General features: G+C 67.8%; 100 protein-coding genes, 1 pseudogene and 1 riboswitch (1 of these 102 only partly in view). Of the genes and pseudogenes, 42 read left to right on the top strand and 59 right to left on the bottom strand.

The window, feature by feature from the left end:
* Window positions 1-1,888 carry the 3' portion of an MMPL family transporter gene (locus AC1DZV_RS14615; RefSeq protein ID WP_476953996.1) on the top strand. The gene continues 347 nt to the left of window position 1, outside the view, so the window shows 1,888 of its 2,235 coding nt (coding positions 348-2,235); its start codon lies beyond the left edge, outside the window; the stop codon is at window positions 1,886-1,888.
* A 39-nt stretch (window positions 1,889-1,927) separates the two neighbouring features.
* Here AC1DZV_RS14615 and AC1DZV_RS14610 read toward each other — a convergent pair whose 3' ends face one another.
* Entirely contained in the window at window positions 1,928-2,890 is a 963-nt protein-coding gene (locus AC1DZV_RS14610) for an NAD-dependent epimerase/dehydratase family protein (protein WP_476953995.1), read from the bottom strand.
* A 124-nt stretch (window positions 2,891-3,014) separates the two neighbouring features.
* Between AC1DZV_RS14610 and AC1DZV_RS14605 the strand changes: the two genes are divergently transcribed.
* The 8 genes from AC1DZV_RS14605 (at window position 3,015) to AC1DZV_RS14570 (ending at window position 11,876) form a co-directional block, all read left to right on the top strand.
* Window positions 3,015-3,803: a TetR/AcrR family transcriptional regulator gene (locus AC1DZV_RS14605; protein WP_476953994.1), complete on the top strand. Its 789-nt coding sequence runs from the start codon at window positions 3,015-3,017 to the stop codon at window positions 3,801-3,803.
* A gap of 91 nt (window positions 3,804-3,894) precedes the next feature.
* On the top strand, window positions 3,895-4,410 hold the full coding sequence (locus tag AC1DZV_RS14600; protein ID WP_476953993.1) for a hypothetical protein: 516 nt from the start codon (window positions 3,895-3,897) through the stop codon (window positions 4,408-4,410).
* A 224-nt stretch (window positions 4,411-4,634) separates the two neighbouring features.
* Window positions 4,635-6,497 (top strand): molecular chaperone DnaK, encoded by a 1,863-nt coding sequence (gene dnaK, locus AC1DZV_RS14595; protein ID WP_223915273.1) that lies wholly within the window; start codon window positions 4,635-4,637, stop codon window positions 6,495-6,497.
* A gap of 2 nt (window positions 6,498-6,499) precedes the next feature.
* Window positions 6,500-7,123: a nucleotide exchange factor GrpE gene (grpE, locus tag AC1DZV_RS14590; protein ID WP_476953992.1), complete on the top strand. Its 624-nt coding sequence runs from the start codon at window positions 6,500-6,502 to the stop codon at window positions 7,121-7,123.
* Window positions 7,124-7,191: 68 nt separating this feature from the next.
* A complete protein-coding gene (locus AC1DZV_RS14585) occupies window positions 7,192-8,175 on the top strand; it encodes a DnaJ C-terminal domain-containing protein (protein ID WP_459385772.1) in 984 nt (327 codons plus the stop codon).
* Between the two features lie 15 nt (window positions 8,176-8,190).
* Complete coding sequence (locus AC1DZV_RS14580; RefSeq protein ID WP_028275425.1) at window positions 8,191-8,613, top strand: heat shock protein transcriptional repressor HspR; 423 nt, start codon at window positions 8,191-8,193, stop codon at window positions 8,611-8,613.
* 610 nt (window positions 8,614-9,223) lie between these two features.
* On the top strand, window positions 9,224-9,622 hold the full coding sequence (locus AC1DZV_RS14575) for a hypothetical protein (RefSeq protein WP_476953991.1): 399 nt from the start codon (window positions 9,224-9,226) through the stop codon (window positions 9,620-9,622).
* A 91-nt stretch (window positions 9,623-9,713) separates the two neighbouring features.
* Entirely contained in the window at window positions 9,714-11,876 is a 2,163-nt protein-coding gene (locus AC1DZV_RS14570; protein ID WP_476953990.1) for an elongation factor G-like protein EF-G2, read from the top strand.
* A 21-nt stretch (window positions 11,877-11,897) separates the two neighbouring features.
* On the opposite strand, the gene AC1DZV_RS14565 is transcribed toward AC1DZV_RS14570, so the two are convergent.
* Window positions 11,898-13,307: an aldehyde dehydrogenase family protein gene (locus AC1DZV_RS14565; RefSeq protein WP_243180602.1), complete on the bottom strand. Its 1,410-nt coding sequence runs from the start codon at window positions 13,305-13,307 to the stop codon at window positions 11,898-11,900.
* Window positions 13,308-13,656: 349 nt separating this feature from the next.
* Here AC1DZV_RS14565 and AC1DZV_RS14560 point away from each other — a divergent pair, with 349 nt between their 5' ends.
* A complete protein-coding gene (locus tag AC1DZV_RS14560) occupies window positions 13,657-15,126 on the top strand; it encodes an APC family permease (RefSeq protein ID WP_476951983.1) in 1,470 nt (489 codons plus the stop codon).
* Window positions 15,127-15,259: 133 nt separating this feature from the next.
* On the opposite strand, the gene AC1DZV_RS14555 is transcribed toward AC1DZV_RS14560, so the two are convergent.
* The gene (locus tag AC1DZV_RS14555) at window positions 15,260-16,231 is read right to left on the bottom strand and encodes an AraC-like ligand-binding domain-containing protein (RefSeq protein WP_476953989.1); all 972 of its coding nucleotides are present in this window, start codon (window positions 16,229-16,231) and stop codon (window positions 15,260-15,262) included.
* A 126-nt stretch (window positions 16,232-16,357) separates the two neighbouring features.
* On the bottom strand, window positions 16,358-16,957 hold the full coding sequence (locus tag AC1DZV_RS14550; protein WP_476953988.1) for a TetR/AcrR family transcriptional regulator: 600 nt from the start codon (window positions 16,955-16,957) through the stop codon (window positions 16,358-16,360).
* 118 nt (window positions 16,958-17,075) lie between these two features.
* Between AC1DZV_RS14550 and AC1DZV_RS14545 the strand changes: the two genes are divergently transcribed.
* Together AC1DZV_RS14545 and AC1DZV_RS14540 are read left to right on the top strand one after the other, a co-directional pair.
* Window positions 17,076-19,028, top strand: a complete 1,953-nt coding sequence (locus AC1DZV_RS14545; RefSeq protein WP_476953987.1) for a primary-amine oxidase — start codon at window positions 17,076-17,078, stop codon at window positions 19,026-19,028.
* 9 nt (window positions 19,029-19,037) lie between these two features.
* Window positions 19,038-19,514 carry a hypothetical protein gene (locus AC1DZV_RS14540; protein WP_476950901.1) on the top strand — a complete coding sequence of 159 codons (477 nt, stop codon included), beginning with the start codon at window positions 19,038-19,040 and terminating at the stop codon, window positions 19,512-19,514.
* Between the two features lie 25 nt (window positions 19,515-19,539).
* On the opposite strand, the gene AC1DZV_RS14535 is transcribed toward AC1DZV_RS14540, so the two are convergent.
* Window positions 19,540-22,947, bottom strand: a complete 3,408-nt coding sequence (locus AC1DZV_RS14535) for a DEAD/DEAH box helicase (RefSeq protein ID WP_476953986.1) — start codon at window positions 22,945-22,947, stop codon at window positions 19,540-19,542.
* A 196-nt stretch (window positions 22,948-23,143) separates the two neighbouring features.
* Between AC1DZV_RS14535 and AC1DZV_RS14530 the strand changes: the two genes are divergently transcribed.
* The gene (locus AC1DZV_RS14530; RefSeq protein WP_476953985.1) at window positions 23,144-24,106 is read left to right on the top strand and encodes a DMP19 family protein; all 963 of its coding nucleotides are present in this window, start codon (window positions 23,144-23,146) and stop codon (window positions 24,104-24,106) included.
* A gap of 109 nt (window positions 24,107-24,215) precedes the next feature.
* Here the strand turns inward: AC1DZV_RS14530 and AC1DZV_RS14525 are convergent, their stop codons facing one another.
* Entirely contained in the window at window positions 24,216-24,749 is a 534-nt protein-coding gene (locus AC1DZV_RS14525) for a COG4315 family predicted lipoprotein (protein WP_476950898.1), read from the bottom strand.
* A gap of 186 nt (window positions 24,750-24,935) precedes the next feature.
* Between AC1DZV_RS14525 and AC1DZV_RS14520 the strand changes: the two genes are divergently transcribed.
* A complete protein-coding gene (locus AC1DZV_RS14520) occupies window positions 24,936-25,445 on the top strand; it encodes a sigma-70 family RNA polymerase sigma factor (RefSeq protein WP_476953984.1) in 510 nt (169 codons plus the stop codon).
* A complete protein-coding gene (locus tag AC1DZV_RS14515; RefSeq protein ID WP_476950896.1) occupies window positions 25,442-26,125 on the top strand; it encodes an anti-sigma factor family protein in 684 nt (227 codons plus the stop codon). Before AC1DZV_RS14520 ends, AC1DZV_RS14515 begins: the two co-directional genes overlap by 4 nt.
* A gap of 56 nt (window positions 26,126-26,181) precedes the next feature.
* On the opposite strand, the gene AC1DZV_RS14510 is transcribed toward AC1DZV_RS14515, so the two are convergent.
* Together AC1DZV_RS14510 and trmB are read right to left on the bottom strand one after the other, a co-directional pair.
* The gene (locus tag AC1DZV_RS14510) at window positions 26,182-26,988 is read right to left on the bottom strand and encodes a DUF1206 domain-containing protein (protein WP_476950895.1); all 807 of its coding nucleotides are present in this window, start codon (window positions 26,986-26,988) and stop codon (window positions 26,182-26,184) included.
* Between the two features lie 102 nt (window positions 26,989-27,090).
* Complete coding sequence (gene trmB, locus AC1DZV_RS14505; protein WP_476953983.1) at window positions 27,091-28,047, bottom strand: tRNA (guanosine(46)-N7)-methyltransferase TrmB; 957 nt, start codon at window positions 28,045-28,047, stop codon at window positions 27,091-27,093.
* Between the two features lie 173 nt (window positions 28,048-28,220).
* Here trmB and AC1DZV_RS14500 point away from each other — a divergent pair.
* Window positions 28,221-29,428 (top strand): annotated as a pseudogene (locus AC1DZV_RS14500) (MFS transporter).
* An 89-nt stretch (window positions 29,429-29,517) separates the two neighbouring features.
* Here AC1DZV_RS14500 and AC1DZV_RS14495 read toward each other — a convergent pair.
* Both AC1DZV_RS14495 and AC1DZV_RS14490 read right to left on the bottom strand, forming a co-directional pair.
* Window positions 29,518-30,807, bottom strand: coding sequence for an MFS transporter (locus AC1DZV_RS14495; protein WP_079550797.1), 1,290 nt, complete (start codon window positions 30,805-30,807; stop codon window positions 29,518-29,520).
* A gap of 23 nt (window positions 30,808-30,830) precedes the next feature.
* Complete coding sequence (locus AC1DZV_RS14490) at window positions 30,831-32,099, bottom strand: M20 metallopeptidase family protein (RefSeq protein WP_476953982.1); 1,269 nt, start codon at window positions 32,097-32,099, stop codon at window positions 30,831-30,833.
* A gap of 204 nt (window positions 32,100-32,303) precedes the next feature.
* Between AC1DZV_RS14490 and AC1DZV_RS14485 the strand changes: the two genes are divergently transcribed.
* Both AC1DZV_RS14485 and AC1DZV_RS14480 read left to right on the top strand, forming a co-directional pair.
* Window positions 32,304-33,335 carry an Lrp/AsnC family transcriptional regulator gene (locus AC1DZV_RS14485; RefSeq protein ID WP_476954018.1) on the top strand — a complete coding sequence of 344 codons (1,032 nt, stop codon included), beginning with the start codon at window positions 32,304-32,306 and terminating at the stop codon, window positions 33,333-33,335.
* A gap of 110 nt (window positions 33,336-33,445) precedes the next feature.
* Window positions 33,446-34,897 carry an MFS transporter gene (locus AC1DZV_RS14480; protein WP_476953981.1) on the top strand — a complete coding sequence of 484 codons (1,452 nt, stop codon included), beginning with the start codon at window positions 33,446-33,448 and terminating at the stop codon, window positions 34,895-34,897.
* Between the two features lie 147 nt (window positions 34,898-35,044).
* Here the strand turns inward: AC1DZV_RS14480 and cycA are convergent, their stop codons facing one another.
* The 3 genes from cycA to AC1DZV_RS14465 all read right to left on the bottom strand — a co-directional run bounded on the left by cycA (window position 35,045) and on the right by AC1DZV_RS14465 (window position 38,927).
* On the bottom strand, window positions 35,045-36,559 hold the full coding sequence (cycA, locus tag AC1DZV_RS14475) for a D-serine/D-alanine/glycine transporter (RefSeq protein WP_028275441.1): 1,515 nt from the start codon (window positions 36,557-36,559) through the stop codon (window positions 35,045-35,047).
* Between the two features lie 584 nt (window positions 36,560-37,143).
* Window positions 37,144-37,905 carry a class I SAM-dependent methyltransferase gene (locus AC1DZV_RS14470; protein WP_476953980.1) on the bottom strand — a complete coding sequence of 254 codons (762 nt, stop codon included), beginning with the start codon at window positions 37,903-37,905 and terminating at the stop codon, window positions 37,144-37,146.
* On the bottom strand, window positions 37,902-38,927 hold the full coding sequence (locus AC1DZV_RS14465; RefSeq protein WP_476950888.1) for a class I SAM-dependent methyltransferase: 1,026 nt from the start codon (window positions 38,925-38,927) through the stop codon (window positions 37,902-37,904). The genes AC1DZV_RS14470 and AC1DZV_RS14465 overlap by 4 nt, the downstream gene beginning before the upstream one ends.
* A gap of 215 nt (window positions 38,928-39,142) precedes the next feature.
* On the opposite strand from AC1DZV_RS14465, the gene AC1DZV_RS14460 reads away from it, so the two are divergent.
* Window positions 39,143-39,460: a hypothetical protein gene (locus AC1DZV_RS14460; RefSeq protein WP_476950887.1), complete on the top strand. Its 318-nt coding sequence runs from the start codon at window positions 39,143-39,145 to the stop codon at window positions 39,458-39,460.
* A gap of 344 nt (window positions 39,461-39,804) precedes the next feature.
* Window positions 39,805-41,727, top strand: coding sequence for a DEAD/DEAH box helicase (locus AC1DZV_RS14455; protein ID WP_476953979.1), 1,923 nt, complete (start codon window positions 39,805-39,807; stop codon window positions 41,725-41,727).
* Window positions 41,728-41,869: 142 nt separating this feature from the next.
* Here AC1DZV_RS14455 and AC1DZV_RS14450 read toward each other — a convergent pair whose 3' ends face one another.
* The 6 genes from AC1DZV_RS14450 to AC1DZV_RS14425 all read right to left on the bottom strand — a co-directional run bounded on the left by AC1DZV_RS14450 (window position 41,870) and on the right by AC1DZV_RS14425 (window position 46,128).
* Window positions 41,870-42,520, bottom strand: a complete 651-nt coding sequence (locus AC1DZV_RS14450) for an MBL fold metallo-hydrolase (protein WP_476950885.1) — start codon at window positions 42,518-42,520, stop codon at window positions 41,870-41,872.
* 21 nt (window positions 42,521-42,541) lie between these two features.
* The gene (locus AC1DZV_RS14445; protein WP_476953978.1) at window positions 42,542-43,552 is read right to left on the bottom strand and encodes an aldo/keto reductase; all 1,011 of its coding nucleotides are present in this window, start codon (window positions 43,550-43,552) and stop codon (window positions 42,542-42,544) included.
* Between the two features lie 177 nt (window positions 43,553-43,729).
* Complete coding sequence (locus AC1DZV_RS14440) at window positions 43,730-44,104, bottom strand: DMT family transporter (protein ID WP_476953977.1); 375 nt, start codon at window positions 44,102-44,104, stop codon at window positions 43,730-43,732.
* A 20-nt stretch (window positions 44,105-44,124) separates the two neighbouring features.
* Window positions 44,125-44,448: a DMT family transporter gene (locus tag AC1DZV_RS14435; RefSeq protein ID WP_028275448.1), complete on the bottom strand. Its 324-nt coding sequence runs from the start codon at window positions 44,446-44,448 to the stop codon at window positions 44,125-44,127.
* 9 nt (window positions 44,449-44,457) lie between these two features.
* Window positions 44,458-44,522: riboswitch (guanidine-III (ykkC-III) riboswitch) on the bottom strand.
* A gap of 23 nt (window positions 44,523-44,545) precedes the next feature.
* Window positions 44,546-45,307 (bottom strand): cache domain-containing protein, encoded by a 762-nt coding sequence (locus AC1DZV_RS14430; RefSeq protein ID WP_476950882.1) that lies wholly within the window; start codon window positions 45,305-45,307, stop codon window positions 44,546-44,548.
* Window positions 45,308-45,387: 80 nt separating this feature from the next.
* The gene (locus AC1DZV_RS14425; protein ID WP_230009582.1) at window positions 45,388-46,128 is read right to left on the bottom strand and encodes a FadR/GntR family transcriptional regulator; all 741 of its coding nucleotides are present in this window, start codon (window positions 46,126-46,128) and stop codon (window positions 45,388-45,390) included.
* Between the two features lie 237 nt (window positions 46,129-46,365).
* Between AC1DZV_RS14425 and AC1DZV_RS14420 the strand changes: the two genes are divergently transcribed.
* The 4 genes from AC1DZV_RS14420 to AC1DZV_RS14405 all read left to right on the top strand — a co-directional run bounded on the left by AC1DZV_RS14420 (window position 46,366) and on the right by AC1DZV_RS14405 (window position 50,542).
* Window positions 46,366-47,442, top strand: coding sequence for an ABC transporter ATP-binding protein (locus AC1DZV_RS14420; protein WP_476953976.1), 1,077 nt, complete (start codon window positions 46,366-46,368; stop codon window positions 47,440-47,442).
* 88 nt (window positions 47,443-47,530) lie between these two features.
* The gene (locus AC1DZV_RS14415; RefSeq protein WP_476953975.1) at window positions 47,531-48,718 is read left to right on the top strand and encodes an ABC transporter substrate-binding protein; all 1,188 of its coding nucleotides are present in this window, start codon (window positions 47,531-47,533) and stop codon (window positions 48,716-48,718) included.
* A gap of 68 nt (window positions 48,719-48,786) precedes the next feature.
* Window positions 48,787-49,716, top strand: coding sequence for an ABC transporter permease (locus AC1DZV_RS14410; RefSeq protein WP_223917155.1), 930 nt, complete (start codon window positions 48,787-48,789; stop codon window positions 49,714-49,716).
* 13 nt (window positions 49,717-49,729) lie between these two features.
* On the top strand, window positions 49,730-50,542 hold the full coding sequence (locus tag AC1DZV_RS14405; RefSeq protein ID WP_243180628.1) for an ABC transporter permease: 813 nt from the start codon (window positions 49,730-49,732) through the stop codon (window positions 50,540-50,542).
* 10 nt (window positions 50,543-50,552) lie between these two features.
* Here the strand turns inward: AC1DZV_RS14405 and AC1DZV_RS14400 are convergent, their stop codons facing one another.
* Window positions 50,553-51,215: a HutD/Ves family protein gene (locus AC1DZV_RS14400; RefSeq protein ID WP_476953974.1), complete on the bottom strand. Its 663-nt coding sequence runs from the start codon at window positions 51,213-51,215 to the stop codon at window positions 50,553-50,555.
* A gap of 155 nt (window positions 51,216-51,370) precedes the next feature.
* On the opposite strand from AC1DZV_RS14400, the gene AC1DZV_RS14395 reads away from it, so the two are divergent.
* Complete coding sequence (locus AC1DZV_RS14395) at window positions 51,371-51,973, top strand: phosphoribosylanthranilate isomerase (protein ID WP_476953973.1); 603 nt, start codon at window positions 51,371-51,373, stop codon at window positions 51,971-51,973.
* Between the two features lie 29 nt (window positions 51,974-52,002).
* Here AC1DZV_RS14395 and AC1DZV_RS14390 read toward each other — a convergent pair whose 3' ends face one another.
* From AC1DZV_RS14390 to AC1DZV_RS14355, 8 genes are all read right to left on the bottom strand, one after another.
* Window positions 52,003-52,731 (bottom strand): hypothetical protein, encoded by a 729-nt coding sequence (locus AC1DZV_RS14390; RefSeq protein WP_476953972.1) that lies wholly within the window; start codon window positions 52,729-52,731, stop codon window positions 52,003-52,005.
* Window positions 52,732-52,803: 72 nt separating this feature from the next.
* On the bottom strand, window positions 52,804-52,953 hold the full coding sequence (locus AC1DZV_RS14385; protein ID WP_476953971.1) for a hypothetical protein: 150 nt from the start codon (window positions 52,951-52,953) through the stop codon (window positions 52,804-52,806).
* Between the two features lie 26 nt (window positions 52,954-52,979).
* Window positions 52,980-53,357 carry a hypothetical protein gene (locus AC1DZV_RS14380; RefSeq protein ID WP_476950875.1) on the bottom strand — a complete coding sequence of 126 codons (378 nt, stop codon included), beginning with the start codon at window positions 53,355-53,357 and terminating at the stop codon, window positions 52,980-52,982.
* The gene (locus tag AC1DZV_RS14375; RefSeq protein ID WP_476950874.1) at window positions 53,347-55,233 is read right to left on the bottom strand and encodes a hypothetical protein; all 1,887 of its coding nucleotides are present in this window, start codon (window positions 55,231-55,233) and stop codon (window positions 53,347-53,349) included. Before AC1DZV_RS14375 ends, AC1DZV_RS14380 begins: the two co-directional genes overlap by 11 nt.
* A gap of 11 nt (window positions 55,234-55,244) precedes the next feature.
* A complete protein-coding gene (locus tag AC1DZV_RS14370; protein WP_476953970.1) occupies window positions 55,245-57,335 on the bottom strand; it encodes a glycosyltransferase in 2,091 nt (696 codons plus the stop codon).
* 11 nt (window positions 57,336-57,346) lie between these two features.
* The gene (locus AC1DZV_RS14365) at window positions 57,347-58,447 is read right to left on the bottom strand and encodes a hypothetical protein (protein ID WP_476950872.1); all 1,101 of its coding nucleotides are present in this window, start codon (window positions 58,445-58,447) and stop codon (window positions 57,347-57,349) included.
* Window positions 58,448-58,540: 93 nt separating this feature from the next.
* Window positions 58,541-59,539 (bottom strand): glycosyltransferase family 2 protein, encoded by a 999-nt coding sequence (locus AC1DZV_RS14360; RefSeq protein ID WP_476950871.1) that lies wholly within the window; start codon window positions 59,537-59,539, stop codon window positions 58,541-58,543.
* 1 nt (window position 59,540) lies between these two features.
* A complete protein-coding gene (locus AC1DZV_RS14355; protein ID WP_243180637.1) occupies window positions 59,541-60,392 on the bottom strand; it encodes a glycosyltransferase family 2 protein in 852 nt (283 codons plus the stop codon).
* Between the two features lie 586 nt (window positions 60,393-60,978).
* On the opposite strand from AC1DZV_RS14355, the gene AC1DZV_RS14350 reads away from it, so the two are divergent.
* Window positions 60,979-61,704 (top strand): glycoside hydrolase family 16 protein, encoded by a 726-nt coding sequence (locus AC1DZV_RS14350; RefSeq protein WP_476953969.1) that lies wholly within the window; start codon window positions 60,979-60,981, stop codon window positions 61,702-61,704.
* 69 nt (window positions 61,705-61,773) lie between these two features.
* On the opposite strand, the gene AC1DZV_RS14345 is transcribed toward AC1DZV_RS14350, so the two are convergent.
* Window positions 61,774-62,736 (bottom strand): metallophosphoesterase, encoded by a 963-nt coding sequence (locus AC1DZV_RS14345; RefSeq protein WP_476953968.1) that lies wholly within the window; start codon window positions 62,734-62,736, stop codon window positions 61,774-61,776.
* A 468-nt stretch (window positions 62,737-63,204) separates the two neighbouring features.
* Between AC1DZV_RS14345 and AC1DZV_RS14340 the strand changes: the two genes are divergently transcribed.
* The 3 genes from AC1DZV_RS14340 to AC1DZV_RS14330 all read left to right on the top strand — a co-directional run bounded on the left by AC1DZV_RS14340 (window position 63,205) and on the right by AC1DZV_RS14330 (window position 64,855).
* Complete coding sequence (locus tag AC1DZV_RS14340) at window positions 63,205-63,756, top strand: YceI family protein (RefSeq protein WP_028275465.1); 552 nt, start codon at window positions 63,205-63,207, stop codon at window positions 63,754-63,756.
* A 142-nt stretch (window positions 63,757-63,898) separates the two neighbouring features.
* Window positions 63,899-64,312 (top strand): YccF domain-containing protein, encoded by a 414-nt coding sequence (locus AC1DZV_RS14335; RefSeq protein ID WP_028275466.1) that lies wholly within the window; start codon window positions 63,899-63,901, stop codon window positions 64,310-64,312.
* Window positions 64,313-64,381: 69 nt separating this feature from the next.
* A complete protein-coding gene (locus AC1DZV_RS14330) occupies window positions 64,382-64,855 on the top strand; it encodes an SRPBCC family protein (RefSeq protein WP_476950868.1) in 474 nt (157 codons plus the stop codon).
* 34 nt (window positions 64,856-64,889) lie between these two features.
* Here AC1DZV_RS14330 and AC1DZV_RS14325 read toward each other — a convergent pair whose 3' ends face one another.
* From AC1DZV_RS14325 to AC1DZV_RS14290, 8 genes are all read right to left on the bottom strand, one after another.
* Window positions 64,890-65,759 (bottom strand): DUF4031 domain-containing protein, encoded by an 870-nt coding sequence (locus AC1DZV_RS14325; protein WP_476953967.1) that lies wholly within the window; start codon window positions 65,757-65,759, stop codon window positions 64,890-64,892.
* A gap of 73 nt (window positions 65,760-65,832) precedes the next feature.
* Window positions 65,833-67,170 (bottom strand): FAD-binding oxidoreductase, encoded by a 1,338-nt coding sequence (locus AC1DZV_RS14320; RefSeq protein ID WP_476950866.1) that lies wholly within the window; start codon window positions 67,168-67,170, stop codon window positions 65,833-65,835.
* 176 nt (window positions 67,171-67,346) lie between these two features.
* On the bottom strand, window positions 67,347-67,796 hold the full coding sequence (locus AC1DZV_RS14315) for a carboxymuconolactone decarboxylase family protein (RefSeq protein ID WP_476954017.1): 450 nt from the start codon (window positions 67,794-67,796) through the stop codon (window positions 67,347-67,349).
* 579 nt (window positions 67,797-68,375) lie between these two features.
* Window positions 68,376-69,401, bottom strand: a complete 1,026-nt coding sequence (locus AC1DZV_RS14310; RefSeq protein ID WP_476953966.1) for a glycerate kinase — start codon at window positions 69,399-69,401, stop codon at window positions 68,376-68,378.
* A 4-nt stretch (window positions 69,402-69,405) separates the two neighbouring features.
* Entirely contained in the window at window positions 69,406-70,338 is a 933-nt protein-coding gene (gene kce / locus AC1DZV_RS14305) for a 3,5-dioxohexanoate:acetyl-CoA acetone transferase (RefSeq protein WP_476950863.1), read from the bottom strand.
* 89 nt (window positions 70,339-70,427) lie between these two features.
* Entirely contained in the window at window positions 70,428-71,192 is a 765-nt protein-coding gene (locus tag AC1DZV_RS14300) for an SDR family oxidoreductase (protein WP_476953965.1), read from the bottom strand.
* 85 nt (window positions 71,193-71,277) lie between these two features.
* The gene (locus tag AC1DZV_RS14295; protein ID WP_476849780.1) at window positions 71,278-72,597 is read right to left on the bottom strand and encodes an MFS transporter; all 1,320 of its coding nucleotides are present in this window, start codon (window positions 72,595-72,597) and stop codon (window positions 71,278-71,280) included.
* Window positions 72,598-72,766: 169 nt separating this feature from the next.
* A complete protein-coding gene (locus AC1DZV_RS14290) occupies window positions 72,767-73,825 on the bottom strand; it encodes a LacI family DNA-binding transcriptional regulator (RefSeq protein WP_223913413.1) in 1,059 nt (352 codons plus the stop codon).
* Window positions 73,826-74,265: 440 nt separating this feature from the next.
* Here AC1DZV_RS14290 and clpB point away from each other — a divergent pair, with 440 nt between their 5' ends.
* Window positions 74,266-76,935, top strand: coding sequence for an ATP-dependent chaperone ClpB (gene clpB / locus AC1DZV_RS14285; RefSeq protein ID WP_476953964.1), 2,670 nt, complete (start codon window positions 74,266-74,268; stop codon window positions 76,933-76,935).
* Between the two features lie 16 nt (window positions 76,936-76,951).
* On the opposite strand, the gene AC1DZV_RS14280 is transcribed toward clpB, so the two are convergent.
* A complete protein-coding gene (locus AC1DZV_RS14280) occupies window positions 76,952-77,722 on the bottom strand; it encodes a septum formation family protein (protein WP_476950861.1) in 771 nt (256 codons plus the stop codon).
* A 293-nt stretch (window positions 77,723-78,015) separates the two neighbouring features.
* On the opposite strand from AC1DZV_RS14280, the gene AC1DZV_RS14275 reads away from it, so the two are divergent.
* Both AC1DZV_RS14275 and AC1DZV_RS14270 read left to right on the top strand, forming a co-directional pair.
* On the top strand, window positions 78,016-78,249 hold the full coding sequence (locus AC1DZV_RS14275) for a DUF3073 domain-containing protein (protein WP_018774150.1): 234 nt from the start codon (window positions 78,016-78,018) through the stop codon (window positions 78,247-78,249).
* 271 nt (window positions 78,250-78,520) lie between these two features.
* Window positions 78,521-79,303 carry a VOC family protein gene (locus tag AC1DZV_RS14270; protein ID WP_476945968.1) on the top strand — a complete coding sequence of 261 codons (783 nt, stop codon included), beginning with the start codon at window positions 78,521-78,523 and terminating at the stop codon, window positions 79,301-79,303.
* 92 nt (window positions 79,304-79,395) lie between these two features.
* Here AC1DZV_RS14270 and purM read toward each other — a convergent pair whose 3' ends face one another.
* The 3 genes from purM to AC1DZV_RS14255 form a co-directional block, all read right to left on the bottom strand.
* Window positions 79,396-80,565, bottom strand: a complete 1,170-nt coding sequence (purM, locus tag AC1DZV_RS14265; protein WP_476950859.1) for a phosphoribosylformylglycinamidine cyclo-ligase — start codon at window positions 80,563-80,565, stop codon at window positions 79,396-79,398.
* Window positions 80,562-82,241, bottom strand: a complete 1,680-nt coding sequence (gene purF / locus AC1DZV_RS14260; RefSeq protein WP_476950858.1) for an amidophosphoribosyltransferase — start codon at window positions 82,239-82,241, stop codon at window positions 80,562-80,564. The genes purM and purF overlap by 4 nt, the downstream gene beginning before the upstream one ends.
* 64 nt (window positions 82,242-82,305) lie before the next feature.
* Window positions 82,306-82,689, bottom strand: coding sequence for a hypothetical protein (locus tag AC1DZV_RS14255; protein WP_476953963.1), 384 nt, complete (start codon window positions 82,687-82,689; stop codon window positions 82,306-82,308).
* 89 nt (window positions 82,690-82,778) lie between these two features.
* Here AC1DZV_RS14255 and AC1DZV_RS14250 point away from each other — a divergent pair, with 89 nt between their 5' ends.
* Window positions 82,779-83,627 carry a class I SAM-dependent methyltransferase gene (locus AC1DZV_RS14250; protein ID WP_459385727.1) on the top strand — a complete coding sequence of 283 codons (849 nt, stop codon included), beginning with the start codon at window positions 82,779-82,781 and terminating at the stop codon, window positions 83,625-83,627.
* 49 nt (window positions 83,628-83,676) lie between these two features.
* Here AC1DZV_RS14250 and bcp read toward each other — a convergent pair whose 3' ends face one another.
* Window positions 83,677-84,156 (bottom strand): thioredoxin-dependent thiol peroxidase, encoded by a 480-nt coding sequence (gene bcp / locus AC1DZV_RS14245; protein WP_028275479.1) that lies wholly within the window; start codon window positions 84,154-84,156, stop codon window positions 83,677-83,679.
* Between the two features lie 264 nt (window positions 84,157-84,420).
* Here bcp and AC1DZV_RS14240 point away from each other — a divergent pair, with 264 nt between their 5' ends.
* Window positions 84,421-85,317: a serine hydrolase gene (locus AC1DZV_RS14240; RefSeq protein WP_476953962.1), complete on the top strand. Its 897-nt coding sequence runs from the start codon at window positions 84,421-84,423 to the stop codon at window positions 85,315-85,317.
* Window positions 85,318-85,368: 51 nt separating this feature from the next.
* Here the strand turns inward: AC1DZV_RS14240 and AC1DZV_RS14235 are convergent, their stop codons facing one another.
* From AC1DZV_RS14235 to AC1DZV_RS14180, 12 genes are all read right to left on the bottom strand, one after another.
* Window positions 85,369-85,866, bottom strand: a complete 498-nt coding sequence (locus AC1DZV_RS14235) for a peroxiredoxin (protein ID WP_243180658.1) — start codon at window positions 85,864-85,866, stop codon at window positions 85,369-85,371.
* A 44-nt stretch (window positions 85,867-85,910) separates the two neighbouring features.
* The gene (locus AC1DZV_RS14230) at window positions 85,911-86,573 is read right to left on the bottom strand and encodes a winged helix-turn-helix domain-containing protein (protein ID WP_476953961.1); all 663 of its coding nucleotides are present in this window, start codon (window positions 86,571-86,573) and stop codon (window positions 85,911-85,913) included.
* 11 nt (window positions 86,574-86,584) lie between these two features.
* Window positions 86,585-87,928: an allantoinase AllB gene (gene allB / locus AC1DZV_RS14225; protein WP_476950853.1), complete on the bottom strand. Its 1,344-nt coding sequence runs from the start codon at window positions 87,926-87,928 to the stop codon at window positions 86,585-86,587.
* Window positions 87,921-89,150 (bottom strand): glycerate kinase, encoded by a 1,230-nt coding sequence (locus tag AC1DZV_RS14220; protein WP_476953960.1) that lies wholly within the window; start codon window positions 89,148-89,150, stop codon window positions 87,921-87,923. Before AC1DZV_RS14220 ends, allB begins: the two co-directional genes overlap by 8 nt.
* A 1-nt stretch (window position 89,151) precedes the next feature.
* Entirely contained in the window at window positions 89,152-90,942 is a 1,791-nt protein-coding gene (gene gcl / locus AC1DZV_RS14215; protein ID WP_476953959.1) for a glyoxylate carboligase, read from the bottom strand.
* A gap of 160 nt (window positions 90,943-91,102) precedes the next feature.
* Window positions 91,103-91,981, bottom strand: coding sequence for a 2-hydroxy-3-oxopropionate reductase (locus tag AC1DZV_RS14210; RefSeq protein ID WP_476953958.1), 879 nt, complete (start codon window positions 91,979-91,981; stop codon window positions 91,103-91,105).
* Between the two features lie 86 nt (window positions 91,982-92,067).
* Window positions 92,068-92,868 carry a hydroxypyruvate isomerase family protein gene (locus tag AC1DZV_RS14205; protein ID WP_476953957.1) on the bottom strand — a complete coding sequence of 267 codons (801 nt, stop codon included), beginning with the start codon at window positions 92,866-92,868 and terminating at the stop codon, window positions 92,068-92,070.
* Between the two features lie 279 nt (window positions 92,869-93,147).
* The gene (locus AC1DZV_RS14200) at window positions 93,148-93,309 is read right to left on the bottom strand and encodes a glycine zipper domain-containing protein (protein WP_162159054.1); all 162 of its coding nucleotides are present in this window, start codon (window positions 93,307-93,309) and stop codon (window positions 93,148-93,150) included.
* A 180-nt stretch (window positions 93,310-93,489) separates the two neighbouring features.
* On the bottom strand, window positions 93,490-94,302 hold the full coding sequence (locus AC1DZV_RS14195; RefSeq protein ID WP_028275486.1) for a bifunctional allantoicase/(S)-ureidoglycine aminohydrolase: 813 nt from the start codon (window positions 94,300-94,302) through the stop codon (window positions 93,490-93,492).
* Window positions 94,299-95,648 carry a DUF6986 family protein gene (locus AC1DZV_RS14190; RefSeq protein WP_476950848.1) on the bottom strand — a complete coding sequence of 450 codons (1,350 nt, stop codon included), beginning with the start codon at window positions 95,646-95,648 and terminating at the stop codon, window positions 94,299-94,301. The genes AC1DZV_RS14195 and AC1DZV_RS14190 overlap by 4 nt, the downstream gene beginning before the upstream one ends.
* 3 nt (window positions 95,649-95,651) lie before the next feature.
* The gene (aceB, locus tag AC1DZV_RS14185; protein WP_476950847.1) at window positions 95,652-97,250 is read right to left on the bottom strand and encodes a malate synthase A; all 1,599 of its coding nucleotides are present in this window, start codon (window positions 97,248-97,250) and stop codon (window positions 95,652-95,654) included.
* 35 nt (window positions 97,251-97,285) lie between these two features.
* Complete coding sequence (locus AC1DZV_RS14180) at window positions 97,286-98,698, bottom strand: NAD-dependent malic enzyme (RefSeq protein WP_476950846.1); 1,413 nt, start codon at window positions 98,696-98,698, stop codon at window positions 97,286-97,288.
* Between the two features lie 206 nt (window positions 98,699-98,904).
* Between AC1DZV_RS14180 and AC1DZV_RS14175 the strand changes: the two genes are divergently transcribed.
* Window positions 98,905-99,660, top strand: coding sequence for an IclR family transcriptional regulator (locus AC1DZV_RS14175; protein WP_028275490.1), 756 nt, complete (start codon window positions 98,905-98,907; stop codon window positions 99,658-99,660).
* A 98-nt stretch (window positions 99,661-99,758) separates the two neighbouring features.
* On the opposite strand, the gene AC1DZV_RS14170 is transcribed toward AC1DZV_RS14175, so the two are convergent.
* A complete protein-coding gene (locus AC1DZV_RS14170) occupies window positions 99,759-101,276 on the bottom strand; it encodes a nucleobase:cation symporter-2 family protein (protein ID WP_476950845.1) in 1,518 nt (505 codons plus the stop codon).
* 108 nt (window positions 101,277-101,384) lie between these two features.
* A complete protein-coding gene (gene pucL / locus AC1DZV_RS14165; protein ID WP_243180668.1) occupies window positions 101,385-102,293 on the bottom strand; it encodes a factor-independent urate hydroxylase in 909 nt (302 codons plus the stop codon).
* 382 nt (window positions 102,294-102,675) lie between these two features.
* On the opposite strand from pucL, the gene AC1DZV_RS14160 reads away from it, so the two are divergent.
* The 6 genes from AC1DZV_RS14160 (at window position 102,676) to AC1DZV_RS14135 (ending at window position 109,707) form a co-directional block, all read left to right on the top strand.
* Entirely contained in the window at window positions 102,676-102,858 is a 183-nt protein-coding gene (locus AC1DZV_RS14160; RefSeq protein WP_476950843.1) for a hypothetical protein, read from the top strand.
* Window positions 102,859-103,141: 283 nt separating this feature from the next.
* Window positions 103,142-103,636 carry a nucleoside deaminase gene (locus tag AC1DZV_RS14155; RefSeq protein ID WP_476950842.1) on the top strand — a complete coding sequence of 165 codons (495 nt, stop codon included), beginning with the start codon at window positions 103,142-103,144 and terminating at the stop codon, window positions 103,634-103,636.
* A 17-nt stretch (window positions 103,637-103,653) separates the two neighbouring features.
* A complete protein-coding gene (locus tag AC1DZV_RS14150) occupies window positions 103,654-104,904 on the top strand; it encodes an XdhC family protein (RefSeq protein ID WP_476950841.1) in 1,251 nt (416 codons plus the stop codon).
* Window positions 104,895-105,857 (top strand): FAD binding domain-containing protein, encoded by a 963-nt coding sequence (locus AC1DZV_RS14145; RefSeq protein ID WP_476953956.1) that lies wholly within the window; start codon window positions 104,895-104,897, stop codon window positions 105,855-105,857. The genes AC1DZV_RS14150 and AC1DZV_RS14145 overlap by 10 nt, the downstream gene beginning before the upstream one ends.
* Before the next feature lie 2 nt (window positions 105,858-105,859).
* A complete protein-coding gene (locus AC1DZV_RS14140) occupies window positions 105,860-108,697 on the top strand; it encodes a molybdopterin-dependent oxidoreductase (RefSeq protein WP_476953955.1) in 2,838 nt (945 codons plus the stop codon).
* Between the two features lie 26 nt (window positions 108,698-108,723).
* The gene (locus tag AC1DZV_RS14135) at window positions 108,724-109,707 is read left to right on the top strand and encodes an aldo/keto reductase (RefSeq protein WP_476953954.1); all 984 of its coding nucleotides are present in this window, start codon (window positions 108,724-108,726) and stop codon (window positions 109,705-109,707) included.
* A 93-nt stretch (window positions 109,708-109,800) separates the two neighbouring features.
* Here AC1DZV_RS14135 and AC1DZV_RS14130 read toward each other — a convergent pair whose 3' ends face one another.
* Window positions 109,801-110,325, bottom strand: coding sequence for a DUF488 domain-containing protein (locus tag AC1DZV_RS14130; protein WP_243180674.1), 525 nt, complete (start codon window positions 110,323-110,325; stop codon window positions 109,801-109,803).
* Window positions 110,326-110,416: 91 nt separating this feature from the next.
* Between AC1DZV_RS14130 and AC1DZV_RS14125 the strand changes: the two genes are divergently transcribed.
* A complete protein-coding gene (locus tag AC1DZV_RS14125; protein WP_459385710.1) occupies window positions 110,417-111,061 on the top strand; it encodes a uracil-DNA glycosylase in 645 nt (214 codons plus the stop codon).
* Window positions 111,062-111,069: 8 nt separating this feature from the next.
* Here the strand turns inward: AC1DZV_RS14125 and nboR are convergent, their stop codons facing one another.
* The gene (gene nboR, locus AC1DZV_RS14120; RefSeq protein ID WP_476953953.1) at window positions 111,070-111,693 is read right to left on the bottom strand and encodes a nicotine blue oxidoreductase; all 624 of its coding nucleotides are present in this window, start codon (window positions 111,691-111,693) and stop codon (window positions 111,070-111,072) included.
* A gap of 21 nt (window positions 111,694-111,714) precedes the next feature.
* On the bottom strand, window positions 111,715-113,181 hold a 1,467-nt coding region (locus AC1DZV_RS14115), incomplete at its 5' end, for a transketolase-like TK C-terminal-containing protein (RefSeq protein ID WP_476953952.1).

Below are 113,181 nucleotides of genomic sequence, written 5' to 3'. Positions count from 1 at the left end.
CTCCGAGGACGCCAAGGCAGTCCAGTTCGTGGTGCCCATTGCTTCCTCGGCGGAAGTGAAAACGGTGGTCAAAGAACTGCGCAACGAGGTCCGGGCGTCCGCGCCGGCCGGAATGCAGACCTTCGTCACCGGACCGGCCGGGCTCACCGCGGACCTTGTGAGTGCCTTTGCCGGCATTGACGGCATCCTGCTGCTCGTGGCCCTGGGCGCCGTGTTCCTGATCCTGCTGATTGTCTACCGCTCCCTGCTGCTTCCCGTCATGGTGCTGTTCACCTCGGTCTTCGCGCTGTGCGCCGCGATCCTGCTGGTGTTCGGCATGGCCAAGGCCGGCTGGATCCAGTTGAACGGCCAGAGCCAGGGCATTTTGTCCATCCTGGTCATCGGCGCAGCCACCGACTACGCACTGCTGTATGTGGCCCGGTTCCGCGAAGCCCTGACCCACACCACCAACCGGACGGCCGCCGCCGTCACCGCATGGAAGGCGGCCTGGGAACCGATCCTGGCCTCCGGCGCCACCGTAATCATCGCGCTGCTCTGCCTGCTGTTCTCCGACCTCAACTCCAACAAGGCCCTCGGCCCGGTGGCGGCGGCGGGCATCCTCTGCGCGCTCTTCGCCGCCCTGACCCTGCTGCCGGCCCTGATGGCACTGCTGGGCCGGGCCGCGTTCTGGCCGTTCAGGCCCAAGCTGCTCCCGGAAACCGATCGGGAACCGGAACTGGTCACCGGCCTCGAGGGCCAGAAGGGACTCTGGCGGGCCACCGGTTCGCTCGTATCCCGCCGGCCGCGCACGGTCTGGGTCGCCTCGGTGCTGCTGCTCCTGGTAGCCGCTACCGGCCTCCTGCAGCTTAAAGCCAACGGCGTCGCCCAGACCGACGTCATCCTCACCGCCTCCAATGCCGTCGACGGGCAGGATGCCCTGGGCCGGCACTTCGACGCCGGGTCCGGCAGCCCCGCGGTGATCGTGGCCGACGAGGCAAACGCCCAAGAGGTTCTGGCGAAGCTGCAGACCAGCGACGGCGTCGGAGACGCCTATCTGCTGGCCGAAGGCGGCGCCCCGGTCATCACCGGCGCCCCGGGCGCGCCGGCTGCCCCCGCAATCAGGGACGGGAAGGTCCTGATCAACGCGACGCTGAACCACGCCGCGGACTCCGCTGAGGCCGAAAACGCCGTGGTGTCGCTCCGCCAGGACCTGAAGAAGATAGACGGCGGTGTGCTGGTCGGCGGTGTGACGGCCACGGCGCTGGATACCAACACCACTGCCCAGCGCGACCTCGTCACCATCATCCCGGTGGTCCTGGGCGTCATCCTGGTCATCCTCATGCTGCTGCTGCGCTCGGTGCTCGCGCCGGTCCTGCTGGTCGCCTCCGTGGTGGTGTCCTATGCCGCGGCGATGGGCGTCTCCGCCTTCGTGTTCAACAATGTCTTCGGCTTCCCGGGCGCGGACGCGACGGTGCCCCTGTTCGGCTTCGTCTTCCTCGTGGCACTGGGCGTCGACTACAACATCTTCCTGATGAGCCGGGTCCGGGAGGAATCCCTCAAGCACGGCACCCGGGCAGGCATCCTGCGCGGCCTCGTAGTGACAGGCGGGGTCATCACCTCTGCCGGGGTGGTCCTGGCGGCCACGTTCGCGGCCCTCGGCGTCATCCCGATCATGTTCCTGGTCCAGCTCGCCTTCATCGTCGCGTTCGGCGTCCTGCTGGACACGGTGCTGGTCCGTTCCCTGCTGGTGCCCGCGCTGGCCTACGACATCGGCCCGCGGCTTTGGTGGCCCGGCAAGCCCGGCCGGCCCGGGAGCGGGGCCGTGGCCGGCGATGGCGCCCGGGCCACGCTGCCCGCCGAAAATCCGAAGGCAGATCCGGCTGAAAACGAGGAGGCCGGGGTCCGCTAGGCGGAACCGAAGACCGCAGCCGCCGTCACTGTCCCCCAGTCACCGCCCGCCGTCCCCCCACCAGGCGACGGTGGCGGCGGCTGCCTCGTCCAGCGGGGTCGGTGTCAGCCCCAGGGCAGCCTGGCTCGCCATGGAATCCGTGACGAAGGGGTGCTCGAACTGGTACAGGGTCTCGGCCAGGTCCTGCATATCCGGAGAAAACACTCCCATTGCCCTCACCGCCCACCCGGGAACTCCGGTGACACGCGGTGCCCGGGCGCCGGCCGCCTTGGCGAATGCCACCGCGATCTCGCGCTGGGTCAGTGCAGGTCCGGTGGGCGCATGCCATACCCGGTTCCACACCTGAGGCCTGTCAGCCGCCGCAATCATGGCGGCCGCGAGGTCCGGAACGTACGTGAAGGAATGCGGCTGGTCCGCCCGCCCGATCACCTGCATTGGCTTGCCGGCCGCGACGGGCCGGACCATGCGCTCGCCGGCGTGCGAGTTGCGGACCCGCGGCCCGAAGAAATCGCCGGCCACCATGCTCACGGTGGCGGTGGGGGAGGCCGCCCGGGCTGCGAGCAGTGCGGTCCGGACTCCGCGCTTGCCGCCCTGCGCCTGCCGGGGGCTGTCCTCGGTCATGATGTTTTCCGGGGTGCTGTAGGAGTACAGGCTTTCCGGGAAGACCACGACGGCGCCCGCTGCGCCCGCCGCGGCGAGCACATTCAGCTCGGCGGCCGGGAGTTCCCTGGCCCACACCTCGGCGTTGTACCGCGAGCCGTGGATGCAGTGAAAAACGGCCGCGGCGCCCTGGAAGGCCTCGCCGAGCCGGGCGGGCTCGGACACGTCGATCGACACTCGTTCCACCAGCGGGTGGGCGGGTCCGCTGCCGGACCTTGTCAGGAGGCGCACCCGGTGTCCCGCCGCTGCCAACTGTTCGGCGACGGTCCAGCCCACCGGGCCGGCCCCTGTGACGACGTGGAGCCTGGACGGTTGGTGCCCGGAGGCTGCAGGTTGGGACATTCCGATCTCCTTTTCAAATAACGAGAGCAGTGCTCTCCCATTCAGGATGCGACACCGTTGCCGGCAAGTCAAGAGCGGTGCTCACATTTGTTGACAGTGCTCTTGGATGTGGAATGCTGGACTCATGCCAGAGGACAGGATTGCGGGCGCGACAGACGCCGGCGTTGCGGCCGGAGCGGCCCCGGCGGCGGTGCGGCTGCGCACCCCGCGCGAGCGTGCCCGCGCCCAGACGGTGGCCGATATCGTCCGCCTGGGCCGGGAGCATCTGGCGCTGCACGGGGCCGCCGCGCTGTCCCTCCGTGCCGTGGCCCGTGATCTCGGGGTCGTCTCTTCGGCGGTCTACCGCTACGTGGAGAGCCGCGAGGAACTGCTGACCCTTCTGCTGATTGATGCGTACAACGAACTTGGCGATGCGGTGGATGCCGCCGTCGGGGCCGTGCCGGAGGAAGACTTCGGCGGGCGCTTCGCGGCGCTGGGCGGCGCGGTGCGGGACTGGGCGGTGCGCGAGCCATCGCGCTACGCCCTGCTCTTTGGCAGTCCGGTGCCCGGTTACCAGGCCCCGGCGGAGCGGACCACCGGCCCCGGGACGAGGGTGATTACGGCCCTCATTGGAATCCTCGACGGCGCCTTCCGGGCCGGGCTGCTCGCCGCGACCGGCCGGCAGGGTCCTGCCATGGCCGCCGGGCTGGCGGGGGACCTGGCGAAAATTCGCGCCGAGTTCGGCCTGGCGGTGCCGGATGACCTCCTGGCCCGCGGCGCACTGGCCTGGACCTCACTCTTCGGCGCCGTCAGTTTCGAGGTTTTCGGCCAGTACGGCCCAGGCACGTTCACTGCCCGGGAGGAGCTCTTCGGCCACCACCTCGCGGTGCTGGCCGACGTCGCGGGCCTGCCGGCGGCCGGCACTGCCAGGTAAGCCAGGTTCCCCTGTTGCCCTGCCGTGGCGCTCGATAGACTGCCCCTGCGCCCGCACGGGCGCGCCAGATGCGTCCAGGAAGGATCCATCCATGTCTGAAGAGACCAGGCCTGACGAGAACAGGCCTGCAGAGAACACGCCTGAAGAGAATGTCCCCGGAGAAGCGGCGGCGCGGAACGTCGATGCCGGTCCCGCGGAAGTTGAGGTAGAGGCCGCAGCACCTGAGGGGCAATACGTTGAGGGCGACTACGGCTCCGCCGGCACGGCCGGCCAGGTCCCGCCCACCGCCGTCGAGGGGGAGTACGCGGCGGGGGACTATGGCGAGGCCGGCGTGGCCGGAGCCGCCGTCGTCGGCGACGTGGAAGGCGACTATCCCGAGGGCGACTACGGCGAGGGCGGGGTCTCAGGTGAGCCCGCCGGCGTCGCCGGTGAGTCGGCCGGCGTCGCCGAGGAAGGTGAATACCCCGAAGGCGACTACGGCACCGGCGGGGGGGGGGGGGGGGGGCTCCCCTCCCCAGGTCTGCGCCCCTGCGCCCAGCGTGCAGGTTCGCGCAGGGCGAAACGCCGCCCGGGACGCACCGGAAGGGCTGGATTGAGGGGAATTTAGGCGGCGAGGAGTTGCCTCGGGCGGGACGGGTAAGCAGAGTTGAGTCGACTTCGCTCAACTTTAAATTGACTTATGTCCCCCTCTGGGTAAAGTTGAGTGTAGATCGCTCAATAACGGTCGGACCCACTGCGGTTAGAGCCATTGCGGTTAGAGCCACTGCGGTTAGAGCCACTGCGGGTCCGCGGCCATCTCCGCAAGATTCCTAGGAAGTAAGGAAACAATCCATGTCACGTGCAGTAGGTATTGACCTCGGAACCACTAACTCCGTCGTCTCCGTTCTCGAAGGTGGCGAGCCCACCGTCATTGCCAACGCCGAGGGTGGCCGCACCACGCCGTCGGTTGTTGCCTTCTCCAAGTCCGGCGAGGTCCTGGTCGGCGAGATCGCCAAGCGCCAGGCCGTCAACAACATTGACCGCACCATCGCGTCCGTCAAGCGCCACATGGGCACTGACTGGACCGTCGCCATTGACGACAAGAAGTACACGGCGCAGGAAATTTCCGCCCGTATCCTCATGAAGCTTAAGAACGACGCCGAGTCCTACCTCGGTGAAAAGGTCACCGACGCCGTCGTCACCGTGCCGGCCTACTTTAACGACGCCCAGCGCCAGGCCACCAAGGAGGCCGGAGAAATCGCCGGCCTGAACGTCCTGCGCATCGTCAACGAGCCCACTGCGGCCGCCCTGGCCTACGGCCTGGACAAGGGCAAGGAAGACGAACTCATCCTGGTCTTCGACCTCGGCGGCGGAACCTTCGACGTCTCCCTCCTGGAGGTCGGCAAGGATGAGGACAACTTCTCCACCATCCAGGTCCGCGCCACCGCCGGTGACAACCACCTCGGCGGCGACGACTGGGACCAGCGCGTCGTTGAATACCTGCTGAACCAGCTCAAGGTCAAGGGCATCGACCTCACGAAGGACAAGATTGCCCTGCAGCGTCTCCGCGAAGCCGCGGAGCAGGCCAAGAAGGAACTCTCCTCCTCCTCCAGCACCAACGTTTCCCTCCAGTACCTGTCCGTCACCCCCGACGGCCCGGTCCACCTGGACGAGCAGCTGACCCGCGCCAAGTTCCAGGACCTCACCAAGGACCTGCTGGACCGCACCAAGAAGCCGTTCCAGGACGTCATCAAGGAAGCCGGCATCAAGCTCTCCGAGATCGACCACATCGTGCTCGTCGGCGGCTCCACCCGCATGCCGGCCGTCTACGACCTCGTCAAGGAACTGGCCGGCGGCAAGGAGCCCAACAAGGGCGTCAACCCCGATGAGGTCGTCGCCGTCGGCGCCGCCCTGCAGGCCGGTGTTCTCAAGGGCGAGCGCAAGGACGTGCTGCTGATCGACGTCACCCCGTTGTCCCTGGGCATCGAAACCAAGGGCGGCATCATGACGCACCTGATCGAGCGCAACACCGCCATCCCGACCAAGCGGAGCGAAACCTTCACCACCGCGGATGACAACCAGCCGTCCGTGGCCATCCAGGTCTTCCAGGGCGAGCGTGAGTTCACCCGCGACAACAAGCCGCTGGGCACCTTCGAACTGACCGGTATCGCGCCGGCCCCCCGCGGCGTTCCGCAGGTCGAGGTCACCTTCGACATTGACGCCAACGGCATCGTGCACGTTTCGGCGAAGGACAAGGGCACCGGCAAGGAACAGTCCATGACCATCACCGGCGGCACCGCGCTGTCCAAGGAAGACATCGACCGCATGGTCCACGACGCCGAAGAGCACGCAGCCGAGGACAAGGCCCGCCGCGAGGCAACCGACACCCGCAACACGGCCGAGCAGCTCGCCTACTCCGTGGACAAGCTGATCGCTGACAACGCCGACAAGCTGCCCGAAGAGGTCAAGACCGAGGTCAAGGCCGACGTCGACGCCCTCAAGAAGGCCCTCGAAGGCACCGATGACGCCGCAGTGAAGACCGCGTTTGAGAAGCTGCAGGCTTCCCAGAGCAAGCTCGGCGAAGCCATCTATGCCCACGCCGGATCCCCCGACGGCGCCACCGGCGCGGAGGGTGCCCCCGCGGGCGAGCAGGCAGCCGGTTCCGATGAGGACATCGTCGACGCCGAAATCGTTGACGAAGACGAGAAGAAGTAATCATGCCGCACCACGGTAACGAAGAAGAGCACGGTTCTTCCGAGAGCCGGCGCGACGCGGAACAGCAGGAGAACGAGCCGCAGAAGCCGGTGATCCACGATAACCGCAAGGTTGATCCGAAGACCGGCCAGGCCCGCCACCCCGGCCAGGATCACGCCGCTGCCGCGGCAGACTCCGGGGACGCCCTGTCCCAGGCAGAGGACATCCTCAACAGTGTTGAGGTGCCCGCCGCGGAATCTGTAGCGCAGGGCGTTGACGCGGCCGCGGCGGAGGAGCTCAGGAATGACCTCCGCCGGCTGCAGGCCGAGTACGTCAACTACCGCAAGCGGGTCGAACGCGACCGGGCCGTGGCGGGGGAGATGGCCGTCATCGGCGTCCTGAACTCCCTGCTCCCGGTGCTGGACGACGTCGACGCCGCCCGCCAGCACGGCGACCTCGCGGACGGCCCCTTCGCCGCGATCGCCGCCAAACTGGAGGCTGCGCTGAAGACGTACGGACTGGTCCGCATCGATGAGACCGGCGTGGCCCCCCCCCCCCCCCCCCCCCCCCCCGCTCCGGCAGGCCCGATGCCACTCCCGGGCCCCCTCATCCGCTCCGGCGTTCAGCGTTCGCGTCACCTAAGGTGAGATGATCACAAGCTCGGGCCCATGCATCGCGGAGAGTTCGTTAAGAACAGATTTGAAAGGAAACGCCATTGGCTAGCCAGGACTGGGTGGACAAGGACTTCTACAAGATCCTTGGTGTCGCCAAGGACGCTTCCGACGCCGACATCAAGAAGGCCTACCGCAAACTTGCCCGGCAGCACCACCCGGACACCAATGCGGGGAACGTCGCGTCGGAGAAGAAGTTCAAGGACATCTCCGAGGCCTATTCCGTGCTCTCGGATCCCGATGAGCGCCAGCAGTACGACGCCATCCGGGCCATGGGCGGCGGTGCACGCTTTGCCCCCGGCGGAAGCGGCGGGGCCGGCGGCGGAGCTGGCTTCGAGGACCTCTTCGGCGGGCTCTTTACCGGCGGCGGGGGCCGCCATTCGGGCGGTTACAGCACGGCCGGCGGCATTCCGCCCGAGTTCGCAGATCTCTTCGGCGGCGGCGGATTCGGCGGCGGGGGCCAGTCCTTCCAGCGGGCCCCGCAGAAGGGCTCGGACCGCACCGCGTCGACCTCGATCTCATTCGGCGGGTCCATCCGCGGCACCACGATCGGCCTGCGTGAACCGGACGGCGAGGTCATCGACGTCCGCATACCGGCCGGCATCAAGGACGGACAAAAGGTCCGCGTCCGCGGCAAGGGGCAGTACGCGCCCGCCGGCAACGGCGACCTCATGGTCACCGTCTCGGTAAAGCCGCACGAATTCTACGTCCGCGACGGCGACAACCTCCGGATCCACGTCCCGGTCTCCTTCCCGGAGGCGGCCCTGGGCGCCGACATCGAGGTTCCGACGATCGACGGCGACACGGTCAAGGTCAGGGTTCCGGCAGGGACGCCCTCGGGCAGGACCCTGCGCGTCAAGGGCCGCGGCGTCAAGCACGCCAAAGCCACCGGCGACCTGCTGGTGACGATCGACGTCGCTGTTCCGCGGAAGCTGAACAAGGAAGCGGAGGAGGCCGTGAAGGCCTTCGCCACGGCCACCGCCAATGAGGACGTCCGCGCGGGCCTGACAGCCAAGGCCCGGCTCTAGGAACGGGATCCAGCCATGGCCATCGACTTCGACCAGCCGATCTTCGTCATCTCCGTTGCCGCGGAACTGGCGGACATGCACCCGCAGACGCTGCGCCAGTACGACCGGCTGGGCATCGTTTCGCCCAGCCGTGCCCCGGGCAAGTCGCGGCGTTACTCGCAGCGGGATGTGAACATGCTCCGCGAGGTCCAGCGGCTCTCCCAGGAGGGGGTCTCGCTCGAGGGCATCAAGCGGATCCTGCAGCTGGAGAACCAGGTGGCCGCCCTGCAGCGCCGGGTCGGCGAACTGACTGAGGAGCTGGGCCGGCGCCGCCAAGGGGCCGATTCGCGGATCTTCGCCGCAGGAACTGCCGGCGACGTCGTCAGCCTGGCCCGCGGCAAGCGTCCGCAGGCGCGGTCGCAGGCGCTGGTGGTGTGGCGGCCGAGGGGCATGGGCTAGGACTCATCGGCCAGGACACGCAGCTGTGCCCGGGACCAGTGGTCCCGGGCACAGCTGTTGTTGCGTCCTGTTGTTGCGTCCTGTTGTTGCGTCCTGTTGTTGCGTCCTGTTGTTGCGTCCTGTTGTTGCGTCCGGTGGGGGGCTGCCGTGGCCTACTTGCTGGCGGCGATGAGCTGGTCGACGGCGGCGCGTTCGCTGTTTCCCCAGGCTTCCCTGGTGAGCAGGGCGGCTTGGTGCCGGGCAGGTGTGCCGACCAGGAGCAACGGAGCAAGAAGTCTGTTTTTTGCCCGATCAGCCGGCCGGCGGGCTGTGGAGCGAATCCGCCGGGGCAAGTAGCGGTAGGAGCGAACCGAGTACACCGGAACGCAATCAGGTACCCGACCATCCGATAGTCGGGTACCTCATTTGCGTGACTTCATGCCCATTCCGCGCGTTGAATTGGAGTGTCAGAAAAGGCTGGCATGACACGCCTACAGCTCCTACGGGAAGCCCGGGCGCGGAGCCAGCGCAGGAGCAGCGTAGACGCCGGGGGGCATCGCATGCATGATTCAACCGAGTATGATCCGTCCACTGCCGATTCTTCACGGCCGGCTGCTTTGACGGGCACGCCGTGAGCCCGGGGCTCCAGGCGGCCGTGCTGTTTGCCGGCTCCCTGCCGGGGCACATCCTGATGTCCCTGGGGCAGGCCCTGGTGGTCGTCTGCCTGTGCTTCGACTTCGTCCGCGCGGTCTCCGTGCCGCGATCCCGCAGCCGGTACGTCGCCAACACGTGGTTCCGGACACTTGCGCTGCCTTCCATCATGGTCATGGCGATCAGCGTGCTCCTCGATGCCGCCTCCGGCTCTTGGCCCGAGGTCGCGGCCGGAGTGTTCGTCCTGGTCGCTGTGATCTTCCGGTGGCACTATGGCAGCGACGAGGACAGCTGGTGGAAGGGCAAAGGCAAGGCCCTGGGCCGTTGGCTCCGGAACCGGGCAGCCTCCGGGTCCCTGGTTGCTCCGGCCACGGCCTGAAAAAGACCTTGCTGTCCGGGCGTCCCAGGGTGTCCAATCCTTAACACAAGGCCCTGCAGGGCACGAGTGGATGCGACGCCGGGAGGTTCTCATGCCGTCGAAAGGCGCCAAGACGCCGTCAAGGGGACCGGTCCGGGGTACGTCTGACCTCCGGCGGGCAGACGCCAACGGCGTCGCGCCGCCGGAACAGCCGGACAAGGTCCGCAATGTGGCACTCGTGGGGCATTCCGGTTCCGGAAAAACGATGCTCACCGAGGCACTGCTTGCCGCCACCGGAGCCATCACCCGCAAGGGCTCGATCGCCGAGGGCACTACGGTGAGCGACTCGGATCCTTCCGCCATCGCGCAGCAGCGCTCCGTGGCGCTCGCGGTGGTGCCGGTGATGGTGGGGGACATCAAGGTCAACCTCCTGGACACTCCGGGCTATACGGATTTCATCGGCGAGCTGAGGGCAGGGCTCCGGGCGGCGGATGCGGTGCTGTTCGTCGTCTCGGCCACCGATGATGTCGACGCAGCGACCACGGCGCTTTGGAGCGAGTGCCAGCGGCTCGGGATGCCGCGGGCCGTGGTCATCAGCCGCCTGGACCATCCGCGCGCGGATTTCGACGCCGCCATCGCCCGCTGCCGCCTGGCATTCGGCGACTCCATCCTTCCGCTCTACCTGCCGGTCCCCGCCGACGGTCCCGTCACCGGGCTGCTGGGACTGCTGACCGGCACGGTCTCCGACTACAGTGATGCGGAACCGGCGCCGGCCACCCGGGCCGCGACCGGCGTCGAACTCGCCGCCGCGGAGTCCGCACGGGGCGCGCTGATCGAAGGGATCATTGCCGAGAGCGAAGACGAGACGCTCATGGAGCGCTACCTCGGAGGCGAGGAAATCGCCCCCGACGTCCTGATCACCGATCTTGAGACGGCGGTGGCCCGCGGGTCCTTCCATCCGGTGCTGCCGGCCTCGGCGGAGTCCGGACTCGGCCTGTCGGAACTGCTCGAGGTCCTGGTGCGTGCGTTTCCGACGCCGGCGGAGCGCGGCGTCCCCGCAGCGACCGACCTCGACGGGGTGCCCGCCGGCGCGCTCGGCTGCGACCCCGACGGCCCGCTGCTCGGTGAAGTGGTCCGTACGACGATCGACCCGTTCCTTGGCCGCGTCTGCCTGGTGCGCGTCTTCTCCGGCGTGGTGCGGGAGGACGCCGCCATCCATGTGGGCGGCCGCGGAATGGCCGACCGCGGCCACGAGGACCACGACAGCGACGAGCGGGTCACCCACCTCTACTCGCCGCTGGGATCAGGACTGCGGCCAGTGCCGTTCTGCGTCGCGGGGGATATCTGCGCGCTGACCAAGCTGGGCACCGCCGAGACCGGCGACACGATTTCGGCCAAGGAGCTGCCGCTGCTGGTGGCCGCCTGGGACATGCCGGACCCGCTTATGCCGGTCGCCATCGAAGCCGCCACGCACGGCGACGAGGACGCCTTGGCCAGGAACCTGGGGAAGGTCACGGCCGGGGACCCGACGCTGCGGGTGGAACGCAACTCCGAAACCCACCAGCTGATCCTGTGGTGCATGGGCGAGGCGCACGCCGACGTCGTCCTGGGAAGGCTGCGGGACCTAGGGGTGAACCTGCAGAGCGTCCCGGTCATCACGCCGCTGCGGGAGACGTTTGCCGAGCCGGCCGCCGGACACGGGCGCTACGTCAAACAATCCGGCGGCCACGGCCAGTACGCGGTGTGCGACATCGAGGTGGAACCACTCGACCGCGGCGGCGGGTTCGAGTTTGTCGACAAGACCGTTGGCGGCGTGATTCCCGGGCCGTTCATCACCTCGGTGGAAAAGGGCGTGCGGGCCCAGATGCAGAAAGGCGTCTCGGCCGGGTTCCCGGTCGTGGATATCAAAGTAACGCTGATCGGCGGCAAGACGCACAGCGTGGATTCCTCCGATGCTGCCTTCCAGGCGGCCGGGGCGCTGGCCCTCCGGGAGGCGGCCGGGACAACCCGCATCCAGTTCCTGGAGCCGGTCTCGTCCGTGACCATCAGCGTTTCGGAGGACCATGTGGGCGCCGTGATGAGCGACTTGTCCTCCCGGCGGGCACGCCTGACCGGAACCACCTCCGCCGGCGCCGACGGCACCGAGATCAGCGCCGAGGTGCCGGACCAGGAACTGTTGCGGTACGCGGTGGAGTTGCGGGCCCTGACCGCCGGCAGCGGCCGGTTCCGGCGCAGCTACCTGCGGCACGAACCCGTGCCGCAGGCGCTGCGCTGATGGCCCCTGCTAAGTGCAGCGTCAGCCGTTGATGACCTGCGGAACGCCGAGGGCCTTGAGGCCTTCGACACCGAATTCGAGTCCGTAGCCGGACTGCTTCGCGCCACCGAACGGGATGCGGGGGTCCACGGCGCCGTGCTTGTTGATCCAGACGGTGCCGGCCTCGAGCCGGGCCGCCACCTTGCGGGCTTCGGCGGGGTCGGAGGACCAGACCGAGGCGCCGAGGCCGACGTCGACGGCGTTGGCCATTACGATGGCCTCGTCCACGGTGCCGTAGCGGATGATCGGCAGGGCGGGGCCGAACTGCTCCTCCGCGACCAGCGGGTTGCTGTTGGCGATGTCCGCGACCAGGGTGGCGGGGTAGAAGTTCCCGGGCTGGTCGTTCTCCGGGTTGCCGCCGAGCAGGATCCTGGCGCCGGAGTCGCGGGCTGCCCCGACGAGGCCGGCGACGATGTCGAACTGCTGGCGGTTCTGCAGCGGGCCCAGGACGTTGGCCTCGTCGAGTCCGTTGCCCATGGGCATGGCCCGGGCGACGGTGGTGAGTTCCTCGCAGACGGCGTCATAGATGTCGGCGTGGACGTAGAGGCGCTTGAGCGCCGCGCAGGTCTGGCCGGTGTTGATGAAGGCGCCCCAGAACAGGCCCTCGGCGATCGCCTTCGGGTCGGCGTCGGGCAGGACAATGCCGGCGTCGTTGCCGCCGAGCTCCAGGGTGAGGCGTTTGACGGTGTCGGCGGAGGATTTGATGATGGCCTTGCCGGTGGCGGTGGAGCCGGTGAACATGATCTTGCCGATCGTGGGGTGTCCGGCCAGGGCCTCGCCCACGTCACGGCCGCCGGAGACCGCCGTGAGGAGGCCTTCGGGGAGTTCCTGGTTGAGGACTTCGACGAGGGCAAGGACGGACAGCGGGGTGTATTCGGACGGCTTGATGACGACGGCGTTGCCCATGCGCAGGGCTGGGGCGAGCTGCCAGACGGTGATCATCATGGGCCAGTTCCAGGGGCCGATCGCGCCGACGACGCCGATGGGCCGGTAGTGCAGTTCGGCGCGGGTTTCGCCGTCGTCCACCACGGTTTCGGGGTCCAGGGGCGTGCCGGCGGCGACGCGGAGCCAGGCGGCGCAGGCGCCGACCTCAAAGCGGGCGTTCGGGCCGTTCAGCGGTTTGCCCTGCTCGCGGGAGAGCAGGCGGGCGAGTTCCTCGGCGGAGCGTTCGACGGCGTCGGCGGCCTTGAGCAGCGCGGCGGACCGGGCGTCGTGGCCCAGTGCAGCCCAGGCCGGCTGCGCGGCGGCTGCGGCGGCGATGGCGGCTTCGAGGTCCTGAACGGTGTGGACCGGTGCTTCGCCGACCGGCTGTCCGGTGGCCGGGTCAAAGATCGTGCGGGTTTCCCCGGCCACCGGGGTGATCGAGGCGAGTAGGGCGTCGTAGGTTTCCATGGGGGTACTCCACATCGAGTAGGTCAGATAACGCGGCCGGTGCGGCCTAAGAGTGCTGTTTCAAGCGTGCTCCGGCGAGGGGCCGAGGGGCTTGTCTATCCGCGAAGAGCTGTTGTGCGGGAGCGAACGGAACACCGAAAGCAATTTCCCGAGGCTGCGGACCGGAGGGCGTCCGGCCGGCCGTGCAGGCGGCGACGGCCCTGGTGCTGACTACGCTCAGGAACAACAACCGGTCGCTCAGCGACAAAAGCGTGACGGGCGCCACCTGCCATGCTGGATTTCACGGTGCAACGCACCCCCATTTCCCAGACCGCCGTTCCCCAGACTCATGACCGTTAAGAAGGATCCGATGAGTATTTCAAATTCAGATTCCCGGACCGCAGAATCCAGCCCCCGCACGGAGCACTCCACCGCGCTGCGTGCCGGCAGCGTCGGCGTCATGGGCATTCTTTTCTTTGTTTTGTCAGCCCAGGCGCCGTTGACCGGAATCGTCGGGGCATCACCGCTGGCCGCAGCGCTCGGCAACGGCGCCGGCGCCCCCGGCGCGTATCTGGTGGTGGGCATCGTCATCGTGATCTTCGCGGTCGGCTTCGTGGCCATGAGCCGGAAGATCCAGGCCAACGGCGCCTTCTACGCCTATGTCACCGCCGCCTTCGGACGCAAGGTTGGCGCGGGAGCGGCGTGGCTCGCGCTCCTCGCGTACAGCACGGTCCAGGCCGCGATGTATGGATTGTACGGCGCGGCGTTCTCGGGCCTCCTCGGATCTGCCGGGATCGTGGTCCCTTGGTGGCTTCTGGCCGCCATCACCATGGCGGGCGTGCAGGTGCTGGGCTCCCTCAACATCGAACTCGGGGCGCGGGTCCTGGCGGTGCTCGTGGGCCTGGAGGTCGCCATCCTGCTCATGTTCGGGTTCACCGTGCTGTTGCGGGGCGGCGGGCCGGAGGGGATCAGCCTGGCGGCGTCCTTCTCTCCCGCGGCGATCGGCGCAGGCGCCCCGGGCGTTGCCATCATGTTCGCCGTCGCCTCCATGTTCGGCTTCGAATCAACGGCCATCTACTCGGCCGAGGCCAAGGACGCCCACCGCACCGTAGCCCGGGCCACATACCTCTCGGTAGTCGTCATCGCGGTCTTCTTCTCCTTCATTTCTTGGATGCTGGTCAGCTACTACGGACCCTCGCATGTCATCGACGCCGCGGGCGCGGCCCTCGAATCGGGCGATTCCACCGCGTTCGTGCTGACGCCGATGGTGGAGCTGTTCGGGCCGTGGGCCGGAACGGTCACCGGCATGCTGCTCGTGACCTCCCTGCTGGCCGGCATCATCGCCTTCCACAACGGCATCAACCGCTACCTCCATTCGCTGGCCCTGCGCGGGTCGATGCCCCGCGGAGTGGCCCGGACCAACCGGCACATGGCGCCCGCCGTCGCTGCACGGATCCAGACCGTGGTCGCCTTCCTGCTCGTGGCGCCGTTCGCGGTGCTGTCCCTGGATCCTGTCCTCACCCTCTTTTCCTGGTTCAGCGGGCTGGCCGTGGCCGCGCTCCTGGTGCTCTACATGCTCTGTTCGCTGGCCGTCGTCGCGTACTTCCGGCGGGAAAGGGTGCCCGGCCAGCTCTGGCAGACCGCGGTGGCACCGGTGCTCGCCACCCTGCTGCTTGGCTGGGTCCTGTCCCTCGTCATCATCAACTTCACCGCTCTGATCGGCGGCAGTGCCGAAACGGCCGTGGGCCTGCTGCTGACCGTACCCATAGTGTTTACCGCCGGTGTGCTGGTGGAAATTGCCGTGGAGGGCAGGGCCGCGCGCGCAGGGGTCACTGTCTGACGGGCGGCGGTGGGCATCAGCAGTGGTGCCGGACAGATCCGGCACCGCCCCCTCTGCCTTTGTAGTTTCCGCGGCGCCGACAACGGCGGTGCTGACGACAGCAGGTGCTCTCGGCAGGGGGTGAAGGCCAGGCTCAGGCGCCGCGCCGCCAGTCACTGGGGGACTCGCCGAAGGCATCCCGGAAGGAGCGGCTGAAATGGGCCGCATCCAGGAAGCCCCAGCGCGCGGCCACGGCTCCGACCGGCATTCCGGCCAGGAGCGGATCGCGCAGTTCGCGGCGCGCCCCCTCCAGCCGCTGGGTCCGGATCCAGCTCGCCACGGTGGTCCCGGATTCATGGAAGACGTTGTGCAGGTGCCGGGTGGAGATGAAATGGGCCGCCGCGATGGACGCCGGTGACAGCATTGGATCGGCCCGGTGGGCATCGATGTACTCGCGGACGGATGCCGCCAACAGGGCCTGGGGTTTCATGCGGTCGGGGGACATGTCCAGTTCCGAATGCAGCATCGTGGAGACGAGATCAAGGGCGTTGGTGGCCAGCCGCGATCCGCTGGGGCCGCTCAGCGCCTCCAGGTTCTCAGCGAGGTGGGCAATGAACGGCCCGACGATGGCGGCGAGGCCCCCGTCGGAGGCCAAACGCACGGCCGAAAGCTGTGCGATGCACTCCGGCGGCAGGGACAGTGCGTCCCAGGGAAACATCAGCACCATGAGCCGTGCGTCGCCCTCGAAGGCAAGCGTGTAGGGGCGGCTGGTGTCATAAATGGAGAGATCTCCCGGATGCAGGACTGCCTCGCGGTTGTCCTGGATGAGGAGCCCGGTGCCCTGCAGCTGGAGGTTGAGCTTGAAATAGCGCTGGTTGGACTGCGCAATCAGCGCCGGTGTGCGGTGGACCTCATGGCTTGTGGAGGAGACCTCGACGAGTGCCATGCGGTCCAGCCTGCGGGCCCGTAAGCGGCCGTGGAAGTTGTCCGCATTTGCGCTCGAGGCGGCCAGGGGAACGAAGGATTCCGCGACGAGGTGCCGCCAGTGGTCGAAGGATTCTGCCGTGCTGGTTCGAACGTCCTGTCCCGTGGGACCGAGCGAGGGGCGGGCTGCAACTGCGGTCATAGGAGATCCTGACGCCGTCGTATTTCTGGGAGTGTGTCATGGGACACAGTCCTTTCAGGGTAGCGCCGCAGCCCGCCGCTGTCATCTTTTTTCGACAACCGGCGAAAAAAGATCGCCCGGGCCCAATTACCGGGCCTGGCAGCCCAGCAGGGTCAGGAAGCCCTCCAGCTGCTCGTTCAGCCCGAGTTCCACCTGGCCTTCCGGGGTGAGTGCCGCCGTAATCTGCGCGCCGAGCAGGAGGTTGAGCAGCTGCCCGGCCAGGGCGGCGTCGTCGACGGTAGTGGTGACGGCGCCGGTCTGCCGCGCCTCGGCAAGGAACCGCCGCATCGCCGCAAGCCACTGCTCCATCGAATCCCGGTGGATCCGGGCCTTGCCGGGGTCGTTGATGGCCTTCTGCCAGAACGGGATGACAATCCGGGCCTCATTGATCCGCTCCTCATCCAGCGGCAGCACCTCGACGCAAAACGACCGCAGGGCCGCCAGCCCGGCCTGCCCGGCGGTGACACCTGCGATGCGCTCGTTGGTGCGGTTGAAGACGTGCCCGAACGCGAAAGTCAGCAGGTCATCCTTGGTGGGGAAGTACGGCTTGAGGGCGCCGTTCGCGAATCCTGCCTCGAGGGCAATTTCCCGCATGGTGGCACTTTCAATCCCGAGCCGGGCGATGATCCGCCACGTGGCGTCGACGAGTTCAAGCCGCCGCTGGTCGTGGTCGACAATCTTTGGCACCGGACAGCTCCCCAAATATTTTTCGTCGGACTCTTGTGGCACAGCTTACATTTCCGTATTCTCTACAACTATAGAAAATAAAGTTCTGACCCGCCAAGGTCACCGAACGAAGGCCGTCATGATGACCGCACAAACTGACACCCGTACCCCTTACAGCCCCCACAGCCTGGCCACGGGCGCCGAAATCACCGCGGTCCAGGGCATCCTGCGTGCCGCGGGACTGCTGGGCGAGACCCGGCGCATCGCGTACCTCGGTCTGCTGGACCCCGCCCGGAACGCGCCGGCCGAAAGTGAGGACCGGCGGTTCCGGGTCTTCCTGCACGATGCCGCAGGGGGAAGGCCGGCCGATGTGACCGTTTCGGTCTCCAGCGGCACGGTGGTTTCCGCCGTCGAGCTGGACACGGCGGTGACCGGCGAGCTCCCGGTTCTGGAGGAGGAATTCGAAGTCGTCGAACAGCTCCTGGCCACGGACGAGCGCTGGCTCAAGGCCCTCGCCAGCCGCGGTCTGGACGTCAGCAAGGTCCGCGTTGCCCCGCTGTCCGCCGGCGTCTTCGAGTACCCGGAGGAAAGGGGCCGCCGGATCCTTCGGGGTCTGGCCTTCGTGCAGGATTTCCCCGAGGACAGCGCCTGGGCGCACCCGGTGGACGGGCTCGTGGCATATGTCGACGTCGTGAGCCAGGAAGTGACGCAGGTGCTGGACACCGGCGCCGTCCCGATTCCCGCGGAGCACGGCAACTACACCGATCCGGAGCTCACCGGCCCGATGCGCACCACGCAGAAGCCGATCAACATCACGCAGCCGGACGGGCCCAGCTTCACGGTCACCGGCGGCAACCACGTTGAATGGGAAAAGTGGAGTGTCGACGTCGGCTTCGACGTCCGCGAGGGGGTGGTGCTGCACAACCTTGCCTTCCAGGACGGCGACCGCCTGCGTCCCATCATCAACCGCGCATCCATCGCCGAAATGGTGGTCCCGTACGGGGACCCGTCGCCGATCCGGTCGTGGCAGAACTACTTCGACACCGGCGAATACCTCGTGGGCCAGTACGCCAACTCCCTGGAACTGGGCTGCGACTGCCTGGGCGAGATCACCTACCTCAGCCCCGTCATCAGTGACGCCTTCGGCAACCCCCGCGAGATCCGCAACGGCATCTGCATGCACGAGGAAGACTGGGGGATCCTGGCCAAGCACAGCGACCTCTGGACGGGCATCAACTACACCCGCCGCAACCGCCGCCTGGTGATCTCGTTCTTCACCACCATCGGCAACTACGACTACGGCTTCTACTGGTACCTCTACCTCGACGGCACCATCGAGTTCGAGGCCAAGGCCACCGGCGTCGTCTTCACCTCCGCCTACCCCGAAGGCGGCTCGGCCAACATCTCCCAGCTCGCCCCGGGCTTGGGCGCGCCGTACCACCAGCACCTGTTCAGCGCCCGTCTCGATATGGCGGTCGACGGCCTCACCAACCGGGTCGAAGAAGAAGACGTGGTCCGCCAGGGAATGGGCGAGGGCAACGAACGCGGCAACGCGTTCTCCCGGAAGCGGACTGTCCTGGCGCGCGAGTCGGAAGCCGTCCGGGAAGCCGACGCGCGCAGCGGCCGGACCTGGATCATTTCCAACCCGGAATCACGCAACCGCTTGGGCGAACCCGTGGGCTACAAGCTGCATGCCCAGGGCCAGCCCACTCTCCTGGCAGATCCGGAGTCCTCCATCGCCAGGCGCGCGGCCTTTGCCACGAAGGACCTGTGGGTCACCCGGTTCGCGGAGGAGGAGCGGTACCCCACGGGGGACTTCGTCAACCAGCACGCCGGGGGAGCAGGCCTGCCGGCCTACATTGCCCAGGACCGCGACATCGACGGCCAGGACATCGTGGTGTGGCACACCTTCGGCCTGACCCACTTCCCCCGGATCGAGGACTGGCCCATCATGCCGGTGGACACGGTCGGCTTCAAGCTCCGCCCCGAGGGCTTCTTCGACCGGAGCCCCGTGCTGGACGTGCCGGCCAACGCTCAACAGTCCTCAAGCTGCCATGGCGATGGCGACGCCGGCGCACACTGCCACAGCTAGGCCGGCGCCGTGAGTGTCGCAGCCAGCTTGGGCCGCCGGGCCGGCCTCGCCGGCGTCGTCTTCCATTCCCGGATCTGCGCCGCCGTGACCGCGGCGTCGTGCCTCGCGCATCTGTGGCTGGCCGCCGGGAACCAGCACGGGACCTGGCTGAACGTGCTCATGCTCGCCATGGTGGCAGTGTGCCTGCCGTGCGCCGTGCACATCTGGCGCCACGGCAGGCACAGGGCCCTTCGCCAGGTGATGGCCGCGGCGCTGGCCATGACCGCGGTGCACGCGGTCCTGCTCCTCGGCACGGGAGCCGGCGGCACGGGCCACAGTCACCATGTGAGCACTGCGGCAGCAGGGGCCGACGCGGCGCCGTCGGGATCCGGGGCGCTGCTGGCAGTCATCGCGCTGGAAATGACGACGGCGCTGCTCGCCGCGACGCTGCTGGCCCGGCTGCGGGCGGAGCCCCGGTCGGCCGTATCAGGGTTGAAGCGCGGCTAAAGCGCAGCTTCCGGGTTGGTCAGCGTCAGTCGTTGAACAGCCCCGCCAGGTCTTCCGCCGTCAGGGCGCCGCCGGTGAGTGCGTCGCCTTCCATGACGTCGGCGAAGAGCTGCGACTTCTTCGCTTTGAGCGCCATGACCTTCTCCTCGATCGTGTCCTTGGCGACCAGCCGGTAGACCATGACGTTCCGGGCCTGGCCGATCCGGTGGGTCCGGTCCACGGCCTGGGCCTCCGATGCCGGGTTCCACCAGGGGTCCAGCAGGAACACGTAGTCGGCCTCGGTGAGGTTCAGGCCGAAGCCGCCGGCCTTGAGGCTGATGAGGAACACCGGCGCGGCGCCGTTCTTGAACTCGTTCACGACGTCGGTGCGGTTGCGTGTGCCGCCGTCGAGGTAGCAGAACTCGATGTTCTCCTCGACCAGGCGCTCCCGGACCTTGCCCAGGAAACCGGTGAACTGGCTGAAGATCAGGGCCCGGTGCCCTTCGGCCACCAGGTCCGCGAGCTGCTCGAAGAGGACATCGAGCTTGCTGGAACGCACCCCGGACAGGGAGGGATCGATCAGCGAGGGATCCAGGCTCAGCTGACGGAGCAGGGTCAGCGACTGGAAGATGGTGAACCTGTTCTTGTTGACGTCCTCAATCAGGCCCAGGATCTTTTGGCGCTCCCGCTGCAGGTGGGTCTGGTAGACCTTCTGGTGCCGCGGGTTCAGCACGACTTCCAGGATCTGCTCCTGCTTGGGCGGCAGGTCACTGATGACCTGTTCCTTGGTGCGCCGCATCATGAGCGGCCGGACGCGCCGCCGGAGCTTGTCCAGCTGTCCCTTGTCGCCGTTCTTCTCCACCGGCTTCTGGTAATACTCGGCGAACCGTTTGGGGCTGGAAAAGAGCCCGGGAGCCACGATCGAGGTCAGTGCCCAGAACTCCATCAGGTTGTTCTCCAGCGGCGTGCCGGTGATGGCGAGTTTGAAGGCGGCGGGCAGTTTGCGGGCGCACTGGTAGGCCTTGGACTGGTGGTTCTTGACGAACTGCGCCTCGTCCAGGACCAGGCCGGCCCAGGTCTGGGAGGCGTAGGCCTCGTAGTCGATCCGGAACAGGGCGTAGGAGGTGATGATGATGTCCGCGCCGGCCATCGCCTCGGCCGGGTGCGTGCCGCTCTTGGCGAAGGTTTCGCCGATGGCGCGCACGTTGAGCCCGGGAGCGAACCGAGCCGTCTCCGCCTCCCAGTTGCCCACCACGGAAGTGGGGGCGACGACAAGGAACGGGGCGGCGGTCCCGGACCCGGTCCCGGCTTCATCGCCTGCGGCGGCGTCTTTTGCGGCGCAGATCAGGGCGAGGGCCTGGACGGTCTTGCCCAGGCCCATGTCGTCGGCCAGCACTCCGCCGAGGCCGTGGCGGTACAGGAAGCTCAGCCAGTTGAAGCCCTCCAGCTGGTACGGGCGCAGCTCGGCGTTCAGCGACCCGGGCAGAGGAAGGCCCTTGATGCCGCCTTCAAGCAGGCCGCCTACGGACTCGCGCCAGGCCGCGGCCTGTTCATCCACGATGCCCAGGTGTGCGAGCTCGTCCCACAATCCTGCTTGGAAGCGGCTGATCTGCAGCGGGGCGTCCTTGTCGCCGGGGTTGTCCTGCAGGGAGCGGGCCTCGTCGATCAGGGCCCGCAGCTGGTGCAGCTCCGGCAGGTCCAGCGAGAAGTACGCGCCGCTGGGGAGCAGCATGCGGGTCTGCCCGGAGGCGAGGGCGGAAAACAATGCCGCGAAGGAAACCGGCTGGCCCTCCAGGGTGATGACGATGCCCAGATCGAACCAGTCGCGGCTGTCCGTCGCCTTTGTGGAGATTGCCACTACCGGGGCTTCTTCGGCTTCGCGGTAGTCCGCAATCTCGCCGGAGGTATCCACGGAGACGTCGGGGAGGTCGCGGAGCCGGGGGAGTACGTCCTCGGTGAAGGCGAGGGTGTCCAGTCCGGCCAGTTCTGCCGTGGCCGCCAGGCGCGGCGTGCCCCAGCCGCCGGTCGCGGATTCGCCCAGTGCCGGCACCACATCCCAGGGCTGCCCGACCGCCTCGAGGATGCGCGCCTCGGCCGGGTCGTCCCGGTAGCCGTGATCGCCGGGGTGCCGCCACAGCGGCTGCGCCGTGACGAGGTTTCCGGACGTGTAGTGCCATTCCCAATGCAGCCGGACCCGGTGGTCGGCCCCGTAATTGGCCAGCAGGGACAGGGTGGGGACGGCGAGCGTGGGCAGTTCCACCGACTCGTCGGAGGCGGTAACCCGGGCGGTTTGCTTGAGCTTGGGGTAAAAGCCGGTCAGGAAGCGGCTTTCGTCCCGTGCGGGGATGTGCAGGGTTGTCCCGCCCGTGACGAAGGTCAGCAGTTCCTCGCTGAGACCGCTTTCCAGCGGGGCGAGGGTGATGACGGGGTCGGCGGGGGCGGTACCGGGCAGGGCGCCGCCGTCGGACGCCAGGAAGATTCCGTGCGCCGGGCGGCCGATGGTCCCGACCGACGCCGGATCCACCACCTCACCTTCGACCGTGATGGTCGGCGCGAGCTCGAGACCGCCGTCGTCCCCGCCGGTGCCGATGCGCGCCAGGTTCAGCCCGACGGCGGCAGGCTGCTCGACCAGCCGCACCGGCTCCGTGCCGCGGCTGTGCACCAGGGCGACGCCGATTTTCTGGGCCTGGGACAGCAGGCTCCACAGGTTCTTGCCGGCGTAGGTGTTCAGTCCCAGCCACAGTCCGGTGCCGGAGTGCTGGCGGTTTGCCACAGCGGTGTGCGAGGCGAGGAATTCCTGCATCCACTCGACGTGTGCCTCGTTGCATTCGCGCCGGTAGTTCAGGTAGCTCAGCGTGCTCCAGGAGACGTCGCCGCGGATCCACTTGCCCTTGGCGCCCATGATGACGGGGCGTGCCTTGAGCTGGCGGACGCTGCGGAGCGGATCGCGGCGGCCCGTGTAGGAAAAGTGCGGGGCGGGTTCCTCGATGTCGAACTGGAGCGCCAGCGGGGTGCCGTTGGCGGACGGCGTGATCCCCGGGTGGGCGATCAGGGGGCCAAGGGCCTGCTCCCAGTCGGCCATTTCCGGTGGCGCGCTTTGGCGGGACAGCCGCGTGCCCTCGGCGGGGGCCAGCAGCTGCATCCTGGTGGCCGGGTTGTCTTCGGCCGCGAAGAGCAGTGCCGCCACGTGCTTGCAGTCCTTGCGGACCGGGCAGCTGCAGACGCCCACCGTGCAGCTCCAGCCGCCTGCCTTCCGGACCAGCTTCGCCGTCGTGGAATAGGGCATGTCGGAACCGCCCCGCACCTTGCCCAGCAGCAGGCCTGTGGCGGCGTCGAAGGAGATCCCGGAAACGCGGCTCCCCATGGCGTAAGCGAGCCCGGCCGCGAGGGAGCGGTCGTTGATCGCGGGAGTCTGTATTGCCAGTGCCGCACTCTCGTCCGGATGGGATGGCATGTGCGCGCTACTTTCGGCAGGTGGTCATCTGATCCATCTTACCGAGCCGGCCGGGACCCCGGAACTTCGCCGCCGCCCGCACAAGCGCCGCTTAAACTTCGCCTGACGTTCAACCGGGGCTCGGCCGCCCGCCGTGACGACGGACCTACCGTGGAGAGGTCCGGAGTATCAGCAGCGCCAGCAGTAAGGATTCCGCATGACCCACAGTGAGCCCACCATCCAGCCCGCCCACAGCTACCCCACCGTGCTGACCACCGAAAGCCTCAAAGGCGGAAACGAGGACGTTGTCGACGCGAACGTCAACGTGGTCAACGCCATGTTCGAGGAGTTGCTGGACACGGAAGAGATCTCCCCGGCCGCGCTGCGCAGTTACTACGTGGACTTCTACCTGACGCAGGCGCTGGCCGGCGGCTTCGCGCAGTACGTGTTCACCGCGCCCGAACGCGAGGAAGTCGACCCCTACGTCCGGGAAGGCCTGGAGGCAATGGGTGCCGCCGCGCACCTGGACCTCTTCAACCGCACGGTGGCCGCCTTCGGCGCCCTGACCGACACCGACGTCGACAGCTACCTCGACGGCGGCAGCGGCTGGGCCGCCGGAAGCACAGAGGAAGACGAACCCGGCGACGGGGTCTCCGAGGCCGTTCGGCGCATTGAAGAACTGGACGGGGAATTCGAGTCGATCCTCGCAACGGAGGACATCGTCGCATTGAATGCCGCGTGGCTGCGCGGCCAGGAGGACTTGCTGGTCCTTTCCGACGACGACCTCGACGCCCACATTGCCGGGCGGGTGGCCCGGCTTTCCGACCTCGCCGAGCGCCAGGCGGCAGCCGCCGAGGAAGCGCTCCTGGACGCGCCGGAGTTCGAACAGATCATCCGCGAGCTGTGCGACCTCGCGGGCCACAGCCTGGTGCGGATCACCATGGGCGATCCGAATTATGTGCACAACGGGGAGACCACCCTGGCCTGGCACTTCACCACGGAGCAGGGCGAATTCCTCATGCTGGAGGACGACGACGAGGCCTTCATGCTCAATCCGCGGACCCAGGAAATCCTCGCGGCTGTGGAGTTCGAAGAGTCCGGGGAGTTCGAAGAGGCCGGGGAGTTCGAAGGGGCTGTTGAGTTCGCTAGGTCGGCGGAGTTCGAAAAGGCACGCCCGTAGGCGGCCTTCCCCGACAGTTTTCCGGTACGGCCGGCGTCTGCCCCCAAATGCAGGCGCCGGCCGTGCCGTGCTGAGCAACCCGTGCCAGACGGATCCGCGGCCGGTGAGCCTACCCGGCCGGCGGTGCTGTGATCATTTCCCCCGAGGGTGACACGAGGAACCAGACCCCGCCAACGCCCTGGCCGTTGATGTCCCCCGCGGCCTGATCCTTGGAGTAGTAGTAGATCGGCATCCCGTTGATGGTCACCTGCATCTTTCCGTCAGCCGTGGGAATGGTTCCGACCTTGCCGGTGACACCGTTAACTGTGGGAGTCGCCGTCGTCGACGTGACAGCGGGCCACGAGGTCAGGCACGCGCCGGTGCAGACGCTGTTCCCGGAATCCTTCGTGTTCTTGGCGAAGAAATAGACGCTCAGTCCCTGGTCGGCCACCACGATCTGGCCCGCCTTGGAGTCGGCCACCGAGAGCACCGCGGCGGACATGGACGACGGCGCGGAACTGGCCGGCGCGCTCGTGGCGGTCTCTGCGGGGGCGGAGGTGGCCGGTGCCGCCGACGTCGGCGTCGTGGTCGTTCCGCCGCCGCAGCCGGACAGGAGGGCGGCCAGAGCGAACGCGGACAAGCCAATGCTGAGATGCTTCTTCATTTGCTGCTCCTAGACTCGAGCCAGCCCAACTCGGAGGCCGGCGCTACGAGATACGACGCCATGGAGAGCGGAATGGTTCATGGCGGAACCGACATGTCCGTGTCGGGCTGTCCTGGGGCACACTGAACTATTGGGCCTGCCCCTACGTCGTAAAGGGGCAGGGCACCAATTTCCGGGAGGTGGACAATGCCGCTGGACGAAGACGTCGTGGCTGCGATCTACCGCGACCACGGTGCGGCCCTGAAACGCTTTGTCCTCAGCGTCTCCCGGGATCCTCAGCTCGCCGACGACGTCGTCCAGGAAACGGTGCTGCGGGTCTGGCAGCAGGCGCCGCAGATCACAGGCAGCCTGCGCGGCTACCTGTTCCGGACGGCCCGCAACATCATGATCGACAATTACCGCAAGGCCCAAAGGCGGCCGCAGGAAGCCGGCGACCACGATGTCCAGGCCCTCCCGGAAGGCGGCGTCGGCGCCGGGCGCATCGACGAGCTGCTCAACAAGGTGCTGATGGAAGAGGCGTTGCTGCGGCTCAGCGCGGAACACCGCGAAGTCCTTGTTGCGCTCCACTACCGCCGCTACACAGTCCAGGAGGCATCCGCCCACTTGAAGATCCCCAGCGGCACGGTGAAGTCCCGGGCGTTCTACGCCGTCCGGGCCCTACGGACGATCCTCGACGAAATGGGGGTGCAGCAGTGAACGGGACCGAGCTGCATCACTTCCTCGGCGCGTACCTGCTCGGCGGGCTGGAGCCGGCCGAAGCCGCAGCCTTCGAGCAGCATCTTGCCGTGTGCGCCCACTGCCGCCAGGAGCTGGACGAACTCGCCAGCCTCCCCGCGCTGCTGGACGCGATCCCGGTGTCCGACGCCGTCGCGCTCACCGCCGCGGCGGCGGCCGCCCGGGACCGCGCTCTGGTTCCGCCGGAACCCGAACCTGTCCCAAGCCGGCTCCTGGACGAGCTCGCCGCCCGACGCCGGAAGGTGCGGCGCCGGTGGACGTCGGCGGTGGCCGCGGCGGCCGCCGCATGCCTGGGGCTGGGGATCCTGGCCGGTCCGCTGCTGAACCAACCCGCCAAACCGGACGCGAGCTATTCCGTTGCGGCCAGCAGCGGGTTGGAGGTCACGGTGGGGCTCGTCAGGAAAACCTGGGGCACCGAACTGGCGGTGGACGGCCGCAGCCTGCCCGTCGCCGGGACGCTCTCACTCTGGGTAAAGGACCGTGACGGCGGCGTGGACCGCGCCTGCGCGTGGACGGCCACGCCCACCGGCAGAGTCCGGATCACCGGGGCGACGCCGGTGCAGCTGGCCAGGATCGCCAGTGTCGAGATGCGCGATGAGCAGCAACAGACCGTTGCTGTCATCGCCGTGCCCCAGGGGTAGCCCACTCGCGGGCGCGGCGGTCCCGTCCGGTCCGGGACTTGGAAACCGGCGCGGGCCTACATTTTCGCGAGCTTGGCCCGCACCGCCATGTAGATGCCGTAACAGATCAGGCCTACGCCCACTGCGGCCAGCAAGTACACGCCGAACGGCTGCTCCCGCAGGGCCTTCAGGCTGCCGTCGAGCCCGGTTGATTGTTCGGGGTGCGCCGTCACCGTGGCGATGATGATCAGCAGGCCCACGAGCAGCAGAGCGACGCCCTTCGCGACGTAGCCGACGACGCCGATCACCGTCACAGCGGTGCGCGCCTGCTTCTGGGCCGGCATGCGCAGGTACTTGAGGAAGGACTTCCGAAAGCCGCGGATCGCGTAGACGATCCCCGTGACGGCTACAGCGGCGCCGATGACCACCAGGAGCGCCACGCCGCCCGGAGCCTTCATGAGGTTTACGGTCATATCGGAAGTCGACTCGCGGTTGTTGGAGCCGGCCCCGGTGGCGACCGACGCGAGCGTGAGCGCGAAAAAGGCGTACACCACGGCCTGCAGGGCTGCCTTGAGTTTCTTGCCGACCTTTTTCTTGGTCGGCAGGTGCCCGAAATCGAAAATGGCGTCGGACGCCTGCCAGATGGCCAGCGCCACGCAGGCGGCAAACGACGTCCAGAGCAGCAACGGCCCCGCCGGCTGCCCGGCGAGCTCTTCCACCGCGCCGCTGACATCGGCCTGGCCCTGGCCGCCCATGGCAAGCCGGATCGCGACCAGCCCGATGAGGAAGTGCAGCAACCCCGACACGGCGAACCCGGCCCGCGCTGCGATTTCGAGGGGCTTCGAATTGGTGACGTCCTCGGCGACGTCAGCAGCGTCGTTCAATTCTCGTTTGATGATCGTGTCCTTAGTACTACCAAGCGTGGTTCGTTCCGTAATCGTGCCACGCGAAGCCGCTCAACAAAAGATGCACGCGCGCCGTGGTGCCTAAATTCGGCGGTAGCTGAGGTCGAAGATCAGGCGGCCGGCTTCGTGCGCCTTGTTTTCGAAACTGGTCAGAATACGGCCCTCAAACCGCGGCGCCCACCCGCCGGTCCCGTCGACGCCCTCGTTGGGTCCGGTGTGCTCGGTGCTGACCGGCGCCCGGCCTTCCTTGACCGGTGCTCCGCCCACGCGGGACTCGACGCCGGATTTCCACACCTGGGTCAGGGGGCTGTCCGCGCCGGCGCGCTCGCCCTGGTGCAGGTTCTCGAACTCCGCCGAGCCCGCCATGACCTCGCGGACGTGAACGGCGTAGTTGGACCAGTCGGTCGCGATCCGGAAGATGCCGCCGGGCTTGATGGCCCGGGCGGCGAGATCAGCGAACGCCGGTTGAATGAGGCGGCGCTTGTGATGCCGGGACTTGTGCCATGGATCCGGGAAGAACACCCATAGTTCCGTGACGGAGCCGGCCGGGAGCATGGTTGCGAGCACCTCAGGGGCGTTCGCCTCGACCACCCGCACGTTGCTCAGTCCCCGGCTGTTGATTTTGATCAGGGTGTTGGCCAAGCCGGGGGTGTAAACCTCCACGGCCAGGAAGTCCTTGTCCGGGTTTTGCTCCGCGGCGTGGCAAACGGCGTCGCCCAGTCCGGAGCCGATCTCGACAACCAGCGGAGCCGTGCGGCCGAATTCGGCCTCTGCGTCGAACACATAGTCCGGGTGGACGGAGGTGTTGGCGACATGGCGGGGGACCTCAACCGCCCAACGGTCCGCGTGTTCCTCCCAGGCCGCCTGGCGTCGGCCCTGAAGGCGCGTGCCGCGGCGCACGAAGCTCACCGGGCGGCCCCCATAGGTGCCGAACGAGGCCTGGCTGCCGGGGGTCACGGGGCGCGGCAACTGGCTCTGGTCCGGGACGCCGGACTCCGGGTTTGCCTGCAGGCCGGGGGATTCTGGGGATTCGCTCATCCCTTCCAGAATAGTTGAGTCCGCCGGGCCGGGCCGCCCGGGGACCCCGCGGCCGCCCCCGCGGACCGGCCGCGGAGAAGGGGTTGAGCCGCTGAGGAAGGATTGAAGGGAAGGGGTGAAGACGCGGGGCTGCAAGAATGGGGCGGGTGACCTCAGCTGGGAAAACCGACGAGTTGGACCATTCGGCCGGCGCCGTTCTCCGGGACGGCCCCGCCGGGCCGCCGCGCGCCGCCGGCCGCCGGCAGCTCGCGTATTTGGGGACCTGCCTGGTCCTGATCGGGCTGAACCTCCGCACGGTCTTTTCGAGCTTCGCTGCGGTACTGCCGGAGGTGACGGCCGACGCCGGGCTTCCGGCCTGGGCGGTCATGGTGCTCACCACCGTCCCGGTGACGCTGCTCGGGGTGTTCGCTCCGCTCGCCCCTGGGCTGGCACGCCGGTTCGGGGCCGAACGGGTGCTGCTCGGTGCCATGGCGGTGCTCACCGCCGGGCTGCTGCTGCGGCCCGTGGAACTGCCGGCGGCCGGCCACCTTCCGGCTCTGCTCGCCGGGACCGCCGCGTGCGGGGCCGCGATTTCACTGTGCAACGTGCTGCTGCCGGGCGTGGTCAAGCGCGACTTCCCGCATCGCCTGGGCCTCATGGGCGGCCTCTACACCACGGCGATCTGTGCCTCGGCCGCGCTCGGTGCCGGCTTCACGTTCCCGGTCTTCCGCGCGAGCGGGGAATGGACGGCGGCGCTCTGGTTCTGGGCGCTGCCGGCCGGCGTCGTCCTTCTGCTGTTCCTGCCGCCGGCGCTCCGGGCGGCGGCGTCAACGTCTGGCGTTCCGCCGTGGCCTGGCAGGTGACCGGGTTCATGGTCCTGCAGGCCATGATGTCCTTCAGCGTCTTCGCCTGGCTGGCGCCGATCCTGCGTGAACGCGGGGTGGACGGCGGCACGGCCGGCCTGATCGTCTCGGCCTCGATTGTGCTGCAGATGCTGGGCTCGCTGTTCGCGCCGGCGCTGGCCACCAGGTTCCGGGACCAGCGTGCCCTCAACACGGCGGTGGCGCTCATGACCGGCGCTGGCTTCGCGCTGAGCATCTTCGGGCCTGTGGAACTGCTGTGGCTGTGGACCGGGCTGCTCGGCCTGGGGCAGGGCAGCCTGACCGCCGCCGCGCTGACGCTGATCATGGTCCGCACCCGGGACGGGCACACCGCGGCCCACGTTTCCGGGATGATGCAGGGCGTGGGCTACGGGATTGGCTCCAGCGGCACGCTCCTGGTCGGCCAGCTGCACCAGTCCACCGGATCCTTTGCAGCGGCGGGTGTGCTGTTCATGCTGGTGGGCTCTCTCGCAGCGGTGTTCGGGTACCGGGCCGGGCGGGACCGCTACATCGGCGACTGACGTTTTAAATGCGATGAGCCATCAGTTGTGGCTGTCCTGAACCCCCTCCAGAACAGCCACAACCGATAGCTCTACCGGGCCGGGCCGGATCAGAGTGTGAGGTCTTTGCCCTTCGTCTCCGGGATGGTGAAGACGCAGGCCGCGGAGATCGCGAGCAGCAGCACGGCGTACACATTGAACAGCTGCGGCATCTGCACGGTGGTGCCGAGCCACTGCTGCAGATAGGGCGCGGTTCCGCCGAACACGGCCACGCAGATCGAGTAGGGCACTCCGACGCCCACGGTGCGGATGCTGGTGGGGAACAGCTCGGCGTAGACGGCCGGGACGATCGCCGCGCTGGCGGCGATGAAGATCAGCATGACGGACATGCTGACGGCCAGCTGCCAGGCGGAATCCTTGAGCAGGGCGGTCATCGGGAAGTGCATGATGCCTGCGCCGATCGCACCGGCCCACAACACTTTCTTGCGTCCGATCCGGTCCGCCAGCTTGCCCCAGAAGGGCAGCGCCGCGATGAACACGATGTTGCCGATCACGCCGGCCCACAGCGCCTCGCCCCGGTCGATCTTCAGGGCGGTGGTGGCGTAGCTGGGGGCGACGACACCCCAGATGTAGTAGATCACGGTCAGGCCGACCGTCAGGCCGATCACCTGGAGGGCCTGCTTGCGGTGGCGGACGATCTGCGGCCAGATCGGAGCGCGCTTCTCCGTCGCGGCCTCACCCTCGAAGACGTCCGTTTCGTGCAGCCGGGACCGCATGATCAGCGCGTAGAGACCCATGGCCGCGCCGATCAGGAACGGGATGCGCCAGCCCCACGCGTTCATGAGCTCGGTGCTCAGCGTCATGTTCAGCACGGCACCGAGCAGGGTTCCGAACAGGATGCCCACGGTGCCGGAGGTGTAGATCAGGGTGGCCCAGAAGCCGCGGTGTTCCTTCGGCGCCATTTCGGACAGGTACGTCTGCGACGACGGCAGCTCGCCGCCGTGGGCCAGGCCCTGGATCAGGCGCGCCACCAGGAGCGTGAGCGATGCCCAGACGCCGACCGCCGCGAACGTCGGCGCGATGCCGATCATCAGGCTGCCCACCGACGCCAGCCCCACGGCCAGGGTCATGGAAGCCTTCCGGCCGATCCGGTCACCGATCCAACCGAACAGGAAGCCGCCGAAAGGGCGGGCAACGAAGCCGACGGCGAAAATCGCCAGCGTGGACAGCACCGCGGACGCCGGATCCGACTTGCTGAAAAGCTGGCTGGCGATGAACGGCGTGAACGTGGCGTAGATCGCCCAGTCATACCATTCGACGGCATTGCCGATGCCGGTGCCGACGAGCGTCTTGCGGGTGGATGTTCGGGTTGCCGCCGGCGTGATCGTGGCTGCAGTCATGGTCTTCTCCCTCGGGGTGCGGGTTAGGAAAGGGCGGAGGCGGCGGCAACAGTGTTGGCCGCTGCAGGAGCGTCGGCGGCCGCGAGTGCGGCTAGCCGTGAGATGGCGAGCTCGGCGTAGAGTGCGGCGCCGTCCGCCAGCACGCCGTCGTCGAACGTGGCGTACGGGGAGTGGTTGAACGCGGAGGTGGCATGGTCGGCGTCCCGGGGGACGGCGCTCAGCCCGATGAACGTGCCGGGGACCTCGGCCAGAACCCTCGAGAAGTCTTCGGAGCCGCTCAGCGGGGTGGCCCAGCGGGAGAGCCTGGAGTCGCCGAACAGGCCGGCAATGACGTTCTCCGCGGTGTGCGTTTCGTCCTCGTCCGTGATGGTCAGCGGGTACTCCTGCTGGTAGTCGACGTCGACGTCCAGGCCGTGCGCCGCCGCGATTCCCTTCAACAGCCGCGGCACGGCGTCCATCATTTTCTGCCGGGCTTCCTCGGAGAAGGTCCTGATGGTGGCCTCGATGCGTGCGGTTTCCGGGATGATGTTGCGCTTCGTGCCGGCCTGGAGGACCCCCACGGAGAGGACTACGGGGTCGAACATGTTGAACTGGCGGGTGATCATGACCTGGAGGGCGGTGACCATCTCGGCGGCCGCCGTGACGGGGTCCTTGGCCGAGTGCGGGGCCGACCCGTGGCCGCCAGCGCCGAGCACGGTGACCACCAGGCCGTCGGAGGAACTCAGCATGACGCCGGGCTTGGTGCAGAACGTGCCGTGCGGTTCCAGGGCGGAAAACACGTGCATGCCGTAGGCGGCGTCCACACGCCGGCCGGCGGCATCCAGCACGCCTTCGCGAATCATGTGGCTCGCGCCGTCGAAGCCCTCCTCGCCGGGCTGGAACATCAGGACGACGTCGCCGGTCAACTGGCGCCGGCGTTCGGCCAGGAGGGTGGCGGCCCCTGCCAGCATGGAGGTGTGCAGGTCGTGGCCGCAGGCGTGCATGGCGCCGTCAATCCTGGACGTGTAGTCCACGCCCGTCTTCTCCTGCACCGGCAGGCCGTCCATGTCAGCGCGCAGCAGCACCGCCGGGCGGGAGCCCCCTTCAGTCCCGGGCCCCTGGCCCCGCAGTACTGCGGTGACGGACGTCGTCTCCTGGCCCAGGGTGATCTCGTAGGGAAGCCCGTCCAAGGCCTTGAGCACCTTCTCCTGGGTGCGGGGCAGCGCCAGGCCAATCTCGGGTTCCCGGTGCAGTTCGTGGCGGAGCCGGGCAAGGTCCGTCTGCATTTCCCGGGCATCTGCGGTGATCGGCACGTGTTCTCCTCGTTTGTCGTTTGTCGTTGGTCGAAAATCGCCTGGTTGGCGACTGGCTTGTTTTTCGAAGTTCCTTGGTTCACGTCCGGCGGGGACGTCCTGCGTCTATTCTCAAGTGACACAGTTCACACCCGCCCGAAGGCCAGAAAAAATGCACGAATAGACTGTTGCCGCAGGTTTCGTGCATGGATAAAGGGGAAAATGATGGAACTCAGCGAGGACGATCTCGCCCTGATCAACGTCCTGCAGATTGCCCCGCGACTGAGCTGGGCGGATGCGGCCCAGGTGCTGGGCGTGCACGCCACCACCCTGGCCGCCCGGTGGGAGCGGCTGCTGGACTCTGGCGTGTCCTGGATCACCGCCCACCTGATCGGTGACCCCCAGCAAATGTGCCTGGCATTCGTCGCCGTGGACTGCGAAATGCACCGGCGCGAGGAAGTCACCGCCAGGCTCGCCGAGATGCCGGAAATCGTCACCGTGGAGGAGGCAGCCAGCCATCGGGACCTCATGCTGACCGTCATTACGCCCTCCCTGGACGATTTCAGCCTGAAAGTCATCTCGCGGCTGAAGGAGATTGACGGCCTCCTCAAATATCAGACCGCCCTGTGCACCAGGCTGCACGCGAGCGGCGGCTCCTGGCGGCTGAACGTGTTGAGCCGCGCGCAGCAGGGCGCCGTGCGGGCGTTGGCCGGCCCCGAGGCCACCGGGGTTGCCCAGGCTGCCGCCCGGGAAGCGCTGCCGGACAGCCACCTGGCGCTCCTGCCGTTCCTGGCCAGGGACGGGCGGGCCACGGCGGCAGACATTGCCCGCGGCCTGGGCAGGCACCCGGCCACCGTCCAGCGCCAGCTCAACCGTGTGCTCGCCAGCGGCATCCTGTCATTCCGGTGCGAGGTGGCCCAGAAACTCTCCGCTTTCCCCGTGACCTGCCAATGGTTCGTCAACGTCCCGGCCGGGCGGCACGAGGCAGCCGCCGCCGAACTGAGGACCATGCGGAACGTCCGGCTCAGCGCCTCCATCACGGGGCCCACGAATTTCGTGATCATCATGTGGCTGCAGTCCCTGGCGGACGTGATGAACATCGAGGTGGCGCTGCAGCAAAAAGTGCCCGGGATCGAGCTCGTGGAAAGCGTCGTCATGCTGAGCACCGTCAAGCGTGTGGGCTGGATGCTGAACCCGGACTCCAGGGCCAGTGGCGCCGTCGTGGTTCCTGCCCAGGGGTTCGACGAGGCGGACTGACGAGGCGGACCGGCAGCTGATAAGCCCGCCGGCCAGCTGATAAGCCCACCGGCCAGCTGATAAGCCCACAGGCGGGCGGGCTGTGAGGGTCCGGTTGTAAGCTGTGGCACGTGCCCCAGACCGACCCGCCCCCTCACCAGGATTCCCGTCCGAAAGCCGTCCCGGAATCGGCCGGCATCTTCCACCGCAGCTACCTGCTGGTGACCCTGGGCGCCTGCGCACTGGTGTTCCTGGCGGCCTTCGAGTCGCTGGCGGTGACCACCATCATGCCGCTCGTCAGCCGGGAACTGGACGGTGCGGGACTCTACGCCTTGGCCTTCGCCGGGCCGCTCGCCACCGGGGTGATCGGGATGGTGGCCGCGGGCAGCTGGTCGGACCGCAAGGGGCCGGTGGCGCCGCTCCTGGCCGCAGTGGGCATGTTCGTGCTCGGCCTGCTCATCGCCGGTACCGCCGGAACCATGCCGGTCCTCGTGTCCGGGCGGCTGGTGCAGGGACTCGGCGGCGGCGGGCTTACCGTGGCCCTGTACGTGGTGATTGCCCGGGTCTACCCGCCGGTCCTGCATCCGAAAATATTCGCCGCCTTCTCCGCGGCCTGGGTCATCCCGTCCCTCGTGGGACCGTTCGCGGCCGGCGCCGTGGCCCAGCTGGCCGGCTGGCAGTGGGTCTTTCTCGGCGTGGTCGGACTCGTGGTGCCGGCCCTGCTCCTGACGGCCCCGGCCCTGCGCGGCCTGAACGGCAGCACGGGCGCCGACGGAGATTCCCCGGCCGCTGAGCCGGGCCCCCGCGGCCGTCCGCCGGGAGGCCTTGCCAAGTTGGCGCTGGCGGCACTGGCAGCGCTCGCCGTGCTGGGCCTGAACCTGTCCGCCGCGGTACCGGTCGCCGGCGGGGTGCTGGCGGCGGCCGCCGTCGCCGTCGCGCTCCTGGCCGTCCGTCCCCTCATGCCGCGGGGAACGCTGACCGCCCGGCGCGGCCTGCCGAGCGTGATCCTTACCCGCGGCCTGGCATCCGCGGCGTTTTTCGGCGCCGAGGTCTACCTGCCGTACCTGCTCGTGGAACGCTACGCCTTCGCCCCGACGTTTGCTGGCCTCACGCTCACCGGCGGCGCCATCGCCTGGGCGGCGGCGTCGGCCATCCAGGGCCGGCTGGGGACCCGGCTGGAGCACCGGAGGGCGGTGCGGATCGGATCGGCCTTGGTCCTTGGCGCCGTCGTCCTGGCCCTCGTGACCACGGTGCTGGCCTGGCCGGCCGCGGTCGCGATCGCGGGATGGATCTTCGCCGGGGGCGGCATGGGCCTGATGTATCCGCGGCTGAGCGTCATGACCCTGGCGCTCTCCACCAAGGACACCGAGGGTTTCAACAGTTCGGCGATGTCCATTTCGGATTCCCTCGGCGGTGCCCTGGCCCTCGCCGGCACCGGGATCGTGTTCGCAGCGTTCTCGACGGCGGCGCCGTCGGCGTCGTTTGCCGGAGTGTTCGCGCTGACGGCCGTGATCGGGATCGCCGCCGTGGCCGTCGCGCCGCGCGTCGCCGTCGTCCCGGCCGCCGTCACCAAACGCGCGTAACGCGCACTGCACCATGACGCGCACTGCACCATAACAAGCACTGCACCATAACAAGCACTGCACAGGAGCCCCGGCCGGGTGATCCGGCCGGGGCTCCTGCGCGTCAGCGCCCCTTTGTTTCAGCGCTCCGTTGCTTCCGCGCGGGGATCAGGCAGACGCGCGGGCTTCCTCCTGCGAGCGGACGGCCTTCCATTCCACAATCCGGGCCTGCTGCAGCGGGGACTTGCGGTTGAAGTGCCAGGCAGCGCCCAGCAGCAGGAACCACACGGGCGCCACGAAGAGTGCCAGCCGGGTGTCGTCGGCCTGCCCCAGGGCCACCAGCATGAACACGAAGAACGCGAGCACGACGTACGGCATGAAGGCGGAGCCGGGCATCTTGAACGACGACGCCTCGTGCAGGGCCGGCCGGCGGCGGCGGAAGACGATGTAACTGACCAGGATCATGGACCACACAAACATGGTCAGCACGGACGCCACGGACGTGACCACCGTGAACGCGCCGATCACGGAGTCGCCGGAGTAGAGCAGGACCAGGCCGGCCAGCAGGAAGATGCAGGAGAACAGCAGCGCGTTCTGCGGGACTTTGCGGACGCTGAGCTTTCCGAACGCTTTGGGCGCGTTCCCGTCCTGGGCGAGGCCGTAGACCATCCGGGAGGTTGAGTAGATTCCGGAGTTGGCGCTGGAGGCGGCGGAGGTCAGGACCACAAGGTTGATGACCACCGCGGCGATCCCCAGCCCGGCGAGGGTGAACATGCCGATGAACGGGCTGCTGGCGGGGTCGATGGTGCGCCACGGATTGACGGCCATGATGACCACCAGGGCGCCCACGTAGAAGAGGAGGACGCGGACCGGGATGGAGTTGATGGCGCGCGGCAGGTTCTTTTCCGGGTCCTTAGTTTCGGCGGCGGCGGTGCCCACCAGTTCGATTCCGGCGAAAGCGAAGATGGCGATCTGGAAGCCGAGGACGAAGCCGAACATGCCGTGCGGGAACATGCCGCCGTCGTTCCACATGTTGGCGAGGTTGGCTTCCGCGCCGTTCGGGGACGTGAAGTGGGTGGCGATCATGACCGCGCCGGTGACGATCAAGGCCACGATGGCGACCACCTTGATGATGGCAAACCAGAACTCCGCTTCACCGAACGCCTTCACGGTGGGGAGGTTCAGGAGGATCAAGACCACGGGCGTGAGCAGCGCAGGGATCCACAGGGGCGTGCCGGGAGCGAGCTTGTCCACGTAGCCGGAAATGGCGACGATGTCCGCCACCCCGGTGACCACCCAGAAGAACCAGTAGGACCAGCCGGTGAAGAAGCCGGCCCACGGCCCCAGGAGGTCACCGGCGAAGTCGCTGAAGGACTTGTAGTTCAGATTGGAGAGCAGGATCTCGCCCATGGCACGCATCACGAAGAACAGCATGAAGCCGATGATCATGTAGACGAAGATGACGGAGGGCCCGGCGAGCGAGATGGTCTTCCCGGACCCCATGAACAGGCCGGTGCCAATCGCGCCGCCGATGGCGAGCAGCTGGATGTGGCGGTTGCCGAGGGCCCGGGCGAGGTGCGGCTCGCGGTTCCCGGAGTCACCGTTGGCGGAGGCGGCTGTTCCAGTTTGGGCAATGTCAGATTCTGCAGTGGCCGGAGCGGCCGTGGTGGTGCGTTCAGACATGAGGCTTCTTCCTTGTCACAGGCGGTCGCCGGCGGGGGTTCCGCAGTGCGGGCCGCACGGATCCGTCAGAGTGTGACGGAGGTAACAGTTTTGGCGGGCAGATCAAGGTTAGGGCCGGTATTTCGTGGTCCCTGTTGTCGGAGCGGTCCGCGTATGTGGTCCGGCTGGTCGGTGGGGTGCCGCGGCGCTCCCGGCGGGACGAGGCTCCCGGAAGGCGCGGGAACCGGTCCGGGACCCGCATCTATCGCCGGGCCCTAGGGGAAATTGCGACGCCGGCACGCCCGCCCGCCGCGGGGGCTCCGAATCGCATTGGCGCGGATCGCCCGCCCATGGGCGGGTTCGACAGCTGTCGACCATCTTAGCTTCAGTTGTCGTCCGCTGTCTTTTGTCATATTTTGCGCGGCGACGGCAGCGGCGAGCCGCCGAGGGCCGCCGTTAGCTTCCCGCAGCGTTGGCCGGCTCGGGCCGGTCCTGCGCAACAGAACGGCCCCGCCTTGGGCGGGGCCGTTCGTTGCAGAGCTCAGCTGCGGCGCAGCCCAGTTGGGCAGTCCAGTTGCGGCCGCTACTCCTTGGCGAAGCCGTCCTTAACCTATAGTGGCGTCCCTGACGGCCCCGATGTCGGCGGCGGCGTCCTTGACGCGGTCGCGGGCCTCCGGCAGCTTGGACCGGGCCTGCTCATGTTGGCCACCGCGCTTGAGGTCCTCATTGCCAGTCACCGGCCCGCSGGCGCTGCGACGCCGGCTGTCCAGGACCTCGGCACGCCACAGCGGCTCCTCGATCCGGAGTTCCCGGGCAAGGTCCTCGGCCGTGAAGAACTTCTCCGGAGTATGGTGCGCGCCCCACGGTGGCAGTCCGTCGGGGTGATGGCCGACGATCAGCAGCGTCCCGCCGGTCCGCACCGCGGCCGCGGCGAGCTGCAACGCCTGCTGCCACGGCATCTGGGTGGAATGCAGGAACTGGGCCGTGACGAGGTCGAACAACCGGTCCGGGACCCAGGTGGCAAGATCCTGCTGCACCCACTCGATGGCGGCGTCCTGGCCCCGTTCCCGGGCGTGGGCGGCCGCACGCTCCAGGGCGACGGCGGAAACGTCCAGGCCCGTCACGCTCCAACCGCGGGCAGCAAGCCACATCGCGTCCGCGCCCTCGCCGCACCCCAGGTCCAGAGCCTCGCCGACAGGAAGGTCCGCCACCTCGGCGACGAGTTGCGGATTCGGCTCCCCGCTCCACATCCTGGACCGGCTGCTGTACTTTTCATCCCACATCCGGGCTGCGGAACCGGGGGCCGCATCCTCGAGGGCCGCATGCTCGGCGGCGTCATGCTCGTGGCTGTCGCTGCGTCTTGTCATGGTTTCCCCTCATTACGGCGGTTCGCCGTGTTTCGCTGTTTGTTTTCAGGCACGACGGCGGTGACGAACCCTCCCGGCGCGGACCGCCGTCGGGTCTCCCTGCCGAAATTCCTGTGCTCCTCAAGGACCAGTCCGAAGCCCCCAACAAAGTCCGCGGCGCTTTTCCTGGCCGGGGGAGTGTTGTCGATCCCAAAGGTCAGGGGCTCGCCGACGAACCTCGCGGTAGCCCGCGCATACCGCATGTAGGGCGATCCCGAGGTGATCGTTTCCCTCGAAAAGTAGTCGAAGGCCACGATGCTGCCCGGCGCGGTGCCGGCGATCCTGCGCAGCGTCGCCTCGACGGAGGCGCGGTCCAGGTACATGGTCACCGCTTCCCAGAGGAACAGTGCGGGCCGGTTCGGGTCGAAACCGGCAGCGATCAGCTTCTCCATCCAGTCCTCGGTCTCGAAATCTGCGGGTACGTACGTGGCCAGGCGCGTGGAGAGGCCCGCTCTTTCGAGCATCGCGAGTTTGAAAGCCTGGGTCCGGGGCAGGTCGAGTTCAAAGCAGCGCACCCGGTCCCCGGGCGCCAGCCGGAACGCCCGGGTGTCGAATCCCGCCCCGAGGATCACGAGCTGGTCGATGCCGCCGCGGTGCCGTTGAACGGCCGCGTCATAGAGGCTGGTCCGTGCTGTCGGCTGGTGGCGCATCGGTGCCGGCCCCGGGTACGGATAGCGGTAGAGCCTGGGCACGTAGCCCGTGATCAGGTGGGCGGCGAGCGTGGGAGCGGTCTCCATCTGGATGCCAGTCGCGGACACGTTCGGCAGAACGGCCATGAGCCGGGCCGCGGGGACATCCGGCCGTGTCCCCAGACGGTGCTGCATCCAGCGCGTGTAGAGGGATGCGAGCAGCGTGGCCGACGTGCCGGTGCGCCGGCTGTAGGCAAGCATCCCGGGGACGGACGTGATGTAGCCGGCCGCACTCAAGGGAAACAACGCCAGCTGGATGACCCGAAACAGGCCAGCGGAGACTATTCGCGGCATTGCGTCCGACTCCCCTCACGGCCCGCCCGTCGCGGGGCCCTTCCCGCCCACCATGGTCCTCCCGGACGTAACGGCGGTCAATACACCGTCCGGGCTTCCGTCCGGGCGCCGCGCAGGCGGACGGACACGTGGAAATCACGCTCCGGAAACCATTCTGAAACCTGCGTCATGAATGCTGGGCACAAGACATTGAACGCTGGGGAAGGGCAATGACCATGGACGTTGACGAAGCACGGCAGATCCGCAGCTCGGCCGAGTTGAACGTGGGGGACGAGATCGAGGCGTGGCACAACGGGAAGCTCTTCCACCGGGGCCTGGTGACCCAGACCGTCACAGGCGTGGACCTGTTCTGGATCCTGGATGCCCGGACGGGGACCCGCCGCCTCATCGACGCCGAGGCGCTCGTGATCCTGCGGCCGGCCGGGCCGGGACCGGCCAAAACGCCGTCACGGGCGGCCGTTAACTCATCCGCTCATGCATCGGCCCAGTCGTCCCACATGCCGCTGTTCCAAGCCCCCAGCATGGCGGGCTAGGGGCCGGGCCGGCCGTCACGGATACGGGACCCGGGCATCCTGGGTGGTAGACTACTAAAACTTGATGTGCAGTGATGCCCACTCTTGATTTGGTTGACCGGCTTCGGTCCATCAGCCGGATCCCTGCCGGATTCCTTCGGGAATCCGCACGCAGGCAGTGGGATTTTTTCATGTGAGAGGCACATCCTGCGTCGATGAACGCGTTCCATTTGGTCCCGGCGGCCGCTTGCTGAAGTTTGGCAACAGCCCGGTTGATCACCTGACTTTTCTTCGGCGAACCCTTGAGCCAACCGGCATCGGGGGCCGATATCCGCACGGATACCGCCTGAAAGACTTTGAAACACATGACTACATTTGCTGCCCTCGGCACGCCCAAAGCACTTGCCGACACCCTGACCGCACAGGGGATCGTGGAGCCCTTCCCGATCCAGGTCAAGACCCTTCCCGACACCCTGTCCGGACGCGACGTCCTGGGCCGCGGCCGCACCGGCTCCGGCAAGACCATCGCATTCGCTATCCCGCTGGTGGCACGACTCGCAGAGCGCGAAGCCAAGCACTTCCGCAAGCCCGGCCGCCCGATGGGCCTGGTCCTGGCTCCCACCCGCGAGCTGGCCACGCAGATCAACGCGACCATCGAGCCGATGGCCAAGGCCATGGGCCTGACCACCACCGTGATCTACGGCGGCATCTCCCAGGCCCGCCAGGAAAAGGCCCTGCGCGCCGGCGTCGACATCGTCATCGCCTGCCCGGGCCGCCTGGAAGACCTGATCCGCCAGCGCATCCTGACCCTCGAAGCAGTCGAGATCACCGTCCTGGACGAGGCCGACCACATGGCCGACCTTGGCTTCCTCCCGGTGGTCAAGAAGCTCATGGACATGACCCCCACCCAGGGCCAGCGCCTGCTGTTCTCCGCCACCCTGGACAACGGCGTGGACAAGATTGTCCAGCGCTACCTGTCCAACCCGCTGACCCACTCCGTGGACGACCCGCAGGCCGCGGTGACCACCATGGAACACCACGTGTTGGTGGTCAACGACCAGACCGTCAAGAAGCAGCTGATCGTCGAGCTCGCCTCCGGCGCCGGCCGCCGCGTGCTCTTCATGCGCACCAAGCACCACGCCCGCAAGCTGGCCAAGACCCTGACCGACGCCGGCATCCCCGCCGTCGATCTGCACGGCAACCTCTCGCAGAACGCCCGTGACCGCAACCTGGCCGAGTTCTCCTCCGGCGATGTCCGCGTCCTGGTGGCCACCGACGTCGCGGCACGCGGCGTCCACGTCGACGACGTCGAACTGGTCATCCACGTGGATCCGCCCACGGAGCACAAGGCGTACCTGCACCGCTCAGGCCGTACGGCCCGCGCCGGTTCCGACGGCACCGTGGTCACGCTGACCCTGCCCGAGCAGCAGTCCGACGTCAAGAAGCTGATGAAGGCTGCCGGCGTAGAGGTCAACTTCGAGCGCGTCACCGCCAACTCCCCGCTGGTTGCTGAACTGGTCGGCGAAATGGCCGACAAGATCGATCCGCGCACCCGCGCCGCGCTGCTGGCCGCCAAGGCTGCACAGCACGGCGGCGGTAGCTCCACCGGTGCCAACGCCGAGCGCAAGCGCGCCCGCCGCACCACGCAGGCTGCACCCACTGCGGGTGGCCGTGGTGGCCGTGGCGGACGCGGACGCGTCGGAGCCGAGGCTCCCCGCACCGATCTGCCGCGCGCCGAGCGCCGCGCCGTAGCCTATGAAGGCCAGGCTGCTGCCCGCAACGCTGCCGAGCGCGTTGCGGAGAAGAACGAGGACCGCGCCGAGGCCGAGCGCGCCGAGCGCCGGAATGCGCGTGGCCGCGGCCGCACCACCGCCTACGCGCACCACAACGATGTTCCGGCAGCCGGCGGTCGTGCCGCGGCCGGCCGTGGTTCGGACGGACGCGCCGCCGAGGGACGCAGCGACGCCCGGGGCGCTTCGGCTCCCCGCAGCGGAGCACCCCGCTCCGGTGGCGCACCCCGCACAGGTGGCGCTCCCCGCGCCGGCGCTTCGACCGGCGGCCAGCGCAGCGGACGCCCGGCAACCGGCCAGCGTGCAGCTGCCGGCGCCAAGTCCGCTGGCAGCAAATCCGGTGGCAGCGCTGCTGTCTGGTCTTCCAACACAGGTGGCACCTCGGGCGGATCCTACGCCGGCGGCGGCAATGGCCGTTCCGGTGAAGGACGTCCGGCCCGCGGCTCCGGCCCCCGCCGCGCGTCGGCTCCGGCCTCGAACGAACGCCGCAGCCGCTAATCCCCAACCGCTCCCTAACCTCGCAAGCTCGGTCAGGGAACCCGGCGGTCGTGGCCCCAGCTAACCACCATCGAGTGCTCCGTAACTGCCGTTTAGAGGGTTCATAACGGCAGTTCTGGAGCACTCGATGAGGTTTCAGGCCCTACCAGCCGCGGGCGCGCCACTCTTCCAGGTGCGGTCGTTCCGCGCCGAGGGTGGTGGGCTGGCCGTGTCCCGGGTGCACCACGGTGTCATCCGGATACACCTCGAACAGCCGCTCGCTCACATCGGTGATCAGCTGGGCAAAGCGCGCCGGATCCTTCTGTGTGTTGCCTACCCCGCCGGGGAACAGCGAGTCGCCGGAAAAGATGTGGGCCGGGCCCTCGGGGTCCTGGTACACAAGGGCGATCGAACCCGGTGTGTGGCCGCGCAGATGCACAGCCGTCACGTCGAAGCCGTCGAAGTTGCCGACGTCCCCGTGATCCAGCAGTACATCGACCGGCACCGGCAGCTCCGGGGCATCCTCTGTCCCGGCCGCCGTTTTCACACCGGTGGCTTCAACCAGGCCCCGTAGCGCCCGGACATGGTCCCAGTGCTGGTGGGTGGTGGCAACCAGCGCCAGCTTCGGCGTCGCGGAAGTATCCGCGGCGGCGTCCGCGAGCAGCCCCTGGATGGCGGCCAGATCATCGGCCGCATCGATCAGGAGCTGCGCGCCGGAGGCCTTGGCCGTGAGCAGGTAAACATTGTTGTCCATCTCGCCGACCGAAATCCGGCGGATGGTGATGTCACGTAAAGAGTGAATGAGCGAGTCCATGGGCTTCAGTCTACGGAGCCGCTATTCACGGCCTTGGGACACCCAGTTGGGGTCCGCGGCGCGGGAACCGACGACGGCGTCCGCGGCGGACTCGAGCGTCCTCAGTTGCGCTGCGGTGAAGTCGAGGGCCAGGGCACCCAGGTTTTCGTCGATCCGGTCCGCCTTGCGGGTGCCGGGAATGGGGACCACGGGCAGTCCCAGCTGGCGGCCCCGCGCAAGCAGCCAGGCCAGCGCCACCTGGGCAGGAGTTGCAGCCTGCCCGGCAACGCTCAGTTCCGCAGCGACCGCCTGCACGGCCGCCACCACGCCCTGGTTGGCGCCGGCAGCATCCGCGGCGAACCGCGGGATGTTGCGGCGGAAGTCGTTGCTGCCCAGCGCCGAGGCGTCCACGGTGCCGGTGAGGAATCCCCGGCCCAGCGGCGAATACGGCACAAATCCCACCCCGAGTTCGGCGGCGGCGGGCACTACGTTGCGTTCCACGTCGCGGCTCCAGATGGACCATTCGCTCTGGACCGCGGCGATCGGGTGGACGCGGCTGGCGTCGCCCAGCTCCTCGGCCGTCACCTCTGACAGGCCCAGATGCCGCACCTTGCCGGCCTGTACCAGCCCCGCCATGGCCTCCACGGTTTCCACTATCGGAACGCGGAGGTCACGGCGGTGCAGGTAGTACAGGTCAATGGTGTCGGTGCCCAGCCGTTGCAGGCTGCGGTCCACGGCCTGCCGCACGTAGGCGGCGTCGCCGCGGATGTCCGTGTAACCGGCCGACGGTGTGCCCACGAGGCCGAACTTGGTGGCCAGCTGGACTTCGCCGCGGCGTTCGTTGAGCAGCCGCGCGATCAGCTCCTCGTTGCTGCCGCCGCCGTAAATGTCCGCCGTGTCGATGAAGCTGACGCCGGCGTCCACCGCGTGATGCAGGGTCCGCAGGGCCTCGGCCGGGTCCACCTCGCCGTAGACAGGGGTCAGGGCCATGCCGCCGAACCCCAGGGGGCTGACCATCAGGCCGTCGCCGAGCCGGACTGTTGCTGCCGTCATCTTGGTCTCCATTCGCGCACTGAATAGTTCCGTAGGACTTCCGTCCCTGCCAAGAACCCCAGGATGCGCGCGGCTATTCCGGCCCCTGTTATCGGCCGGGCAGACGATTCTCCCCACCTTTGACTGTTGCACGGCTTGCACGACGGCGCGCCGCAGCGGACACGCCGTCGTACTGCCCTAAACGTGGGGAATTTCCGCGGGGGAGGCCCGCCGGACAGCGCTTTGTGCCGGTTCCTTTGCCGGCAGGAGCTTCAGGCCCGCCGCGCAGCCGACGATCCCGGCGATGAACAGCAGCTTGAGCGGACTGGCCGGTTCGACGCCGGTGGCCATCGCCCAGCCGACCGTCAGTGCGGCGCCGATCCCCACCCAGATGGCGTAGGCGGTGCCGAGCGGAATACGCTTCACGGCCAAGCCGAGCCCCACCATGCTGAGGGTGGCCGTCACGGCGAACACGAGGGTCGGCAACGGGCGGGAGAACCCGTCGGACAGGCCCAGTGCCGTGGCCCAGACTGCCTCCAGCACAGCGGAAGCGAGCAGGATCATCCATGACATTGCAGCTGGTTTCACCATGGTCACGCCACCAGCTTCAGCCCGGCGACGCTCGCGGCAATCCCGCCAAGAAGCAGGATCCGTGCCGCGGTCGGGCGCTCAACTTTGGCGGCTATCGCGTAGCCGGACGTCAGGACGACGCCGACCCCCACCCACACGGCGTAGGCCGTTCCGGTTGGGATGGACTGCATGGCGACGGCGAGCCCGCCGGTGCTGGCGAGGACGGAAACGAGGAAGACGAGGGCCGGGACAAGCCGGCGGCGGCCCCTGGCCTGGGCGGTCCGGTGCAGGGCGGCGGCCCAAACGGCCTCCAGCGCCCCGGAAAGAATGAGTATTAGCCACGACATGACAGCTCCTGTGGCCAGTCTTGTCGCGTGCCGGGTACTGAACCGTCGTCCGGAGGCCTGGAAGAGGGCCTTGGCCTCCAAGTTTAGCAAATCGGCATCAGAGCCCGACGGCGTCGCTGCAGAGAATGAACGTGCGCCCCACGGGGTACTGCGCGCACGGCTCGTTCGGCGCGGTCAGGTCGCCGGCGTCGATATCGGACGCCGCCGACACGATGGCCCGGCCGTCGGCATTGGCCAGGGTGGCCCGGCCGCCGATCCGCCGCAGCGCCGCCATGGCTCCGCGTTCCAGGCGCTGAACTGTCACGTCGATGCCCACGATTCCCGCGACCGGGCCGTCCGGGCGGGTAAACACCGGGTGCGTGAAGGTCAGGACGTACTCGTCGGTGCAGAGGAAATCCACGTAAGGCCCGGTGACGTGGGCCCGTCCTGTTTCCACGGGGATCCGGAACCATTCGGCCTTGACGTAGCGGCTGATGGAGTTGGGACTGAAGTTGGCCAGCGCGTCGACGTGCTCCAGATCCGGGCCCTGCCACCAGGCGATATAGCTGCGCTCGGGCCCGAGCAGCCCGGCGTTGGCGATGAACCCCGCTCCGGCCGCGTAGCCGCCGGGCAGCTGCACCAGTTCCTCGACCACCGGACGGATGAGCTTGTCCACGGCCGTGCCGGTGACTTTGCCGGACATGGCGGCCAGCGCGGCCCCGGTATCAGCGGCCCACTCCGTCAGGCGGTGCTCGATGCCGGCGATGGTGGCGTCGAGTTCGGCTGCGGCCAGCCGGGCCGCCTTCCCAACAGCGCCGGGTTCGGCCGGCGCTGCCATGGACGCTGTGGTGGGGCCTGTGGTGGAGGTGGTTTCGGACATCGGTGCTGCCTTAGCTCGAAGGTGCCGGACATTTGCGGGCAAAAGTTGGCCACGATCGTGGCTCCGGAATGCGGGTGCGGTCAATAGCTTTTGGCCTGTTCGGTCAGCAGCCAGTCGGTGGTGGCGGAGATGAGGGCCTTGACCCCCGTTTCGGCGGCCCCGGGATCGTGGGTCTCGATGGCGGCTGCCACGTCCCCGAGGATCACGGCGGTGCGTCCGCGGTAGCCGGTGTCGGCGCAGGGCAGCAGCGTGAGGGTGCCGAGATCTGCCTGCAGCCGGATGAGTTCCCGGGCAAGCCGGGCCGAGCGGGCAATGGCCGCGACTTCCAGCAGGAACTCCGAGAGGGCCAGACGCCAGCTCAGCGAGTCATCGTCCGCTGCGGGGATGAACGAGCGCAGCGTGGCGATGTCGGCGGCGTCGGAGCGGCGGGCCGCCACGCCCGCGCAGGCCGCGGCGATCGCCTGGTAATGCAGCGCGAGGTCCCTGATCTGCAGCCGGCTCAGCTCATGCAGTTGCGCCAGGGCCCGTTCCCGGGAGGGCAGCACGTCGTCGGCGATGAAGCTTCCGCCGCTGCGGCCGCGCGCGGTCCGGATGATTCCCGAGGCACGCAACTGGGAGAGGGCCTCCCGGGCCGTTACCGCGGACACTCCGAGGGCCGCGGCCAGCTCGGTTTCGTTCGGCAGCCGCTGGCCGCTGGTGAGCAGCCCGGTCTCCACGGCCTGTTCGATCCGGCCGCACACTTCATCCACAAGCCCGCGTGATTTGATCGGCGTGAACACCGCCGCCAGGCTCCGGGAGGCGCCCGTGGGCGACAACACCATTCGGGCCTCCCTTCCCTCCGGCGGTATCCGCCCCTCCCCGGCCGTGCATCCCTGCGGCTTCCGCGGTGCCGTCGCGCGCCGCCCGGGCTGATGACATCCTAATCCGGGCTTTGCCGGAGGGTCTATACACAAAACCTATGGAGTAATAGCATTTGGCCCAGCAGCCCAGTGTGGACTGGATCACATTCGGCTGCGTGGTTCCTGTGGACGATCCGGCAACGGAGTAAGGCGCACCCCATGACCGAAACACTGGCCGCCGGCACCTCGACCGGAAAGGAAGAGGTTCCGGCGATCCGTCTGCGTAAGCTCACCAAGGTCTTCGGGGACACCGTCGCGGTAAATGGCGTGGACCTGGACATCCGCCACGGGGAATTCTTCTCCATGCTTGGCCCGTCCGGCTCCGGCAAGACGACGGTCCTGCGCCTGATCGCCGGCTTCGAGCTGCCGACGTCCGGAACTATCGAACTCGAGGGCAAGGACGTCACGGCCATGGCGCCCTTCCAGCGGGACGTCAACACCGTATTTCAGGACTACGCGCTGTTCCCGCACATGTCCTTGGTGGACAACGTCGCCTATGGGCTGCGGGTGCGCGGCATGCCCGGGAACCAGCGGCGGGAGCGGGCCAGGGAAGCCTTGGACACCGTCCAGCTCGGGAAGTTCCTCGGCCGCAAACCCGCCCAGCTCTCCGGCGGCCAGCGGCAGCGCGTTGCCCTGGCCCGGGCGCTGGTGGTCGAGCCCAAGGTCCTCCTCCTGGACGAGCCGCTCGGTGCCCTGGACCTCAAGCTCCGGCAGCAGATGCAGGTCGAACTCAAGGAACTGCAGCGCTCGCTGGGTATCACCTTCATCTTCGTCACCCACGACCAGGAGGAGGCCCTGACCATGAGCGACAGGATCGGCGTGTTCAACAACGGCGGCATCGAACAGATCGGCACCGCGCACGAAATCTACGAGCGCCCGGGCGGTATCTTCGTGGCCAACTTCGTCGGCACCTCCAACATTTTCGACGCCGGCCAGGCCCAGGCCATCTATGGCCGGCCGGAGCCGCTGTGCGTCCGTCCAGAGCGGCTGCGCGTCGCCTGGACCGGCGAACCGGAGCGCCGTTCCGGCACCACCTCCCGGCCCGGGACAGTGACGTCGTTCGTATACGTCGGGCACGCCACCCAGGTGCGGGTGCAGCTCGACGGCGGACCCGCCGTCGTCGCGCTCGTTCCGGAAGAGCTGCCCGGCAGCGACACCGATCTGGTGAACGGGCCCGTCACAGTCAGCTGGGACGACGACGCCGTCGTTTGGCTTCCGGTCCCCCGCACTACCTGACGCCGGGCCATGCCGGGCGGGGTTGCCGTCCGTGCCGCGGCGCAGCGTTCCAGTCCAGAGTTTTTCTCCACAGCGAAAGGTACGGATCATGGCACCAGGAACTAAGGCCTCCCTCGTAGTCGGGGTGGTTGCAGCCGCAGCCCTCGCGCTGTCGGCCTGCGGAACCAGCGGCGGATCGGGTTCTGCACAGTCGGCGCAGCCGGTCAAGACCGAGATCGGCACCGGTGAAGGCCAGGTGTCCATCCTCGGATGGCCCGGCTACGTCGAGGATGGCAGCAACGACCCGGCCGTCGACTGGGTGCATCCGTTCGAACAGGAAACCCAGTGCAAGGTCAGCTTCAAGCCGTTCGGCACCTCGGACGAGGCCGTGACGCTCATGCGCACGGGGCAGTACGACGTCATCTCGGCCTCCGGGGATGCATCGCTGCGCCTGATCGCCGGCCAGGACGTGCAACAGGTCAACATGAGCCTGCTGAAGAACTACCCGGACATCTACCCGTTCCTGAAGGACAAAGCCTGGAACACCGTCAACGGCGTCAACTACGGAATGCCCCACGGCTGGGGCGCCAACCTGCTGATGTACTCCACGGACAAGGTCACCCCGGCGCCCGCCTCCTGGAGCGCGGTGTTTGACGACGCCGCCAAGAACACCGGCAAGGTCACGGCCTACGACTCGCCCATCTACATCGCCGATGCCGCCATGTACCTCATGGCCCATAAGCCGGACCTCGGCATCAAGAACCCCTATGCCCTCGACAAGGACCAGCTGACCGCGGCCGTTGACCTGCTCAAGCAGCAGCGCACGCACATCGGCGAGTACTGGAGCGACGTCGTCAAGGAGGTCCAGGCCTTTACGTCCGGGAGCACCGTGGTCGGCACCACCTGGCAGGTGGGGGCCAACATCGCGACGGCAGACGGCGCCAAGGTCGCAACCCTCGTCCCGGACGAGGGCGCCACCGGCTGGTCGGACACCTGGATGATCGGCTCCAAGACCAAGAACCCGAACTGCGCCTACAAGTGGCTCGACTACATCGCCAGCCCCAAAGCGAACGCCCAGGTGGCGGAATACTTTGGCGAATCGCCGGCCAACGCGAAAGCCTGCGAGCTGACCAAGGATCCCAACCACTGCCAGACGTACCACTCAGGTGATGCGGCCTACGCCGACAAGATCTGGTTCTGGACCACACCAGTGGCCGAGTGCCTCGATGGCCGCAAGGACGTCAAGTGCACCGACTACTCGGAATGGACCAAGGCCTGGACAGAAATCAAGGGCTGATTCCGGCTCTGCCGCACCAAACCCGCAATAACGAGCCGGCCCCGGGGGCCGGCAGAGATTAAGGCAAGATGGCACTTCATACGCAACAGCTGCCGCCCGGGGCGCCCGGTGATGCCGGGGCCGTGCCACGGGCGAAAACCAACGCCTTCTCGGCGTTGCTGCACCGCTCGCCCCGGCTGAGGCTGGCGGCCCTGCTCACCGCCCCGGCTGGCTGGCTGGTGCTGGTGTACATCGCCGCTTTGGCGGCACTGCTTATCACCGCGTTCTGGACCGTGGACACCTTCACCGGGGAGGTGTCCACGGTCTGGACCACGGAAAACATCGTCACGGTCCTGACCGATCCGGTGTATCAGCGGATCACCCTGCGGACATTGTGGATCGCCGTGGCGGTCACCGTGATTGACATGATCCTGGCACTGCCCATCGCGTTCTTCATCGCCAAGGTCGCTCCCGCCCGCTGGGAGAAACTGCTCGTGGTGGCCGTGCTGATGCCGCTGTGGGCAAGCTACCTGGTCAAGGCCTACGCCTGGCGGAATGTCCTGTCCGAGGGTGGGCTGCTGGAGTGGCTGGGGACCCCGATCGGACTGTCCTCGCCGGGCTACGGCGAAACCGCCGTCATCCTGACCCTGTCCTACATCTGGCTGCCGTACATGATCCTGCCGATCTACGCGGGCTTTGACCGGGTGCCCGACTCCCTGCTGGAGGCCTCCGGGGACCTGGGCGCGAAGCCGCTCACCACCATGCGCCTGGTCATGCTTCCGCTGCTGGTCCCCTCCATCATCGCGGGCACGATCTTCACGTTCTCCCTGTCCCTGGGCGACTACATCACTGCGCAGATCGTCGGCGGGACCACCCAGATGCTGGGCACCGTGATTTACGCCAACGTCGGAGCGGCCAACAACCTGCCTTTCGCCGCCGCGGTATCGCTCGTGCCGATCGCCATCATCATGTTCTACCTTTTCGTCGTCCGCCGCACCGGCGCCCTGAACAGCCTGTAGTGCGAGGAGCATCATGAGACTTTCCCGTAGCGCCAAGGTGGTCCTGGGCATTGTCACGGCGCTGGTGTTTTTGTTCATCTACACACCGCTGCTGCTGGTGGTGGTGAACTCGTTCAACGCAGACCGGACTTTCGGCTGGCCGCCCAAGGGCTTCACGCTGGAATGGTGGGGCAAGGCCTTTGACTCGCCCGGCGTCAGGGACGCCGTCGTGTCCTCCCTGTGGGTGGCAGTCGTATCGACCATCATTTCGCTGGTGCTGGGGACGCTGCTGGCGATCTCATTGCAGCGCTATGAGTTCTTCGGCCGTGACGTCATCAACCTCCTGGTCATCCTGCCCATCGCGTTGCCCGGGGTTGTCACGGGCATCGCGCTGAACAACATGTTCACCACTATCCTGGGCGTCCCGCTGAGCCTGTGGACGGTGGTGATCGCCCACGCCACGTTCTGCATGGTGACGGTGTTCAATAACGCCATTGCACGGCTCCGCCGCACCAGCGCCGGCCTCGAGGAAGCCTCTGCCGACCTCGGCGCCGGTGTCTTCACCACGTTCGGCCTGGTGACCTTCCCCCAGCTCCGCTCCGCCCTGCTGGCCGGCGGCCTGCTGGCCTTCGCGCTGAGCTTCGACGAGATCATCGTTACCACGTTCACGATCGGGGCCGGCGAGACCACACTGCCGATCTGGATCCTGCAAAACCTCTTCCGTCCGAACCAGGCGCCCGTGGTCAATGTCGTGGCGGTCGTGCTGATCGTGGTCTCGATCGTCCCGATCTGGCTCGCGCAGCGGCTGTCCGGGGACTCGGTGCGTGTCAGCGGCGCCCGGGTGTAGGCGGACAGCGCTATACGGTGCCCGGTTCCGCAGGGTCGATCGAGATGACAGCCAGGAATCCGCGGCCCAGGATTTCCGGCGTCGCGGTATCGGCGCCGACGACGGCGTCGTAACGGTTCAGCTCGACGCGCTCCGGCGCGGGGGCGACGGCGGCCGGCCCGGTGGGAAGGCTGCCGGCAGTCCCGGGGCTGACGGTTCCCTGCCCCTGCAGGAGGATGCCGAGTTGGCCTGCGAACACCGGATGGGCACGTTTCTTGGACAGCTCGATGATCGAGGTGTAGCCCTTGAAGGCGCCGTTGCGGGTGATGACGTTCAGATCCCGGATGTCGCCGGTGGGCAGTGCCCCCGCCGAGTCCGCGTCGCCGGAGAACCGGAACGGCCGGTACTTCTCCAGCGGGTGCTCGGCCCCGTCCACGCTCAGCAGCAGCAAGTCGCCGTCAATCACTGTCAGTACACGGTCCATCCCGGTGTAGGCGGAGAAGGGGCCCGCCTTGGAGACTTCGGCAATGCTGACGCGCCAGTCCCAGGCGTTGTCCTGCCCTGTATCTCGCGGGCCGGTCTGCAGGGCGGTCTGCATGGACGTGGTCCGTGGGTGGCGCGCCACTTCGCGCGTCACCCCGCCGCCGTTGCGCCAGGGGTGGGCTTTGAGCTCGGCATAGCGGATGATCTCCATGGCCTCAGCCTATCGGCCCGTTTCCGGGGGCGGCGCCTGCGCCGACGCGGCCGGGACGCCGCCGGGGGCTGCGCACGTCCGTGCCGACGCAAAGTCGGCGGCGGGGGCCCGGCCTTGCTAACGTCGGAGGCAGGAAGCGCCCAGAAGGAGCCCGAATGTTTGTCAAAGTGTGCGGCCTGAGCACCCCGGATGCGGTCCGCGTCGCGGCCGGCGCCGGCGCGGACGCCGTCGGCTTCGTCCTGACCCGCAGCCCCCGGGAGGTCACGCCGGAACAGGTCCGGAACCTCCTCGTCCACGTCCCGGACGGGGTGCCCGCGGTGGGGGTGTTCCGGCACGAACCGGCCGCCGACGCCGTCGCCGTCGCCCGTGAGGCGGGCCTGGTCTGGATCCAGCTCCACGGGGACCGCTCACCCGCCGACGTCCGGACAGTGCACGACGCCGGGATGAAACTGATCAGGGCCGTCACCATGGCCGCCGCGCCGGAGGCCTTCAGCGACTGGGGCGAGGATTTGCTCCTGATCGACGCCGCCGTGCCAGGCTCAGGCGAGGCCTGGGACTACGGCTCGGTCCGGGCCAAGGCCCTGACCGGACGCAAGTGGCTGCTGGCCGGCGGTCTCGATCCTGCCAACGTGGCCCGGGCAGCGGCGGAGGCCGGGGCGTGGGGTGTCGATGTGTCCTCCGGCGTCGAGTCGGCGCGCGGCATCAAGGACTTGGCCAAGATCGGGGAGTTCGTGCGGGCGGCCAAGGCGCCTGAATGAGGCTGGGCCGCCCGCGGACCATCTGAAGGCTAGGAGCGTTTGATGACGACGTCATCGATGTATTCGTCGCCCTTTTGCCGGTTGTGCTCGGCCCCGAGCTGTACTTTGCTCAGGCTGCTCCCGAGCATTTGGACGCTCGAGCTGCTGTAGCGCTGCACGCCGTCGAACCATACCTGGATTGTTGACGAATTGCCGTTGGCGGTCACCCGCATGGACACATGGTGCCAGGCGCTCAGAGAGATGCTGCTGGAGACCAGCTTCGTGTAGACAAAGGTGCCACTCGGTGACGTGACCCGGAGCCACAGCTGCCCGTTGCTGTTGTAGCGGTAGATGTCCGCGACTCGGGTGGAGCCGGAGAAGAAACGGAAGTACGGGACGTCATTGCCGGAAACGCCGGCAACGGTGATATTGAACCAGCCGTCTGCGTACGAGGTCTTGGTCCCCGAGGAAAAAGCCGGGGAGGAGAGGTTTGCCAGTGAGCCGGAATCCGTGGTCACGTGCAGCTTGGTTGAGTGCGTTCCGGTATGTGCCCGTGAGCTGGAAATCGTTGCGGTGCCGGTGCCGGACACCTGGGGGATGAGGCCGCAAAAGCCGCCCGCCTCAAAACTGGTGGCGAGCACAATGGTGCCTGGATAGGAGTTAGTCGGTGCGGTGCTGCAGGTTGCGGCCGTAGCTGCCGGGGCGGACCCGAAGACAAGGGACCCGGCTACGAGGATTCCGAGCGTCCCCACCATGCTGAGAGTTCTAAGTTTTCTCATTGAAATTACTTTCCGTGTTGGTTCGACTTGTTAATGTGAGTTCGTGCCGGGGCACCGTCCGGCCGGCTTCTGTCATGCCAGCTGCGCCAGATGCACCAACTGCACGACCGCCGCGACGCCGACTATGGCCAGCAGGGCCGCCGTGGCTATCACCACGGCGCGCGGGAGTGCCTTGTCCGGCTGCAACACGCGGAGCACATCGCAGCTCATGAGTGCCGTCATTGTGGCCAGTCCTGTCAGGAAAATGATCATTTCGCACGCACCAGAGCCCGCTGTGGCCTCTTGAGCTCAACGCCCAGGAAAGCGAGGGTCATGATCGACAGGATGCATACGCCCGCTGGCGGTGACCACAACCGCGCATAGATCATCGCCGTCGCCACGAGGGTGGACATCGTGAGGCTGAAGGCAATTGCGATGGCAATGCTCAGGGGGAGCGCGCCAGCGGCATGGGCCGAACGCGGGGGGGCGAAGCGGAGGAGCAGCACCAGCGCCGTTCCAGGCCCGGCCAGCATCAGCAGGCCGATCACCGCCAAGCGCAGGCCCTCGGGGCCGACAAACGAGAGCGGTATGGCTGCTAGGGCGACGGTTGCCGTCGCATAGCTCACGTAGCTGCGTTCAGTTGCCATTGCTAACTCCTTTGATGTGGAAAATCACGCCGCCTGCGTTTTCATAGATTTTCGTCCAGCCCGGACTCGTGGCGCAGGTGGCGGTAAAACGTTGAAGATCGCCGACTGGAGTCGAACCGCGAAGTTCGGCCGCCTCCCGCTGGCTTTCGGTAACGATGAGGTACGCGCCCGCTTTGTGGGCGATCTGGTTGGCCGCGTCACAGCTGAGCGGCGCGGCGTTGGGAATGGGCTCGGCAGCAAGGAGCGCCCGGTAGTCATAGTCCGCGTAGTGCTGATATCTCCACGGGGTGTTGCGCACTGCCTCAATGAGGACGGCGCCGGTGGGAGCAGTCGAGTAGAGGCGGTTCACTAAGGCGATTTCGTCGTTGTTGAAGCTCTCCATCCCGTCATTCCCGTATCGGGATACGACCGTGGCCGTAGCCAGTACCGCACCCATGAGCAGCAGCCCAAGGGCTCGGCGCACGTTCAGCCCGGAATTACTCTCAGACATCAGTGGCAGCACCGCCAGACAGACAGCAAACGGAAGGCTGAAGAGGTACAAGCGCAGAAGTAGCTCGCCGCCATATGGCTGGAGCGGAATCAGCACCAGCGGCGCCAGCGCTGCGGCCGCGGCGGCCAACCACGGTACCTTCCGCCGGTAGCCCACTATGGCGCCGGCAACGGCGAGAATCCAGACTAGGGCGACCTCGGCGATGCGCGTGTAGACAACCAGCACATGGGCGTCGCTGCCTGAGACCCTGGTGCTCAGCGCACCGACGCTGTTCGCACCAATGTCACCAATGGAGCCAATCAGTTGGCCGAAGTGCCCCGCCAAGAATGTTGAGGCCGCAAAGAGCAGCCAGCCTACCGGCAGGACCACGGCCAGGACGGGCAAGAAGCGCAGCCGGAGATGACCGGTCAGCAGAAGCGCAGCCAAAATGGGGATCACGGCGAAGGGGCTGAGCTGATGTGAAGCCGTCATTGCAAGCAGGAACAGCCCGCAGACCACCACAAGCACCGCGGTGTCTGTCGGGATCGGTTCCACGGCGCCGTAACCGGGCACCGAGCTGTCGAGCTTCCTGACATTGCGGGTAAGCCACCGGGAGAACCTGGTGCGCTCCGTGGGCCAGGCCCATCCGCCGAAGACGCTAAGCAGGCAGGCGACCAGGGTGAGAAGGAGCACGAACGAATGCGCCTGCGGCGACAGATAGTCCTGTCCAATCCAGCTGGCCAGGTAGAAGATCCAGACAGCCGCCCATGCCTGGCGCGGATTTGCCGTCAACCGCCGGGCCAAGGCCAGCAGCGGCGCGAGCAAGAGGAAGTTGATCCCCATCGGCGCCCAAGTTGCGATGCCAAACAGGTCCTTCACCCCGGTGGCTCCGGAGAACATTCCCAGCATGCTGAAGAATCCGGGCCAGTCAAAGTACGCGTCCAGGGTCGGATCTAGCTGGCCCGATTGGGCAATGGTGTCGGCAATGCCGAGATGTCGGAAGCTGGCCTCGAGTCGGGGCAGGCCATGGATGATGGGGTCAGCTCCCGCGAGGATTACCACTGTCACCAGAAGCTGCCAAGTCAAAAGTACCGGGACCAAACGGCGGAGGCTTAACGAACCGACAAATGCGGCCAGGCTGAGCCCGAGCGCCACGAAATAGGCCGGGGGGAGGACGCCAATGAGTCCAGCCCCGCCGATCAGAAGGGGATCGACCTGGGTCATGCTCCAGACGCCGAGGGCGAGGGCGGCCGCGGCCGCTGCGGCCAGGGCACCGATGTGCCACGACGGCGTCAGCCCGAGGTTGCGGTGAGTGGGCGGTTTGACACCGCCGACGTGCGCATGGGCGTGCGCGTCATGCCGATGGCCGGTGTGCACGGGGAGGCTAGTTGCCGTTTCGTGTGTCATCTTCTCTCGATTCAGGTCGGCTGGTGTCGCGCTGAAGGAATCTCGCTTGCGGTGGCCGCGGGTTTCACTCGGGTCAGGGTGAACAGCCGCCAAGCGGCAATCAACGAAGCTGTTGCTTGGGCGACGGCCCAGAGGACGGAGACTCCGGTGAGGCCATATTGCTGGGCCACGGCCGCGGCGGGTGCCACGACCAGGACGGCTGCTAAAGTGGCGACGATAGTAGATTCGAAAAGCCGCCCTTGGGCCCGGCACAGCCCGTAGTAGACCTGTGTCACGCAACTCAGGAGGAGTGCCGGGACGAGTACAGGGATGAGGACCCACGCGGACGCGTACTGCGGCCCGAGGAAGCCCAGAACCAAGGGGCCGGCCAGCATCAGTATCAGCCCTGCCACGAGCGTCAGCAGGAAGCTGGCGCGCAACGCGGAGGCGAGGAGGCCCGGCCGCGCCCGCGTTCCCGCGAGTGCCGTTTGCAGGGTAAACCCGGCGGACTGCGGCACGAAGAACACCGCGGAGGCCATCATCCACACCACGTACCAAGCGGCAGTCGGCGCCGGGCCCAGGGTAGCTGCAACGATGAGCGGGAGCAGGTAGCCGGGCGCGCGGTCGGCGAGCGTGAGGGCGTGGTTGGGAAGCCCCGGCTTCAGGAGATTTAGGGCCGGACGAAGCCGGACGCCATGCTTCCAGTCGGGGGACACGTGGGCCCGGGCCAGCTGGCGCAGCCCTACGAGGACGCTGGCCAAGGCGCCGGCGGCAACGGCGCCCACAATCACCGCGAGGTCACGGAGTCCAACGGCCAACACGGCAGCCAGGAAGAGGAGCTGCACGAGGGACTGTGCGAGGCTTCTGACCAGCGTGCGGTCGGCCCGTTCCTGGGCTACGCCCACGTGGTCGAGCTGGTAGGCGCTGGCGGCGAGCAGTGCCGTGGCCAGGAAAAGAACGGTGACCAGGGGGTCGGCCCAGGCGTCGCCCACGCCCGTGCCGAGCCACGAGGTGACGGCAACCAGCAGGCCCGCGCCCAGTACGGAGCACGTTGCCACGGTAAGCAGGCCGGTGGCGATGAGGCGCCGGCCGCCATCACTTTCCGTGGGCAGCAGTGTCAGCGTGGCGGGCCCGACGCCGAGCATCCCCAGCTGCACGGTCAGGAGCGCAGCTGCGACCACCGCGGACCCAAGACCTATTTGCTCCGGCGGGAGCACGAGGGCCGCGAGTGCCCAGAACAGGAAGCCCGTCACCATGGGGGCGATCCTCGCGGCGGCCAGCCAGGCCGCGTTCCCGCCGACCGAGATTTGTTTGTGTGCCGGCCGCAGGAGCTCGCCGGCCATGGCGCGATAGTTGTAGAGCAGAAAGCCCATCCAGTACGGCAGGAAGCGGGGTGCGCGGACCAGAGACAGGCCCACGCCCCGCACAGTGGCCAGGAAGGGCAGCATCACCAGCCAGCCGGCGCGGCCTGTGTGCTTGCGGACGGTCCGGGCCATCCCGGCCCCATCCTGGAGCCACTGGTCGCGGGCGTAGTCGAACGTATCGTCGAACCGGTGCCTGACCACAACGGAATCGGAGACGCCGAGCCGGTATCCTGCCTGCTCCAGACGGATCCTCAGTTCCACATCTTCGCCGGAGCGGAAGTCGTCGTCGAACCCGACATCTAGCAGTACGTCGCGGCGCATCAGCGTGGCGCTGACGCCAAACCACTTGCGCACCCGGCTGTGATTATGGTGCCAGGCCAACGCAGCACCCCAGTAACCGGGGCCATCGGCTTCACTGGCCAGCCCGAATTGCAGGCCGTCATAACCACCGGCCTCGAATTCGGTCAGCAGCCGGGGCAGACTGTTCGACGGAAGGACGACGTCAGCGTCGATCAGTGCCACTACTTCACCGGTGGCGCTCCGGGCGCCGAGCATCCGTGCGGCAGGCAGGCCGCGTCCCTCATCGGAGATGACAGTTGCGCCGCAGTCGCGGGCGATTTCGGCAGTGTCATCCGTCGAGCAGCCATCGACCACGATCATTTCGTACGGGTGTTGGCTGCGGATCGACTCCAAACACTCGCCCAGCCAGGCTGCGGCATTGCGCGCCGGAACGACAACCGACACCTTCAGATCGCTCACGTGGCCTCGCCTCACTCGTCCAGTTTTGAACGAACCAGATTCGCGATGAAGTCAGAGGCCTGGTCCGCTGACCAGGCGGCGGGCAGCCGGAGCAGCCAGCAGGGAACGTCCTCCAGGGCCCGGCGCACCACGGCCGCCTTCTGGCCAAAATGCTCCTCCAGGGGGACGAGGCTGGTGGCGCCGAGGGCCTCGACAAGGCGCCGCGAGACCATTGGCAGTTCCGAATGGAAGTTGCCGACGACCCGGGACGTCATCCACTCGGCGCTGCGTGCCTCCAGCCGCGCGTCCGCGCCGTCGAAGCGCTCGAGGAAGATGGCCAGCTGTGCGGGAGCCGCGGAGGAGATCCGCTGCGCCCCGAAAACGTGCTCCGGCTGCACCATGCGGTGTTCGGGGGACCAGCGCCGGGTGAACGCGGCTGTTTTCGGATAGCGGACAATGACCGGATGGACCGCCGTTGCCAGATTGGCGACGGGCGTCGTCAGCCATCCTGGGGCCAGGGGCTTGCGCGTTCCCCGGAACATGTCCGGGTAGATGGCGCGGTGGTGGGGCTTTATGAACATCGGTTTGGCATAGCCCATGAGCATTCCGCCGGCGCCCATGAAGGCCCAGTCGTCGGCCATGAACCGAACGTCGGGCATGGCCACCAGCTTCGCCACCGTACTGGTCTTTCCAACCCCGCCCCAGGCCGGCAGGAGAACCCCCGAGCCGCGGAAGTCCACCACGGCGGCATGGATCATCGCCGTCTCCTCCCGGACGCACAGCCGGTCCAGCAGCGGAATCACAGAGGTCAGGAGCTCGCCGGCGCCTTCGATCCTGTAACCGTCCTTCGTTTCGATGATCTGGACGCGGTCCGCCGGAATATAGAGGGACTCCCCGGTGAACCGGTAGGCATCCTCCGCGTGCGACTGGCTGGAAACCGGCGATATCTTGGCACCGATGGTGATGCGCCGCGGCGCGGTGGACATCCCCAGGAACGGGGCGAGCATGTCCCTCAGTTGCGGTTCCCCCGGCGTTCCCGCCTCCACGTCGATGCCCACGATCCCGTGGACATCGAAGGAGGCTCCGGTAGAGGCGCCAATGGGCTGTTTCACGTCGCGCTCAGGTTGGCTCATGATCCAAGCTTTCTGGGGTCGGGTTCCTGCGGTCAGGTGGTTCCGGGTGCAGGGCCTGCCCCGGACGGTTTACGGGGAAGAGCGTTGCGCGGTTCATTTGACTTCCCGCCACGGCTCTTCCGGCGACACCGCGGCCGCTTTGGCCGGCGATGGCGCCGCAGGCAGGCGGCGGCCGCGCACGTAGCCGGTCGCGGTGGACGCCAGCACGGCGATGATGGCCGCTGCCCGGCCGAGCCCGGCACGGTCCCCGCCGCCGAGCCAGCCGCGGATTCCGGCAAACACTGCACGTGGGAGGACCTGCCGGACGTAGCGCCGTTCGGGGCCAAGCGCCCGTTTGTGGCCGACCACCCTGCTGACCTGCGCCTTGGAAATCCCTTCGCCCCAGGAACGGGCCAGCATGTAGCGCAGCGTGCCGCGCTCGGCCGGAACGTGGTGATGCACCAGGGCCGCCGGCTCATAGACCACCCGGGATCCGGGAGCTCCGATCACCGCGCGGATGCACAGTTCGGTCTCTTCGCAGCCCAGCGGGACGGCGTCCTGGCGGCCCAGGGCTGTGTTGAAACCGCCAACCCTTTCCAGGACATTGGCGCGGAAGGACATGTTCGCGCCAATGACGTTGCGGACCTCAGTGGCGACTTTGGGCATGCCGCGGTACGTGCAGCCGACAATCCAGTCGAGTTCGCTGGCGAAGTGGCCCGGCCGTCCTGCCTCCCAGAGAGGTTCCACCCGACCTCCGACAGCCAGAACGTCGGGGTCGTCGTACATCGCCGCGAGCCGCTCGAGCCAGTCCGGTTCGGCTTCGGCATCGTCATCGAGGAAGGCCACGATCTCTGCCTTGGCGATGCCCGCCCCGGTGTTGCGCGCGCCGGAGAGACCTTTGGGTCCGCTGTTCTCGACGATTACGGCGTCCGGGACGGTAAAGATCAGGCGCTTGTACAAGTCCACGTTGTAGTCCACGACGACAATCGTCTGCTTGGGCGGGACGGTCTGGGTGCGGACCGAGTCCAGGGCGCCGATCAGCCGGTCCCACCGGTCCTCGGAGTAGGAGCAGATGACCACGGATACTTCCGGAAGGCTGGAGTTCTCGGACATCCTATTCGCCTGCCCGTACGCCCAGGACGCTGCTGGGATCGGTGGGAACGTGCGGGAAGACCTCGTTGGGGTATTTGTATTTGACCCGACGCAGGGCTTCGGGGCGGGCGCCGGCGGTCGGGGCTTCCCAGCTGACGCGCTCGCGGGCGAGGGTGCGGAGGACCCGCCAGCCGTCCCGGAAGGTATGCAGGTTTGACTGCCCGGAGATGCGTGACAGTTCGTGGCTGGGTACCTCGGCAATGCGCAGGCCCGCCCTTGAGGCCCGGACAATCAGTTCAGTTTCGATCTCGAACCCGTCCGACTCCAGCTCCAGAATGTCAACGCATTCGCGGCGCAGGGCGATGTAGCCGTAGCAAAGGTCCGAGTAGTCGCTGTGGAGGACAGTGTTGGCGAGCCGGGTGAGCATCTTGTTTCCGCCGCTGCGCAGCCATGTGAGGTCGTCTGAGCCGCCGCCCGTCACATAGCGGGAGCCTTTGACGAAGTCGTATTCGTGCTGGAGCGGAGTCACCAGCCAGCCGATCTCCTGGGGGTCCATACTGCCGTCGCCGTCAAGCATGACGATGATGTCGCCGGAGGCAGCGGCGAATCCGGCCCGCACGGCGTTTCCTTTGCCAGGGCGGGGCTCTGCAACCACCACGACGTCCAGGCGCAAGGCCCTGGCCACTTCCACTGTGCCGTCCAGGGAACGGCCGTCAACAATTACTACCTCATCCACATAGGAGGGCATACGCCGCAGCACCCACGGCAGATTCATTGCCTCGTTCAATGTGGGGATCACCACGCTGACCGAGGGATTTGCCGGTGGGGGCGTCGTTTGGGGGCGCACGTTCGGCTTGAGATTCGGGATGGACACTGGCCTCACCACTCAATGACGTATTCTGCTCGTCGCAACTACAGCGCTTTCCGACTCCTCCGACCGGAAAATAGACCCAATGCTTACGCTGTTCGGTTGTCGACAACTTAGTGATATACCCCAGGCTTAAAGTTTGGTTTCGCCACCTTGCATTAACCTTGGATTAACTGGATCTTTCAACCAAATTTGAGGCAAAACTGTTGATGGGCGGTTGCCTACATGCGACACTGGCCCGATGCGGACACCCGTTAATTGGGGGCGCGTGCCGGCAGGACGCCGGCGTCTCCTGACTCTCATGACCATGGCGGTTCCCGCCATGGTCATGGTCTTGGCCCTGGCGGCGTGCGGCACGGATGCCGCTCCACGGGGCGAGCGGCCGCTGTTCACGTCCATTTCGGCGTCGCCGGCCGGACCGTCAGGCGCCCCGGGCGCCGGCACCACGGACTCTGGCTCCGCTTCGGGGGCACCGATGGGAGTCCCGGAGGGTGGTGACGCTACAGGGGCCGCCCCGGCAACGAAGAGTCCGCCGGCACTCCAATCCGCACCTGGCTCGGCCCCGATTCCGGTCCGGACCACGGACACGACTATGACGGGTGACCTGCCCGGGTGGAAGCAGGTTTTTGTCGACGACTTCTCCGCTGGCGACGTCCCGCTGGGCCGATTCCCGGGCCCGCTTTACAGCGCACGGTGGAGTGCCGGCTACAAGGACGGGACTCCGGACACTGCCGGCCAACGCAGCGGCGGCAAGTCCGGCTACTACCCGTCCAAGGTGCTTAGCGTCCGCAACGGCTCGCTGGATTGGTACCTGCACTCGGAAAACGGGATCTCGATGGGGGCCGCGCCGACGCCCAAGATCCCCAACGCCAGCTCCAATCCACCGCGTGCCAATAGCCTCCTCCACGGCCGGTACTCGGTCCGCTACCGGGCTGATGCACTGCCCGGGTTCAAAACGGCATGGCTACTGTGGCCGGACAGCGGCGTCTGGCCCCGGGACGGCGAGGTGGACTTCCCCGAAGGAGACCTGGCCAAAATTATTTACGGCGCCGTCCACTATGACCGGAACGGCAAGGATGCTTGGGAGAAGCTCGACTCCGACCAATACGTCACTTCGTGGCATGTGGCCACGATGGAATGGAGCCCGGGGAAGGTCGAGTTCTTCCTTGACGGGCGGTCCCTGGGCGTCAGCACTAAGGCCCCGACGTCGCCCATGCACCTGATCCTGCAGACTGAGTCCTGCCTCACCGGCTGTCCGGCCCCGGCGGCCCAGGGGCACGTCTTGCTGGATTGGATCAGCATCTGGGTGCCGGCTTGAGGCGTTAGGAAGCGGACGTAGTCGGAAGGCCGGCGGGTCACCGGCCTTCCGGCTCCTGGCGGCGAATCACTACCGGCGGAGGGTAAAGGAATCCGAGAAGCTGTAGCCGTCGGCGGGAATGAACCGGGCGGCAAGTTCATCCGCCGTCGCCATGACATCCAGGGTCCCAAAAGCCGGGTCCTGGTTCTTCCCGGATGTGCTGGCGAAGTAGCGCATCTCCGGGTCCTCGGACCGGACGTTGTAGAGTCCGACGCCGCCAACGCCGATGGTGGCGAACACGGTCCCCGAGCCCTGGGCCATGGCGTCATCGGTATCGGCCAGGCATGCGGAGGCGAAGGTCGCGGGAACGAGTTCCGCGCAGCCTCCGCCCGTGGCCAGTTGATGCGTCCGCTGATAGACGTGGTCGTGGCCGGACAGGACCAGGTCCACCTGCTTTTCGATCAGCATGTTCGTGAAGTCCTGCCCCGCCTGGCAGTCGTAGTTGCCGACGCTCAGGCACGGGGTATGCATGCCCACCACCGTCCAGGGGATGTTCTGCGATTTGGCCTCGTCGATTGCGTCCGCGGTCCAGCGCCAGCGTTCGCTGTCCCTTGAGTAGTCCAGCGGCTCCCCGCCCCGGAAATCGATGCCGGGGGAAACCATGATGAAGCGGACAACCGGATTCTGCTCGGGGACATCGAGGCGCCATTGGACGCCGTATTCGCCCTGGAGGCCAGGCATCCTGTTGGGCAGGCACCGGACATACTTCTCGATGTCGCCATCCCGGCCGTCACTCTCGTGGTTTCCGGTCACCAACTGGTACGGGAAGTTCTCGCCGAGACGCGCGGTGACCATGTCGCAGAACTCCTGTTCGAGCCCGGCCTTGTATGCGAAGTCGCCCAGGGCCAGGTTCAGGTGGGGATTGAGGCCGGCAACGGCGTCGAGCACTTTCTTGGCGCCCGAGCCTACGCCGATGTCACCCTGGGCGGTGAAGTGCACGGGCCCCCCGGCCGACGGCGCGGCAGACGACGACGGCGGTGGGGGCGACGGCACGGGGGACGAGGGTGTGCCGGGGCTCGGGCGCGGTGCGGGTTCCGGCGGACCGGGCTGGCAGGCGGAAAGCAACAGACCCAGGCTCAGCAAGCAAGCGCAGATACCCGCCTTGCCACGTTTCCCCAGGGACCTGGCCACGATTCCTCACATCATTTGGTTGATCAGGACTGTGTGAATAGTTCTGCGAAATTCGGTGATTGCCCGGCATTTATAGGCCAGAGTAACCCGCCCGTGGAGCGAAGGCCAGAGAACGCGTCGGCCCCGGACCGCTGGATCCGCCGCCGGAAATCCCGCCGCCGCCGCGCGACGCAGCCGCCCGGCGTGGCCGCTGGCGTGTCGCGTGCCGCGTGTCCCGCCTCAGGGCCGGTGGGACCTAGCCCGGGACGGGCTTCCTCGTTAGCATGCAGAGTGGGGAATACCCCGACCGCCCCGGTGGGACAGGCCCGCCACCGCTCGAAGGAGACCGTTGTGACTCTGCCCGAAGGTTTGACCCCCGGAGTGTGGACATTGGACATGTCCCACAGCGAAATAGGTTTCAGCGTCCGCCACGCGGGCATCAGCAAGGTCCGCGGCCGGTTCAACGAGGCCTCCGCCGAGGCAAGGGTGCGCGAGTCGCTGGCGGACGCAAGCCTGCACGCCACGGTCAAGACCGCCAGCTTCGATTCGGGCGACGCCAACCGCGACGGCCACGTCCGCGGCCCGGACTTCTTCGACGTTGAGCAGTTCCCCGACATGACTTTTCGGGCCACCGGGATCCGGGGTGAGGGGGAAGACTATGTGCTGACCGGCGAGCTCACAATCCGTGGCGTCACCAAGCCGGTGGAGCTCGAAGTCGAGTACACCGGCGTAGCGGTGGACCCCTTCGGCGCCACCCGGGCCGGATTCAGTGCCGAGGCGGACATCAGCCGGAAGGAGTTCGGCCTGACGTGGAACGCCGCCCTTGAAGCGGGCGGCCTGCTGGTCAGCGACAAGGTCAAGATCAACGTTGAGGCCGCCATGGTCAAACAGGCCGATACCTAAGCACCGACGAGGCGGGCCCAACCCGGCCGGGCACCCGTGGACCGGGCTCGTGGAAACCTGTCCGGGGTTGGGCGCGAAAGTCAGGGATCTTTCCGGGTAAACCACTGATCCGAATGTCACTCCTACGGGCGAGAATTAATCCATGAAGACACTCTTGAACATCATCTGGCTGCTCTTCGGCGGCCTGTGGCTTGCCTTGGGATATTTCCTGGCCGGCGTCGTCTGCTGCCTGCTGGTCGTCACCATTCCGTGGGGCCTGGCCTCGTTCCGCATCGCGTCCTATGCCTTGTGGCCGTTCGGCCGAATGGTGGTGGACAAGCCCGGCGGCAACGGCATATTCACCCTGGTGGGAAATGTCATCTGGCTGCTTGTGGCCGGGATCTGGATCGCGATCGCACACGTCGTTACGGCCTTCGCCATGGCCATCACGATTATCGGCATTCCGCTGGCGATCGCCAATCTCAAGCTCATACCCATCTCGCTGATGCCGCTCGGCAAACAAATCATCCCGAGCAACACCCCGTATGTGACCGCCTACAGCCCCGGCCGGCGCTAGGCGGCGGCAGCGCAGCCAGCAGGCCGGGGCACTTCGCCTGTCAGTTCAAGCAATCCGAAGGAGAGGACCATGAGCCAACCGGCATCCGGCGACACGGACCTCATGCTGGTCATTGTCCGCGAGTTCAGGGCGCCGATCCAGGGTGTGTGGTCGGCTTTGACGGACCCGGACCAGGCTCCGCAGTGGTGGGGTCCGCGCGGCTTCCACGTCCCGCGCGAGAGCGTCGACGCGGACCTCGAAGTTGGCGGCCTGTACCGCGCCTGCATGATCCAGGACAGTACCGGGCAGCAATTCTGGTGGAGCGGGGTGCATACCGATGTCGAGCCGCCGCACCTGTTCGTGTTCACCCATGCCTGGGACAGGCCGGACGGCACCCGCGGCTTCGAGACCGAGGTGACCATCCGGTTGGAGGAGATCGACGGCGGCACGCAGATGACCTTCACCCAGGGGCCGTTCGACTCCGCGGAAAGCCGCGACCGCCATGGGGAAGGGTGGCGCGAGTCCTTCGACCGGCTGGCGAATCACCTCAGCGTGGCTGCCTGAGCCGCCGGCCTCCGGCGGGAGGCCGGGACACGGCTCACGCGAGTTCGCCCTGCAGGTTCCGGCGGGCCGCGTCCAGCCACAGTGTCCGGCCACGGTCGGTGTGGAAGAGCGGATCGAGCTGCAGCAGCTGGCGGACGACGGCGGCGCGGCCGGCGGCGAAGTCGGCGTCGCCGATGTGGGCGAAATCTTCCCTGACGGCGGCGAGGTAGCGGGCGTAGGCCTCCGGTTCCCCTCCTAGGACGGAGAGGTCGGCGTCGCTGAGCAGGGCGCCGTCGTCGTCTCCGGGCTCCGGGCAGTGGTCGGCCGTCAGCAGCACCAGCCGCACCACTTCGTCCACCTCGGCGGCTGGGAGACCGGCATGCCTGAGCCGGTCGTCGGCCAGCCGCGCCGACTCTTCCTCGTCCTGGCCCGCAACGCCGCGGTAGACGGCGTCGTGGAACCAGGTGGCCAGCAGCACGGTGCGGGGCGGATCGGCCGGATCGCACAGCAGGTCCAGGGCTTCCAGCACCGCCAGCAGATGGGTGCGGCCGTGGTACTTCCGGTGTTCCTCGCCCCAGCGGTCCAGCAGGTCCAGGAAGAGGGCGTCGTGGCCCGGCAACGCCTCGTTCCAGCGGTTCAGGAGCGGGACCCGGAGGGCCTTGCCGCGCCGTCGTGCCGGGATCCGCAACCCGCTGGCGATCAGCTTTCGGACGAGGACCCGGCCCTCCACAGCAATGGCGCCGGCCGCCACCAGGGCCTCGTACCGGGCCTCGGCGACGTCGTAGTGGTCGCCATCGAACGCTCGCCCGGGGATGCCGGCGGCTGCGGCGAAGGCGTGCAGTTCCGCCAGCGACGTGTCCGAGACCAGGTGGGAAAAGTGGGTTCCGTGGGCAGGCCAGAGTGGCGGATCGACGTAGACGGCCATGGTGGCAGTCTAGCCCCGACCCCGGACACGCGCGGCCCGGACTGCGGGCACCGGGCCGGCGCCGCCGTCGGGGTCATGCCGCGACGGCGGGTCGGATGTTCTGGTTGCCGCGGAACACGTTCCCGGGATCAAACTCGCGTTTCACTTCTGCCAGCCGGTTGTAGTTTTCGTCGCCGTAGGCCGCGCGGATCCGGGCCTGGCCTTCGTCGCCGATGAAGTTCAGCCAGACGCCCCCGGTCGCGTAGGGGGAGATGTCCTTGCGGAAGCGTTTGACCCATGCCTTCGCGTCCTGCCCGCCCTGCGGGGTGTCGCCCAGGCCGAACGGGTGGCTCACCCAGTTGGCGGTCCGGTTCAGCAGCGGGGTGGCCGCGGCGGCCGGCCCGTTCACCGCCCCGCCCCAATGGGCGATCAGTTGCTGGGAGCTTGGTCCCGGGAGGTTCCGGGCCGAGTCGATGATGACGTCCAGGGCGTCGTCGGAGAGATCGTCGTGATAGTCCGCGCTCCAGTAGTTGTACTTGCCCGGCGGGTCGTCCAGGGAGCACTGGAAGTCCGCGTAGCCGGTATCTTCCACCAGGTCCACAACAGGGCCCAGTTCCCGGTATGCCTTGGCATGTTCTTTGCCTTCCCCGGCATCCCCGGCGAAGACATACACGACGTACACCGCCATCTTGCCCACCATGGCCGCGGGCACGAAGGGTTCCGCCGGTGCAATCCCGTAGATGAGGGTGGCGGACTCTTCGTTGGGAGCCGCGGAGGCCAGATCCCGGTATCCGCGGCTGAGTTCCGGGGCTGCGTCCCCGGGCCACATCAGCACCCCGGCATGCACGCTTGGCCCCAGCTGATGTAGGCCGAACGTAAACGAGGTGGCGACGCCGAAGTTCCCGCCGCCGCCGTGCAGGGCCCAGAAGAGTTCGGGATTCTCCTGGGCGCTGGCCGTCACCTGCTCGCCGGTGGCGGTGACCAGATCCACGGAGACGAGGTCGTCGCAGGCGAAGCCGAAGGCGCGCTCGAGCCAGCCGGACCCACCCCCGAGCGTGAAACCCGCGAGCCCGGTCGTGGAGACCCGCCCGCCCGTGATGGCGAGGCCGTACTCCTGGGTGGCTCGGTCAAACTCGCCGCAGGTAAGGCCCGCGCCCACCGTGGCAGTGCGGGCCTCCGGGTCCACCCGCACGGATTTCATCGGACGAACGTCGATCACGAGGCCGCCGTCGTTCATGGACATGCCGGCTACGGAATGGCCGCCGGCCCGGACGGCGACTTCGAAGCCGTGTGTCCGCGCGTACGCCAACGCCTCCGCCACCCCTTCCGGGTTGGCGCACGGGGCAATGACGGCCGGATGGCGGTCGATCATCGCGTTGAAGAGTCTTCGTGTTTCGTCGTACTCCGGGTGACCCGGCCTGACCCACCTCATGGCAGTGCTCCCTCGGTGACCGCGGCTCCGCCCCACTTTTCGAGCTTACGACTGCACGCCAGTTGTGGCTATGGCTCATTGCTTGGCCGTCCACGCAACGCCGGTGCGTTAGCCGCGGACACCTGTCCGCCGACTGGGTGTTCTGGTACCGGCGGCTGGCGGGAGTGGACGGTGGGTTAGCCGCGGGCGTCGCGTACCGGGTGCTGGCTGACGATGGAAACCCGGTTGAACGCGTTCATCGTAATCGCCAGCCAGCTGACGGCGGAAAATTCTTCGGCCGTCAGGTGCCGCCTGGCCTGTGCGCCTTCGTGGTCGCGGGTATAGGCGTCAGAGATGGTGGTGATGGCCTCGGCCAGCGTCAGGGCTGCGCGCTCCTTTTCAGAGAAAAGAGTGGTGTCGCGCCATGCGGGGAGGACGGCCAGGCGCTGGGCCGACTCGCCGTTCTTGACGGCATCGCCCACGTGCATGTCCAGGCAAAAGGCGCACCCGTTGATCTGCGAAATGCGGACATTGAGCAACTCGATGAGTGTGTCGTCCAGCCCGGCCTCGGTGGCGGCTTCCATGGCTTTCAGGCCCAGCCCGTTGAGTGCGCGCCAGGCAGCGGGGTGCGCCTTGTCAAGGAATATGCTCCGGTGCCCGGGATCCTGCGGTGCCGTCGTGGCGCTGGGGGCCCCGCGCCCCCCGGACCGCTCCTCCTGAGCCCGGACTTGCGGGCAGCGACTTTCGAGCCGGCCTCACGAGCCGGGTCACCTTAACTGGGCCTCATCAACCCGGCCACTCCTTCTGAGCCGTGCCATCCGAACCGGTCCAGGCTTCGCGCCACCGAGCTCCGCTAGGCCGGGCTTCGCGAGTTGGTTTTCACCAGTTCCCGCTTGGGGACATGTCCAGTTTTCAGCCAATCGTGCGGCTGCGGGAGACATGTCCAGTGGTCACGTCCGGCAGCGGGGGACATGTCCAGTCTTCAGGTCCGGGGATGAGCACAACGGGCCTATGTCCACTGGCAGAGGGCAGCGGAGGGCATGCCCGGTGGTCACACGTGGCGGGATGGGCATGTCCAGCTTTTGGGCAATTTTGCGGAGACGAGGGAGGGCATGTCCCATGGTCACGTCCGGCTGCGGGGGACATGTCCAGTCTTCGGGCCCGGGGATGGGCATAAAGGGAGTATGTCCACTGGCACGGGGCAGCAGAGGACATGTCCCGCGGACTCACAGGTGAGCAGGAGCAGCAGGAGCAGCACCAGCAGCATGGGAAGCCGCCGCAGCCGCACGGGCCAGTTCCGCCCCCGCCGCCTGCATGGCTGCCGGATCTCCGGCCACGATGATGCGGGCAAAGCTGTCTGCGTAGTCGCCGAGGTCCGCATCCACCGATCCCACCACCGCGTACACCGGCGTGGTGCCGGCACGGGCCAGGATGGCACCGACGATCTTCCCCTGGCCGGTCTGGGAATCCAGCCGGCCCTCGCCGACCACCACCGCGCTGCTGGCAGCCAGCTGCGCGTCGAAGCCCAGCAAATCCAGGACATAGTCCGCCCCTGACACCAGGCGGGCGCCGTAACGGGCCCACATTCCGCCGGAGAAGCCACCCGCCGCGCCGGTCCGGTCCACCAAGCGGGGATCGCCGCCGTAGTCCCGGGCGAACTCCGCCGCGAGCAGCTCGAGTCTGTGTGTCAGCAGCTCAACCGCGGCCGGCCCGGCTCCCTTCTGCGGCCCGAACACGCGTGCGGCGTCGGAGAAACGCGTCGTGACATCACTCAGGATCACCAGTTCGGCGCCGCGGAGCCCGCCGCGTTCCTCGATCCCGGCGATGGCGCCGGCCCCGCCGTCGGTGGTGGCCGAGCCCCCTGCCGCCACCACGATGCGGCGTGCGCCGTGCCGGGCGGCCTCCGCGATCAGGACGCCGGTGCCGTACGTGCTCGCCGTCAGCGGGTCACGACCGCCGGCGGACGGCAGGTTGAGGCCGCTCGCGACGGCCAGTTCGACGACGGCGGTCCCGTCGGCGGTGAGCCCGACCGCTGCCTCGACGGGTTCGCCCCACGGCCCGACCGTGGTGAGAAGGACGGGCCGGGCGTCCAGACCGCGGGCCAGGGCATCGGTGGTGCCCTCGCCGCCGTCGGCCACGGGCAGCTCGCGTGCCGCCGCGCTGGCCGAGCGGATGCCAGCCGCGATGTGCCCGGCCACCTCGGCCGCCGTGAAGGTGCCCTTGAAACTGTCCGGGGCCACCAGGATGCTCATCGGCTCAGAACCCTACGTTTTCCCGGCCCTTGAGCTGCAGCATCTGCCGCGCCTCGTCGGGGGTGGCGACCTCAAAGTTGAGGGCTTCCAGGATGGTGCGGATCCGGGTGACCTGTTCGGCGTTGGACGCGGCGAGCTGGCCGGGACCGATCCACAGGGAATCCTCCAGGCCCACCCGGACGTGGGAGCCCATGGCGGCGCCGATCGTGGCGAGCGGCATCTGGTTCTTGCCGGCGCCCAGGATGGACCACTCGTAGTCCTCGCCGAGCAGGCGGTCCGCCGTGCGGCGCATGTGCATGAGGTCCTCGGGGTGCGCGCCGATGCCGCCGAGCAGGCCGAAGACCGACTGGACGAACAGCGGGCCCCTGGCCAGCCCGCGGCCGTGGAAGTGCGCGAGGTTGTTCAGGTGCGAGATGTCGTAGCACTCGAACTCGAAGCGGGTGCCGTTCTGGTTGCCGATGCCCAGGATGGTCTCGATGTCCTGGAAGGTGTTCTTGAAGACGAGGTCGCGGCTTTTTTCGAGCCCTTCGCGCTCCCAGTCGTGGCCGAACTCGGTGAAGCGGTCCAGCATCGGGTACAGCCCGAAGTTCATCGAGCCCATGTTGAGTGAGGCAAGCTCCGGCTTGAACAGCGCCGCCGGCTGCATCCGCTCCTCGACGCTCATGTGCGGCGAGCCGCCCGTGGTGATGTTGATGACGGCGTCGGTGTTGCGCTTGAGCTTGTCCAGGATCGGGGCGAAGTGCTCGGGGTCCTGGGAGGGGCGGCCGTCCCTGGGGTCGCGGGCGTGCATGTGCACGATCGCGGCGCCTGCCTCGGCGGCGCCGATCGCGGCGTCGGCGATCTCCTCGGGGGAGACGGGCAGGTGCGGGGACATGGACGGGGTGTGGATGGCGCCGGTGACGGCGCTGGTGATGATGACCTTGCGGGCAGCAGCCATGGGAATGTCTCCTTGGTGGGCAGGGCGGGGCAGTGTGGGTGCGGGGCGGGCGGCGGCCTGGGGCGGACCGGCTCCCCAGGCAGTTCAGGTCAGTAGAGCTTTTCGGTGTTGCCGTCCACGGCGAGAGCCTGGCCGTTGACGTTGCGGGCCATGTCGCTGGCCACGAAGGCGGCCATGTTGGCGATGTCCTCGGCCTCGATCAGCCGGCCCAGCGAGGACTGGTTGTGGTACAGCGCGGACACGTCGTCCGCCGGCAGCTCGAGCATCCGGGCCTTGGCGGCGATGACGGAGTCAATGCGTGGGCCGTTGACGGCGCCGGGGCAGATGGCGTTGACACGGATGCCGTCCGGGCCAAGTTCGATCGCGAGGGTTTTGGTCAGTCCGACGACGGCCCACTTCGACGCCGAATAGGCGCTGCGGCCGGCCATGCCCAGCCGCCCGGCGGCCGAGGACAGGTTCACGATAGAGGCGCCGCTGCCCTCGCGCAGCAGGGGCAGGGCATGCTTGATGCAGAAGAACTGACCATGGATGTTGACGTCGAAGGTTGCCTTCCACGCCGCGGCGTCGAGGGATTCCAGGGGCCCGGTGGGCCCGGCGATGCCGGCGTTGTTGACGAGGACGTCGAGGCCGCCCATTTCGTCCCGGACGGTGTCCATGAGTTCGCGGACCTGGCCCTCGTCCGAGACGTCGCTGACCGCGGCGAGGAGCCCGTTGACGCGGGCCTTGTCGACGGCGTCGGGGTCGATGTCGGTGACGAAGACGGTGGCGCCGAGTTCCCGGAACTTGCTGGCGATGGCCAGGCCGATGCCGTTGGCTCCGGCCGTGACGAGGATGCGCTTGGCGGTGAAATCCATGAGTAGTCCTTGCAGTGAGATGGCTTGCGGACCCGCTCCGAACGCGCGGCGGGGCGCGTCCGGAACGGGCGGTGGGAGCAGTGCGTCAGTGGGCGGCCGGAACAATCGCGGGCTTCTCCGTGCCGCGCTTGAGCAGCAGGGACAGCAGCGCGCCGATGACGCACATGCCCACGATGAACCACAGGCCGGAGAGCTTGGAGCCGGTGGCGTCCTGCATGAAGCCCATGACGTAGGGGCCCAGGAAGCCGCCGCAGAGGCCGATGGTGTTGACGAAGGCGATGCCGCCGGCGAGGGCGGCGCCGCTGAGGCGGGTGGCCGGGTAGGTGAAGAGGATCGGCTGCAGGGCGAAGAAATTGAAGGCGGCGAGGCAGAAGCCGATCATGCCCAGCAGCGGCCCGCCGACGGCGCCGAGGGCGAAGCCGGCGACGATGCCGGTCATGGTGCCGGTGACCAGCATCCGGGAGCGGCGGCCGTCGGTGGCGAAACGGGGGACCAGCAGGGCGCCCGCCGCGGAGAAGATCCACGGGATGGCCGTCAGCAGGCCGATCTGCAGCGGGCTGAGCTTGCCGTACGTGCCGATGATGGAGGGCAGGAAGTAGGACAGGGCGTAGACGGCGATCTGGTGGGTGAAGTAGACGCCGACGACGAGGAGGATCTGCTTGTCCTTGAGAACATCGCGGAGCAGGTGGTTGCCGGAGGCCGCGGCGCCGGCGGTCTCCTCGGCGGCGATGCGGGCCTCGAGATCGGCGGCTTCCTCGGCGGTGAGGAACGTCGCCATGCTGGGGCGGTCCGGGAGCTTCTTCCAGACGACGTAGGCGAGGACGCAGGCCGGGAGTCCTTCGACGAGGAACATCCACTGCCAGCCGTGCAGGCCGCCGAGCCCGTCAAAGGTCAGCAGCAGCCCGCCCAGCGGGGCCCCGACAATGTTGGCGATGGAGACGCCGAGCAGGAACATTCCGTTGGCCTTGGCGCGGTCCTTGACCACGAACCATTGCGTCAGGAAGTACATGACGCCCGGGAAGAGTCCGGCCTCGGCCACGCCTAGCAGCATCCGCATGATGTAGAAGGACCATTCGCCCTGGACGAAGGCCATGCCGGCGGAGATGATGCCCCAGGTGATCATGATCCGCATGATCCAGAACCGGGCGCCGACCTTGTGCATGATCAGGTTGGACGGGATTTCGGACAGGGCGTAGGTCAGGAAGAACAGCCCGGCGCCGATGCCGTACGCGGTGGCCGAGATGCCGAGGTCGATCTCCAGCCGGTCCTTGGCCATACCGATGTTGGTGCGATCCAGGAAGGCCATGATGTAGGCGCCGATCAGCAGCGGCATGACGCGGCGTAAGATCACGCCATTGATTTCCTGTGGCGTGCGCATCTTCTTTGTTGCGGATACAACTGACATGGGTCGGGGTCCTTGGCTCGTTGGGGGGGGATAGGTGGTCAGGGCGGGCATGCGGAAAGGGCATACGGGAGGTAGGCGGCCGCGGCGGTGCGCGCGGCGCGTGGTTCGTCAGAGTCGCGGGAACGGGTAGGGCTGGCCGCGGACGGGCCGGCCCGCGTGTGGCGCGGCCTCAGCTGTCAGGGGGCGTGCAGCCGCACGTCCGCCCGACGTGCAGGCGGTGCCGGCACACTTTCGAGGTGTAGGTGGCGGACGGGGAATCGATGCGTTTGAGCAGCATGGCGAACGCCTCGTTGGCCATTTCCTGCTGCGGTTGGACAATGCTGGTCAGGTTGATCAGCCCGGAGCGGCTGTGCGGCAGCCCGTCACAGCCGGCGACGGCGACGTCGTCCGGGATGCGCAGGCCGCGCGACAACGCGTATTCCATGACGCCGATGGCAAGCTCGTCGCTGCCGCAGACCACGGCCTGCGGCGGCGTTCCGGCCGAGAAGAGCCGCTCCGCCGCCAGCCGGCCGCCCTCGTTGTTGACCCTGGTGCTGATCTTCCGGTCGCCGCTGATCGTGATGCCCGCCGCGGCGGCTGTGCGGACAAACGCCTGTTCGCGGGCCAGGGAGGCCGTTGAGAACCGGGGGCCGATCACTGTGGCGATTTCGGTGAAGCCGTGGCTGAGCATGTGCTGCATCAGCGTGGTGGCTGCGGCGTCGTCGTCGATCCCGACGAAATCCGAGTCGAGGAAGTCCGCCCTGCGGGACAGGCACACGTAGGGGATGCGGGCCGCCCTCAGCGTGCGGAGCGCGGTGGCGTCGTCCCGGAGCGAGGCGGCCAGGATGATGCCATCGACGTTGCGGTGCGCGAGTGTCGAGGTGACCTGGGCGAGCACCTCCGGATCGTCCTGGGTGGTGGCGACGAACACTTCGTAGCCGGACTCCGCCGCGGCCGTGATGACGCCCTGCGCCCAGCGCGGAAACATCGGATTGATGATGTTCGGCAGGATCAGCCCGATGACCCGGGTCCGCTGCGGGTCGGTTGACTGCGACGGCTTACGGGGCCTGAAGCCGAGCTCGTTCGCCACGTGGATGATGTGGCGCCGGGTCTCGGGCGAGACGCCGCCTTTGCCGTTGAGGACGTAGGAAACCGCAGCCGAGGAAACCCCTGCAGCGCGGGCCACGGCAGCGGCCGAAACCGGCGGTACGGGGCCGTCGACGGTGGCGCTTATGGCGTGTTCGTGCATGTCCGGCCCTCCTTCGCGTCGGTTCGTTTTGCTGTGACCCCAGTTACAGTAAGGAGCCCGCCGATCGTTAAGCAACGTTAAGTCATTCACGCGGGCCGCGCAGGCTAAGGGCCGCCGGGCATGCTCATTGTTCACGCCCGGCCCGAGGGGACATGTCCATTGTTCGCGCCCGGGCCGGGGGGACATGTCCAGCCTTGGACCCGGGCGCTGGGCATGGTGGGGCTATGTCCACTCTTCGGGCGCGCTGGAGGGCATGTCCCGCGGCGGGGGTGCGCGGGGGAGGGCATGCCCAGCGGCAGGGGGCGCCCCGGGTGGCCGCGGGCGGCCGGCCCTAGACAGGCGTTTCGCTGTCGGCAAACATGGAGCCAGCCTCCCTCATTTCAAAGTTGAGCGATGTAGACTCAACTTTAATATCAGGACCTTTCCGGAAGGAGCCCTCGTTGGACGCCAAATTCACCACCAAGAGCCAGGAGGCCCTCGCTGCGGCTGCCATGAACGCCTCGACCGCGGGCAATCCGCAGCTCGAGCCCGCACACCTGCTCAAGGCGCTCATGGACCAACGGGAGGGTGTCGCCGTCGCGCTCCTCCGCGCCACCGGGACGGACCCGGATTCCGTCAGCGTCCAGGCCAGCAGTGCCATCAAGGCCCTTCCGTCCACTTCCGGCAGCTCCGTGCAGCAGCCACAGATGTCCCGCACCGCCCTGCAGGCCATCAAGAACGCCCAGAACGAGTGCGAGCGGCTTGGCGATTCCTTCGTCTCCACCGAGCACCTGCTGCTGGGTCTCGCGTCCGGAAGTGACGCCGTCGGCAAGCTGATGCGCGACTCCGGCGCCTCCCACGAGGCGCTGCTCGCCGCCCTGCCGGGTGTCCGCGGCGACCGCAAGGTGGACAATGCCGACCCCGAAAACTCCTTCCAGGCGCTGGAGAAGTACGGCACGGACCTGACGGCGGTCGCCCGCTCCGGCAAGCTGGACCCGGTGATTGGCCGCGACGCCGAGATCCGACGGATCATCCAGGTGCTCAGCCGGCGCACCAAGAACAACCCGGTGATCATCGGCGAGCCTGGCGTGGGCAAGACCGCAGTCGTCGAAGGCCTGGCCCAGCGGATCGTGGCCAAGGACGTCCCCGAAAGCCTGCGCGGCAAGACCCTGATCGCCCTGGACCTCGCCTCGATGGTGGCCGGGGCGAAATACCGTGGCGAATTCGAGGAGCGGCTCAAGGCTGTCCTGGAGGAAATTAAGAACTCTGAGGGGCAGATCGTCACCTTCATCGACGAGATCCACACGGTGGTGGGTGCCGGGGCCACCGGGGACAGCTCCATGGACGCCGGCAACATGCTCAAACCCATGCTGGCCCGCGGCGAGCTGCGCCTCATCGGCGCCACCACTTTGGACGAGTACCGGGAGAACATCGAGAAGGACCCCGCCCTGGAACGCCGCTTCCAGCAGGTCTTTGTCGGGGAGCCCAGCGTGGAGGACACCATCGGCATTTTGCGCGGCCTCAAGGAGCGCTACGAGGCGCACCACAAGGTTGCCATCGCCGACTCCGCCCTGGTTGCCGCCGCCACGCTCTCCAACCGGTACATCTCCGGCCGGCAGCTGCCGGACAAGGCGATCGACCTCGTGGACGAGGCCGCGTCCCGGCTGCGCATGGAGATCGATTCCTACCCGGAGGAGATTGACCAGCTGCGCCGCTCCGTGGACCGCCTGACCATGGAGGAGTTAGCCCTCGCAAAAGAGAAGGACCCTGCCTCCGTGGAGCGGCTGGCTACACTCCGCGCGGACAAGGCGGACAAGAATGAAGAACTGGCCGCGCTGAACGCCCGCTGGGAAGCCGAGAAGGCCGGCCTCAACAGAGTGGGAGACCTGAAGGCCAAGCTGGACGAACTCCGCTCGGCAGCGCAAAAGGCCCAGCGCGAAAGCGATTGGGAGACCGCGTCGAGGATCGAGTATGGCGATATTCCTGCCCTTGAGCGGGAACTCAATGTGGCCGCCGAAGCGGAGTCGGCCCGGGTGGCCGGCGGCGGGGCCAAGCAGGATCTCATGGTGGCCGACGAGGTCACCGCCGACGACATCGCCGAGGTGATTTCGGCCTGGACCGGCATCCCCGCGGGCCGCATGCTCCAGGGCGAGAGCCAGAAGCTGCTGAACATGGAGCAGGTGCTGGGCGAGCGGCTGATCGGCCAGAAGAAAGCCGTCGCCGTGGTCTCCGACGCCGTGCGCCGCGCCCGCGCCGGGATCAGCGACCCCAACCGGCCCACCGGCTCCTTCCTGTTCCTCGGGCCCACGGGCGTCGGCAAGACCGAACTCGCCAAGTCCCTCGCGGACTTCCTGTTCGACGACGAGCGCGCGATGGTGCGGATCGACATGTCCGAATATTCGGAGAAGCACTCCGTGGCCCGGCTCGTCGGGGCGCCTCCCGGGTATGTCGGCTACGAGGAGGGCGGCCAACTTACCGAGGCCGTGCGGCGGCGACCGTACTCCGTGCTGCTGCTCGATGAAGTGGAAAAGGCCCATCCGGAGGTCTTCGACATCCTCCTGCAGGTACTCGACGACGGCCGGCTCACCGACGGGCAGGGCCGCACCGTGGACTTCCGCAACGTGATCCTGGTGCTCACCTCGAACCTGGGCAGCCAGTTCCTCGTGGACCCCAACCTCGACGCCGCGGCCAAGAAGAACGCCGTCATGGCCACGGTCAACGCTTCTTTCAAGCCGGAGTTCCTCAACCGGCTCGATGAAGTCGTGCTGTTCGATCCGCTGAGCGTGGAGGAGCTCTCCCGGATCGTGGAACTGCAGGTCAAGGAGCTGGGCGAGCGGCTCAAGGGCCGCCGGCTGAACCTCGAAGTTACCGAGGGTGCCCGCGCCTGGCTGGCCGTATCCGGCTTCGATCCCGCGTACGGCGCGCGGCCGCTGCGCCGCCTGGTGCAGCGCGAGATCGGCGACCGGCTGGCAAAGGCCATCCTGGCCGGCGAAATCGCCGACGGCGACACCGTCCTGGTGGACACCGCGCCGGACCTGATGGAACTCACCATGGGCGGGCTGGGGGACAGGGAGCTGACCAGCGGCGGCGCGGCCACGGGCACCGGGCTCTCGGTCCGGCGCAAGGAGTAGGCGCCGCCGGGCAAGCCTAGGGAAGCAGGGACTCCTTGATGACGTTTCCGCCGTTCGTCGCGGCGTAGCAGTCGACCCGCCGGTCGCCCATCTCCCAGCTGCGCGGGCTCGGGTAGGCCAGCTTGTAGCTCAGGTCGTAGTCGCCGGCCTTTGCCGTGAGCGGAGCCGCCTTGCAGGCATCGCGTGCCTTCTGCTTGAGCTGGTCCCGGCCCGGGTACGAGTCATCTGGCCCGTATTTTTCCACGGCGACCAACTGCGCCGAGTGGCCGGTGGCGCAGTCCACGACGGTGGACTGTTGCGCATCCGGGTCGAAGTCCTTGAAGCAGTCCCGCAGCTGGAAGTCCAGGGGGCTGACGCCTTCCAGTGGCAACGCCCCGCGGCTGGCGGGGGCGGACGCCGACGAAGCGGCGGGGGCCGGGCTGTCGTTTTCCGGGGAGGCCTGGCCGCTGCCGGCAAATGCGGCCACAGCCCACCAGACCAGAAGCGCAAGCACCACGAGGACGGCCGCGGCCACGCCGAGCCGCTTTGGCCCCTGCCGGCGGATCCGGCGGACCAGGGGGCGTGCCCGCCGTGAGAGAGCCTTCTTGGTGCGTGAGAGCGCTTTCCTGGCGCCGGCGAACGCGGTGCCGGCAAGGACCGGGCGCGCGGGTTTCGCCGCTACGGGTGCCGCCGCAGGATTCGTGGGCCGCCCACGGTCGGCTGTGATGACGGGCAGGGCGGACGTCGGCGGCCTCGAGGGCGGCGGCGGGATAGTCCCGGCGTCGTTCCTTGGATTCTCTTCGGTCACTGAGAAATTCACCACTTCCGTGCGTCTTTGCCGAGGCTGGAAGCCCGGCGTCGCGGCCCTTTTCTGGGCGCACATCACGAAACTCTATCGAAGATGCGCGGCACCGCGCATGCGCCAGCGGCTGCGGCCACCGTTGCGGGAGGCGCCACACTGTCCACAGGGGGCGGGCCGGCGAGCAGTTGGCGCCGAAAGCATGTAATCTAGGTGTACGACAAATTGACCAAACATTCCGGGGCCTCACCGATCGCCAAAAGGTGACCACCTCCGGTCCAAGTACAAAAGGGGGTCACGCCATGGGGCGCGGCCGTCAAAAGGCAAAAGCTACCAAGCAGGCTCGGGACATCAAGTACTACTCCCCGAACACTGACTATTCGGCCCTTCAGCGCGAGCTCACGGGCCCGGGAAGTCGTGCCACGAGCCACTTCGCGGATGACCCGGTTGAACCGGATTATTCAGCGTATGTGGATAAGTACGCGGACGATGTGGAAGACGACGACGACGAGGTTGATTCCCGTCGCATAGGTTAGTCGACGCTTCCTTCCGGCAGTTTTCTCCGGGGGATCCATCCGGCACCGCGGTGCCAGCCAACGATTTTCGGGCCGCCGGCCACACCTGTAACAGGCGTGGCCGGCGGCCTTTCTTGTGCCCGCAGCCGTCCCTATCCGGGCCGGCCGGCTGGCTGGCTGGCCCGCGCTGCGCCGCGGATGAGCCGGCGCAGTTGTCACCGGCGGGGCGCCGGGCTAGGTTGTTCGTGCCGGATTTTCCCGGACGCCACACCGATGCCCCGGAAGGACTGCCATGACCATGCGCAAAGGATTCGCCGAGGGCGAGCTCTGCTGGACGGACCTCCAGACCCCCGACGTGGAGACGGCGAAGGTCTTTTACTCGGAGGTTTTCGGCTGGCGGTTTGAAGACCTGCCCACTCCGGACGGACGCAGCTACGCGAAAGCCTTCCTGGGCGACGACCTGGTTACCGTGCTCGCGCCGCAGAACCCCCGGCAGGAAGCCGCGGCGGAACCGGGCCGGTGGAACGTGTACTTCGCGGTCGACGACGCGCGGGACCTGGCCACCGAACTGGCCCATTCTCCCGGGCACCTTGAATTCGGCCCCGAGGAGATCGGTGACACCGGCGTCATGGTCTTCTTCGCCCCGCCCGGCGGCGGAACCACCGGGGCCTGGCAGGCCGGCAGCCACATCGGAGCCGGCCGGAGCCAGGAAGCGGGCACCTTGGCCTGGGCTGAACTGCTCACGCCGGAGCCGCAGGCCGCCGTCGGCTTCTTCCAACAGCTCTTCGGGCACGACGTGACCGAATACCCCCAGGACGACGGCGGCACCTACACCACGCTCATGGTGGGCGGCGCCGAGGTGGCCGGCATCGCCCGGGTCCCCGGCGACGCGCAGGACACCCTCGAGCCGGGCTGGCAGGTCTACTTCGGCGTCTCCGACGTCGCAGCGGCGGTGCAGGCTGCGGTGGCCGCGGGCGGCGTCGTGCTGATCGAACCGGATGAGATCGAGGAAGCCGGCACCATCGCCACCCTCAGAGATCCGCAGGGCGGCGTCTTCAGCCTGCTGGAGGTTTAGGGCCGCGGCTTAAACGGATCGGGTGCTCCCCAGCTGCCGTTCTGAGCGTTCAAAACGGCAGCTGGGGAGCACTCGACGTGGGTCGGGCCCGTTTAGGCGTAGGCGTTGACCAGCCGGACGGCGCCGCCGTCGACGCCCTTGGCGCCCTGGACGTAATTCGGGCCGGTTTTGAGGACCGCATCCGAGTTCTGCTCGACGGTGCCCATGATCCAGGACGGCAGGCCGCGGTCGTTGAGCCGGTTCACGGCCGCGTCGGCCGCTTCCGGCGAAACAATGGCGACCATGCCCACGCCCAGGTTCAGGGTGCGCTCGAGGTCGGCCAGCGGGACGTTGCCGAGCTCGGAAACCAGCTTGAAGATGGCCGGGAGCTCCCAGGTGGAGCGGTCGACGGTGGCCAGCAGGCCCTGCGGGAGGACGCGGGCGAGGTTGGCTGCGAGGCCGCCGCCGGTCACGTGGCTGAAGCCGTGGACGGCCTTGCCGCCCGCGGAGCCGTTCACCGGGAAGGTGCGGGCGAGGTCCAGGCAGTCCGCGGCGTAGACGCGGGTGGGCTCGAGGAGCTCCTCGCCCAGGGTGCGGCCGAGCTCGGAGACCTGGCGGTCCAGGGCCCAGCCGGCGTGGTTGATGACGCGGCGGACCAAGGAGTAGCCGTTGGAGTGCAGGCCGGAGGAGGCCATGCCGATCACCACGTCGCCGGCGCGGACGCGGTCCGGGCCGAGCAGCTGGTCGGCCTCGACGACGCCGGTGGCGGCCCCGGCGACGTCGTACTCGTGCTCCCCGAGCAGGCCGGGGTGTTCGGCGGTTTCGCCGCCCACCAGGGCGGTGCCGGCGACCGAGCAGGCGGCCGCGATGCCGCGGACGATGTCGGCGATGCGCTCCGGGACCACCTTGCCGCAGGCGATGTAGTCGGTCATGTACAGCGGTTCTGCGCCCACGACGACGATGTCGTCCACCACCATGCCGACGAGGTCGTAGCCGATGGTGTCGTGGATGTCCATGGCCTGGGCGATTGCCACCTTGGTGCCGACGCCGTCCGTGGAGGTGGCCAACAGCGGGCGCCTGTAGGTCAGCAGCCGGGAGACGTCGTAGAGGCCCGCGAACCCGCCGACGCCGCCGATCACCGAGGCGTTGTGGGTTGCCTTGACGGCGTCCTTCATGAGTTCGACGGCGCGGTCTCCCGCTTCGACGTCGACGCCGGCGGAGGCGTAGGTGATGCCGGCGTTCTGGGCGGCGTTCATGTCAGCGGCCGGGGAGGCGGAAGTCATACTGGCTCTTTCTTGTCGGCTGTGGTGACGCGGTCGGCATCGGTGAGCAGTTCTTCGAATTCGGAGTCCGGCCCCGGATCGCAGCCGGTGGCGCCGGCCTTCTCGGCCGGATCGTCGGAGATCGACGTGCCGGGTTCGGCGTCGGACGCTGCGGAGGCCGCGGGCGCCGCGCCGGAAGCAGCCGTGCCGGCGGCGGGCGGGAGGCCGCCGAGGTCGGTGCGTTCGAGCAGGTTCTTGCCGAGCTTGTCCGCGCCGGGCAGCTCGATCGGGTACTTGCCGGTGAAGCAGGCGGTGCAGAGACGCTCGCGCGGCTGGCGGGTGGCGTCGATCATGCCGTCTTCGGAAATGTAGGCGAGCGAGTCGGCGCCGATGGCCTGGGTGATCTCGTCGATGGTGGCGCCGTTGGCGATCAGTTCCGCCCGGGAGGCGAAGTCGATGCCATAGAAGCAGGGCCACTTGACCGGCGGGGAGGAAATCTTGATGTGGACGCTTGCGGCGCCCGCCTCCCGGAGCATCCGCACGATGGCGCGCTGGGTGTTGCCCCGGACGATCGAGTCGTCCACCACCACAACACGCTTGCCGCGGATCACGGATTCTAGGGCGTTGAGCTTGAGTCGGATGCCGAGCTGGCGCAGCGTCTGCGAGGGCTGGATGAACGTGCGGCCCACGTAGGAGTTCTTGACGAAGCCGTGCGCGAAGGGGATGCCGGATTCCTCGGCGTAGCCGACCGCCGCGGGCGTGCCGGATTCCGGTACGGGGATGACGATGTCCGCTTCCTGGGTGTTTTCGCGGGCCAGTTGGCGGCCCATTTCGACGCGGGATTCGTACACCGAGCGGCCCGCAATGGAGGCGTCCGGGCGGGCGAGGTAGACGTATTCGAAAACGCAGCCGGCCGGCGTCGCCTCGGCGAAGCGCTGCGAGCGGACGCCGTCCTCGTCGATCGCGATGAACTCGCCGGGTTCGATTTCACGGATGAAGCTGGCGCCGACGGTGGCGAGGGCGGACTGCTCGGAGGCAACCACCCAGCCGCGTTCAAGCCGGCCCAGGCACAGCGGGCGGATCCCGTAGGTGTCGCGGGCCGCGTAGAGGGTGCCCTCATCCATGAAGACGAAGCAGAAGCCGCCCTTGATCTTGGGCAGCAGCTCCATGGCCGTCTGCTCCAGGGACTTGCCCTCTTCGCCCTCCAGGAGCGCGGTCACCAGCGCGGTGTCCGAGGTGTTGCCCTGCTTCATCTCGCCGCTGAGGTTTCCGCCGTTGCGGTCCTCGATCATCGCCTTGAGCTCGGCCGTGTTGGTCAGGTTGCCGTTGTGGGCCAGGGCCACGGTGCCCGTGGACGTCGCGCCCAGGGTGGGCTGGGCGTTGGCCCAGTGGCTCGCACCGGTAGTGGAATAGCGGCAGTGGCCGACGGCCAGGTGCCCGGTCAGGGTGTTCAGCGTGGTCTCGTCGAAGACCTGGGAAACGAGGCCCATGTCCTTGTAGACGTTGATCCGCTTGCCGTCGCTGGTTGCTATGCCAGCCGACTCCTGACCGCGGTGCTGCAGTGCATACAGCCCGTAGTAGGTGAGTTTTGCTACTTCTTCACCGGGTGCCCAGACCCCAAAGACGCCGCATGCGTCCTGAGGGCCTTTTTCGCCTGGGAGAAGATCATGAGAAAGTTTTCCATCGCCGCGTGCCACTGGTCGATTATCTCACGATGTGCGCTAAGACTTTTCCGGCGGCCGGTTTATGACCTGACGCCCTTCAGCGGAGGTTCCCGCCGCGGCCCTCGTCGTCGTCGGCGTCCGGTGCGGATTCGACGACGGCGTGCTCGGCGCGGCGGACGCTCCGGCGGTCCAGGACCAGGGCGATCGCGGCACCCACGATGACGCCGCCGGCCGCGCAGAGGACCATGAAGAAGCCGAAGACCGAGGAGCGGTCGAAGCTCGGGTCACCGGGCAGGGCGTAGGCGATGATGGCCGCGACGGCCACGCCCAGGAGCCCGCCCAGGATCAGGAAGGGAACATATTTCGGGGCCCGGCGGACGGTGACCTCGCGGCGCTCCGGAACGCCGCCCTGAACGTTGCCCTGTGCCGGTTCCCGCTGGGGGTCGTTGCCTGCTGTGCCGGGGGTTTCGTGGGGAGACATGCCGTTAAGCCTACTGCCCTTCGACTCATTGCCGCGGACCGCATCCCAGAGCAGACTAGGGCTAGGTACAGACGAGCTAAGGATCCGCCATGTTAGCCTCAGCCGACCGTGTTCGTGAGGAGCAGCGCTTGCTCTGGGATGAGTTCTCGGCGGGCTGGAAGAAATGGGACGCGGAACTGCTCGGCTGGCAGGCCCCGTTCGGCGACGCCCTCCGCCAGGAGCTCCGGCTCCGCCCCGACTCAGAGGTGCTGGACGTCGCGGCAGGCACGGGGGAGCCCGGCCTCAACGTGGCCGCGCAGGTGCCGGAAGGCCGTGTGGTCCTGACTGACATTTCGGCCGGAATGCTCCGGGTGGCAGAAGAGAAGGCATCGGCCCGGCGCCTGAGCAACCTGGACTTTCAAGTGTGCGATTCGGCCGCCCTGCCGTTCCGCAACAACACGTTCGACGCCGTGTACAGCCACTTCGGTTTGATGTTCTTCCCCGTGATGTCCGCGGCCATGGCAGAGATGGCGCGCACCGCGAGGCCGGGCGCCCGGGTGGGCGCCGTCGTCTGGGGACGCGCGGCCGCAAACCCCTGGGCCAGCCTGATCCTGGGCACGATTGCCCGGCACCGGGAACTGCCCATTCCGCCCGCCGAGACCCCCGGGCTGTTCCGCTGCGCACCAGCCGGTTTCATGACCCGCATGTTCAAGGAGGCCGGGCTGGCCGAGGTGGCCGAGCACCAGGTCAGCACCGACCTGGTGCACGAATCCCCGGAGAGCTACTGGGAGTTCATGACCGACATCGCGACCACCGTGGCGATGGGCCTGGCCAAGGCGGACGCGGAGTCGCGGGCCCTGATCCGCTCGGATGTGTTCGCGCTGCTGGGCCGCTACGAGCACGACGGCGCGATCCGGCTCCGGTCCACCGCCACCGTGGTGGCGGGGACCAAGGTCTAGCCAGGCGGGCGGACCCGGACTGTTGGCGACGCTGCGGAGCGGTGCGTCGTCAGACGCCCAGCGCTTCCTTTAACGACGCCACGTGGCCCTGTGCCTTGACCTGGTACTGCGCCAGTTTGACCTTGCCCTCGGGGTCCAGCACCACGGTCGAGCGGACGATGCCCTCCGTGACCTCGCCGTGGACCAGCTTCTCGCCCCACGCGCCGTAGGCGAGGGCGACAGCGTGGTCCTCGTCGGCCAGGAGCGGGAAGGTCAGGGCGAAGTCGCCGGTGAAGTGGGCCAGGGCTTCGGGGGCGTCGGGGGAGATGCCCAGGACCTCGTAGCCGGAGCCCTGCAGAGACGCGAGGTTGTCGCGGAAATCGCACGCCTCGGTCGTGCAGCCCGGGGTCGCGGCCTGCGGGTAGAAGTACACAATGACGTTCTTGCCGCGGTAATCGGCCAGGGCAACCGGCTTGCCTTCGGCGTCCGGCAGGGTGAAATCCGGGGCCGGCGTGCCGGGCTGAAGCTTGACGGTCATGTTTGCGCTCATGATGATCCTTCGGGGAGGGGACAATGGGTCTGTGATGCACAACATCGTGGACCCAGGCTGTATTCCGCCGGCTGAGCCTGGCAAGGACCCGTCCGGGGCGGCTTTGGCAGGCTTGGGGCCAACAGCTTTTTCATAGCTCCGGCATAGCTGCCGTAGCTAGATTGAAGTCATTATGGAACAGCAAAATCCACAGCAGCGACGATTTGGATTCGGGCGCACTTCCGGCCGCGGGCGCGTCGAGTGACCGTCCGGCCACGGACCCTGATGGTTGCGGTCTGTGCAGCAGTGCTCGCGGTCGTCCTGGCCGCAGGTATCTATTCCTTTGCGCAAGCCCGCTTGACGGCGGCGAATCCCACGACGACGTCGGTCGCGCCGTCTGCCGCGACGACGGCTGAGGCCGGTGCTTCGCCGTCAGCCAGTCTCAATGCTGCGGTCCAGGCATCCGGCCCGGCGTCGAGCGCGGTGGACGCGGCCCTGGACGCGCGCATCCAGGCCATTCTCGCTGCCAACAGCCAGTACCAGATCGGCGTGGCGCTGGTCGGCCTCTCCCAGGGCGCCGGTACCGCGGACGTCCACGAATACGGTGTCCGGGAGAAATTCGTGGCCGCGAGCACAGCCAAAGTCCTGGCCGCGGCGGCCTACTACCACTTGGTCGAAACCGGGGCGGCCAGCCTCGATGACCCTTTGGGGAGCTACACCGCCGGCTTCCAGCTCCGGGAGATGATCCAGCAGAGCGACAATGACTCGTGGTCGCTGATCATGGACGCAGTGGGCCACGAGGAACTGACAGAGTACGCGGCGTCGCTGGGTGTGAGCTATGACCCGGAAACCAACACGCTGACACCTGCGGAAATGGCGACCATCGTCTCCCGCCTCTACTCCGGGACGCTCCTGAACGCCGACCACACCGCCGAGCTGTTGTCCTATATGCAGGACACCAACTACGAAACGCTCATTCCCGCCGCCGTTCCGGAAGGGATCGCGGTCTTCCACAAGTACGGGCTCCTGGGCGGTGAACTGCACGACGCCGGCATCCTCGCCCGGGACGGCACCGCATACGCGCTGGTGATCTACACCAAGGGCCACGACCTGAGCGACGTCCCGGAACGCACTGAAGTGATCCATCAGCTGACGCAGGCGGTGGCGGACGTCCTCTTCTAGGCCGTTTGCAGCCCGCGCATGTCCGGGTCCGCCCGCATGGTGTCCGAGCCCCTAAATGCCGAGCTCCTCCCGCAGCGCCCGCACGTGGCCCTGCGGACTGACGTGGTATTGCGCCAGGACCACGTTGCCATCGGGACCGACAACCACGGTGGACCGGACCGTGCCTTCGCGGACCTCGCCGTCCATCAGCTTCTCGCCCCAGGCGCCGTACGCGAGGGCCACAGCGTGGTCTTCGTCCGCGAGCAGGGGGAACGTGAGCGCATGTTCCGCGGCAAAGGCGGACAGGGCCTCCCGGGCGTCGGGTGAGATGCCAAGGACCTCGAAGCCTGCGCCGTGGAGGGCAGCGAGGCTGTCTCGGAAGTCGCAAGCCTCGGTGGTGCACCCGGGAGTGGCTGCGCGGGGGTAGAAGTAGATGATGACGTTTTTGCCGCGATAATCGGCCAGGGAGATCCGGCGGCCCGCAGCATCTGGCAGCGTGAACCCGGGTGCTGGATCTTCGCTGTGCAGCTTAGTGATGGCGTGCAGCTTGGTGGTCACGGTGGATTGCATGCAGTTCCTTCGATCGAGGGTCGGGATGGTTGTGGCAGCGGAGCTCAGATGCTGTATTCCGCTGGTCCGCGGACCGTCGCCCGCGGACTGGGGACGAAGCGGTAGCCGCCGCTGCGGACGGTGACGACGGCGTGCCGGCAGCCCTTGAGTTTCCGGCGCAACCGTCCGACGTACACGTCGATGGACCGGGTTGCCGCGCCCGGGGTGTCGAACGCGTCGAGGCAAAGCTGCAGCTCCTGCCGGCTTACCGTGCGGGAGCAGTTCTGCACGAGACATCTCAGAAGCGTGAACTCCAGATCCGTCAGGGGCACCCGCTCTCCATCCAGCCTGGCGTCTCCGGCCGCGAGGTCGACGGCGAGCCGGCTGATGCTGCCGGGGACGGGCTCCAGGCCCGCCCCGCCGGTGTCCCCGCCGGTGTCCCCGGCGGGATCTGCTGTTCCCGCCGGGGTGCCGTCGTCTCCGGGGGACCGGACGACGGCGGATGTTGCGGCTCCGGCGGCGGGCCTAAAGTGGACTTCCGCCTCCGGGGCACATCTGAGGGCGCGGCCGAGCACGAGTTCGGCCGCGCGGGCCAGGCACACCGGGTCAACGTCGGAGTCGTCCGGCACCGTGACCCAGACCGCCAGTCCCTTCGCGGTGAGGCCGGCCTGCCGTGCCTGCCCGTTATTCCGGGCCCGTCCGTGAACGGCGGGCGGGGTGCCGGCCACGGCCGCCTGGCTCACACGCCGCCGCGGCGGATCAGCTTGCCGGTCGGGGTCCGGCCGTCGATCAGGGTGCCGCGGAGGTAGGTCTGCCGGACGACGCCGGAAAGCGCCTTGCCGTCATACGGGGTGATGGGGTTCTTGTGCTTGAGCTTGGAGACATCCACAACGAAAGCCTCGTCCGGGGCAAATACGGCGAGGTCGGCGTCGTATCCCAGCGCCAGTTGGCCTTTATTGCCCAGGCCGGCGAGTTGGGCCGGCTTTGCCGCCATCCACGAGAGAACCTGCTCGAGCGGGATGCCGCGGTGCCGGGCCTCGGTCCAGATCAGCGACAGGCCCAGCTGCAGCGAGGAGACGCCGCCCCAGGCCACGGCGAAGTCACCGTTTTCCAAGTCCTTCAGGTCCAGGGTGGACGGGGAGTGGTCCGAGACGATGCAGTCGATGGTGCCGTCCTGCAGGCCGGCCCACAGCAGTTCGCGGTTGGAAGCTTCGCGGATCGGCGGGCAGCACTTGTAGGCTGTGGCGCCGTTCGGGATTTCCTCGGCCGTCAGCGTCAGGTAGTGCGGGCACGTTTCCACGGTGAGGCGAACGCCGTCGCGCTTGGCGGTGGCGATCATGGGGAGCGCGTCGGAGGAGGAAAGGTGCAGGATGTGGGCGCGGGCTCCGGTCCAGCGGGCCCGTTCGATGACCTCGGCGACGGCCTTGTTCTCGGCCCCGCGCGGGCGGGAGGCCAGGAACGTGGAGTAGTGGTCGCCGCCGGGGTGGGGCGCGTGGTCGATCGCGTGGGAGTCCTCGGCGTGGACGATCATGAGCGAGTCGAAGGACTTGAGCTCGGCCATGTCCTGTTCCATTTCGTCCGCTTCCAAGTGCGGGAACTCGTCCACGCCGGAGTGCAGCAGGAAGCATTTGAAGCCGAAAACGCCCTCGTCGTGCAGCGGCCGCAGTTCGTTCTTGTTGCCCGGGACGGCTCCGCCCCAGAAGCCGACGTCCACGAACACCTGGTCCCCGGCCACCTCCCGCTTCAGTTTCAGGGCCTCCACGGTAGTGGTGGGCGGGATGCTGTTCAACGGCATATCAATGATGGTGGTGACGCCGCCGGCCGCTGCCGCCCGGGTGGCGGACGCGAATCCCTCCCACTCGGTCCGGCCGGGCTCATTGACGTGCACGTGGGTGTCCACGAGGCCCGGCAGGAGGGTCTCGTCGTCGGCAAGCTCAATGACTTCACGGCCGGAGAGGCCGTTGCCCAGCGGCTCGATCGCGACAATCACGCCGCCGCGGATGCCGACTTCCCGGGCGGCGATGCCGGCGGTGGTCAGCACCCGCTGCCCGCGGAAGACGACGTCGTAGGTTTCTTCAGACACTGAGGGTCTCCTTTCCCGGAGCACTGTCCAGGGTGCGGGCGCCCTGCGCGGAGTGCGCCACGTTGGCCAATTGCTCGCCGAGTTGCCGTCCGAGGCGCTCCAGCAGCGCCGCGGCGTCGGTTATACATGTGTCTACATTGCTTTCCAGCTCCGTCAAAGCGTGGACTGCGAGGAACCCGGAACTGCTGATCTGCTCCGGGGTCAGGACGGACCGGCCGCACACCGCGACCACCGGAACCTTGGCGCGGCGCGCCGCCCGGGCAACGCCCACCGGAGTCTTGCCCAGGAGGGTCTGTTCGTCGAGGCTGCCTTCGCCGGTGATCACCAGATCCGCGCCGGCCAGCCGCTCGGCCAGCCCGGTGAATTCGAGGACGACGTCGATGCCGGGCCGGCGGGTCGCGGCCAGCACCGCGATGGCTGCGTAGCCCACGCCGCCGGCAGCCCCGGCACCCGGAGCGTCCGCAGCCTTCCGCGCGCGGGGCCCGATTTCGGCGCAGAGCACGTCCACAAAGCGGGCCAGGGCGGCGTCGAGGGCTGCTACGTCCTCGGGGGTGGCGCCCTTCTGCGGGCCGAAGATCGCAGCGGCGCCTTGGGCACCAAGCAACGGGTTGTCGACGTCGCTGGCGAGTACGAAGCGTGCGCCGTCCAGGCGGGAATCGAAGTTGGAGAAGTCGATCCAGTCCAGCCGGGCCAGGGCCGCACCGCCGGGCGGAAGTTCGTTGCCGTCGGCGTCGAGGAGCTTGGCACCGAGTCCCTGCAGGACCCCGGCGCCGCCGTCGGTGTTGGCGCTGCCGCCGACGCCCAGGATGATCTGCCGGCACCCGGCGTCGAGCGCGGCCCGGATCAGTTCGCCGGTTCCCTTGCTGCTGGCGCCATTGGCGGAGGCGGAATCAGGGCGGCCGCCCCTGCCGCCGGGCAGGACGGCGAGGCCGGACGCGGCGGCCATCTCAATGACCGCCTCACGTCCGCGGACCGCGAACTCCGCCCGGACCGGCGCGCCGGTGGGGCCGCTGACGACGGCGCTGCGGCGGGTGAAGCCGGAGCCGACGGCGGCATCGAGGGTGCCCTCGCCGCCGTCGGCCACGGGAATCCGCAGTACCTCCAGATTACTGATCTGTCCGCTGTCGCGGGCCGCCGCGTGCAGCCCTGCTTCGAGGTGCCGGGCGACGTCCGGGGCCGAGAGCGATCCCTTGAACTTGTCCGGCGCTATGACGACGCGCATCTCAGGCCTGCAGGGCCAGAATGGCGGTGGGGGCGTCCTCGGCGGTCTCGGCCAGGGCCTCGAACTCGTTGACGGCGTTGATTTCGGTGCCCATGGAGATGTTCGTGATCTTCTCCAGGATGACTTCCACCACCACCGGAACCCTGAACTCGCCCAGGAGCGCCTTGGCCTTGTCGAACGCGGCAGGCAGGTCCTCCGGGTTTTCCACCCGGATCGCCTTGCAGCCCAGGCCCTCGGCCACCTTAATGTGGTCCACGCCGTAGCCGCTTGCGGTTGCGGAGAGATCCGTGGAGTTGATGTTCTCGAACGCCAGGGACACGTTCTGTTCCATGTTGAAGCCGCGCTGGGACTGGCGGATCAGGCCCAGGTAGGAGTTGTTGACCACAACGTGGATGTACGGCAGGTTGAATTGCGCGCCCACGGCCAGTTCCTCGATCATGAACTGGAAGTCGTAGTCACCGGAGAGGGCAACCACGGTCTGGTCCGGCTTGCCGCGGACCACGCCCAGCGCGGCGGGGACGGTCCAGCCCAGCGGGCCTGCCTGTCCGGCGTTGATCCACTTGCGCGGGCCGAACACGTGCAGCATCTGGGCGCCGGCGATCTGCGACAGTCCGATGGTGGACACGTACGTGGTGTCCTTGCCGAATGCTTTGTTCATTTCCTCGTACACGCGCTGCGGCTTGATCGGCACGTTGTCGAAGTGGGTCTTGCGGTGCAGTGTGGCTTTGCGCCCGGAACATTCGTCAACCCAGGCGGTGTAGTCCGGCAGGGACCCGCCGTCCCGGCGTTCCCGGGCCAGCTCCAGCAGCCCATCCAGGGCGGCGCCGGCGTCGGAGGCGATGCCGAAGTCCGGGGAGAACACGCGGCCGATCTGGGTCGGCTCGATGTCGATGTGCACGAACGTGCGGCCGGCGGTGTAGGTGTCCAGGCCGCCGGTGTGGCGGTTGGCCCAGCGGTTGCCGATGCCGATCACGAAGTCGCTGCGCAGGAAGTTCTCGTTGCCGTACCGGTGGCTGGTCTGCAGGCCCACCATGCCGGCCATGAGTTCGTGGTCATCCGGGATCGCGCCCCAGCCCATCAGGGTGGGGATCACGGGGACGCCCAGCAGCTCGGCCAGTTCCACGAGCTGCGCCGAGGCTCCGGCATTGATGATGCCGCCGCCGGCCACGATCAGCGGGCGCTCGCCTGCGGTGAGCATGTCCATTGCCTTTTCCAGCTGCTTCCGGCTGGCCCTGGGCTTCTCCACGGGCAGGGGCTCATAGGTGTCGATATCGAATTCGATCTCGGCCATCTGCACGTCGATCGGCAGGTCCAGCAGGACCGGGCCCGGGCGGCCGGAGCGCATCAGCTGGAAAGCTTTCTGGAAGGCTCCGGGAACCTGGCCGGGTTCAAGGATGGTCATGGCCAACTTGGTGACCGGCTTGGCGATGGACTCGATGTCCACGGCCTGGAAGTCCTCCTTGTGCAGCTTGGCCACGGGTGCCTGGCCCGTGATGCAGAGCATCGGGATGGAATCGGCCCACGCCGCGTACAGGCCGGTGATCATGTCCGTGCCCGCGGGGCCCGAGGTGCCGATGCAGATGCCGATGTTGCCGTCCTTGGCCCGGCTGTAGCCGTCGGCCATGTGGCTGGCGCCTTCAACGTGGCGGGCCAGGGTGTGGCGGATGCCGCCGTGGGCCCTCATGGCCGAATAGAACGGGTTGATCGCCGCGCCTGGCAGGCCGAACGCCTCGGTGGCGCCCTCCTTTTCCAGGATGGCGACGGCTGCGTCTACAGTGCGCATCTTCGTCATGGTGTGCTCCTTGAAAGTCTGTTTTTGGGTGTGCTGAAGGCAGGCCCGGCGAATCGTCGCGGGCACCTCTTGTTGGGGGGAGGGCGGGCCGCCGTCGTAAATCCCGACGCCGGCCGGTGCGTTCGTGTCGAAATGCCCCTTGACGGGGCGGCAGCGCCGCTTAGTTGCGGCCGCTGAGCTTCAGGACCTGCTTGAAGAGGCCCGAGTGGTCCAGGCCGCCGTCGCCCTGGTTGACGGTGGCGGCGACGAGCTGCGCGACGATGGCGCCGAGGGGGACGGCGACATTGGCCTCGCGGGCCGCAGAGGTGACGATGCCGAGGTCCTTGTGGTGCAGGGCCAGGCGGAAGCCGGGGTCGAAGTTGCGGTCCAGCATCTTCTGGCCCTTCTGCTCCAGGACCTTGGAGCCGGCCAAACCGCCGCCGAGGACCTTGAGGGCGGCGTCCGTGTCCACGCCGTAGGCCTCGAGGAAGGCGATCGCCTCGCCAAGGACTTCAATGTTGACGGCCACGATCAGCTGGTTGGCTGCCTTGACGGTCTGGCCGGAGCCGGAGGGCCCCACGTGGACGATGGTCTTGCCGACGGCGGCCAGGACATCCCCTGCCGCCTCGAAGTCGGCGGCGTCACCGCCCACCATGATGGACAGCGCGGCGTCGATGGCGCCTTGTTCGCCGCCGGAGACCGGGGCGTCGAGGGGACGGATCCCGGCGGCCCGGGCGTCGTCGGCGAGGCCTTTGGCGACGTCGGGGCGGATGCTGCTGGCATCAACCCACAGGGCGCCCGGCTTGGCGTTGGCGAACACGCCGTCGGGGCCGCTGACCACGCCTTCGACGTCGGGGGAGTCCGGCACCATGGTGATGACCACGTCGGCGTCCCTGACGGCCTCCGCGATGCTCGCGGCACCCTTGCCGCCTTCGGAGACGAGCTTGTCGGTCTTGTCCTGGCTGCGGTTGAAGCCCGTGACCGTGTGGCCGGCCTTGACGAGGTTGATGGCCATGGGCAGGCCCATGATACCGAGGCCGATGACTGCGATGTTGCTCATTGTGGTTCTCTTTCTGACGTCTTTGTGTGCGTTTTAGCGCGGGTGTGCTTCTTTGCGCTGGTGCGGACTGAGGGAGCGGGTGGGGATTACTGCGAGACGCGCTGGCGGATGGCCCAGCTGAATGCGGTCCCCGCGGGTTCCTTGTATTCGAGGCCGATGTAGCCCTCGTAGCCGAGTGCGCGGCTGCGGGCGATCCATTCGCCGAGGGGAAGCTGCCCGGTTCCGGGAGCCCCGCGGCCGGGGTTGTCGGCGATCTGGATGTGGCCGAAGTCCTTGGCGTGCTTTTCGATGACGGCGGCGACGTCGTCACCGTTCACGGCCAGGTGGTAGAAGTCCGCGAGGAGCTTGATGTTCCCGGCGCCGGATTCCTGCTTGACCCGGGCGATCACATCGAGGGCATCCTGTGCCTTGAGCAGGGGGTACCGGGGGGCGCCGCTGACGGGTTCCAGGAGGACCGTGCCGCCGATGCGGGCCACGCCGGCAGCCGCCGCCGCGAGATTTTCGGCGCCAATGGCGTCCTGCTGCTCAGCGGATTCGCCGTCAATGCGGTTGCCGTAGAGGGCATTGAAGGCCTTGCAGCCGAGGCGCTCACCGATGCCGGCGACGACTTCGATGTTGTCCTGGAATTCGGTGGAACGTGCCGGCCAGGAGACCAGGCCGCGGTCGCCGCCCGGCATGTCGCCCGCGTTGAAGTTCAGGCCCGTCAGCTGCACGCCGGCGTCGGTAATGGCGTTCTCAAACCGGGCAACCTCGACGTCGGTGGGGACGGAGGTCTCGAAGGGCCACCAGAATTCTACGGCGTCAAAACCGGCGGCCTTCGCGGCGGCCGGGCGTTCCCAGAGGGGGAGCTCCGTCAGGAGGATGGAGCAGTTCACGGTGTACGTCATTGTGGGTTCCTTCCGGTGTGGGCGGGAGCTGGATCCCGGGCACCTTTGCCTTGCAGATCCTTGCTTGTTTTCCGCTTTGTGGAATTAAGATTCTGCTTTATGAAAAGTGTAGGGAAGGTTGGGCCGGGGAGTCAAGGGGTGAGCGAATGGGGGTGTGGCTGCGGGGTGAGGCGCGAGGGACCCCGATATTCTTGCCCCGGCACCTCGGAGCGCGGGAGCCTAGGGGAGTTCAGGCTCCGGCAGTTCAGGGCACGCGGGCAGCAGATGCGGCGAAATTCCCTACCGCTTCGTTGGGTCCTTGCGGATACCCAGACCCACGAGTGCGCCGACCCCGAGGCCGATCAGGAGGCCCGTGAATGGCTTGTCGACGGTGGTGACCCCGATGGCGAAGCCGAGGGCCGCGCCAAGGAGCATTCCGATCCACAGGGATTCGTACTTCACAGCCTCAGGCTAGCAAGCATCGCCCGGGCCGCAAGGGCTCCGGGCTGGGTGACCAGAATTGGCGCGGAGGCGCGACCGGCGGAACCACGCAGGAGTCCGCCCTCACAGACGGGGCGGACTCCACTGCGTGGATCGGTATTGGTGGGTCGGTATTGGTGGATCGGTATTGGTGGATCGGTCTTAGGTCAGGCGGATCTGGCGGTTGACGTCCTTGTACAGCAGGTACCGGAAGTTGCCCGGACCGCCGGCGTAGCACGCCTGGGGGCAGAAGGCGCGCAGCCACATGAAGTCGCCGGCCTCCACCTCCACCCAGTCGTCATTGAGCCGGTAGACGGCTTTTCCTTCCAGCACGAAGAGGCCGTGCTCCATGACGTGGGTTTCCGCGAAGGGGATGGAGGCGCCGGGCTTGAGGGTGACGATGTTGACGTGCATGTCGTGGGCGAGGTCCTCCGGGTCCACGAAACGCGTGGTGGCCCAGGCCCCGTCGGTGTCCGGCATCGCCCGCGGTGCGACGTCCTGGTCGCGGGTTACAAAGGATTTCGCCGTGTAGCCGTCCAGCGGCTCGTAGGCCTTCCGGATCCACTGGAAACTGGCGATCTCCCCGGACTCGTTCGCCACGGACCATTGGGCCCCCGCGGCGAGGTAGGCGTAGCCGCCCTCGCCCAGCCTGTGGATTTCCCCCTCGAGGGTCAGTGCCAGGGCGCCCTTGGTCAGGAAGATGACGCCTTCGACGCCGGCCTCCGGCTCGGGCTTCTCCGAGCCTCCGCCCGGTCCCACCTCGACGATCAGCTGCGAGAACGTCGTGGCAAAACCGGCGATGGGCCGGGCCAGGATCCAGGAACGGGTGTTGGTCCAGCCGGGCAGTTTGCTCGTGACGATGTCCCGGAGCACGCCCTTCGGAATGACGGTGTAGGCCTCCTTGACCACGGCCCGGTCGGAGAGGATCTGGGTCTGCGGCGGAAGCCCGCCTTCGGGGTAGAAATAGTTGCTCATGGGTGCGTTCCTTTTGCTGAGGGAGTGGAGGTGTTGGCCAGCCGGGGGTGGGCCAGCGCGGTGAGTTCGGGGAGCCCGACGCCGGCCAGCGCCAGGACTTCTTCGGTGCCGACGGCGCCGCACTGGACGCCGCGCAGCACGAAGGCTGCCAGAGCCCGTGCGGTGGCGGGCTCGTCCAGAACGCCGCCGGCGGTTTGGTCCATGTAATTGCGGAGCCGGGCAGCGGCGGCCGGGAGCCCTTGCCGGTAGAAGGCGTAGGTCGCGGCGAACCGGCTGGGCAGCTGGGCGGGGTGGAGGTCCCAGCCCTGGTAGTAGCCGCGTTCCAGCGAGCGGCGGACCAGCCGGCCGTGGAGCTGCCAGGCCTGCTCCACGTTCCCGCCCACCGGGATGATGTTGGTGGAGCCGTCGGAGAGCCGGATCCCGGTGCCGGCCGCGGCAAGCTGCATGACTTCCTTGGCAAAGTCCGCCACGGGATGTTCCATGGACTGGTATTCGGCGGAGATCTGCAGCGATGCTGAGTAGTCGTAGGTGCCGTAGTGCAGCCCGCTGATCCGGCCGGGCACCGCGTGCGGCAGGCGCGCCACCGGCGAGGTTCCGTCCGGGCCCAGGATGAGCTGCGGCGTTTCCACCTGCACCTCAAAGCGGAGCCGGCCCGCGGGGAGCGAGTGGACTTCCTCGAGCCGGGACACGGCGAAGGCCATGGCCTCCACCTGCGCCACCGTGGTGACCTTGGGCAGGGTGAGGACGAGCCCGTCCGGCAGTTCGCCGGCCGTGGCCAGCTGCGAGACGAAGAGATCCAGGGTCCGCAGACCCCGGGCGCGGGTGGCAGCCTCGAAGCACTTGAAGCGGATCCCGATGAACGGCGGCGCGGTACCGGCGGCGACGGCGGCGGCCACGGCGGATGCCGCGGCGACAGCGGCGGCGTCCTCGGCGTCGTCGCCCCGGTCCCCGAACCCGTCCTCAAAGTCCAGACGGAGGTCCTCGATCGGCTCGCGTGAGAGCTTGGCCCGGACCCGCGGCGCGACGGCGGCGGCCAGTTCGGTTTCCTGGCCCTGCAGCGCGCACAGGCTTTCGACGCCGCCGCGGGCATCCACCGCGGCGAGGGCCTGGGCGCCCCAGTCCGCGGCGAACTCCGGGCTGAAGCGGTCGGCCGGAACGTAGACGGTGTGCACCGGCTGGCGGGAGCCGTCGTCGCCCGGGTAGCTGCGCTCCAGCAGCCGGTCGGTGTCGGCGAGCTGCGCATCGATCCGGGCGAGGTCGGCCCCGGAGAGGGCCGGCGTTACCGGACCCTGGCTCTGCAGATGGCTGCGTGCTTGCGGCCTGGCACTGGCGGAGGTGGCTGCCATGCCTCAGCCCACCAGCTCGTACGCCGGCGTGGTGAGGAAGTCCGTGTAGTCCTCGGACAGGCAGATGTCGCCGATGAGCTTGCTGGCGGGCAGGTAGTGCTTCATGAAAGCGTCCTCGCCCACCTCGCCCCGGAGCTTCTCGGTTTCCTCGGCCAGGATCCCGGATACCAGCTCGCGGGTGACGGTCCGGCCAGTGTCGGCGAGCACAGAGTGGTTGCGGATCTGCTGCCAGACCTGGGACCGCGAGATTTCCGCCGTCGCCGCGTCCTCCATCAGGTTGTGGATGGCGACCGCGCCATTGCCCGAAATCCACACCGCTGTGTAGGCGACGGCAACGTACAGGTTCAGGCGCATGCCTGCCTCGGTGACCGTGCCACGGGCGGAGGCGACGTCCAGGAGCTGGTCCGCGGTGACCGAGACTTCCGGGCGCTGCCTGTCCAGCTGATTCGGCCGCTCGCCCAGGACGGCGTCGAAGACGTCCCGGCAGACCGGCACCAGGTCCGGGTGGGCCACCCAGGAACCGTCAAAGCCGTCGTTCGCCTCACGGGTCTTGTCCGCGCGCACTTTCTCGAACGCCTGGGCCGTCACCTCGGGTTCGCGGCGGTTGGGAATGACGGCCGCCATGCCGCCCATGGCGAAGGCGCCGCGGTGGTGGCAGGTCTTGACCAGCAGTTCGGTGTAGGCACGCATAAACGGCGCGGTCATAGCCACGGTGGCGCGGTCCGGCAGCACAAAGCGCGAGCCGGCGTCACGGAAGTACTTGATGATGCTGAACAAGTAGTCCCAGCGGCCAGCGTTCAAGCCGGAGGCGTGGTCGCGGAGTTCGTAGAGGATCTCGTCCATTTCGAATGCTGCGGGGATGGTCTCGATCAGGACGGTCGCGCGGATGGTGCCTTGCGGAATGCCGAGGTAGTCCTGGGCGAAGACGAAGACCTCGTTCCACAGCCGGGCCTCGAGGTGGCTCTCCATCTTGGGCAGGTAATAGTAAGGGCCATGGCCATTCTTCAGCAGCTGCCTGGCGGTGTGGAAGAAGTGCAGGCCGAAGTCCACCAGGGCGCCTACGGTGTGTTCGCCGTCGATCAGCAGGTGGCGCTCTGCCATGTGCCAGCCGCGCGGGCGGGCGACAACGACGGCCAGCGGGGCATCGGTCCGGAGCGTATATTCCTTGCCCTCGGGGGACGTGTAGGCCAGGGTTCCCGCCGCGGCGTCGCGGAGGTTCAGGATTGATTCGATCACGTTGGACCAGGTGGGAGTGCTGGCGTCCTCGAGGTCCGCGAGCCAGACCTTGGCCCCGGAGTTCAGGGCATTAATGGCCATCTTGGCCGGTGCGGCCGGACCCGTCATTTCCACCCGGCGGTCCTGCAGGGCTGTCGGGGCCGGGGCCACCGTCCAGTCGCCTTCACGGATATCACGGGTTTCCGGCAGGAAATCGAGCCGGCCGGTGCGGGCCACCTCGTCGCGTTTGACCGCGCGGGCCTTGAGCAAATCCACGCGGGTGGCGGCGAATCGCTGGTGCAATTGCTCAATGAAGGCCAGCGCCTCGGGTGTGAGGATCTCCTCCGCGCGGTCAACGGGGCGGCGGGCTGAAATGGTGAGGGCCATTGTGGTCCTTCCTGGTCGGTGAAGCAGGCGGCGAATCAGGCGTGGGTCAGCGCGGCGGCCGGGACCGTCGCATGGGCAGCCGCGACAACCGCCGCGGCGACGTCGGCGGCAACGTGGGGGTCGAAGACGCTGGGAATGATGTAGCTGGCATTGAGCTCGTCGTCGGCGACCCGGTTGGCGATCGCCGCGGCGGCGGCCACCAGCATCTCGGGGGTGATGTCCGCCGCCCCCGCGTCCAGCAGCCCGCGGAAGAACCCTGGGAAGGCCAGGACGTTGTTGATCTGGTTGGGGAAGTCGCTGCGGCCGGTCGCCACCACAGCGGCGTGCCGTGATGCGACCACCGGGTCGATTTCCGGCGTGGGGTTGGCCATGGCGAACACAATAGCGTCGTTGGCCATGGATGCCACCTGTTCTTCGCCGATCACGTGCGGTGCGCTGACGCCGATGAAGACGTCGGCTCCCTTGAGCGCTTCGTGCAGGGTGCCCGAGAAACCCCGTTCATTGGTGTTCTCGGCAATCCACGTGCGGTGCTCGTCGTCGTACTGTTCGCCGAAGTGGATCGCTCCCGATCGGCCGGCGGCGATGATGTTGCGGGCCCCCTGTGCCTTGAGCAGCGCGATGATGGCGGAGCCGGCGGCGCCGACGCCCGAAACGACAATCCGGACCTCGGAGAGTTTTTTGTCCACCACGCGCAGGGCGTTGGTCAGGGCTGCCAGCGTGACGATTGCGGTTCCGTGCTGGTCGTCGTGGAAGACCGGGATGTCGAGCTCCTCGCGGAGCCGGGTTTCGATCTCGAAGCAGCGCGGAGCGGCGATGTCCTCAAGGTTGACCCCGCCATAGACCGGGGCGAGCGCCTTGACGATCCGGATGATTTCCTCCGTGTCCTGGGTGTCCAGGCAGACCGGCCAGGCGTCGACGTTGGCGAACTGCTTGAAGAGCGCGGCCTTGCCTTCCATGACCGGCAGTGCGGCGGCCGGGCCGATGTTGCCGAGGCCCAGGACGGCGGAGCCGTCGGTGACGACGGCGATGGTGTTGCGTTTGATGGTCAGGTTCCGGGCGGCCTCAGGGTTTTCCGCGATCGCCAGGCAGACGCGGGCGACGCCGGGGGTGTAGGCGCGGGAGAGGTCGTCGCGGTTGCGCAGCGCGACCTTCGGCACAACTTCCAGCTTGCCGCCGAGGTGCATCAGGAAGGTTCGGTCCGAGACGTTCCGGACCGTGACGCCGTCGAGCGCGTTGAGCGCGTCCTTGACACGTGCGGCGTGCTCGTCGTCCGTGGTGTTGCAGGTGACGTCGACTACCAGGGTCTCATGGTGGGATTCGGTGACGTCCAGGGCCGTGATCGCGGCGCCGGCCGCACCGACGGCGGCGGCCAGTTCGCTGGTGGCGGTGAAGCTCGAGGGCGCCTCCACGCGCAGGGTGATCGAATTTCCGGGGCTGGGATTCGCCATTGAATTTTCCTCCTAGTCGGCCCGCGGACGGGCTCTTACTGCACTCACTTATTTCGTATGATGGATATTATTATCTACTTTGTGGAAATACAAGCCCCCAGGGGTCCGTCGGCGGCGGGGGCGGTACTGTATCTTGTGTCCACTAGGCACTTTTTTCACGATGTGGATAAAATTTGTCGTAAGCAACCCCTCAGGAGAGCAAAGTTATGGCGGAAAAAGCCCCCGGAGGCGTGCAGTCCGTTGAACGCGTCTTCGAACTTCTGGAACTGATCACCGATGCCGGCGGCGACGTCACCCTCAGCGAACTCTCGTCCTCCACCGACCTGCCGCTTCCCACCATCCACCGGCTGCTGCGCACCCTCGTCACCCTGGGCTACATTAGGCAGCTGCCGAACCGCCGCTATGCCCTGGGCCCGCGCCTGATCCGTCTGGGCGAGGCGGCGAACAAGCAGCTCGGGGCGCTCGCCCGGCCGCAGCTCCAGTCCCTCGTGGAACGGCTCGGGGAAACCGCCAACATGGCTGTGCTGGACTCTGACATGGTGATGTACGTGGCCCAAGTCCCGTCCCTGCACTCCATGCGGATGATCACCGAAGTGGGCCGCCGCGGTTACATGCACGCCACCGGCATGGGCAAGGCGATCCTGGCCCAGCTGGACGATGAGACGGTGCGTGGCATCGTGACCCGGAAGGGCATGCCCACACCCACACCGAAGAGCATCGGCGACGTCGAATCCCTGCTCGCCGACTTGAAGCTGATCCGCAGCCGCGGCTATTCGATCGATGAGGAAGAGCAGGAGATCGGCGTCCGCTGCTTCGCGATTGCCATCCCCAACGCGCCGACCCCCGCGGCGATTTCCGTCTCCGGGCCCGTTTCCCGGGTGGACGAGACTTTCGCGGACCGGGCTGTGCCGTTGCTGCGCGAGGCAGCCCTGGCGATCTCCCAGGACCTCAACAAGAGCTGACATCCAGCGGCCGTGCCGCAGTCCGCCAGGCCAGATTGCGGCCCCTTTTCCTTCACGGGGAGGGGCCGCAACGCTCATGCCGGTGGTGTCTTGGGGGACTAGTGTTCGGATGTCGCGGCGGACTCCACCGGGACTTCCTTGCCGTCGCAGTCGATCAGTTTGCCGTTCTCGTAGCGGTCGCCCTCGGCAAGGCACTGAAGGTCTTCCTCGCGGATGACCCGGCCCGTTCCGGCCACAAAGACCGACTGGTTCTCCGAGTTGCCCTTCTTCAGGTGGTTGAAGAGCAGGTTCAGCGCGATGGCCATGACCGCTGCGGAGCTGATGCCGGAATGGAAAATCGTTGCGAACCAGCTGGGGAACTTGTCGTAGAACGTGGGGGCGGCGATCGGGATCATCCCGAAGCCGATGGAGGCGGCGACGATGATCAGGTTCATGTTGTTCCGGTACTCCACCTTGGCCAGGGTCCGGATGCCGCTCGCGGCCACCGTGCCGAAGAGCACGATTCCCGCACCGCCCAGGACGGCTGTGGGGACCGCCGCGACCACGCGGCCGAGCACCGGCAGCAGGCCCAGCAGCACCAGGATGACGCCGCCGGCCGCCACCACATAGCGGCTCTTGATCTTGGTGACGGCGACCAGGCCAACGTTCTGGGCGAACGCGCTCTGCGTGAAGGAACCGAAGACCGGCGCCACGAGGCTGGAAACCATATCTGCCCGCAGGCCCGCGGCGATCCGCTTCGAATCGACCCGGGTGCCCACGATTTCGCCGACGGCCAGGATGTCGGCCATGGTCTCGGTCAGGATGACCAGGACCACGATCAGCATGGAGATGATGGCGGCAGCCTCGAAGGTGGGTGCGCCGAGGTGGAACGGTGCGGGGAAGGCGACGATCGGGCCGTCACCAACCTTTGAGAAGTCCGCCATGCCGGTCACGACGGCGACCCCGGTTCCGGCGACCATGGCCAGCAGGATGGACAGGCGGGAAATGGTGGCGCTGCCGACCTTGCTCAGCAGGAGCACGAGGGCCAGGGTGATGGCCGCCAGCCCGATGTTGGCCACGCTCCCATAGTCCGCCGCCTTCTTGTTCCCGCCCATCGCCCAGTTGGCCGCCACGGGCATCAGCGTGAGGCCGATGGTGGTGATGACTGTGCCGGTGACCACCGGCGGGAAGAACCGGACAATCTTGGAGAACACCGGGGCGATCAGCAGCCCGATGGCTGCAGAGGCAATGACAGCGCCGAAGACGGCCGGGAGACCGCCGCCGCCGGTGACGATGGCGACCATGGTCGCCACGCTGGCGAAGGAGACGCCTTGGACCAGGGGGAGCTGGGAGCCGAAGAACGGCACGCCCAGGGTCTGGAGCAGCGTTGCCAGGCCGCCCATGAAGAGGGCCGCGGCGATCAGGACCCCGACGTCGGCCGGGGCCAGGCCGGCGGCCTGGCCGACGATCAGGGGGACGGCGATGATGCCGCCGTACATGGTCAGGACGTGCTGGAAGCCGTAGGCGAAGCTGCTTCCGACGGAGAGCCGTTGGTCCTCGGGGCGGGGAGTGCCGCCGGTGCCGCCGGTGCCGCGGGTGCGTGGCAGCCGGGCGGTCGATTTTTTGCGTGCGTTCATGGCAGACCTTCTTGGTTCATGGCGGACGTCGTTGTCCGGCTAACAATGTCTGGCTAACGGGTGCCGGAGTGCCGGCGCCGGAGGCCCGGGCCGGCCGGCCCGGGAGTCCTAGCAGAAGCCGGCGATCCCGGACCAGGCGATTTCTGCGGGGCTGGCGTCTTCACGCTGGACAGTGGCCTCGATCAGGCCGTAGGGGCGGTCGGCGGCGAAGAAGACCTCGTTGGGGTTGTCGAGGCCAAAGGGCGAGAGGTCGACGAGGAAGTGGTGCTTGTTGGGCATGGAGAACTTGATCTCGTCGATCTCGGTGTGCGCTTCCAGGACCTTGGCGCCCATGTCGAAGAGGGTCTGCTGCAGGGCGTGGGAGTAGTTTTCGCTGAAGCCCTCCAGCAGCAGGCTCTTGACGTCCTCGTAGCTCTTGTTGAAGTCGAACGTGCCGAAATCGGTGCCGGTCCTGAAGCGCCAGCGGGCCGATACGTCCGTGGCGAGGATGCGGTCGGACGTTTCCGGGAGGGTGGTGTACTTGTCCCGCGGGAAGCCGCTGAACCCGGACTGGGTCGACTTCAACACGGTGAGGTCCTTGAGCCCGGCGATGAGGTGCTCGGTACCGCTGTCGCGGACAAGGACCGCGGTGCGGACTTCCTGGCCGCTGCGGACGAAGGAGTGGTCGTGCCCGGTCCCGTGGGCCTGGATCCGGTCCCATTTGTAGGATTCGGCTGCCCAGCGGCCGCCGGTGACCCAGTCGAAGTTCGAGGTGAAGTGCTTGCCCAGCCGCAGCAGGAAGGCTTCCGGGGAGCCGATGCCGTCCCGGGCGAAGGCATAGATGGTGTTCTTTTGGGTGTCCGTGGCCACCACATGGCTGTTGTCGCCTTCGAGGTGGGCAGCCGCGAAGTCCCCGCGCAACTGCGAGGTGACATTCAGGTCTTCGATTTCATGGCGGTCGGTGTCCCTGGTGATCTTGACGACCCGGACTTCGGCTTTTCCGTACTGGTTGTGGCCGAGGACGATCTTGTTGCTCATGGTCTGATTCCCAACTTCAGGTATGTGGCACCAAAGTCCCACATAGAAATTAAGCGCGTGTTTCCCGCGCGTTTCTCATTCCGTCGGCCCACAAAAAAGAGCCGACATCAGTTGATGCCAGCTCATTACGACCCTGCCTGCTGCTCCCAGGTTACGTGACCTGCGCCACGAATTGGGATTAAGCGTAGCCCGGTCCGGGCGTGGTGTACATCACTTTTCGAAAAAACGGTTTGTGACCGCGGCGGCCAACGCTCTTGACCGCCGGCTCCGCCCGCCCCTACTCTTTTCCACATAACAATAAATCATTTCCAAATTGTGGAACTCTTCCGCGTGCTTCGACTCGGTGCGGAGAAGCGCCCACGCAATGCATGAGGAGGAATCCATGAACTCGGAGGAGACGGACAGTGCCGTTGAATTTCCGGCGCCCGGGGTGGAGCTGTACCTGCCGTTCGCCGCCACGGACTTCGGCGCCACGGACCCAGACTTCTACATTCCGGCCGACTGCGAGCGGAGGGACCGCGGCTTTTCCCGGTGGCTCCGCGCGCTGCCGCTCTTTGGCCGGTAGGCGTTTTTTTGGGCGGTTGGGCGGTTGGGCGGTAGGGCGGCGTTGGCGTGAAGACCCGGAAATAGAGATTTCACATAACGAAAACAGGCTTCCCTCAAATAGGGCGCGCCGCGCGGACATCCCGGTGCTACTGTCGATCTTGCCAACGGCGGGCAGCCCGGGATCCGGGAAGCTATCTACCAGGCGCAACCTTCAAGGCACATGCTGAAGACTGGTCACCGTCGCATACGGCCCTTGCGTACCCGTCACGGTGTACAGGCTTCCGCAGGTAGGGAGTGGCGGCATGACTACAACCGATACGGCCCAGAAGTTCCTGGCGAGATCCATCGAGTTGGCCACGGCCAACGTCCTGAACGGCGGCGGCCCGTTCGGCGCAGTGGTGGTCACTGCGGACGGGCTAGCGTTCGACGGCGTCAACCGCGTCACCGCCACCAACGATCCCACGGCGCACGCCGAGGTCACGGCCATCCGGCAGGCCTGCAGCGAACTTGGCACTTTCGATCTCAGCGGAGCCACGCTCTACTGCAGCTGCGAGCCGTGCCCCATGTGCCTGGCGTCCGCACTGTGGGCGCGGGTGTCACGCGTGATGTTCGCCGCGGACCGGCACGATGCCGCGGCTGCGGGGTTCGATGACGCCGTCTTCTACGAATACTTCGAAAACGACCAGCGCGACACGCTCATGCCGGTGGGCAGGCTGCAACTGACAGACCCGCAAGCGCCCGCGGCATTGGATCCCTTCAAGGCCTGGAACTCGCTTGAGTCCCGGACCGACTACTAGCGCCGGGGACTGCGGCCATGTTGGATCTGCTCCCGCACCTGGGCACATGGCGGCCGGCCGCGTCCGGGCAGCTCTGCGCGGTGGCCACCGTCGTGGGCACTGCCGGATCAGTGCCGAGGCCCGTGGGCACCACCATGCTGGTCTCGGAGACCGGCGAGGTGCTGGGCAGCCTGTCCGGTGGATGCGTTGAAGGGGCCGTTGTGGAAGCGGCCCTGGAGGCAATGCGCGACGGCGGGACGCGCCGAGAGGTCTTCGGATACAGCGCCGAGGACGCGTTTGCCGCCGGGCTGACCTGCGGCGGCAGGCTGGAAATCCACATCGAACCCCTGGGCGCAGGGCCCGGCCGGCTGCGTCTGGACAGCCTGCAGGCCCTGGCCGGGAGGCATCCGGCCGGGGCCGCGCTGATCCGCAGGATGGACGCCGGCGGACGCGGCGCCGTCGTGGTTCCTGACCCGGCGGCCTTCCGGGTACTGCAGTCGGCCGAACTCGCCGCGCTGCTCGGGGCGGGCGGGTCCGCCGGTGCCGGGCGCATGCTGCCGGCCGCGGCAGCCCAGCTGGAACCGCTGCTGAGGGGAGGCCGTACCGGGCTGATCCGGCTCGCGCCCGCGGGGGAGTGCCAGCCGGAACCCGTCAGCCTGCTGGTGGAGAGCCGGCTGCCCGCGGCGCGCCTGCTGATCTTCGGCGCCAATGACTTCGGTGCGGCGCTCGTCCCGGCCGCGAAACTCCTTGGCTTCCACGTCACGGTGTGCGACGCGCGCCCGGCGTTCGCGCAGCAGGACAGGTTCAGCGCCGCGGACGAGGTGGCCACGGCCTGGCCGCACCGGTACCTGGCGGACCAAGTGCTGGCCGGCCGCACCGACGCCCGGACGGCCATCTGCGTGCTCACACACGATCCGAAATTCGATGTCCCGCTCCTGCAGGCCGCGCTCGGCCTGGACGTGGACTATGTCGGCGCCATGGGGTCCAGACGAAGCCACCGCGGGCGGATCGATGCCCTGCGGCAGGCCGGCGTGGCCGACGGCGACCTGGCCCGGCTGCACTCACCCATCGGCCTGGACCTCGGGGCCGTCACGCCGGAAGAGGTCGCGGTCTCCATCACGGCAGAACTCGTGGTCAACAGGAGCAAGGCCGCCGGGCTGGCCCAGGGCAGCGTGTCCCTGAAGGATGCCAGCGGCCCCATTCACCACTACGCCCGCAATCATCACGACAGCAACCATCACGACAGCAGCGCCGGCATGCCGGAACGTCAGGAGGCCCAGTGGACCTGAACACCATCGAGGCCGTGGTCCGCACCGCGGATCCGGCGCAGTGGCGCGAAGGGGACGCCTGGCTCGCGGGGGGCACCGTGCTTTTCTCCTCCGGGAGCCCCGGCGCCGGACAGGAACCGCTCCGGCGCCTCCTGGACCTTGGCTCCACGGACTGGACACCCATAGCGGTGTCGGCGGCCGGCATCGAGCTGGCGGCAACCTGCACCATCGCGCAACTGTATGCATTCCCGGATGAGGATGCCGGCTCGGACGCCGGCCGGGGGCTGGCCGGGAACTGGCCCGGCGTGGAACTCGTCCGCCCCTGCTGCGAGTCCTTTGTGGCCTCCTTCAAGGTCTGGACCATGTCCACGGTGGGCGGCAACCTGTGCACTTCCCTGCCGGCCGGGCCAATGATCTCGCTTTGCGCGGCGCTCGACGCCACGGCCACCATTCTGGGCCCCGGCGGCGCCCGCCGCACGCTCCCGGTGCTGGACTTCGTTACGGGCGACGGGACGAACTGCCTCGCTCCCGGCGAGCTCCTGCGCAGCGTGAGCCTGCCGGCGGCGGCCCTGTCCTCCCGGGTGGCCTTCCGCCGGTTGTCGCTGAGCAACCTGGGCAGGTCAGCGGTGCTGCTGATTGGAAGGCTCGACGTCGGGGGCGCCCTGGTCCTGACCGTCACCGCAGCCACCAAGCGCCCCGTGCAGCTGCGCCTGGAGTCCTCCGCGGCGGCGCTCGCCGGCGCCCTCACTGATGCTCTCTCCGAGGCCTTGGATGCCGCCATCCCCGATGAGCTGTACCACGACGACGTCCACGGCCTGCCCGCCTGGCGCAAGGACATGACATACCGGCTGGCCCATGAAATCCAGGCCGAACTCACCACCCCGGCAGACCGCGACCCGTTACGCATATCCGGTGACTTCTGGCCGCCGCGGGGCGGGACCCTGAACGGTGGACCCCGGACGGAAGGTGCCTGAGCATGAGAATTGAGATCAACGGCATCCCGGCGCAGGCCGAACCCCGCCCCGGCCAGTGCCTGCGCACGTTCCTTCGCGAACAGGGGAACCTGGGCGTGAAGAAGGGCTGCGACGCCGGCGACTGCGGCGCCTGCACGGTGCACGTGGACGGGGTCCCGGTGCACAGCTGCATTTATCCCGCCGTCCGCGCGGAAGGCCGGGCGGTCACCACGGTGGAAGGATTGGCCGCCGCCAGCGCCGCCGGCGGGCCCGGTGACCCCAACAGCACCGCGCTTCATCCGATGCAGCAGCAGTTCCTGGACCGGCAGGGCTTCCAATGCGGCTTTTGCACGGCCGGCATGGTGATGACGGCAGCGACGTTCGATGAGGAGCAGAGGGCGGACCTGCCGCGGAACCTGAAGGGCAACCTGTGCCGGTGCACCGGGTACACGGCCATCGAGGACGCCGTCTGCGGGAGGGGGAGCCGCCCGGACACCTCAGCCCCGGACACCTCTTCTGAGGGGCACGGCCGGCCGGAGCCGCGCCCCGGACAACTGGGCGACGACGCTCCCGCGCCGGCGGGCCTCGCCATCGTCACGGGGCAGGCCCGCTACACCCTCGACGTCCCGGCCGAAGAACTGCCCGGGCTGCTGCACGCGAAACTGCTGCGCTCCCCGCATGCCCACGCCCGGATCCGCTCCATCGACGCAGCAGCCGCGCTAGCGATTCCCGGCGTCGCGGCGGTCTTCACCCATGAGGACTCCCCGGCGCAGCTGTTTTCGACCGCGCAGCACGAGCTCTACACCGACGACCCGGACGACACCCGAGTGTTTGACGACGTCGTGCGGTTCACCGGCCAGCGCGTCGCCGCCGTCGTCGCCGGGACGGTGGCGGCGGCGGAGGCAGGCGTGCGGGCCCTGAAGGTCGACTACGAGGTGCTGGATGCGGTCTTTACCCCGGAGAACGCCATGCTCCCCGGCGCCCCCGCCCTCCACGGGGACAAGGACGCAACCACGGCCCGCATCAGCCGGCCGGAGCGGAACGTCGTCGCGGAACTGGATTCCGAGCTCGGCGATATGGCGGCCGGGTTCGCCGCGGCGGACTTCATCCACGAACACACGTACCGGACTCAACGGGTGCAGCACATGGCGCTCGAAACCCATGCCTCCATCGCCTCCATCGGCGGTGACGGGCGCCTGCTGATCCGCACCTCCAGCCAGGTCCCGTTCCTGGTGCGGCGCACCCTGGGCCGGGTGTTCGGCCTGCCGGAAGAGCAGATCCGGGTGGTTGCCGGACGGGTGGGCGGCGGTTTTGGCGGCAAACAAGAGGTGCTCACCGAGGACGTCGTGGCTCTGGCGGCCCTGAAGCTCAACCGCCCCGTGCAGCTTGAATTCACCCGGACCGAACAGTTCACCGCCGCCACCACCAAGCATCCCTTCACCATCCATCTCAAGGCCGGCGCCAGCCGCGACGGGAGGCTGACCGCACTGAAGCTGGAGGTGCTCACCAACACCGGCGCCTATGGCAACCACGCCACCGGGGTCATGTTCCACGGCTGCGGCGAGTCGTTGGCGGTGTACAAATGCGCCAACAAGAAAGTGGACGCCCACGCCGTGTACACCAACACCGTGCCGTCCGGTGCCTTCCGCGGCTACGGGCTCAGCCAGATGATCTTCGCGATCGAATCCGGCATCGACGAGCTCGCGGCAGGGATCGGCATGGACCCCCTGGAGTTCCGCCGCCGGAACATGGTCCGGGAAGGCGACGACATGCTGTCCATCCGCGACGAGCCCCAGGAAGACGTCCGCTACGGCAGCTACGGCCTGGACCAGTGCACGAAGCTGGTGGAGGACGCCCTGGCCCGTGGACGGGAACGCTGGCGTGCGGCCGGCCTCGACAGCCCGGGACCGGACTGGGTGGTCGGGGAGGGGACTGCCCTGTCCATGATCGACACCGTCCCGCCACGCGGCCACTTTGCCCACTCCAGGCTCCGGCTCCTGCCCGACGGGACCTACGCCGCCGACGTCGGGACGGCAGAATTCGGCAACGGCACCACCACCGTCCACGCGCAGCTCGCGGCCACCGCGCTGTCTACCTCTGCCGCCCGCGTCACCCTCCGGCAGTCCGACACCGACCTCGTGGACCACGATTCCGGCGCGTTCGGATCTGCCGGCACCGTGGTGGCCGGCAAAGCGACGCTGGCCGCCGCAGAGGACCTCGCCCTCCGCATCCGCGCCTTCGCCGCCGGCCTCCGCCGCGTGCCGCCCTCCGGCTGCGTCCTGGACATGGACGCCGTGGTCTGCGAGGGAACCCTGGTGCCCCTGACGGAAATTTACGGCGCCGCGGAGCAGGCCGGCGTCGAGCTCGCCGCCGAGGGGCGTTGGGGCGGGACGCCGCGCTCGGTGGCGTTCAATGTCCAGGGCTTCCGGGTGGCGGTGAACACCGGGACGGGGGAGCTGCGGATCCTGCAGAGCGTGCAGGCGGCCGATGCCGGCGTGGTGGTCAACCCGCGCCAGTGCCGCGGCCAGATCGAAGGCGGGATCGCGCAGGCCCTCGGCTCTGCGCTCTACGAGGAGGTCACAGTGGACGACGCCGGCCGCGTCACCACCGACGTCCTGCGGCAGTACCACGTCCCCTCCTTCGCCGACGTGCCGCGCAGCGAGGTGTACTTCGCCGACACCAGCGACAAGCTGGGCCCGCTGGGCGCGAAATCCATGAGCGAGAGCCCGTTCAACCCGGTGGCGCCGGCGCTCGCGAACGCCATCCGGAACGCCACCGGCGTGAGGTTTTCCCAGCTGCCCATCTCCCGGGACAAGATCTACCTGGGCCTGAAAGAGGCAGGGCTGGTTCCCCCGCTTTGAGGCCGCTGACGGCCTATAGTCGGACGATGGAACAACGAATCTTGGGCAAAACCGGACGAAACGTCTCCACCGTCGGGTTGGGGACCTGGCAGCTTGGCGCGGACTGGGGCAACGTGGACCCCGCGCAGGCGCAGGCCATCCTGGCGGCCTCCGTCGAAGCGGGCGTCACGTTCTTCGACACCGCGGACGTCTATGGCGACGGCCGCAGTGAGCAGGCCATCGGCGCCTTCCTGGCCGACAACCCCGGCCTGGACATCACGGTGGCCACCAAGATGGGCCGGCGGGTGGAGCAGCGGCCGGAGAACTACAACCTCGCCAACTTCCGCGAATGGACCGACCGGTCGCGGCGCAACCTGGGCGTCGAGCAGCTGGATCTGGTCCAGCTGCACTGCCCGCCCACCTCCGTGTACAGCAACGACGAGGTCTACGACGCGCTGGACACGCTCGTGGCCGAGGGCGTCATCCGCAACTACGGCGTCAGCGTGGAGCGGACCGAGGAAGCCCTCGAAGCAATGCGCCACGACGGCACCGCCACCGTGCAGATCATCCTCAACGCCTTCCGGCTCAAGCCGCTGGACAAGGTGCTGCCCGCGGCTGAGGCCGCCGGCGTGGGCATCATCGCCCGCGTCCCGCTCGCCTCCGGGCTGCTCTCCGGCAAATACACCGCGGAGACGTCCTTTGCGGAGGACGACCACCGGAACTATAACCGCACCGGATCGGCGTTCGACGTCGGAGAAACCTTCTCCGGCGTGGACTTCGGCCAGGGCCTCAAAGCGGTGGCCGAGTTCGAGGAACTGGTGCCCGACGGCGTCAGCACCGCCCAGGCGGCCATCGCCTGGATCGCGGCGCAGGACGGCGTCAGCACGGTGATCCCGGGCGCGCGGAACGTGGACCAGGCGCGCGCCAACGCCGCCGCGGCGGGTGTTAGCGGCATTGACGCAACGTTCGACGTCGGCGTCCGCGAAATCTATGACCGCTACTTCCGCGAAACCATCCACCCGCGCTGGTAGACCCTCCTCAAACCAATGCAGGGTCAGAAACGGCCCATGGCGGCGTGGTTCAGGGCCGTAGCTGACCTCGCGTTGTAGTTGGCGTAGCCGACGTTAGGCCGGCGGGTACCACACCCGCTTCCCCTCAACGCGTGCGAAGGAAGTCAGGGTGTGGGGTTTCGCGGACTTTTCCGTCATGATGTCCAGCACCCCGACATTCCGGACCAGGAGCGCGTCACCGATCAGCGAGCGGTGGCAGCGCCACGGGACGGCTTCCGCGCACATGATTGCGGAATCGTTGGCCCGCCCGCGGTCCAGCAGCTGGTCGATGGCCGCGGAGAATTCTTCGGTCTGCATGTAGTCCGCATATCCCCGAAACGACGCGTTGCGCCAGGCGCCGTTGGGGCTGTCCTTCCGGGCGTGCCGCAGACCACCGAGGGATTCCATTCGCCGGTAGGTGATTCCGCTGGCCCGCACGCTCGCGGCCAGCGCGTCCCCGTTGAACTGTGGATTGTGGCGCGACTTCGGGACGGTGCGCACGTCGATCAGCTTCTTGACGCCGTGGGCCTGCAGGATGCCGATGAATTCGCCAATGGGATGAGTGGAGTGCCCCACCGTGAAGATGGTCATGTCCGTCATCCCCCCATGCTAAAGCGGCACGCCTGCGCCGCCAGTGTAGCGGCCCGGATATTCTGGAGGACCTACCGGCTGTCAACGAAACGGGTACGGAATGACTTCATCCTCCATCGATGGCTTTGTTGACCGTCTTGCGGCTGTGGAAACAGGGCCGGGGTGCAACAACTTCTTCGATCGAACCGTGCCGGGAAATGCGCAGCGCCGGCGGAACCTGACCATCTACCTGCGTGAGATGCAGGACCGCGACCCAAAGGTTCTGCTCGTGGGGGAAGCCCCCGGTTACAGGGGCATGAGGATTACCGGGGTTCCCTTCACGAACCGCACCATGTTCGAGGGCCCCGCCAACGAGTTTGGGCTTTTCGGGCCGGGGAAGGGCTACGTGCTCCCGGCGGATGCTGCGGGGATCGCTGCGGAGCCGACGGCCACGGTGATGTGGCAGGTGCTGGCCGAGCTGGAATTCCTGCCCCTGCTGTGGAGCGCCTGCCCGTGGCACACCCACGTGCCCGGGCGGCCGCTGTCCAACCGCACGCCAAAGGCTTCCGAGGCTGCGCTGGGAACTCCGTTTTGGCAGGCGCTCGCTGAGGCGTTCCGCATCGACACCGTGGTGGCCGTGGGCAACGTGGCCTACCGCAGCCTGCAGCGCAGCGGCATGGACGTGCCGAAAATCAGGCACCCGGCGCACGGCGGCCGGTCCGGGTTCAAGCGTGGACTGCAGGAGTTTTTGGCTCACTCGCGCTAAAACCGGCGCTAGTCGAGGAGGTGCAGCTGGTCGGCAGAGTCGAGGTCCTCGCCGCCGGAGAGGTCACTGCAGTCCACCAGATAAACCAGGTCCGGGTTGGCCCGCAGGAAATGCCGGGCGCCGGCGTCGCCCGTAGCGGTTTCCGCGGCTTCGGTGCGAAGTCCGGCATCGAGCAGCAACGGATGTCCCCGCTGCAGTTTCCCGTCCGCGTCGCGGTAGGCGGCCGCCGTCACCCGGCCTGGCCGGTGCGACGTCAGTAGCCGGGTGACGGCCTCCCTGGTCAGGCCGGGCTGGTCCACCAGCGCAATGAGCACATGGTCCTCCGGGGCCGCCGCGGCGATACCGGCCCGGAACGAGCTGCCCATCCCGCTGGCCCAGTGCGGGTTGTCGATGACCCGGTGCCGGCCGAGGTCGGTGGCGGCGCGGACCCTTGCCGCATCCGCGCCAAGCACCACCACCACCTCCCGGCAGCCGCCCGCTAGCAGCACGTCAGCGAGCACTTCGACCAGCGTGCGGCCGCGGAGGGGGAGCAATGCCTTGGGCCCGAGCCCCAGCCGCGTCCCGGCTCCGGCGGCCAGCAGCACCGCCGTCGTGCCGCCGGGTCCGGTGCCGTGCGCTCTGCTGTCGCTCATCTGCCCACCATAACGCGCTTCTCAGGCGTCGCCGCCCGCTCCGCCGGTGGTCCCGGCGGTGACGTCGAGGAGCTTGTAGCGGTCTATCGCGTAGGCGGGCGCCCCGCCGTCGACCTCTCCGCGCGAGGCCAGCAGCTGGAGGGTCTTCACTACAATCGAGTGGATGTCGTTCTTGAAGAAACGGCGGGCCGCGGCGCGGGTGTCGGAGAAGCCGAAGCCGTCCGCGCCGAGTGAGGCGAACTGGTGCGGCAGGAACTGCCGGATCTGGTCCGGCACGGCCTTCATGTAGTCGGTGACCGCGACGACCGGCCCGGTGGCACCGGCGAGCTGCTGGGCCACGAACGGGACGCGGGCGGGCTGGCCGGGGTTCAGGAAGGCCTCTTCTTCTGCCGCGAGGCCGTCGCGGCGCAGTTCGGTCCAGGAGGTCACGGACCAGACGTCCGCGGAGACGCCCCAGTCCTCGGCGAGGACCCGCTGGGCTTCGAGGGCCCACGGAACGGACACGCCGGAGGCCAGGATCTGGCTTTTAGGCCCTTCAAAGTCCGACGCCGACACCCGGTAGATGCCTTTCAGGACGCCGTTGACGTCGAGGTTTACGGGTTCGGCCGGCTGGAAGATCGGCTCGTTGTACACCGTGAGGTAGTACATCACGTTCCGCGACGGATCGTTGTCGGCAATTTCTTTCCCGGCTTCGCCGGGCCCATACATCCGCTCCAGGCCGTCACGCATGATGACGCCCATCTCGTAGCCGTATGCCGGGTCGTAGGTGACGACGGCCGGGTTGGTTGCCGCCAGGATCGGGGAGTGGCCGTCGGCGTGCTGCAGGCCTTCGCCGGTCAGCGTGGTGCGGCCGGCGGTGGCGCCGATGATGAACCCGCGGGTCATCTGGTCGGCGGCGGCCCAGAAGGAATCGCCGGTGCGCTGGAAGCCGAACATCGAGTAGAAGACGTAGACCGGGATGAGCGGTTCGCCGTGCGTGGCGTAGGACGTTCCGGCGGCGGTGAAGGCCGCCACCGCCCCGGCTTCATTGATGCCCGGGTGGATCAGCTGGCCCTGGGCCGATTCCTTATAGGCAAGAACGAGCTCCCGGTCCACGGAGAGGTAGCCCTGGCCGTCCGGGTTGTAGATCTTCGCCGTCGGGAAGAACGCGTCCATGCCGAACGTGCGGGATTCGTCCGGCACGATCGGGACAATGCGGTGTCCGAACTTTTTGTCCCGGAGCAGGTCCTTGAGCAGGCGTACAAAGGCCATGGTGGTGGCTGAGCGCTGCTTGCCGGAGCCTCGCCTGGCGATCCCATAGGTTGCGGGATCGGGCAGTTCCACGGGCGCATGGTCCGGCCGCCGCTCGGGGACGAAGCCGCCGAGTTGCTTGCGGCGGTCCATCAGGTACTGGATCTCGGGGGAGTCCATGCCGGGGTGGTAGTACGGCGGCCGGTAGAGGTCCGCTTCGAGCTGGTCGTCCGTGATCGGGATGCGCAGGTGGTCGCG

The sequence above is a fragment of the Arthrobacter sp. P1_D12 genome, from assembly GCF_056406175.1.
This window is presented reverse-complemented; position numbering and strand designations above follow the sequence as displayed.

Coding starts and splice junctions, on each gene's coding strand:
- AC1DZV_RS14235 (WP_243180658.1), bottom strand. CDS start 85,866: ATGCAATCCACCGTGACCACCAAGCTGCACGCCATCACTAAGCTGCAC.
- AC1DZV_RS14530 (WP_476953985.1), top strand. CDS start 23,144: ATGACCCACAGTGAGCCCACCATCCAGCCCGCCCACAGCTACCCCACC.
- AC1DZV_RS14400 (WP_476953974.1), bottom strand. CDS start 51,215: ATGGAGATCATCCGCTATGCCGAGCTCAAAGCCCACCCCTGGCGCAAC.
- AC1DZV_RS14425 (WP_230009582.1), bottom strand. CDS start 46,128: ATGGTGTTGTCGCCCACGGGCGCCTCCCGGAGCCTGGCGGCGGTGTTC.
- AC1DZV_RS14415 (WP_476953975.1), top strand. CDS start 47,531: ATGGCACCAGGAACTAAGGCCTCCCTCGTAGTCGGGGTGGTTGCAGCC.
- AC1DZV_RS14160 (WP_476950843.1), top strand. CDS start 102,676: ATGAACTCGGAGGAGACGGACAGTGCCGTTGAATTTCCGGCGCCCGGG.
- nboR (WP_476953953.1), bottom strand. CDS start 111,693: ATGAGCGACAGCAGAGCGCACGGCACCGGACCCGGCGGCACGACGGCG.
- AC1DZV_RS14250 (WP_459385727.1), top strand. CDS start 82,779: ATGTTAGCCTCAGCCGACCGTGTTCGTGAGGAGCAGCGCTTGCTCTGG.
- AC1DZV_RS14275 (WP_018774150.1), top strand. CDS start 78,016: ATGGGGCGCGGCCGTCAAAAGGCAAAAGCTACCAAGCAGGCTCGGGAC.
- AC1DZV_RS14325 (WP_476953967.1), bottom strand. CDS start 65,759: ATGGCCGTCTACGTCGATCCGCCACTCTGGCCTGCCCACGGAACCCAC.
- AC1DZV_RS14465 (WP_476950888.1), bottom strand. CDS start 38,927: ATGCCGCGAATAGTCTCCGCTGGCCTGTTTCGGGTCATCCAGCTGGCG.
- AC1DZV_RS14460 (WP_476950887.1), top strand. CDS start 39,143: ATGGACGTTGACGAAGCACGGCAGATCCGCAGCTCGGCCGAGTTGAAC.
- AC1DZV_RS14485 (WP_476954018.1), top strand. CDS start 32,304: ATGGAACTCAGCGAGGACGATCTCGCCCTGATCAACGTCCTGCAGATT.
- AC1DZV_RS14130 (WP_243180674.1), bottom strand. CDS start 110,325: ATGACGGACATGACCATCTTCACGGTGGGGCACTCCACTCATCCCATT.
- AC1DZV_RS14520 (WP_476953984.1), top strand. CDS start 24,936: ATGCCGCTGGACGAAGACGTCGTGGCTGCGATCTACCGCGACCACGGT.
- AC1DZV_RS14300 (WP_476953965.1), bottom strand. CDS start 71,192: ATGGATTTCACCGCCAAGCGCATCCTCGTCACGGCCGGAGCCAACGGC.
- AC1DZV_RS14380 (WP_476950875.1), bottom strand. CDS start 53,357: ATGGCAACTGAACGCAGCTACGTGAGCTATGCGACGGCAACCGTCGCC.
- AC1DZV_RS14295 (WP_476849780.1), bottom strand. CDS start 72,597: ATGTCAGTTGTATCCGCAACAAAGAAGATGCGCACGCCACAGGAAATC.
- AC1DZV_RS14570 (WP_476953990.1), top strand. CDS start 9,714: ATGCCGTCGAAAGGCGCCAAGACGCCGTCAAGGGGACCGGTCCGGGGT.
- AC1DZV_RS14310 (WP_476953966.1), bottom strand. CDS start 69,401: ATGAGCATCCTGGTGGCCCCGGACAGTTTCAAGGGCACCTTCACGGCG.
- AC1DZV_RS14535 (WP_476953986.1), bottom strand. CDS start 22,947: ATGCCATCCCATCCGGACGAGAGTGCGGCACTGGCAATACAGACTCCC.
- pucL (WP_243180668.1), bottom strand. CDS start 102,293: ATGAGCAACAAGATCGTCCTCGGCCACAACCAGTACGGAAAAGCCGAA.
- AC1DZV_RS14435 (WP_028275448.1), bottom strand. CDS start 44,448: ATGTCGTGGCTAATACTCATTCTTTCCGGGGCGCTGGAGGCCGTTTGG.
- AC1DZV_RS14375 (WP_476950874.1), bottom strand. CDS start 55,233: ATGACACACGAAACGGCAACTAGCCTCCCCGTGCACACCGGCCATCGG.
- AC1DZV_RS14450 (WP_476950885.1), bottom strand. CDS start 42,520: ATGGACTCGCTCATTCACTCTTTACGTGACATCACCATCCGCCGGATT.
- AC1DZV_RS14205 (WP_476953957.1), bottom strand. CDS start 92,868: ATGACGTACACCGTGAACTGCTCCATCCTCCTGACGGAGCTCCCCCTC.
- AC1DZV_RS14155 (WP_476950842.1), top strand. CDS start 103,142: ATGACTACAACCGATACGGCCCAGAAGTTCCTGGCGAGATCCATCGAG.
- AC1DZV_RS14180 (WP_476950846.1), bottom strand. CDS start 98,698: ATGGCGAATCCCAGCCCCGGAAATTCGATCACCCTGCGCGTGGAGGCG.
- AC1DZV_RS14445 (WP_476953978.1), bottom strand. CDS start 43,552: ATGACGGCAGCAACAGTCCGGCTCGGCGACGGCCTGATGGTCAGCCCC.
- AC1DZV_RS14360 (WP_476950871.1), bottom strand. CDS start 59,539: ATGTCCGAGAACTCCAGCCTTCCGGAAGTATCCGTGGTCATCTGCTCC.
- AC1DZV_RS14495 (WP_079550797.1), bottom strand. CDS start 30,807: ATGACTGCAGCCACGATCACGCCGGCGGCAACCCGAACATCCACCCGC.
- AC1DZV_RS14545 (WP_476953987.1), top strand. CDS start 17,076: ATGATGACCGCACAAACTGACACCCGTACCCCTTACAGCCCCCACAGC.
- AC1DZV_RS14430 (WP_476950882.1), bottom strand. CDS start 45,307: ATGTCCGAAACCACCTCCACCACAGGCCCCACCACAGCGTCCATGGCA.
- AC1DZV_RS14190 (WP_476950848.1), bottom strand. CDS start 95,648: ATGGCAGCCACCTCCGCCAGTGCCAGGCCGCAAGCACGCAGCCATCTG.
- aceB (WP_476950847.1), bottom strand. CDS start 97,250: ATGGCCCTCACCATTTCAGCCCGCCGCCCCGTTGACCGCGCGGAGGAG.
- AC1DZV_RS14320 (WP_476950866.1), bottom strand. CDS start 67,170: ATGAGGTGGGTCAGGCCGGGTCACCCGGAGTACGACGAAACACGAAGA.
- AC1DZV_RS14330 (WP_476950868.1), top strand. CDS start 64,382: ATGAGCCAACCGGCATCCGGCGACACGGACCTCATGCTGGTCATTGTC.
- AC1DZV_RS14525 (WP_476950898.1), bottom strand. CDS start 24,749: ATGAAGAAGCATCTCAGCATTGGCTTGTCCGCGTTCGCTCTGGCCGCC.
- AC1DZV_RS14390 (WP_476953972.1), bottom strand. CDS start 52,731: ATGAGAAAACTTAGAACTCTCAGCATGGTGGGGACGCTCGGAATCCTC.
- AC1DZV_RS14565 (WP_243180602.1), bottom strand. CDS start 13,307: ATGGAAACCTACGACGCCCTACTCGCCTCGATCACCCCGGTGGCCGGG.
- AC1DZV_RS14385 (WP_476953971.1), bottom strand. CDS start 52,953: ATGACGGCACTCATGAGCTGCGATGTGCTCCGCGTGTTGCAGCCGGAC.
- cycA (WP_028275441.1), bottom strand. CDS start 36,559: ATGTCTGAACGCACCACCACGGCCGCTCCGGCCACTGCAGAATCTGAC.
- AC1DZV_RS14350 (WP_476953969.1), top strand. CDS start 60,979: ATGACGGGTGACCTGCCCGGGTGGAAGCAGGTTTTTGTCGACGACTTC.
- AC1DZV_RS14290 (WP_223913413.1), bottom strand. CDS start 73,825: ATGCACGAACACGCCATAAGCGCCACCGTCGACGGCCCCGTACCGCCG.
- AC1DZV_RS14555 (WP_476953989.1), bottom strand. CDS start 16,231: ATGACCGCAGTTGCAGCCCGCCCCTCGCTCGGTCCCACGGGACAGGAC.
- AC1DZV_RS14220 (WP_476953960.1), bottom strand. CDS start 89,150: ATGCGCGTCGTCATAGCGCCGGACAAGTTCAAGGGATCGCTCTCGGCC.
- AC1DZV_RS14610 (WP_476953995.1), bottom strand. CDS start 2,890: ATGTCCCAACCTGCAGCCTCCGGGCACCAACCGTCCAGGCTCCACGTC.
- AC1DZV_RS14170 (WP_476950845.1), bottom strand. CDS start 101,276: ATGAACGCACGCAAAAAATCGACCGCCCGGCTGCCACGCACCCGCGGC.
- AC1DZV_RS14420 (WP_476953976.1), top strand. CDS start 46,366: ATGACCGAAACACTGGCCGCCGGCACCTCGACCGGAAAGGAAGAGGTT.
- AC1DZV_RS14255 (WP_476953963.1), bottom strand. CDS start 82,689: ATGTCTCCCCACGAAACCCCCGGCACAGCAGGCAACGACCCCCAGCGG.
- AC1DZV_RS14210 (WP_476953958.1), bottom strand. CDS start 91,981: ATGAGCAACATCGCAGTCATCGGCCTCGGTATCATGGGCCTGCCCATG.
- AC1DZV_RS14140 (WP_476953955.1), top strand. CDS start 105,860: ATGAGAATTGAGATCAACGGCATCCCGGCGCAGGCCGAACCCCGCCCC.
- trmB (WP_476953983.1), bottom strand. CDS start 28,047: ATGAGCGAATCCCCAGAATCCCCCGGCCTGCAGGCAAACCCGGAGTCC.
- AC1DZV_RS14270 (WP_476945968.1), top strand. CDS start 78,521: ATGACCATGCGCAAAGGATTCGCCGAGGGCGAGCTCTGCTGGACGGAC.
- AC1DZV_RS14365 (WP_476950872.1), bottom strand. CDS start 58,447: ATGAGCCAACCTGAGCGCGACGTGAAACAGCCCATTGGCGCCTCTACC.
- AC1DZV_RS14135 (WP_476953954.1), top strand. CDS start 108,724: ATGGAACAACGAATCTTGGGCAAAACCGGACGAAACGTCTCCACCGTC.
- gcl (WP_476953959.1), bottom strand. CDS start 90,942: ATGACGAAGATGCGCACTGTAGACGCAGCCGTCGCCATCCTGGAAAAG.
- AC1DZV_RS14440 (WP_476953977.1), bottom strand. CDS start 44,104: ATGTCATGGATGATCCTGCTCGCTTCCGCTGTGCTGGAGGCAGTCTGG.
- grpE (WP_476953992.1), top strand. CDS start 6,500: ATGCCGCACCACGGTAACGAAGAAGAGCACGGTTCTTCCGAGAGCCGG.
- AC1DZV_RS14455 (WP_476953979.1), top strand. CDS start 39,805: ATGACTACATTTGCTGCCCTCGGCACGCCCAAAGCACTTGCCGACACC.
- AC1DZV_RS14405 (WP_243180628.1), top strand. CDS start 49,730: ATGAGACTTTCCCGTAGCGCCAAGGTGGTCCTGGGCATTGTCACGGCG.
- purM (WP_476950859.1), bottom strand. CDS start 80,565: ATGACTTCCGCCTCCCCGGCCGCTGACATGAACGCCGCCCAGAACGCC.
- AC1DZV_RS14335 (WP_028275466.1), top strand. CDS start 63,899: ATGAAGACACTCTTGAACATCATCTGGCTGCTCTTCGGCGGCCTGTGG.
- kce (WP_476950863.1), bottom strand. CDS start 70,338: ATGGCTGCTGCCCGCAAGGTCATCATCACCAGCGCCGTCACCGGCGCC.
- AC1DZV_RS14395 (WP_476953973.1), top strand. CDS start 51,371: ATGTTTGTCAAAGTGTGCGGCCTGAGCACCCCGGATGCGGTCCGCGTC.
- AC1DZV_RS14195 (WP_028275486.1), bottom strand. CDS start 94,302: ATGAGCAACTATTTCTACCCCGAAGGCGGGCTTCCGCCGCAGACCCAG.
- AC1DZV_RS14125 (WP_459385710.1), top strand. CDS start 110,417: ATGACTTCATCCTCCATCGATGGCTTTGTTGACCGTCTTGCGGCTGTG.
- AC1DZV_RS14560 (WP_476951983.1), top strand. CDS start 13,657: ATGAGTATTTCAAATTCAGATTCCCGGACCGCAGAATCCAGCCCCCGC.
- AC1DZV_RS14605 (WP_476953994.1), top strand. CDS start 3,015: ATGCCAGAGGACAGGATTGCGGGCGCGACAGACGCCGGCGTTGCGGCC.
- AC1DZV_RS14240 (WP_476953962.1), top strand. CDS start 84,421: ATGGTTGCGGTCTGTGCAGCAGTGCTCGCGGTCGTCCTGGCCGCAGGT.
- dnaK (WP_223915273.1), top strand. CDS start 4,635: ATGTCACGTGCAGTAGGTATTGACCTCGGAACCACTAACTCCGTCGTC.
- AC1DZV_RS14150 (WP_476950841.1), top strand. CDS start 103,654: ATGTTGGATCTGCTCCCGCACCTGGGCACATGGCGGCCGGCCGCGTCC.
- bcp (WP_028275479.1), bottom strand. CDS start 84,156: ATGAGCGCAAACATGACCGTCAAGCTTCAGCCCGGCACGCCGGCCCCG.
- AC1DZV_RS14175 (WP_028275490.1), top strand. CDS start 98,905: ATGGCGGAAAAAGCCCCCGGAGGCGTGCAGTCCGTTGAACGCGTCTTC.
- AC1DZV_RS14580 (WP_028275425.1), top strand. CDS start 8,191: ATGGCCATCGACTTCGACCAGCCGATCTTCGTCATCTCCGTTGCCGCG.
- AC1DZV_RS14600 (WP_476953993.1), top strand. CDS start 3,895: ATGTCTGAAGAGACCAGGCCTGACGAGAACAGGCCTGCAGAGAACACG.
- AC1DZV_RS14410 (WP_223917155.1), top strand. CDS start 48,787: ATGGCACTTCATACGCAACAGCTGCCGCCCGGGGCGCCCGGTGATGCC.